The sequence below is a fragment of the Bradyrhizobium sp. USDA 3650 genome (genome assembly GCF_054057395.1).
Genome location: NZ_JBSRZG010000001.1, coordinates 227,695 through 341,182, shown reverse-complemented (window position 1 = coordinate 341,182; position 113,488 = coordinate 227,695). Strand labels below are relative to the sequence as shown.

General features: G+C 64.5%; 104 protein-coding genes and 2 pseudogenes (2 of these 106 running past the window's edge). 39 read left to right on the top strand and 67 right to left on the bottom strand.

The window, feature by feature from the left end; translation table 11 throughout:
- Positions 1–196 carry the 5' end (the start) of a pantetheine-phosphate adenylyltransferase gene (gene coaD, locus ACVIN2_RS01610; protein WP_456764231.1) on the bottom strand. Its footprint begins 299 nt before the window's first position, so only the first 196 of its 495 coding nucleotides appear in the window; the start codon lies at positions 194–196; the stop codon falls past the left edge of the window.
- Positions 197–443: 247 nt separating this feature from the next.
- On the opposite strand from coaD, the gene ACVIN2_RS01605 reads away from it, so the two are divergent.
- On the top strand, positions 444–701 hold the full coding sequence (locus ACVIN2_RS01605; protein WP_456764230.1) for a hypothetical protein: 258 nt from the start codon (positions 444–446) through the stop codon (positions 699–701).
- A 215-nt stretch (positions 702–916) separates the two neighbouring features.
- Complete coding sequence (locus ACVIN2_RS01600; protein ID WP_456769626.1) at positions 917–2,770, top strand: potassium transporter Kup; 1,854 nt, start codon at positions 917–919, stop codon at positions 2,768–2,770.
- A gap of 263 nt (positions 2,771–3,033) precedes the next feature.
- On the opposite strand, the gene ACVIN2_RS01595 is transcribed toward ACVIN2_RS01600, so the two are convergent.
- From ACVIN2_RS01595 to ACVIN2_RS01585, 3 genes are all read right to left on the bottom strand, one after another.
- The gene (locus tag ACVIN2_RS01595) at positions 3,034–3,411 is read right to left on the bottom strand and encodes a BA14K family protein (RefSeq protein WP_456764229.1); all 378 of its coding nucleotides are present in this window, start codon (positions 3,409–3,411) and stop codon (positions 3,034–3,036) included.
- A gap of 127 nt (positions 3,412–3,538) precedes the next feature.
- Positions 3,539–6,283: a DNA gyrase subunit A gene (gene gyrA, locus ACVIN2_RS01590; protein WP_456764228.1), complete on the bottom strand. Its 2,745-nt coding sequence runs from the start codon at positions 6,281–6,283 to the stop codon at positions 3,539–3,541.
- Between the two features lie 371 nt (positions 6,284–6,654).
- Positions 6,655–7,152: a single-stranded DNA-binding protein gene (locus tag ACVIN2_RS01585; protein WP_007590726.1), complete on the bottom strand. Its 498-nt coding sequence runs from the start codon at positions 7,150–7,152 to the stop codon at positions 6,655–6,657.
- 735 nt (positions 7,153–7,887) lie between these two features.
- Between ACVIN2_RS01585 and ACVIN2_RS01580 the strand changes: the two genes are divergently transcribed.
- From ACVIN2_RS01580 to ACVIN2_RS01565, 4 genes are all read left to right on the top strand, one after another.
- Complete coding sequence (locus tag ACVIN2_RS01580) at positions 7,888–8,577, top strand: outer membrane protein (protein WP_456764227.1); 690 nt, start codon at positions 7,888–7,890, stop codon at positions 8,575–8,577.
- A gap of 281 nt (positions 8,578–8,858) precedes the next feature.
- Positions 8,859–11,840 (top strand): excinuclease ABC subunit UvrA, encoded by a 2,982-nt coding sequence (uvrA, locus tag ACVIN2_RS01575; protein WP_377830248.1) that lies wholly within the window; start codon positions 8,859–8,861, stop codon positions 11,838–11,840.
- 119 nt (positions 11,841–11,959) lie between these two features.
- Positions 11,960–12,538 carry a YcxB family protein gene (locus tag ACVIN2_RS01570; protein WP_456764226.1) on the top strand — a complete coding sequence of 193 codons (579 nt, stop codon included), beginning with the start codon at positions 11,960–11,962 and terminating at the stop codon, positions 12,536–12,538.
- Positions 12,539–12,580: 42 nt separating this feature from the next.
- Positions 12,581–13,255, top strand: coding sequence for an HAD-IA family hydrolase (locus tag ACVIN2_RS01565; RefSeq protein ID WP_456764225.1), 675 nt, complete (start codon positions 12,581–12,583; stop codon positions 13,253–13,255).
- A 48-nt stretch (positions 13,256–13,303) separates the two neighbouring features.
- Here the strand turns inward: ACVIN2_RS01565 and ACVIN2_RS01560 are convergent, their stop codons facing one another.
- Positions 13,304–14,257 (bottom strand): YVTN family beta-propeller repeat protein, encoded by a 954-nt coding sequence (locus ACVIN2_RS01560; protein WP_456764224.1) that lies wholly within the window; start codon positions 14,255–14,257, stop codon positions 13,304–13,306.
- 2 nt (positions 14,258–14,259) lie between these two features.
- On the bottom strand, positions 14,260–14,841 hold the full coding sequence (locus ACVIN2_RS01555; protein WP_456764223.1) for an SRPBCC family protein: 582 nt from the start codon (positions 14,839–14,841) through the stop codon (positions 14,260–14,262).
- A 980-nt stretch (positions 14,842–15,821) separates the two neighbouring features.
- Here ACVIN2_RS01555 and ACVIN2_RS01550 point away from each other — a divergent pair.
- The gene (locus ACVIN2_RS01550; RefSeq protein WP_456764222.1) at positions 15,822–17,894 is read left to right on the top strand and encodes a DUF1217 domain-containing protein; all 2,073 of its coding nucleotides are present in this window, start codon (positions 15,822–15,824) and stop codon (positions 17,892–17,894) included.
- 16 nt (positions 17,895–17,910) lie between these two features.
- On the opposite strand, the gene ACVIN2_RS01545 is transcribed toward ACVIN2_RS01550, so the two are convergent.
- From ACVIN2_RS01545 to ACVIN2_RS01535, 3 genes are all read right to left on the bottom strand, one after another.
- Positions 17,911–18,771: a PCC domain-containing protein gene (locus ACVIN2_RS01545; protein ID WP_456764221.1), complete on the bottom strand. Its 861-nt coding sequence runs from the start codon at positions 18,769–18,771 to the stop codon at positions 17,911–17,913.
- Positions 18,772–18,780: 9 nt separating this feature from the next.
- Positions 18,781–20,388, bottom strand: coding sequence for an acyl-CoA synthetase (locus ACVIN2_RS01540; protein ID WP_456764220.1), 1,608 nt, complete (start codon positions 20,386–20,388; stop codon positions 18,781–18,783).
- A gap of 105 nt (positions 20,389–20,493) precedes the next feature.
- Positions 20,494–20,991 (bottom strand): hypothetical protein, encoded by a 498-nt coding sequence (locus ACVIN2_RS01535; protein ID WP_456764219.1) that lies wholly within the window; start codon positions 20,989–20,991, stop codon positions 20,494–20,496.
- A gap of 94 nt (positions 20,992–21,085) precedes the next feature.
- Between ACVIN2_RS01535 and ACVIN2_RS01530 the strand changes: the two genes are divergently transcribed.
- The gene (locus ACVIN2_RS01530; protein WP_456764218.1) at positions 21,086–21,442 is read left to right on the top strand and encodes a hypothetical protein; all 357 of its coding nucleotides are present in this window, start codon (positions 21,086–21,088) and stop codon (positions 21,440–21,442) included.
- 63 nt (positions 21,443–21,505) lie between these two features.
- On the opposite strand, the gene ACVIN2_RS01525 is transcribed toward ACVIN2_RS01530, so the two are convergent.
- Positions 21,506–22,435, bottom strand: a complete 930-nt coding sequence (locus tag ACVIN2_RS01525) for a tetratricopeptide repeat protein (RefSeq protein WP_456764217.1) — start codon at positions 22,433–22,435, stop codon at positions 21,506–21,508.
- Positions 22,436–22,537: 102 nt separating this feature from the next.
- Between ACVIN2_RS01525 and ACVIN2_RS01520 the strand changes: the two genes are divergently transcribed.
- Positions 22,538–22,813, top strand: a complete 276-nt coding sequence (locus ACVIN2_RS01520; protein ID WP_456764216.1) for a GNAT family N-acetyltransferase — start codon at positions 22,538–22,540, stop codon at positions 22,811–22,813.
- A 53-nt stretch (positions 22,814–22,866) separates the two neighbouring features.
- Here the strand turns inward: ACVIN2_RS01520 and ACVIN2_RS01515 are convergent, their stop codons facing one another.
- Entirely contained in the window at positions 22,867–23,256 is a 390-nt protein-coding gene (locus ACVIN2_RS01515) for a DUF3597 domain-containing protein (RefSeq protein ID WP_027518105.1), read from the bottom strand.
- 333 nt (positions 23,257–23,589) lie between these two features.
- On the opposite strand from ACVIN2_RS01515, the gene ACVIN2_RS01510 reads away from it, so the two are divergent.
- Both ACVIN2_RS01510 and ACVIN2_RS01505 read left to right on the top strand, forming a co-directional pair.
- Complete coding sequence (locus ACVIN2_RS01510) at positions 23,590–24,498, top strand: DUF2189 domain-containing protein (RefSeq protein WP_456764215.1); 909 nt, start codon at positions 23,590–23,592, stop codon at positions 24,496–24,498.
- A 130-nt stretch (positions 24,499–24,628) separates the two neighbouring features.
- Positions 24,629–25,453, top strand: coding sequence for a lytic murein transglycosylase (locus tag ACVIN2_RS01505; protein WP_456764214.1), 825 nt, complete (start codon positions 24,629–24,631; stop codon positions 25,451–25,453).
- A gap of 66 nt (positions 25,454–25,519) precedes the next feature.
- Here the strand turns inward: ACVIN2_RS01505 and ACVIN2_RS01500 are convergent, their stop codons facing one another.
- On the bottom strand, positions 25,520–25,846 hold the full coding sequence (locus ACVIN2_RS01500; protein ID WP_456764213.1) for a hypothetical protein: 327 nt from the start codon (positions 25,844–25,846) through the stop codon (positions 25,520–25,522).
- 627 nt (positions 25,847–26,473) lie between these two features.
- On the opposite strand from ACVIN2_RS01500, the gene ACVIN2_RS01495 reads away from it, so the two are divergent.
- The 5 genes and pseudogenes from ACVIN2_RS01495 to ACVIN2_RS01475 all read left to right on the top strand — a co-directional run bounded on the left by ACVIN2_RS01495 (position 26,474) and on the right by ACVIN2_RS01475 (position 31,210).
- Complete coding sequence (locus ACVIN2_RS01495; protein ID WP_007590701.1) at positions 26,474–26,626, top strand: DUF1127 domain-containing protein; 153 nt, start codon at positions 26,474–26,476, stop codon at positions 26,624–26,626.
- A gap of 126 nt (positions 26,627–26,752) precedes the next feature.
- Positions 26,753–28,181 (top strand): annotated as a pseudogene (trmFO, locus tag ACVIN2_RS01490) (methylenetetrahydrofolate--tRNA-(uracil(54)-C(5))-methyltransferase (FADH(2)-oxidizing) TrmFO).
- A 7-nt stretch (positions 28,182–28,188) separates the two neighbouring features.
- A complete protein-coding gene (locus ACVIN2_RS01485) occupies positions 28,189–29,283 on the top strand; it encodes an AMP-binding enzyme (protein WP_456764212.1) in 1,095 nt (364 codons plus the stop codon).
- A gap of 80 nt (positions 29,284–29,363) precedes the next feature.
- The gene (locus ACVIN2_RS01480; RefSeq protein ID WP_456764211.1) at positions 29,364–29,942 is read left to right on the top strand and encodes a CAP domain-containing protein; all 579 of its coding nucleotides are present in this window, start codon (positions 29,364–29,366) and stop codon (positions 29,940–29,942) included.
- 89 nt (positions 29,943–30,031) lie between these two features.
- On the top strand, positions 30,032–31,210 hold the full coding sequence (locus ACVIN2_RS01475; protein ID WP_456764210.1) for an aminotransferase class V-fold PLP-dependent enzyme: 1,179 nt from the start codon (positions 30,032–30,034) through the stop codon (positions 31,208–31,210).
- Positions 31,211–31,227: 17 nt separating this feature from the next.
- On the opposite strand, the gene ACVIN2_RS01470 is transcribed toward ACVIN2_RS01475, so the two are convergent.
- From ACVIN2_RS01470 to yajC, 6 genes are read right to left on the bottom strand one after another with little or no spacing between them, the layout of a single operon-like run.
- Positions 31,228–32,472, bottom strand: coding sequence for a threonine ammonia-lyase (locus tag ACVIN2_RS01470; protein ID WP_456764209.1), 1,245 nt, complete (start codon positions 32,470–32,472; stop codon positions 31,228–31,230).
- Positions 32,473–32,517: 45 nt separating this feature from the next.
- Positions 32,518–33,381 carry a phytoene/squalene synthase family protein gene (locus ACVIN2_RS01465; protein ID WP_456764208.1) on the bottom strand — a complete coding sequence of 288 codons (864 nt, stop codon included), beginning with the start codon at positions 33,379–33,381 and terminating at the stop codon, positions 32,518–32,520.
- Positions 33,378–33,761, bottom strand: a complete 384-nt coding sequence (locus ACVIN2_RS01460; protein WP_456764207.1) for an Mth938-like domain-containing protein — start codon at positions 33,759–33,761, stop codon at positions 33,378–33,380. The genes ACVIN2_RS01465 and ACVIN2_RS01460 overlap by 4 nt, the downstream gene beginning before the upstream one ends.
- Before the next feature lie 60 nt (positions 33,762–33,821).
- Positions 33,822–34,847 (bottom strand): protein translocase subunit SecF, encoded by a 1,026-nt coding sequence (gene secF / locus ACVIN2_RS01455; RefSeq protein ID WP_456764206.1) that lies wholly within the window; start codon positions 34,845–34,847, stop codon positions 33,822–33,824.
- Positions 34,848–34,863: 16 nt separating this feature from the next.
- Positions 34,864–36,468, bottom strand: a complete 1,605-nt coding sequence (gene secD, locus ACVIN2_RS01450) for a protein translocase subunit SecD (RefSeq protein ID WP_456764205.1) — start codon at positions 36,466–36,468, stop codon at positions 34,864–34,866.
- A 47-nt stretch (positions 36,469–36,515) separates the two neighbouring features.
- Positions 36,516–36,893, bottom strand: coding sequence for a preprotein translocase subunit YajC (gene yajC, locus ACVIN2_RS01445; RefSeq protein WP_027518118.1), 378 nt, complete (start codon positions 36,891–36,893; stop codon positions 36,516–36,518).
- A 180-nt stretch (positions 36,894–37,073) separates the two neighbouring features.
- Between yajC and ACVIN2_RS01440 the strand changes: the two genes are divergently transcribed.
- Positions 37,074–38,102, top strand: coding sequence for a DUF815 domain-containing protein (locus ACVIN2_RS01440; protein ID WP_456764204.1), 1,029 nt, complete (start codon positions 37,074–37,076; stop codon positions 38,100–38,102).
- A gap of 173 nt (positions 38,103–38,275) precedes the next feature.
- Here ACVIN2_RS01440 and ACVIN2_RS01435 read toward each other — a convergent pair whose 3' ends face one another.
- Entirely contained in the window at positions 38,276–39,667 is a 1,392-nt protein-coding gene (locus ACVIN2_RS01435; RefSeq protein WP_456764203.1) for a peptidoglycan DD-metalloendopeptidase family protein, read from the bottom strand.
- 109 nt (positions 39,668–39,776) lie between these two features.
- The gene (locus tag ACVIN2_RS01430) at positions 39,777–40,427 is read right to left on the bottom strand and encodes a protein-L-isoaspartate(D-aspartate) O-methyltransferase (RefSeq protein WP_456764202.1); all 651 of its coding nucleotides are present in this window, start codon (positions 40,425–40,427) and stop codon (positions 39,777–39,779) included.
- Between the two features lie 228 nt (positions 40,428–40,655).
- Between ACVIN2_RS01430 and ACVIN2_RS01425 the strand changes: the two genes are divergently transcribed.
- On the top strand, positions 40,656–41,027 hold the full coding sequence (locus tag ACVIN2_RS01425) for a response regulator (protein ID WP_027567081.1): 372 nt from the start codon (positions 40,656–40,658) through the stop codon (positions 41,025–41,027).
- Between the two features lie 25 nt (positions 41,028–41,052).
- Here ACVIN2_RS01425 and surE read toward each other — a convergent pair whose 3' ends face one another.
- The 12 genes from surE to ACVIN2_RS01365 form a co-directional block, all read right to left on the bottom strand.
- Positions 41,053–41,820: a 5'/3'-nucleotidase SurE gene (gene surE, locus ACVIN2_RS01420; RefSeq protein WP_456764201.1), complete on the bottom strand. Its 768-nt coding sequence runs from the start codon at positions 41,818–41,820 to the stop codon at positions 41,053–41,055.
- 105 nt (positions 41,821–41,925) lie between these two features.
- Positions 41,926–42,288 (bottom strand): hypothetical protein, encoded by a 363-nt coding sequence (locus tag ACVIN2_RS01415; protein ID WP_456764200.1) that lies wholly within the window; start codon positions 42,286–42,288, stop codon positions 41,926–41,928.
- Positions 42,289–42,383: 95 nt separating this feature from the next.
- Positions 42,384–43,715: a serine--tRNA ligase gene (serS, locus tag ACVIN2_RS01410; protein ID WP_456764199.1), complete on the bottom strand. Its 1,332-nt coding sequence runs from the start codon at positions 43,713–43,715 to the stop codon at positions 42,384–42,386.
- 212 nt (positions 43,716–43,927) lie between these two features.
- The gene (gene tatC / locus ACVIN2_RS01405; RefSeq protein WP_247397669.1) at positions 43,928–44,740 is read right to left on the bottom strand and encodes a twin-arginine translocase subunit TatC; all 813 of its coding nucleotides are present in this window, start codon (positions 44,738–44,740) and stop codon (positions 43,928–43,930) included.
- Positions 44,737–45,306, bottom strand: a complete 570-nt coding sequence (gene tatB / locus ACVIN2_RS01400; protein ID WP_456764198.1) for a Sec-independent protein translocase protein TatB — start codon at positions 45,304–45,306, stop codon at positions 44,737–44,739. The genes tatC and tatB overlap by 4 nt, the downstream gene beginning before the upstream one ends.
- An 86-nt stretch (positions 45,307–45,392) precedes the next feature.
- Positions 45,393–45,629: a twin-arginine translocase TatA/TatE family subunit gene (locus tag ACVIN2_RS01395; RefSeq protein WP_007610722.1), complete on the bottom strand. Its 237-nt coding sequence runs from the start codon at positions 45,627–45,629 to the stop codon at positions 45,393–45,395.
- Positions 45,630–45,795: 166 nt separating this feature from the next.
- Positions 45,796–46,548, bottom strand: coding sequence for an SMC-Scp complex subunit ScpB (gene scpB, locus ACVIN2_RS01390; protein WP_456764197.1), 753 nt, complete (start codon positions 46,546–46,548; stop codon positions 45,796–45,798).
- Between the two features lie 21 nt (positions 46,549–46,569).
- Positions 46,570–47,409 (bottom strand): segregation and condensation protein A, encoded by an 840-nt coding sequence (locus ACVIN2_RS01385; protein WP_007590654.1) that lies wholly within the window; start codon positions 47,407–47,409, stop codon positions 46,570–46,572.
- A complete protein-coding gene (nagZ, locus tag ACVIN2_RS01380; RefSeq protein ID WP_456764196.1) occupies positions 47,406–48,434 on the bottom strand; it encodes a beta-N-acetylhexosaminidase in 1,029 nt (342 codons plus the stop codon). The genes ACVIN2_RS01385 and nagZ overlap by 4 nt, the downstream gene beginning before the upstream one ends.
- Positions 48,435–48,479: 45 nt before the next feature.
- Positions 48,480–50,078 carry an SPOR domain-containing protein gene (locus ACVIN2_RS01375; protein WP_456769625.1) on the bottom strand — a complete coding sequence of 533 codons (1,599 nt, stop codon included), beginning with the start codon at positions 50,076–50,078 and terminating at the stop codon, positions 48,480–48,482.
- 142 nt (positions 50,079–50,220) lie between these two features.
- Positions 50,221–52,011, bottom strand: a complete 1,791-nt coding sequence (argS, locus tag ACVIN2_RS01370; RefSeq protein WP_456764195.1) for an arginine--tRNA ligase — start codon at positions 52,009–52,011, stop codon at positions 50,221–50,223.
- Positions 52,012–52,020: 9 nt separating this feature from the next.
- Positions 52,021–53,229, bottom strand: a complete 1,209-nt coding sequence (locus tag ACVIN2_RS01365) for a deoxyguanosinetriphosphate triphosphohydrolase (RefSeq protein ID WP_456764194.1) — start codon at positions 53,227–53,229, stop codon at positions 52,021–52,023.
- Between the two features lie 134 nt (positions 53,230–53,363).
- Here ACVIN2_RS01365 and erpA point away from each other — a divergent pair, with 134 nt between their 5' ends.
- Complete coding sequence (gene erpA / locus ACVIN2_RS01360) at positions 53,364–53,693, top strand: iron-sulfur cluster insertion protein ErpA (protein WP_007610737.1); 330 nt, start codon at positions 53,364–53,366, stop codon at positions 53,691–53,693.
- 9 nt (positions 53,694–53,702) lie between these two features.
- Here the strand turns inward: erpA and ACVIN2_RS01355 are convergent, their stop codons facing one another.
- Positions 53,703–56,033, bottom strand: coding sequence for an ATP-binding protein (locus tag ACVIN2_RS01355; protein ID WP_456764193.1), 2,331 nt, complete (start codon positions 56,031–56,033; stop codon positions 53,703–53,705).
- 133 nt (positions 56,034–56,166) lie between these two features.
- Here ACVIN2_RS01355 and xth point away from each other — a divergent pair, with 133 nt between their 5' ends.
- Entirely contained in the window at positions 56,167–56,964 is a 798-nt protein-coding gene (xth, locus tag ACVIN2_RS01350) for an exodeoxyribonuclease III (RefSeq protein WP_456764192.1), read from the top strand.
- Between the two features lie 15 nt (positions 56,965–56,979).
- Here the strand turns inward: xth and ACVIN2_RS01345 are convergent, their stop codons facing one another.
- The 6 genes from ACVIN2_RS01345 to ACVIN2_RS01320 all read right to left on the bottom strand — a co-directional run bounded on the left by ACVIN2_RS01345 (position 56,980) and on the right by ACVIN2_RS01320 (position 63,692).
- Positions 56,980–57,801 (bottom strand): tetratricopeptide repeat protein, encoded by an 822-nt coding sequence (locus tag ACVIN2_RS01345; protein ID WP_456764191.1) that lies wholly within the window; start codon positions 57,799–57,801, stop codon positions 56,980–56,982.
- The gene (gene ilvD / locus ACVIN2_RS01340; protein WP_456764190.1) at positions 57,788–59,512 is read right to left on the bottom strand and encodes a dihydroxy-acid dehydratase; all 1,725 of its coding nucleotides are present in this window, start codon (positions 59,510–59,512) and stop codon (positions 57,788–57,790) included. Before ilvD ends, ACVIN2_RS01345 begins: the two co-directional genes overlap by 14 nt.
- Before the next feature lie 1,420 nt (positions 59,513–60,932).
- Positions 60,933–61,190, bottom strand: a complete 258-nt coding sequence (locus ACVIN2_RS01335) for a hypothetical protein (RefSeq protein ID WP_007590640.1) — start codon at positions 61,188–61,190, stop codon at positions 60,933–60,935.
- A gap of 123 nt (positions 61,191–61,313) precedes the next feature.
- On the bottom strand, positions 61,314–61,526 hold the full coding sequence (locus ACVIN2_RS01330) for a hypothetical protein (RefSeq protein WP_456764189.1): 213 nt from the start codon (positions 61,524–61,526) through the stop codon (positions 61,314–61,316).
- A gap of 148 nt (positions 61,527–61,674) precedes the next feature.
- A complete protein-coding gene (locus ACVIN2_RS01325) occupies positions 61,675–61,977 on the bottom strand; it encodes a hypothetical protein (protein WP_456769882.1) in 303 nt (100 codons plus the stop codon).
- Positions 61,956–63,692 carry an adenylate/guanylate cyclase domain-containing protein gene (locus tag ACVIN2_RS01320; RefSeq protein ID WP_456764188.1) on the bottom strand — a complete coding sequence of 579 codons (1,737 nt, stop codon included), beginning with the start codon at positions 63,690–63,692 and terminating at the stop codon, positions 61,956–61,958. Before ACVIN2_RS01320 ends, ACVIN2_RS01325 begins: the two co-directional genes overlap by 22 nt.
- A 326-nt stretch (positions 63,693–64,018) precedes the next feature.
- Here ACVIN2_RS01320 and ACVIN2_RS01315 point away from each other — a divergent pair, with 326 nt between their 5' ends.
- A complete protein-coding gene (locus ACVIN2_RS01315; protein WP_456764187.1) occupies positions 64,019–66,208 on the top strand; it encodes a lytic transglycosylase domain-containing protein in 2,190 nt (729 codons plus the stop codon).
- Between the two features lie 127 nt (positions 66,209–66,335).
- Here the strand turns inward: ACVIN2_RS01315 and ACVIN2_RS01310 are convergent, their stop codons facing one another.
- The 16 genes from ACVIN2_RS01310 to eno all read right to left on the bottom strand — a co-directional run bounded on the left by ACVIN2_RS01310 (position 66,336) and on the right by eno (position 83,073).
- Positions 66,336–67,304 carry a tripartite tricarboxylate transporter substrate binding protein BugD gene (locus tag ACVIN2_RS01310; RefSeq protein WP_456764186.1) on the bottom strand — a complete coding sequence of 323 codons (969 nt, stop codon included), beginning with the start codon at positions 67,302–67,304 and terminating at the stop codon, positions 66,336–66,338.
- 86 nt (positions 67,305–67,390) lie between these two features.
- Positions 67,391–68,632 carry a threonine synthase gene (locus tag ACVIN2_RS01305; RefSeq protein ID WP_456764185.1) on the bottom strand — a complete coding sequence of 414 codons (1,242 nt, stop codon included), beginning with the start codon at positions 68,630–68,632 and terminating at the stop codon, positions 67,391–67,393.
- A 123-nt stretch (positions 68,633–68,755) separates the two neighbouring features.
- Positions 68,756–70,177, bottom strand: a complete 1,422-nt coding sequence (gene lpdA / locus ACVIN2_RS01300) for a dihydrolipoyl dehydrogenase (protein ID WP_456764184.1) — start codon at positions 70,175–70,177, stop codon at positions 68,756–68,758.
- 17 nt (positions 70,178–70,194) lie between these two features.
- Positions 70,195–70,422, bottom strand: coding sequence for a hypothetical protein (locus ACVIN2_RS01295; RefSeq protein ID WP_456764183.1), 228 nt, complete (start codon positions 70,420–70,422; stop codon positions 70,195–70,197).
- A 20-nt stretch (positions 70,423–70,442) separates the two neighbouring features.
- Positions 70,443–71,789, bottom strand: coding sequence for a pyruvate dehydrogenase complex dihydrolipoamide acetyltransferase (locus ACVIN2_RS01290; RefSeq protein WP_456764182.1), 1,347 nt, complete (start codon positions 71,787–71,789; stop codon positions 70,443–70,445).
- 60 nt (positions 71,790–71,849) lie between these two features.
- Positions 71,850–72,302 carry a nucleoside deaminase gene (locus ACVIN2_RS01285; protein ID WP_456764181.1) on the bottom strand — a complete coding sequence of 151 codons (453 nt, stop codon included), beginning with the start codon at positions 72,300–72,302 and terminating at the stop codon, positions 71,850–71,852.
- 2 nt (positions 72,303–72,304) lie between these two features.
- Complete coding sequence (locus ACVIN2_RS01280) at positions 72,305–72,607, bottom strand: DUF5076 domain-containing protein (RefSeq protein ID WP_007590623.1); 303 nt, start codon at positions 72,605–72,607, stop codon at positions 72,305–72,307.
- A gap of 3 nt (positions 72,608–72,610) precedes the next feature.
- Positions 72,611–73,999, bottom strand: coding sequence for a pyruvate dehydrogenase complex E1 component subunit beta (locus tag ACVIN2_RS01275; protein WP_456764180.1), 1,389 nt, complete (start codon positions 73,997–73,999; stop codon positions 72,611–72,613).
- 29 nt (positions 74,000–74,028) lie between these two features.
- Entirely contained in the window at positions 74,029–75,051 is a 1,023-nt protein-coding gene (gene pdhA / locus ACVIN2_RS01270) for a pyruvate dehydrogenase (acetyl-transferring) E1 component subunit alpha (protein WP_007590620.1), read from the bottom strand.
- A gap of 265 nt (positions 75,052–75,316) precedes the next feature.
- Positions 75,317–76,834, bottom strand: a complete 1,518-nt coding sequence (gene adh / locus ACVIN2_RS01265) for an aldehyde dehydrogenase (protein ID WP_456764179.1) — start codon at positions 76,832–76,834, stop codon at positions 75,317–75,319.
- Between the two features lie 294 nt (positions 76,835–77,128).
- On the bottom strand, positions 77,129–78,091 hold the full coding sequence (locus tag ACVIN2_RS01260; RefSeq protein WP_456764178.1) for a GAF domain-containing protein: 963 nt from the start codon (positions 78,089–78,091) through the stop codon (positions 77,129–77,131).
- 168 nt (positions 78,092–78,259) lie between these two features.
- Entirely contained in the window at positions 78,260–78,577 is a 318-nt protein-coding gene (locus tag ACVIN2_RS01255; protein WP_007590617.1) for an FtsB family cell division protein, read from the bottom strand.
- A 196-nt stretch (positions 78,578–78,773) separates the two neighbouring features.
- Complete coding sequence (locus ACVIN2_RS01250; protein ID WP_456764177.1) at positions 78,774–79,325, bottom strand: NADPH-dependent FMN reductase; 552 nt, start codon at positions 79,323–79,325, stop codon at positions 78,774–78,776.
- Positions 79,326–79,501: 176 nt separating this feature from the next.
- Positions 79,502–80,500: an MBL fold metallo-hydrolase gene (locus ACVIN2_RS01245; protein WP_456764176.1), complete on the bottom strand. Its 999-nt coding sequence runs from the start codon at positions 80,498–80,500 to the stop codon at positions 79,502–79,504.
- A gap of 120 nt (positions 80,501–80,620) precedes the next feature.
- Positions 80,621–81,754 carry a zinc-binding dehydrogenase gene (locus ACVIN2_RS01240; RefSeq protein WP_027518151.1) on the bottom strand — a complete coding sequence of 378 codons (1,134 nt, stop codon included), beginning with the start codon at positions 81,752–81,754 and terminating at the stop codon, positions 80,621–80,623.
- 35 nt (positions 81,755–81,789) lie between these two features.
- On the bottom strand, positions 81,790–83,073 hold the full coding sequence (gene eno, locus ACVIN2_RS01235) for a phosphopyruvate hydratase (protein WP_247349200.1): 1,284 nt from the start codon (positions 83,071–83,073) through the stop codon (positions 81,790–81,792).
- A gap of 126 nt (positions 83,074–83,199) precedes the next feature.
- Between eno and queF the strand changes: the two genes are divergently transcribed.
- The gene (gene queF / locus ACVIN2_RS01230) at positions 83,200–83,676 is read left to right on the top strand and encodes a preQ(1) synthase (RefSeq protein ID WP_456764175.1); all 477 of its coding nucleotides are present in this window, start codon (positions 83,200–83,202) and stop codon (positions 83,674–83,676) included.
- Positions 83,677–83,697: 21 nt separating this feature from the next.
- Here queF and ACVIN2_RS01225 read toward each other — a convergent pair whose 3' ends face one another.
- The 3 genes from ACVIN2_RS01225 to ACVIN2_RS01215 all read right to left on the bottom strand — a co-directional run bounded on the left by ACVIN2_RS01225 (position 83,698) and on the right by ACVIN2_RS01215 (position 86,218).
- Positions 83,698–84,903, bottom strand: coding sequence for an MFS transporter (locus ACVIN2_RS01225; RefSeq protein ID WP_456764174.1), 1,206 nt, complete (start codon positions 84,901–84,903; stop codon positions 83,698–83,700).
- Complete coding sequence (gene kdsA / locus ACVIN2_RS01220; protein ID WP_456764173.1) at positions 84,903–85,766, bottom strand: 3-deoxy-8-phosphooctulonate synthase; 864 nt, start codon at positions 85,764–85,766, stop codon at positions 84,903–84,905. Before kdsA ends, ACVIN2_RS01225 begins: the two co-directional genes overlap by 1 nt.
- 125 nt (positions 85,767–85,891) lie before the next feature.
- Positions 85,892–86,218: an NIPSNAP family protein gene (locus ACVIN2_RS01215; RefSeq protein WP_007610789.1), complete on the bottom strand. Its 327-nt coding sequence runs from the start codon at positions 86,216–86,218 to the stop codon at positions 85,892–85,894.
- Between the two features lie 197 nt (positions 86,219–86,415).
- Here ACVIN2_RS01215 and ACVIN2_RS01210 point away from each other — a divergent pair, with 197 nt between their 5' ends.
- From ACVIN2_RS01210 to ACVIN2_RS01200, 3 genes are all read left to right on the top strand, one after another.
- Positions 86,416–87,090 (top strand): response regulator transcription factor, encoded by a 675-nt coding sequence (locus tag ACVIN2_RS01210; RefSeq protein WP_456764172.1) that lies wholly within the window; start codon positions 86,416–86,418, stop codon positions 87,088–87,090.
- Positions 87,087–88,463 (top strand): sensor histidine kinase, encoded by a 1,377-nt coding sequence (locus ACVIN2_RS01205; RefSeq protein ID WP_456764171.1) that lies wholly within the window; start codon positions 87,087–87,089, stop codon positions 88,461–88,463. Before ACVIN2_RS01210 ends, ACVIN2_RS01205 begins: the two co-directional genes overlap by 4 nt.
- Positions 88,464–88,566: 103 nt before the next feature.
- On the top strand, positions 88,567–89,229 hold the full coding sequence (locus ACVIN2_RS01200; RefSeq protein WP_456764170.1) for a class I SAM-dependent methyltransferase: 663 nt from the start codon (positions 88,567–88,569) through the stop codon (positions 89,227–89,229).
- A 5-nt stretch (positions 89,230–89,234) separates the two neighbouring features.
- Here ACVIN2_RS01200 and ACVIN2_RS01195 read toward each other — a convergent pair whose 3' ends face one another.
- The 3 genes from ACVIN2_RS01195 to tpiA all read right to left on the bottom strand — a co-directional run bounded on the left by ACVIN2_RS01195 (position 89,235) and on the right by tpiA (position 92,316).
- Positions 89,235–90,866 carry a CTP synthase gene (locus tag ACVIN2_RS01195; protein ID WP_456764169.1) on the bottom strand — a complete coding sequence of 544 codons (1,632 nt, stop codon included), beginning with the start codon at positions 90,864–90,866 and terminating at the stop codon, positions 89,235–89,237.
- A gap of 166 nt (positions 90,867–91,032) precedes the next feature.
- A complete protein-coding gene (secG, locus tag ACVIN2_RS01190) occupies positions 91,033–91,419 on the bottom strand; it encodes a preprotein translocase subunit SecG (protein WP_007590603.1) in 387 nt (128 codons plus the stop codon).
- A 141-nt stretch (positions 91,420–91,560) separates the two neighbouring features.
- Positions 91,561–92,316 carry a triose-phosphate isomerase gene (gene tpiA / locus ACVIN2_RS01185; RefSeq protein ID WP_456764168.1) on the bottom strand — a complete coding sequence of 252 codons (756 nt, stop codon included), beginning with the start codon at positions 92,314–92,316 and terminating at the stop codon, positions 91,561–91,563.
- Between the two features lie 222 nt (positions 92,317–92,538).
- Here tpiA and ACVIN2_RS01180 point away from each other — a divergent pair.
- From ACVIN2_RS01180 to moaC, 4 genes and pseudogenes are all read left to right on the top strand, one after another.
- Positions 92,539–94,438: pseudogene (locus tag ACVIN2_RS01180) on the top strand (SurA N-terminal domain-containing protein).
- A 14-nt stretch (positions 94,439–94,452) separates the two neighbouring features.
- Positions 94,453–95,466, top strand: a complete 1,014-nt coding sequence (gene trpD, locus ACVIN2_RS01175; protein ID WP_456764167.1) for an anthranilate phosphoribosyltransferase — start codon at positions 94,453–94,455, stop codon at positions 95,464–95,466.
- 7 nt (positions 95,467–95,473) lie between these two features.
- Positions 95,474–96,292, top strand: coding sequence for an indole-3-glycerol phosphate synthase TrpC (gene trpC / locus ACVIN2_RS01170; RefSeq protein WP_456764166.1), 819 nt, complete (start codon positions 95,474–95,476; stop codon positions 96,290–96,292).
- Positions 96,292–96,804 (top strand): cyclic pyranopterin monophosphate synthase MoaC, encoded by a 513-nt coding sequence (gene moaC / locus ACVIN2_RS01165; protein ID WP_456764165.1) that lies wholly within the window; start codon positions 96,292–96,294, stop codon positions 96,802–96,804. The genes trpC and moaC overlap by 1 nt, the downstream gene beginning before the upstream one ends.
- 9 nt (positions 96,805–96,813) lie before the next feature.
- On the opposite strand, the gene ACVIN2_RS01160 is transcribed toward moaC, so the two are convergent.
- Positions 96,814–96,915: a Flp family type IVb pilin gene (locus ACVIN2_RS01160; protein WP_456769624.1), complete on the bottom strand. Its 102-nt coding sequence runs from the start codon at positions 96,913–96,915 to the stop codon at positions 96,814–96,816.
- A 154-nt stretch (positions 96,916–97,069) separates the two neighbouring features.
- On the opposite strand from ACVIN2_RS01160, the gene ACVIN2_RS01155 reads away from it, so the two are divergent.
- From ACVIN2_RS01155 to ACVIN2_RS01145, 3 genes are all read left to right on the top strand, one after another.
- Positions 97,070–99,802 (top strand): bifunctional diguanylate cyclase/phosphodiesterase, encoded by a 2,733-nt coding sequence (locus tag ACVIN2_RS01155; RefSeq protein WP_456764164.1) that lies wholly within the window; start codon positions 97,070–97,072, stop codon positions 99,800–99,802.
- Between the two features lie 121 nt (positions 99,803–99,923).
- Positions 99,924–100,538, top strand: coding sequence for a TetR/AcrR family transcriptional regulator (locus ACVIN2_RS01150; protein ID WP_456764163.1), 615 nt, complete (start codon positions 99,924–99,926; stop codon positions 100,536–100,538).
- Between the two features lie 83 nt (positions 100,539–100,621).
- Positions 100,622–101,476: a DMT family transporter gene (locus ACVIN2_RS01145; protein ID WP_456764162.1), complete on the top strand. Its 855-nt coding sequence runs from the start codon at positions 100,622–100,624 to the stop codon at positions 101,474–101,476.
- Positions 101,477–101,668: 192 nt separating this feature from the next.
- Here ACVIN2_RS01145 and ACVIN2_RS01140 read toward each other — a convergent pair whose 3' ends face one another.
- Positions 101,669–103,006 carry a S41 family peptidase gene (locus ACVIN2_RS01140; protein ID WP_456764161.1) on the bottom strand — a complete coding sequence of 446 codons (1,338 nt, stop codon included), beginning with the start codon at positions 103,004–103,006 and terminating at the stop codon, positions 101,669–101,671.
- A 302-nt stretch (positions 103,007–103,308) separates the two neighbouring features.
- Here ACVIN2_RS01140 and ACVIN2_RS01135 point away from each other — a divergent pair, with 302 nt between their 5' ends.
- The 7 genes from ACVIN2_RS01135 to ACVIN2_RS01105 all read left to right on the top strand — a co-directional run bounded on the left by ACVIN2_RS01135 (position 103,309) and on the right by ACVIN2_RS01105 (position 109,845).
- Complete coding sequence (locus tag ACVIN2_RS01135; RefSeq protein ID WP_456764160.1) at positions 103,309–104,442, top strand: alpha-hydroxy acid oxidase; 1,134 nt, start codon at positions 103,309–103,311, stop codon at positions 104,440–104,442.
- Between the two features lie 8 nt (positions 104,443–104,450).
- Positions 104,451–105,083 (top strand): HAD family hydrolase, encoded by a 633-nt coding sequence (locus ACVIN2_RS01130; RefSeq protein ID WP_456769623.1) that lies wholly within the window; start codon positions 104,451–104,453, stop codon positions 105,081–105,083.
- Positions 105,084–105,251: 168 nt separating this feature from the next.
- Positions 105,252–105,443, top strand: a complete 192-nt coding sequence (locus ACVIN2_RS01125) for a hypothetical protein (protein WP_456764159.1) — start codon at positions 105,252–105,254, stop codon at positions 105,441–105,443.
- 226 nt (positions 105,444–105,669) lie between these two features.
- Entirely contained in the window at positions 105,670–106,881 is a 1,212-nt protein-coding gene (locus tag ACVIN2_RS01120) for a molybdopterin molybdotransferase MoeA (protein ID WP_456764158.1), read from the top strand.
- A gap of 175 nt (positions 106,882–107,056) precedes the next feature.
- Positions 107,057–107,758 carry a transcriptional repressor LexA gene (gene lexA, locus ACVIN2_RS01115; protein ID WP_027567131.1) on the top strand — a complete coding sequence of 234 codons (702 nt, stop codon included), beginning with the start codon at positions 107,057–107,059 and terminating at the stop codon, positions 107,756–107,758.
- 489 nt (positions 107,759–108,247) lie between these two features.
- Positions 108,248–108,682, top strand: coding sequence for a hypothetical protein (locus ACVIN2_RS01110; protein ID WP_456764157.1), 435 nt, complete (start codon positions 108,248–108,250; stop codon positions 108,680–108,682).
- 221 nt (positions 108,683–108,903) lie between these two features.
- Positions 108,904–109,845: a GAF domain-containing protein gene (locus tag ACVIN2_RS01105; RefSeq protein ID WP_456764156.1), complete on the top strand. Its 942-nt coding sequence runs from the start codon at positions 108,904–108,906 to the stop codon at positions 109,843–109,845.
- Positions 109,846–109,854: 9 nt separating this feature from the next.
- On the opposite strand, the gene ACVIN2_RS01100 is transcribed toward ACVIN2_RS01105, so the two are convergent.
- The 4 genes from ACVIN2_RS01100 to ACVIN2_RS01085 form a co-directional block, all read right to left on the bottom strand.
- Positions 109,855–112,134, bottom strand: coding sequence for a ComEC/Rec2 family competence protein (locus ACVIN2_RS01100; RefSeq protein WP_456764155.1), 2,280 nt, complete (start codon positions 112,132–112,134; stop codon positions 109,855–109,857).
- A 95-nt stretch (positions 112,135–112,229) separates the two neighbouring features.
- Positions 112,230–112,463: a DUF2171 domain-containing protein gene (locus ACVIN2_RS01095; protein ID WP_007610829.1), complete on the bottom strand. Its 234-nt coding sequence runs from the start codon at positions 112,461–112,463 to the stop codon at positions 112,230–112,232.
- An 84-nt stretch (positions 112,464–112,547) separates the two neighbouring features.
- Positions 112,548–112,934, bottom strand: coding sequence for a YybH family protein (locus tag ACVIN2_RS01090; RefSeq protein WP_456764154.1), 387 nt, complete (start codon positions 112,932–112,934; stop codon positions 112,548–112,550).
- A gap of 9 nt (positions 112,935–112,943) precedes the next feature.
- Positions 112,944–113,488: the 3' end of a glutamine--tRNA ligase/YqeY domain fusion protein gene (locus ACVIN2_RS01085; RefSeq protein ID WP_456764153.1), read on the bottom strand. Its footprint extends 1,132 nt past the window's final position; 545 of the gene's 1,677 nt are visible here — the last part of the coding sequence; the start codon falls outside the window, past its right edge — the gene reads right to left on this strand; the stop codon is at positions 112,944–112,946.

Sequence of the window (113,488 nt, the reverse complement as noted above, 5' to 3'; positions counted from 1 at the left end):
CCTGGGCCGCCACCGGCCCGCAGACGTCATGAAGCATCCTGAGCCGCTCCTCGGTCGAGAACAGCGGCTTCTTGCCGGGATGGACCCCGATCGCGACAACGAGCCTGTCGCACAGCGACACGCTGTGCCGGACCACGTCCAGATGGCCGTTGGTGATGGGGTCGAAGGAACCTGGATAGAAGGCAATGCGGGGCATGGCCACGTCCTACCGCGCCCTGCCCGGCCCGGCAAGCCGGTCAGGTTCCCTGGCGGTTTTTCCGCAAAACCGTGTCGGAATGCGCCGAATTGTTTCGTCCTGAGGGGGCCACGAAACAAAACGGGGCGCGAACGAAACCATTTCCCGCATTCGCGAAGACGTCCGGAAACTGGCCATGGTTACTAATCCGGCCAACGAACGACGGGCCGCACAACTGGGCGTAGCGGCCGCATCACAGGGGACTGTCATGATCAAAGCTCTTTCGGCGATCGCCATCTCTGCGTGTGTTGCTGCCGCTCTCACCCTCCTGCCCGGCTTCGCCCCGACCGTCGAGGCGAGCGTGCCGCAGCCGCTCGCCAAGAGCGACCGGCTCGATATCCGCACCATCGGCAAGGACTGCTCGCAGCAGGCCTGGCCGAATTTCGAGGCGTCCTGCCTTCGCCAGGCCGGCACCAAAGCCAACTTCCGCGAGGCTCGCCTCGTGACCGCCAACCGCACTCCGTAGCGGGGTCTGTCAGTTTGGCGTCAGGAATCCTCGCGATAAGTCCCAACGATAACCCTCCAAGATAACCCATGGATATTTGCGACGTCCCGTCGCAGACTGCCTGATGCCCGCGTCCGCCGGAATGACCCGTCGGACGCGATCCCATCGGGGGGTCGCCATTGTCCAGTACGCCCGCAGTCGCCTCCGGCCATCAACCCGATCCACTGCCGCTTGCCATGACCATGGGCGCCCTCGGGGTGGTCTATGGCGATATCGGCACCAGCCCTCTCTATGCCCTGAAGGAAGCCGCCAAGGCCGCCGCCCACGGCGGCACATTGACGAACGATGCCGTTCTGGGCGTTGCCTCGTTGATCCTCTGGGCGTTGCTGCTGATCATTTCGTTGAAATATGCGCTGCTGATCCTGCGTGCGGACAACCGCGGCGAAGGGGGCATCGTCGCCCTGCTGGCCTTGCTGCATGCCCGCAACGCCCAACCCGGCACCTGGCGCGCGCATCTGCTGGTCGTCGGCCTCGTCGGCGCCGCGCTACTGTACGGCGACGGCGCGATCACGCCGGCGATCTCGGTGCTCTCAGCCATCGAAGGTCTGAAGGTCGACGCGCCCTCGCTCGCGCCGGCGGTGGTGCCCGTGACCGTCGTCATCCTGATCGGACTGTTCATGATGCAGAAGCAGGGCACCGGCTTCATCGGCCGCATCTTCGGACCGGTGATGCTGGCCTGGTTCTTCGTGCTGGCAGCGCTCGGCATCCACGGCATCGTCAAGGCGCCGGCTGTGCTGGCGGCGCTCAGCCCGCTCTATGCGTTCGACTTCCTGATCCACCAGGATTTTCGTGTTTCCTTCGCGATCCTGGGGGCCGCCTTCCTCGCGGTGACCGGCGGCGAAGCCATGTATGCCGACATGGGGCATTTCGGCCGCCTGCCGATCCGCCTGGCCTGGTTCGCGATCTGCCTGCCCGCGCTGGTGCTGAACTATTTCGGCCAGGCCGCGCTGCTGATCACCGACCCCACCATGATCGAAAATCCGTTCTTCCAGCTCTGCCCTGACGCCCTGCACTACCCGCTGGTCGCGTTCTCGGCGGTCGCGACCGTGATCGCCTCGCAGGCCATCATCTCCGGCGTGTTCTCGCTGACGCAGCAGTCGATCCAGCTCGGCTTTCTGCCGCGCATGCAGATCCGTCACACCACGAGCGCCGCGATCGGCCAGATCTACGTGCCATTGGTGAACTGGCTGCTCGCCGCCGCAACGCTGGGCGCCGTCCTGAGCTTCGGCAGCTCGGAGGCGCTGGCAGGCGCCTATGGCATCGCGGTGTCGCTGTTGATGGCGATCACCACGCTGCTCGCCGCCCTGGTAGCGATCCAGTGGGGCTATTCCCCATGGCTCGTGGTGGCCGTGAACGGCTTCTTCTTCGTCATCGACGTGATCTTCTTCTCGGCCAATTCGATCAAGCTGTTCGAGGGCGGCTGGTTTCCGTTGATGCTCGCGGCCTTCGTCGCCTTCCTGATGCTGACCTGGCGCAGCGGCGTGAAGCTCGTCGAAGCGGCACGCGCGAAGCTGCGCCAGCCCGAGGAGGATCTGATCGAGACCGCGGTCAACAAGTGCAGCGCCAGACTCCCCGGCACTGCTGTGTTCCTGGCGTCGGCGCCGCGCGGCGTGCCGCTGGCGCTGACCCAGTTCGTCAAGCACAACCACGTGCTGCACGAGCGCATCGTCCTGGTCACCGTGTTGATCGAGGAGCTTCCTCACATCGCCGACGAAGACCGCATCGAGGTGATCGAGATCATTCCCGGCATTACCCGCGTCGTCCTGCATTACGGCTTCATGCAGAACCCGACGATTTACGAAGGGCTGACCTTCGCCTGCCGCCACGGCAAGCTGCCCGGCATCGACCTCTCCGACATCACCTATTACGTCGGCCGCGAGACCATCATCCCGCGCGAGGACGTGCCGGGCATGTGGGTCTGGCGCGAAACCGTGTTCGCCTTCCTTCAGCGCAACGCCGAACGCTCCGCCGCGTTCTTCGGCGTGCCGACCAAGCAGGTGGTGGAATTCGGCACGGAGCTGGAGATTTAGCAGGCTCCGGCGCGGCTCAAGCAAGCATTGACGTCGAGCCGCAGCTGGATCTCAAATTATCGGGCTTTGTGCTCGCGGCGGCGATGCTGGCCCACGATGACAGTGAATTAAACTGAGGTATCAACGTTCCGACAATGCGTTCCCTCCGCCGGAGGCTCGCGGGTGGGATATGACCACTTCAATATCGATGCGCTGTCAGCCGGCACGGAGCTGGAGCGAGGGCTCGGGAGCCACGTCGATCGCGCGGCTCCCTCGCTTGTCCGTTATGGACAGGCGTAACGCTGCCCGTCGTAGGCCAGATACGTTCCCGAGGCCGGATCGTAGGACTTGTAGCGTTGGGCACAAGAGCTCACAGCATCCTGGCGTGCCTGGCTGTTGGCGATCGCGCCGCCGATAATCGCTCCGGCCGCCAGTCCGCCGATCACAGCTGCACCGGTTCCGTAGCCCCGATGTCCGTAGCCATGGTGATATCCGCGATGGCCATGACGCCAACCGGGGCGATACTGGACGGTCTCGACATTCGCTCCGTTCACGCCGAGCGCTTGATCTGCTTGAAGCGGCGCAGCCGAGGCAGATTGCACAGTGGCCAGAGCGGTCGCACCAGCGAGAGCGGCAGCAAGCAGAGTTCGGGATTTTCGCATGGTAAACTCCGTCATTTCATCAACGCGGAGCCAACAAGCGCGTCCTGATGCAGTTCCTGCATGAAACAGGTTTAATCAATCGCGTCACAAGGTCACACGCATGGACGGGGGCGCGCGGCAGGGCGCATCACTCCCCGTTTGCGTCTCCGTTCGCCCCATTCCCGCTCTCGGCCTCTTCCGTGATGTGCTCGACCGAGACGACGTGTTCGTCCTCGGCGGTGTCGAACACGATCACGCCCTGGGTCGAGCGACCGGCGACGCGGATGCCTTCGACCGGGCAGCGGATCAGCTGACCCTTGTCGGTGACCAGCATGATTTGGTCAGCATCCTCCACAGGGAAGGACGCGACCAGATTGCCGTTGCGGTTGTTGACGCTCATGGCGACGATGCCTTTGCCGCCGCGGCCCGTGGTGCGGTACTCGTAGGACGAGGTCCGCTTGCCATAGCCGTTGACGGAGACGGTCAGCACGACCTGCTCCTGCGCCGACATCTCGATGTAGCGCTCCTGGGCGAGCTGGAAGCTGCCGGAGGTCTCCTCGGCCTCGGCGTCCGCCGCCGGCTCCTCGGCCGCAGCTTCGCCGGCGACCGCACGACGCATCTTCAGATACGCCGAGCGCTCGTCGGACGTCGTGTCGACGTGGCGCAGAATCGCCAGCGAGATCACCTTGTCGCCCTCGGCCAGCGCAATGCCGCGCACGCCCATCGAGGTGCGGCCGGTGAACACGCGCACGTCGGTCACGGGGAAGCGGATGCACTGGCCGCCGGCGCCGGTCAAAAGCACGTCGTCGTGCTCGGTGCAGATCTGCACGTCGACGATAGCTTCGTTGTCGTCGAGCTTCATCGCGATGATGCCGGAGCGGCGGACATCGACGAAGTCGGACAGCTTGTTGCGCCGGACGTTGCCGCCTGTCGTGGCGAACATCACGTCGAGATTGCCCCAGGTGGACTCGTCCTCCGGCAGCGGCATGATGGTGGTGATGCGCTCGCCCTGCTCCAGCGGCAGGATGTTGATCAGCGCCTTGCCGCGCGCATTCGGCGCGGCCATCGGCAGGCGCCAGACCTTGATCTTGTAGACCTGTCCGCGCGAGGAGAAGAACAGCATCGGAGTATGCGTGGACGCCACGAACAGCCGGCTGACAAAATCCTCGTCGCGGGTCTGCATGCCCGCGCGGCCCTTGCCGCCGCGGCGCTGGGCCCGGTAGGCCGACAGCGGCACGCGCTTGACGTAGCCGGCGTGCGAGACGGTGACGACCATGTCCTCGCGCTGGATCAGGTCCTCGTCCTCGACCTCGCCTTCCTGCTCGATGATGACGGTGCGGCGCGGGGTGGCGAACTCGGCCTTCACTTCGGCGAGCTCGGACTTGATGATTTCCAGCACGCGGTCGCGCGAACGCAGGATGTCGAGATAATCGGCGATCTCGCCGGCGAGCTTGTCGAGCTCCTCGCGGATTTCGTCACGGCCGAGTGCGGTGAGGCGTTGCAGGCGCAAATCGAGAATGGCCCTCGCCTGCTCCATCGACAGCCGGATCGTGCCGTTCTCGCTGATACGGTGGCGCGGATCGTCGATCAGCGTCAGCATGTCCTCGACGTCCCGGGCCGGCCAGTCGCGCGACATCAGGGTGTCGCGCGCGGTGGTCGGGTCGGGCGAGGTCCGGATGACGCGGATCATCTCGTCGATATTGGCGACCGCGATGGCGAGACCGACCAGGATATGGGCGCGATCGCGGGCCTTGGCGAGCAGAAACTTGGTGCGCCGCGTGACGACGCGCTCGCGGAAGTCGACGAAGATCGCCAGCAGGTCCTTCAGATGCATGATCCGCGGACGGCCGCTGTCGAGCGCCACCATGTTGACGCCGAAGCTCGTCTGCAGCGGCGTGAACCTGTAGAGCTGATTCAGCACCACATCCGGCACGGCGTCGCGCTTCAATTCGATGACGACGCGGTAGCCGTCGCGATCGGATTCATCGCGCAGGTCGCCGATGCCCTCGATTTTCTTTTCCTTGACCAGCTCGGCGATGCGCTCGACCATCGTCGCCTTGTTCACCTGGTAGGGAATCTCGCTGATGATGATCGCCTCGCGCTCCTTGCGGATGGTCTCGATCGCGACCTTGCCGCGCATCATGACCGAGCCGCGGCCGAGGTGATAGGCGGCGCGGATGCCTTGCCGTCCGAGGATGACGCCGCCGGTCGGGAAATCCGGTCCCGGCACGATGTTGATGAGCTCGTCGATGGTGAGCGCGGGGTTGTCGATCAGCGCGACGCAGGCGTCGATGACTTCGCCGAGATTGTGCGGCGGGATGTTGGTGGCCATGCCGACTGCGATGCCGCCGGCGCCGTTGACGAGCAGGTTGGGGAACTTGGCCGGCAAGACCGACGGTTCGGTCTCGTTGTTGTCGTAGTTCGGCTGGAAGTCGACCGTGTCCTTGTCGATGTCGGCCAGCAGAGCCAGCGCCACCTTCGTCAATCGGGCTTCGGTATAACGATAGGCAGCCGGGGGATCGCCGTCGACAGAGCCGAAATTGCCCTGGCCGTCGATCAGCGGCACGCGCATGGAGAAGTCCTGCGCCATCCGGACCATGGCGTCGTAGATCGACTGGTCGCCATGCGGATGATATTTACCGATGACGTCACCGACCACGCGGGCGGACTTGACGTACTTCTTGTCCGGCGTGTGCCCCTGCTCGTTCATCGAGTACAGGATGCGGCGATGCACCGGCTTCAGACCGTCGCGGGCGTCAGGCAGCGCCCGCGCCACGATCACGCTCATGGCGTAGTCGAGATAGGACTTCTTCATCTCCTCGAAGATGGAGACGGGGCGAATATCCGAGGGTTGCGCCGGCTGGTCGCCGGGCTTGTCGTCGTCGTCAGCCAAGGGGAAATCCGGTGAGGTTTTATCTGGGAATCATATAGCGCATCGAGCCTCTGATAACCACCCTCGCGGCGATCTGGGAAGCGCTTTTTCCGCCTATTTTTCCAACAACTTAAGCCCTTGCGAGCGGTGTCTCGGACAGCCCCTGCATCGGCCTTGCAAAATCGCCGCTCACGCGTGGAAAATCGCGCGGCGAGCTTGCCCCGTCAGCGCGCTTGCCAAGCCGCAATCCGAGCTCACCCCAAACATGAAGCGGGCCCGGAAATCCCGAGCCCGTCCTGCCGATTAGTGGGATTTTCTGACACGAGATGAGAAGCGCCGCCCATCCGGGCGGCGCGTCCGCATCGAAACGCCCCGCTCTCAGAACGGGACGCTCAGAACGGGATATCGTCGTCCATGTCGCTGTTGCGGCCACCGCCGCCGGCAGCAACGGGACGGCGCGGTGCGCTGCTGACCGGACCGGAGGAGCCGAAATCGCCGCCCGGCTCGTCGCCGAAGCTGCCGCCTCCCCCACCGCCGCTACGACCGTCCAGCATCGTCAGGGTCGAGTTGAAGCCCTGCAGCACGACTTCGGTCGAGTACTTCTCGACGCCGCTCTGGTCGGTCCATTTGCGGGTCTGGAGCGCACCCTCGACGTAAATCTTGGCGCCCTTCTTCAGATACTGTTCGGCGACCTTGCAGAGCCCTTCATTGAAGATCACGACGCGGTGCCACTCGGTCTTTTCCTTGCGCTCGCCGGTCGCCTTGTCGCGCCACGTCTCCGACGTCGCGACGCTCAGATTGGCGATCGGCCGCCCGTCCTGGGTGCGGCGGATTTCAGGATCCTTGCCGAGATTTCCAACCAGAATGACCTTGTTGACGCTTCCCGCCATCTCCGCTCTCCGCTCCGAATGCCACTGAATTCAAGAAGGCCGGTCCGCTCCCCGCGTTCCGCCGTGCCTGTTGAGGCGACCCTATACGCTCGCCGAACGCTTGCGGACGACGATCAGTCCGTCACCCCTCCGGTTATCCCCATATATAGCATCGACCTCCCGTTCGTTCCAGATTTGTTCTTGGCGAAACGACCGCATCGATGTGTGGCGTCGATCGGCCAATGTAGTGCGGGAATGCGCGCAGCGATTGGAACCTTTGTAGGCTCCCGAAACCGACGGAAAGAACTTAATATTCAATAAGTTATGGGTACTCGCCCTGCCCCGTTCTTGTTGCATTTCGGAGGACGGACTTTGCCGCCACATCTTCCTCGGCGACCGCACGATCGGCTTCACAACGCCCGCGGGGGGCGGCATTCGGCAGCGACCGGATTCGCCAGGATGTCGACATGGGTCTCGTCCGCTTGACCTATCGCGGGGGGCGGTCGGCGATCGCGAAATACTGATCGACTTGACATCCATCGAAGCAAAGCCGGCCTCGCGCCGGCCATTTTCGCTGTTGTTCCCATGGGGGAACCAAAGGTCGGTAATTGCACCATTTTCCGGCCGCTGTGGCTTTCCAGTGACACAACTTGCGGCTTCAATGGTGTAAGTACGGCCTCAGTTGGGCAAGTGAGTCCGATGCCCTTCCCTATCGTGGAAGGCACAATCAGAAACTGGGACTGGGATTAGTTGAAAATGAAAAAGATTTGGTTGGCTTCGGCCTGTTTGTTCGCTCTCGCTGCCCCGGCCTCGGCCGCTGATCTGGCGGCGCGCCCCTACACCAAGGCTCCGGTGGCCATGGCTTCGGTCTACAACTGGACCGGCTTCTACCTCGGTATCGTCGGTGGCGGCGCCTGGGAAAATTCCTCGACCGACCCGAAGATGAAGGGCGGCTTCGTCGGCGGTACCGCCGGCTACAACTGGCAGACCGGCAATGTCGTGTTCGGCATCGAGGCCGATGGCGCCTGGGCTGACGTCAGCGCGTCGGTCACCGGCCCCGTTGCCGTCCCCGGCTTCGGCCTCGTCAGCACCACCCTCAGCTCGAAGACCGATGCGATGGGCACCGTGCGCGGCCGCATCGGCTACGCCGTCAACAACGTCCTGTTCTACGGCACCGGTGGTTACGCCTGGATCGACAACAAGCTCAGCATCAGCGCGCTCGGCGTGACCGTTTCCGACAGCAAGTGGCACTCCGGCTGGACCGTCGGTGCGGGCGTCGAAGCGTTCTTCGCTCCGCAGTGGTCGGTCAAGGGCGAGTACCTCTTTCGCAGCCTCGGCGGCGAGACCTACTTCTCGGGCGCCCTGCCCACCGGCACGCTCGAGTTTCACACCGTGCAGGTCGGCGTGAACTATCACTTCGGGGGCCCGGTGGTCGCCAAGTACTGAGTTCAGTACTTAGCTCCAACGCCATCCGCGTTACGAAAGGCCGGCCTTGCGCCGGCCTTTTTGTTTGACCGGCCGTTCCTGCAGTTTCCCGAGCCCCGCTCCTGCCAGATGCCGCCAGCGCGCCAACAATCGGTTGACGATTCGCAAGTCCCACTGGAAATCCGTCCTCGTTCTTCCTACGTTCACTCGCATACCCATCGGCGCCGATCCCGGTTCCGGGCGAAGCGCGCCTGTTCAGTTGGCGCGATCGCGCGCTTTTGGATTCCCTGAGGACCACCAGGATGGATGAAGTGATCAAGGCGAAGCGCCAACAACAGAACGTGGGATCAAACCTGCGCGCAATTACGATCCGCGGCGCGCGCGAGCACAACCTCAAGAACGTCGACGTCGAGATTCCGCGCGACAAGCTCGTCGTGTTCACGGGGCTGTCGGGCTCCGGCAAGTCCTCGCTCGCATTCGACACCATCTACGCCGAGGGCCAGCGCCGCTACGTCGAATCGCTGTCGGCCTATGCCCGCCAGTTCCTGGAGATGATGCAGAAGCCCGACGTCGACCAGATCGACGGCCTGTCGCCGGCGATCTCGATCGAGCAGAAGACGACGTCGAAGAACCCGCGCTCCACCGTCGGCACGGTGACCGAAATCTACGACTACATGCGCCTGCTGTGGGCGCGCGTCGGCGTGCCCTATTCGCCCGCCACCGGCCTGCCGATCGAGAGCCAGACCGTCTCGCAGATGGTCGATCGCGTGCTGGCGCTGCCGGAGGGCTCGCGCCTCTATCTGCTCGCGCCGGTCGTGCGCGGCCGCAAGGGCGAGTACCGCAAAGAGCTCGCCGAATGGCTCAAGAAGGGCTTTCAGCGCGTCAAGATCGACGGCGCCTTCCACGAGCTCGCGGAAGCCCCTGTTCTCGACAAGAAATTCCCGCACGACATCGACGTCGTCGTCGATCGCATCGTGGTGCGCCCCGACATCGGCCAGCGCCTCGCCGAAAGCTTCGAGACCGCGCTGAAGCTCGCCGAGGGCCTCGCCGTCATCGAATTCGCGGACGCGCCGGCTGCGGCAGCACCCGCGGAAGAGAAAAAGAAGACGGCGAAGATCCACGACAAGAGCGGACCCGAGCGCATGCTGTTCTCGGAAAAGTTCGCCTGCCCGGTCTCCGGCTTCACCATCCCCGAGATCGAGCCGCGACTGTTCTCGTTCAACAATCCCTATGGCGCCTGCCCCGCCTGCGGCGGCCTCGGCGTCGAGCAGCATGTCGACGAAGACCTCGTCATTCCCGACAAGGAACTCGCCATCGGCAAGGGCGCGATCGCGCCCTGGGCCAAGTCCTCGTCGCCCTATTACATTCAGACGCTGACTGCGCTCGGCAAGCACTACAAGTTCACGCTGACCACCAAATGGAAGGATCTGCCCAAGAAGACGCAGAACGCGATCCTCCATGGCTCCGGCGAGGACGAGATCAAGTTCTCCTACGAGGACGGCGTCCGCTCCTACGACACCAAGAAGCCGTTCGAGGGCGTCATCACCAACATCAACCGCCGCTATCGCGAGACCGAGAGCGAGTGGGCGCGCGAGGAGCTGGCGAAGTATTTCCACGACGTGCCCTGCGAGGCGTGCCACGGCTTTCGGCTCAAGCCCGAGGCGCTCTGCGTCAAGATCGGCGGCAAGCATATCGGCGACATCTCCGAGATGTCGGTGAAGGGCGCCGGCGCGTGGTTCGAGACCGTGCCGGAGGCGCTGAACACCCAGCAGAACGAGATCGCCGGCCGCATCCTCAAGGAGATCCGCGAGCGCCTCACCTTCCTGCTCGACGTCGGCCTCAACTATCTCACGCTCTCCCGCTCCTCCGGCACGCTGTCCGGCGGCGAGAGCCAGCGCATCCGGCTGGCCTCGCAGATCGGTTCGGGCCTAACAGGCGTGCTCTACGTGCTCGACGAGCCCTCGATCGGCCTGCACCAGCGCGACAACGCGCGCCTGCTCGACACCCTCAAGAGACTTCGTGACCTCGGCAACACCGTGATCGTGGTCGAGCATGACGAGGACGCAATCCTGCTCGCCGACCACGTGCTCGACATCGGCCCCGGCGCCGGCATGCATGGCGGCAACATCATCGCCGAAGGCACGCCCGCCGAGATCATGCGCAACCCGAACTCGCTGACCGGCAAATATCTCACCGGCGAGCTCGAGGTCGAGGTGCCGGAGCGGCGTCCGCCGAACCATCGCCGCACCATCAAGGTGGTCAACGCGCGCGGCAACAACCTCAAGAACGTCACGGCCGAAATCCCGCTCGGCCTGTTCACCTGCGTCACCGGCGTCTCCGGCGGCGGCAAGTCTACTCTGCTGATCGACACGCTGTACAAGGCGATCGCCCGCAAGCTGAACAATGCTAGCGAGGGCGCCGCGCCGCACGACCGCATCGAGGGCCTCGAGCACATCGACAAGATCATCGACATCGACCAGTCGCCGATCGGCCGGACGCCACGCTCCAACCCCGCGACCTATACCGGCGCCTTCACGCCGATCCGCGAATGGTTCGCCGGCCTGCCCGAGTCGAAGGCGCGCGGCTACGAACCCGGCCGCTTCTCCTTCAACGTCAAGGGCGGCCGCTGCGAGGCCTGCCAGGGCGACGGCGTCATCAAGATCGAGATGCACTTTCTGCCCGACGTCTACGTCACCTGCGACGTCTGCAAGGGCAAGCGCTACAACCGCGAGACCTTGGAGGTCCTGTTCAAGGGCAAGAGCATCGCCGACGTGCTCGACATGACCGTCGAGGAAGCCGCCGAGTTCTTCAAGGCGGTCCCGCGCGTGCGCGAGACCTTCCAGACGCTGCATCGCGTCGGTCTCGACTACATCCATGTCGGCCAGCAGGCCACGACGCTGTCCGGCGGCGAAGCCCAGCGCGTCAAGCTCGCCAAGGAGCTGTCCAAGCGCGCCACCGGCCGCACGCTCTACATCCTGGACGAGCCGACCACCGGCCTGCATTTCCACGACGTTAAGAAGCTCCTGGAGGTGCTGCACGAGCTGGTCGCGCAAGGCAACACGGTCGTCGTCATCGAGCACAATCTCGAAGTCATCAAGACCGCCGACTGGGTCATCGACCTCGGCCCCGAAGGCGGCGACGGCGGCGGCGAGATCGTCGCCTGGGGCCCGCCTGAGGATATTGCGAAAGCACCGCGGAGCTACACTGGCAAGTTCCTGGCGCCGGTGCTGGCGAAGGCGCGCAAGCCGAAGCGGAGACGCGCGGCGAGCGAGGCGGCGGAGTAGCGCGGCCTCGCAGTCTTGGTCGCTCTTCGCCGGCCGCAGAACTCTGACTGATGAGAGACAACCTCTGGTTAAGTTGACTGTCGGGCTATAGATTGCTGACCTCTTCCAGGGGGGCAGACTTGAGCAACGCAACTGATCAATCCAATTTTCATTTTGAATTCAACAGTTCCATAGACGAAGATCGATTCTTCAGAACTCTTCTGACCAAAAGGCTGAAGGCGCACGTCGATCGGCGTGGCTTTTGGATCATCACGCTCATCGTCTCCGGGGTGATTATTGCGGTTAGCTGGATCGGCCTGGATCAAGGTTGGCTAACGTCGCCAACTATATTTGCGTTGTTAATCTGCTTTCTATTGGGGCAGATCTACATGGCTTTCTTAACGACGTGGTCCACACGCCGGATATTCGACAAACTGCATCAGCTAGACGGCATGGCGCAGATGACCTGGCGTGTTACTTTTGATGACCTCTCCATCCTCGTGAGAACTCCCAACGTTGAAAGCAGGATGTCTTGGGATACGATTGCGGAAGTTGGGGATACCCAGGTCATGGTCGTAATATGGTACAATACAAAGCAAGGTTTTTTCATCCCAGCAAGCGTCTTCGCCGACTCTGCCGCGCGCACGGCCTTTGCGGAATGGGCCAGTAAACGCTTGCGGTCCGCGACTGCCCTGTCGAGCGTGATTAAATCCGTCTGATCCCGAATCTCATAGGCCCGGTCCGCCGGCACTTGCTCCCCAATGTCCTACTCCCTCGCCATCTTCGATCTCGACGGCACGCTGGCCGACAGCTTTCCGTGGTTCCTGCGCACCATCAACGACGTCGCCGATCGCTTCGGCTTCTGCCGCGTCGCCGATGAGGATGTCGAGGGGCTGCGGCATGCTTCGTCGCGCGAGATCCTCAGCCGGCTCGAGGTGCCCCTGTGGAAGCTGCCGGCGATCGCGCGGCATGCGCGGCGGCTGAAGGGAGAGGCGGCGGCGGAGATTTCGCTGTTTGCGGGCGTCGAGGCGATGCTGCGGACGCTGGCGGAGAACGGCGTGCAGCTCGCGCTGGTGACCTCGGACAGCGAAGCCAATGCGCGCGAGAAGCTCGGTGATTGCGCAGCGCTGTTCGCCCATTTCGATTGCGCGGCCTCGCTGTTCGGCAAGCCCGCGAAATTCCGACGGGTCATGCGGCGCGCCGGCGTGGCGCCGGGCAAGGTCATCGCGATCGGCGATGAGGTCCGCGACATCGAGGCGGCGCGAACCGTGGGGATCGCCTGCGGAGCGGTGGGCTGGGGTTATGCGGCCCCGGCGGCGCTGCGGGCGCTGGCACCGGATCACATGTTCGAGCGAATGGACGAGATTGTATGGACGCTGTGCCCCGGTGCAGTAGCCCGGATGAGCGAAGCGATATCCGGGAACGCCGGTGGATGAGGAGAGCCCTGTCCCGCATGTCGCTCCGCTCATGCGGGCTACACGCCTCTACTCCGTCCTGCGCAAGAACGCCCCGAACGCGCGCGGGCCGTCGCCGGTCTTGACCTCGCCGATCACTTTCATGTCGGCCGCGTCGATGATGCTGAGTGTATTGCTCTCCCAGCAGGCGACGATGATGCGCTTGCCGTCGGCGGTCGCGGCAATGCCTTCGGGATAATCGCCGACATTGATGCGCTTGATCGGCTTCAAGATCGCCAGATCGAACACGCTGACAGTGCCACCATACTGGTCGGTGACGAAGCCGCGGCCCTGCGCCAGCGCCACCGCATAAGGGCGCATCCCGACCGGCACGCGGCCGATCTCGCGCGCTTCGGCGATGTCGATCACGGAGACGTCGTCAGAGCCGACATTGGCGGTGTAGGCCCGCTTGCCATCGGCATCGATGGTGACGCCGAACGGACGGGTGCCGACCTTGATCATTGCCCTGCGCTGGCGCTTCGCGGTGTCCACCACCGAGACGCTGTCGTCGTCGCGGTCGGCCGAGAGCAGCAGCTTGCCGTCCGGCGTCGCCGCGAGCCCCGATGGCGACGCCCCGACCGCGATGCTGGCCGTGACGCTGCGCGAGGCCGTATCGATCACACGTACCGCCGCCGCGTACCAATCCGCGACATAGACGGTCTTGCCATCAGGCGCGACGGCGATGCCAAGCGGTCCGCCGCCGACCTCGATCCGTCCCGTAATCTGCCGCGTTGCTGCGTCCACCACCGTCACGGCCTTGGCATCCGGGCTCGTGACATAGGCGAAGCGTCCGTCCGCACTGACGGCGACGCCGGCCGGCTTGCCGCCAATCGGGATTGTCGCAACGCTGCGCGCCGCGGCGAGATCCACCACCATCAGATCGTCGCTGAGCTGGTTGGTGACGAACGCCTCTTCAGCGGACGCATGCGCGATGCCGGCCACGCAAAGGCTGGCGGCGAGCGCCGCCAGGACCAGCGCCCGCACCGTCAGCTTCCGCTCTCGATCTTCTTCTTGAGTGCCTCGAGACCCGCCTGGTATAGCCCCTTCACCGCCTTGACCGCCGCCTCGTCGCTCAGCTCCGGCGGCGGCTCGTTGTTGGGAAAGCCACGATAGAACGCGCCGGCCCATTCCAGGGTCGAGCCCTTGCCGTCAGCGCTCGGCGTCACCGTCAGCGTCGAGGAATAATTGGTGACCGGCAGCACCTTCACGTCCACGTTGGTGATCCGGTAGGAATAGCTCATCGCGGCGGCATCGAACTTGTAGAGTTCCTCGTCGACGGTCGCGCCTCCGGTCAGCGTCAACTTCCGCGTCGCGCCGATCTCGTTGCCCTTCTCGCCCTCGGTCTTGGTGACCGGCGGCAGCCAGCTCATGTCCTGGAAATTGCCCATTGCGGCCCACACCTTGGCCGGGGCGGCGTTGATCTCGATGGATTCGCGCACCTTCTGCCGGGTCGGCCCGTGGGCCCAGGCCGATGTCGAACCCGGGCCAAACGCCGCCGTCAAAGCCAGCACGCCCGCGGCAGTCAGCACCGCGGCCAGGACCATGCGCCGTCCAATCGTCACTCTCATCTCGTTTCCTCATGCGTCTCGTTGATCATGCGCGACTTGAAGCGCGCTGGGATCATGGTAGCGCATTTTGCGGCCGAGGGGAGACCCGTTCGGGGCCGGCTTGCGGCGGGCGCCCGCGCCCCACAACCCCTTGCCGCCTGGCGGGCAAAACACCCAAGCAGAGGGTCAATCACGGCACGCAAAAATATTTCTCTTTATCCGTATTTCGGATTATCATATAGAGAGCCATCCCAACCCGGCCGAGGGGCGGATCGCGATCGTCACGAACGCGGGATGGGACGTGGTGGACGTGGGCCACACCGGCGCGAAGGCTTCGCAGGGCGGGAAACCGTGAGCGAAAGTATCGCGCACACGACCGGTGGAGCCTGCGTACGGCAAAATCGTGTGGTCCTGGCGCCCGGGGTCTGTGCGCCAAGTCTTGTGGTGATGTGGGCTGCCCGACCGGGCGTTCGCATCAGCCATCCGCAAGGCGACGGGGGCAATAGTGCATCGCTCCCCGGGGAGAGCCCGACATAAGCCGTAAAACCACTGCGCAGGGAAGGCCGTGTGTTGGGCTTCACCTGTATGCCGCTGTGCAGCCTCTTGTAGCGCAACCTTCGCACAGTGCACCGTGGGTGCCAGCCGGCACCCGGCCTTCCCTGCGCCCTCGGCATTTTTGAGGGCAAAGAATACCGCAAAGCTCGGGCGCGATGTGCCGCGAGGATGCGAAACCGCGCCTATCACGTGAATAGCAATGCCAGATGAATCGGGCTCTCGGTCGGAACATATCCGGAACGCAACCCTCGCGAAAGCTGCATCTGAGAAACATACAGCAACAAAACCCGAGATGCCTTGCGAGGGCAAACTTGATCTGGGATCGCGGTCCGAAATCGCCTTGCAGAACCTGGCTCTGAGACAGTTTGCTGCCGAGGCCAGTCCCACCTCGCGAGCCCGCAATGATTGACGGACGTCCGGGACCGTAAAGCCGCGAGGAGTGCGCGATGGTATCAACCTATTTCAGTTACAGCTACATCACGCGCAATCTCAAGCAGTCCCTGACGCGGGTTGAACAGCAACAGGACGTGGCGCGAGAGGCCGCCTATTACAAAGCCCACATCGGCAAGGTGAAGTCCGTCGACGACTTCATGAAAGACTATCGCCTTTATCACTATGCAACGAAGGCATATGGCCTGGAAGACATGGCCTACGCCAAGGCTTTCATGAAAAAGGTGCTGGAGAGCGACCTCTCCGACGCAAACAGCTTCGTCAACAAGCTGGTCGACAAGCGTTACCGCGAGTTCGCCGTGGCATTTTCCTTCAATGGCAGTGCCACCCCGGTTGCGCAATCGGAGAACCAGACCGATGAGATGATCGGTCTGTACACGGCGACCAGGAAGAGCCAGGTCGATGCACTTGCCAGCGACTCCAATTACTACAGCGCCGAAATCGGCAACATCAGCAGTGCAGACCAGCTCCTGAACAACGACCGTCTTCGCAACTATGTCTATTCGGCGTACGGGATCGATCAAGGCAAGTGGTCGCGTGACACGATAAGTCAGGTCTTGCGCAGCGATCCATCCGATCCCAGCAGCTACGTCAACACCACTTTCGCCTCTCAATTGAGTGGCCTCAACGCCGACCTTGCTCAGGCCCGATCGGATGTCACCGCGGCCAATTCAAGGATCGCCGACTACACCGCCCAATTATCGCAACCGGGCGCGAACGTGACCCAGTTGAACGTCCAGATCCTGGTCGAAAAATATCACCTGGAGTCATATGCGAGCAGCATTTCCAGCCTCAGCGACCAGATAGGGACGATCGGCGGGTTCGTCGACCTGGCCGGTGCGTTCGAGTTTTCCTCCGACGGATCGCTGCCGTCAGGTGTGTCGGCCCAGACTGCCGCAAACGTCACGATCACGAAACAGAGGTTCGACGACAGCAAGTCCGACGTCTATTCGGCGGCAAGCCCGTTGAACGAAGCTTTTGCGATCAGGCAATTCAGAACTGCCATTCTCAAGATCAATTCAGTCCAGGCGTTCGTATCGACACCGGGCGTTTATGATTTTGCGCTGGGAGCCGTTGGCCTCAATCCCGGAAACGTCTCGCCGGCGACTGTCACGGCCGTGCTCGAAAGCGACCTCAACGACCCCAAGAGCTACGTCTATACCCTCAAGGACAATCGATATCTGGAGCTGGCACGCGCCTTCAACTTCGACGCAAAGGGCAATCTGACGACCCCCTTGGTGGCTCAGGATTCGGCTGAAGTCCTCCAGATCGCGAAGGACTATGTCGTTGCAGCGGTGAAGAGCGCAAGCACCGCAACTCCCCAGCAGCAGGCGGCAGTTCGGGCACAGGCCACGAAGGATGCGTCGGAATATCAGCAGGCCATCACCGGGATCGACAGTGTTTCCGATCTTCTCGCAAACAGGCCGATGGTCGATTTCATCCTCCTGGCAAAGGGCTTGGACCCCAGGAAGGTCAGCACGGAATTTCTCAAGAAGATCTTCAGCTCCGACCTGAACGATCCAAAGAGCTTCGCGAACACCGAGAACGATCCTCGCTTTGCCGAAATCGTCGCGTCGTTCAATTTCGACAGCAAGGGCAACGTCGCGCGCCTTCCGATGATGGGTCCGCAGAAGCGGGATCAGTTTCGGGAAACACAGGCGAATTATGTCGAACAAAGCCTGGAGCAGCAGCAAGGGGATGCGAATCCCGGCGTGCGCCTGGCGATCTATTTCCAACGGAAGGCGGGGGACATCACGTCCGCGTACGACATCCTTGCCGACAAGGCGCTTTCGGAGGTGTTCAGGACCACCTTCAATCTGCCTGACTCGATGGCGGCAATGCCGATCGATCAGCAGGCCAAGTTCGTGGACAGATTCATGAAGATCAAGGATCTGTCCGATCCCGCGAAGGTTACAAAGCTGCTGAGCCGTTTCTCCGCCATGTATGACATCAGAAACAGCCAGAGCACCGGCCAGGGTCAATCCCCTCTGCTCAACCTGTTTCAGGGATCCGTTTCGGGGATCAGTGACTCCACGTACTTGGCCATTGCCAAGCTACGCACCCACTGATGATCGCTCCCCGGGACTAGTCCAACACCTCGAGCACCAGCTCCACGGTCATCAGCACGGGATTGTCGCCACGGATCAGCCGGCCCTCCGCCATGCCGCCGGTGTAGTCGATCAGGGCGACGTCGAGTGCGGCTTCGAGCGCGCCGGAGGAGCCGGCCGCAATCGTGCCGGCTGTCACCGCAAGCTCGGTTGCGAAGGGCTCGGTTACGCCGCCATGTGTAAATCGGGCGCCGATGGTCGAACCAACACCGCCATGGATCCTGGCGCGCGCGACCCCGTGCGCGCGGCAGAAGTCTTCGAGACAGAAGGCGAAATCCTGATTGGGGCGCAGCCGCAGCGCGAAAGCGCGGCTGGTCGTGCGTGCGCCGGTGCTCGCAGCCGCCACCGGCCCGAACAGCTTGAAGTTGGTCTCGGGATCGGGTTCTGCGCTGAACATCGCACCATCGATGCCGAAGGCCTCGACCTCGAACGGCTCGGCGACATCAGTCTCGTCCGGCAGCATGTGGCCGCCACTGGCGCGGCCATCGGCCTCCGTCCACAGCCCATGGCAATGAAAGAACGGTGCGCCATCGCGCGTGCCCAGCGTCATGCTGCCCAGCCTGGTGCGCGTCACGCCGCTTGGCCGGAATGTGTCGCTATAGAACGCGGCGTTCTCGCTGGTCTTCGACAGCGCCGGCATGACATAGCCGAACGGCCCGAGCGCGCCGCGCCCGAAGCTGAGCACGCCGCCGGAAAATCCCTCCGCGGCAAAACCGCGGCGCGCGGCTTCCAGCAGCGGCAGACCTGCTTGAAGCGTGAAGGAGAAAGCGCGTCCCCTCGCCTCCACCCATTGGATGCGTTCGGCGGCCGGCACGCCGGGCTGCTTGATGCTGCGCATGACCTTCGCTCAGCCCACCCGTGTCTTGTCGAGATCGAGCAGCCCGCGCGCCTCGAGCTCGTCCCGAACCATCCGTTTCGGAATCTTGCCGTAGCCGGATTTCGGCAAGGCCTCCCAGAAGAAGAACCGCTTCGGCATCTTGTAGCGCGGCACTTTTGGCAAGAGGAAGGCCGCCATCTCCGCTTCGCTCACCGGCTTGGCGCCCTCGCGCGCGACGCAGACGGCAACGCCGACCTCGCCCCAAGTCGCATCGGGCACGCCGAGCACCGCGACCTCGCCGACGCAAGGATGGGTCAATATTTTCTCCTCGATCTCGCGCGGATAGATGTTGGAGCCGCCGGAGATGTACATGTCGGAGGCTCGTCCCGTGATGTAGACGAACCCCTCCTCGTCCATGTGGCCGAGATCGCCAGTGCGGAACCAGCCGTTGCGGAACGCCTTCGCATTGGCTTCGGGATTGTCGTAGTAGCCGGCCAGCACCGCGGGGCCGATCACGCAGATCTCGCCGCTCTGGTTGGCGCCGAGTTCACGGCCCTCGTCGTCCTGGATCGAGACCTGCATGCCGGTACGCTCGAAGCCACAGGTGCCGATCTTCGCGTGCGGCCCGTCCTCGGGATCATGCAGCGCCGCCGGCAGCACCGTGATGTTGCCGGTCACCTCGCCGAGGCCGAAATACTGCACGATGACCTTGCCGAGCTTCTTCAGCGCAGCCTTCTGGTCCTCGCGATACATCGGCGCACCCGCATAGATCACCTGGCGCAGCGAGGAATGATCGTATTTGTCGGCGGCGGGATGCTCGACCATCATCTTCAGAATGGTCGGCACCACGAAGAGATTGCTGACCCGATGCGCCTCGATCAAGCGGAACGCCTCGTCGATGTCGAATTTCTCCGTCGGCAGCAGCACCGTGCAGACGCCGCGCGCGGTCTGCACCAGCTGATGCACGCCGGCGCCATGCGACAGCGGCGCCACTACCAGCGAGGCATCCGCTTCGGTGACGCCCGGCGTGAGATCGGCGAGATGGTTGGTGACGACAAAACCCATCTGGCCGTGGGTGAGCACCGCAGCCTTGGAGCGGCCGGTGGTCCCCGACGTGAAGAAGAACCAGCAGGGATCGTCGTGCTCGACCGCGACGTTCTCGACCACCGTGCCGGCGCGCGACGCGACGGCATCCGCAACCGACGTTTCGGCAAATGGCGCCCGACCGTCGATGCTCCAGGTGAATTCCAGCGCGCCACCCTTCACCGCCGCGGCGTGCTCCGGGAAATCGACGTGGCACAGAAACGCCTTCGCGCCGGAGGCCTGCGCAAGATAAGTCACTTCGTCCGGCATCAGTCGGAAATTGGTGGGTACCCAGACGGCACCGAGCCGGAACGCCGCGAACATCGAGAAGAACATCTCGTCGCCGTTCTTGGAATGGACGAGGATGCGGTCGCCCTTGGCGATGCCGCGCGCCGCGAGGGCTGCCGCCAGCGCCGAGACCTGCGCATCGATCTCGCGCCAGGTCCAGGATCTGTCACCCCAGACGAAACCGGGACGCGCCCCATGCCGCCGCGCATTCTGGGTCAGCATGTGAGCGAGATTCATGACGCGGCGGGACATGCGCAGGGGCTGCATCGGGCTTCCTCTTCGGCGGCGGGTGGCACGCGAGCCGCCCGCTCATTGCAGCCCATTTATCGCCATCGCCAGGACCCCTGCAAGGCCGTCGGCCGCACGCCTGCCCTACGGCTGCTTGAACGCGAACGGCGTAGCCGTGATGGCCTTCTCCTTGACGCAGGCCTGCGCACCAAAGCCGCCGCAATAGCTGCCATGCAGATCGAAGCGGATGGTGCGCCCCGCACCCCGCTTCGTTGGCTTCGACTTGATCCCGTAGCTGCGGACATGGCCATCGAAGACGGGTTGCACACTGCCGTCCGGCAACGTGACCAGGATGTTCATGACGCAGCCGCCGGTTCCGCAATAGGTCGTCTCGCGATCGCCGCATTTGGTGTCGCGGAAATCGACGATGTAGTCATCGCGGCCGTCACCGGTCAGATCGATCCTGCGCACCGTATCGGGCGCAAAAGTCACCGCGCCACCGCCCTGGCTCTCGCATTCCTCGTTCGCGTAGCGCACGGCCTTCTGCACGCCCGGCGGATAGTCAACAGGATTGAACGGCTTTGCGTTCTCGGCGCGCGCAGCGTTTGCGAACAGGACGAGCAGGAGGATCAGATATCGCATTGGCATTGGTCGCCAGCGCAGCCGCGATCGTTCAGGAAATTTTAAACATGATCGGCGCAACCTCGCTCAGTTCTCGCGTACAGAGTGCCGCATCATGGTCAAAGCGCCCGCCCTCCTCCTGTTATCGCTGGCGCTTGCCGGGTGTGCGGTGGGCCCACAAGCGCACCTCGCCTCCGATCCCGCTTTCAAGCCTACGCGTTACGCCTGGGACGGCGCCGGTGAAAATCCCAATCATTCGCGCGCGGCCTCAGAACCAGGACCGATCGCCCGATCCGAGCGCAACAGGTCGCAGCCCGGGGTTCAGCCCTATTCGAAGGAATGGCGGCAGGCGCAGGACGGCATCGAGGCGGAACAGGACGCCAGGGTCAGCCGTTCCCTCGTCATCTGCCAGGGATGCCTGCGCCCGCAGGCGCAGCCGGAGGATTCCAGGCTCGCCAAGGCGACCGATTGAAGCATCCGGTCTTATCACGACCTGTGGAAATCCAGCCCCGTCGTCGCGAGAAGCGAGCGAGAGCTACAACGCCCCGAGCTTCCGCAACGACTCCTGCGCCGTCGGCAGGCCCGGCCTTAATTCCAGCGCCTTCCTGAAATCGGCAATCGCGCCCTGTTTGTCGCCGAGCCGCAGCTTGGCCTGTCCGCGGTTGTTCCACGAGAACACGTCGGAGGGATCGTATTGCAGCGCCTTGTCGTAATCGGAAAGGCTGCTCTTGCTGTCGCCCTGATAGAGCCGGATCATGCCACGATTGCGCCAGCCGCGCGCGTCGGTCGGCGCAACACGGATGGCCTCGCCATAATCGGCGGCGGCGCGATCGAGCTGCTCGCTGTCGCGATAGACGTTGCCGCGGTCGATATAGGCGAGCAGATCGGGCGCAAGCTTGATCCGCGTGGTGTAGTCGGCGATGGCGTGCGCCATGTCGCGCCTGCGGTAATACACCAGTGCGCGATTGGCATAGGCCATGGCGTATTTGGGATCGCGCTTGATCGCGGCGTCAAAGTCGGCGAACGCACCGTCGAGATCGCCCTTGTTGAAACGCGACTCGCCGCGATTGCTGTAGGCCAGCGCCAGCAACGGATCGAGCTTGATCGCCAGGTCGTAATCGGCAATGGCGCGATCATAGTCGCGCTTGAAACTGTAGACACGGCCGCGATTGTTGTAGGCGCAGGCATAACCAGGCTCGAGCCTGACCGCCTCGTCGAGATCGGACAGCGCCGCGTCGAGCTCGCGCTTCTCCGTCAGACCATGACCGCGATTGCAATAGGCGCCGGCGAGCCGGGCTCCGCTCTCGCTCTTCGTTTCGATCACGCTCGAGCAAGCCTTGATCCGCTCGTCCGGCGTGCTGGCCAGTCCGACGCAAGCCTCCCAAGCCGGACCGCCTGCCGCCGACGCCGACGCCGGCGAGATCAGCGCAGCGAGCAGCGCGATGAGGCTGAGCGGGACACGCATTTCCGGATATCTCCCCTGCGGCAACCACTCTTGGTCGCACCTTGGCAAGGGCCGGTTCAGACGCCTAGATCAAAGGCAAGCAGCAGGTCGGAAGGATTTTCCATGGCGCCATCGGTACGGGACAACAAGGACAGAAGCCGCTTCGAGCTCGATGTCGGCAGCGAAATCGCCTTCGCCAATTACCGGCTGACGCCGTCGGCGGTGATCATCACCCACACCGAGACGCCGCGCGCGCTGCGCGGCCGGGGCATCGGCTCTGAGCTGGTCAAGGGCGCGCTGGAATTGATCCGCCGCGACGGCGGGAAGGTGATCGCCGGTTGCGGCTTCGTCGTCGACTATCTCGACAGACATCCGGAAGATGCGGATCTCGTCGCCTGAATGCAAATGGGCCCGCGCGATCGCGGGCCCTTGGATTGCGACCGGGCGATCGGTCAGTGCTTGATCTCCGGCGGCAGCTTGCCGCCATTCGCCGCGAGCTTGGACATCACCTGCTTGTGCAGCCAGACGTTCATGGTCGCGGAATCGTTGGTGTCGCCGCTGTAGCCGAGCTCCTTGGCCAGGTCCTTGCGCGCAGCGAGGCTGGAATCGATGTCGAGCGCCTTCATCAGATCGACGATCGAGGTGCGCCATTCCAGCTTTTCGCCCTTGTGCGCGGCGGCCGCCGCGTCGACGATCGAGGCAACGTCCACCGTCGCCGCGGGCGCCGATCCGCTCGGCGCGGCTCCTGCGGGCGCGCTGCCCGACGGTGCGCTGCCTGCGGGCGCGGCGGAAGCTGGCTGGCTACCGAAGATCGCGCCCATAATTTTCCCGAAAATGCTCATGTCTGCTCCCCGAAAAGGACCCGCTGGAGGGCCTTGAGTGGCACTTATAGACCAAGTTGCGTCATTGCACCCGCAAAGTTCCGCGGACCAGCAAGCACCATCAGCTTATCTACGGCGAAATGACGACCGAATGACATCATCGAGGTTGCGCTGCGGCATCGAATCTCACCCAAGCGTGAGGGACAGGACTCGCAAATGGGCGTACGCTTTACGTTCAGTTCGCGATGCCACCCGGAATTCGCGTCTGGTTGGGGATCGCGAAACTCAGAATAGCGGCCGCTTGCGCCGTTTGCTGGCGCCAGATGCGGCCGCATGGCAAGGGAGCTAGCGACCATGGCCACACTCTACCCGGGCAATGTCCCCACCATGGCCCAGACCGCAGAAGCGGCTGGACCAGTGATCCGAACCATCCAACTCTCCGATCTGCACGATGCGCTCAAGCGCGGCTGGGACGATTTCAAGGCGGTCCCGAGCCACGCCATCATCCTCTGCGTGATCTATCCTGTGCTGGGCCTCGTGCTCGCCCGCGTGGTGATGGGCTATTCAGTGCTGCCGTTGTTGTTTCCGTTGGCCGCGGGCTTCGCGCTGATCGGCCCGTTCGCGGCGCTCGGTCTCTACGAGCTCTCCAGCCGGCGCGAGCGCTATGAAGAGGCCAGCGCCTGGGATGCCATGGAGGTGCTGCGTTCGCCATCCTTCGGCGCCATGCTCGGTCTCGGCGCGCTGCTGCTGGCTCTGTTCGTGACCTGGGTTGCGACCGCGCAGGCGATCTACGTCGCCGCTTTCGGCTATGAGGGCGCGTCCGGGATCTCGGATTTTCTGACGCGCGTGCTCACGAGCCGGCAAGGCTGGTGGCTGATCGTGGTCGGCTGCGGCACCGGCTTCCTGTTCGCCCTTGCCGCGCTCTGCATCAGCGCCGTGTCGTTCCCGCTGATGCTCGACCGCCATGCCGGCGCGTTCGAGGCCATGGTGACGTCGCTGCGCGTCGTCGCGAAGAACCCGGTGCCGATGGCGGCCTGGGGCCTGATCGTGGCCGTCCTGCTGGCGCTGGGCACGATTCCCGCCTTCCTCGGCCTTGCCGTGGTCGTCCCCGTGCTCGGCCATGCCACCTGGCATCTCTACCGCAAGGTGATCGCGGCCGATCCGGGCGCGCGTCCGGTGCCGCCTCCGCCGCATCGTCCACGCAAGCCGGCCGCCGACTTCCCCGCCAACCTCTTCCCCTGGCGCAATCGGACCGACGTCTGACGATTTCGTGACGTGCGATCCTGCCCCGGAGCGGGCAGGATCGCGCACTGTCATACGCCTTGCTTTGGCCGCGGTTTCCATCGAGATTGCGCCCGCCGGTCAGATCACTTCACGGAATTTATTTGCTCGAATGACCCCGACGATTTCTCGTCTCGCCCTCGCAGCCTTAGCCATCACCGCATCCATCCTATCCGCTCAGCCTGCGCTCGCCGCGGTTGCCTGCGGCTCGGGCAATTTCGACGCGTGGCTTGCAGACTTCAAAACCGACGCCGCGGCCAAAGGCGTCTCGCAACAGGCCATTTCCGCCGGGCTCGCCGGTGTGACGCTCGATCAGGGCGTGCTCAACCGCGACCGCTCGCAGAAGGTCTTCAGCCAGACCTTCGAGGAGTTTTCCGGCCGCATGGTGCCGCCGCGCCTGACGCGCGGCTCCAACATGATGAAGCAATACGGCTCGGTGCTGTCGCGGATCGAGCAGACCTACGGCGTGCCCGGCGAGGTGCTGGTCGCGATCTGGGGTCTCGAGACCGATTTCGGCGTCAATACCGGCAAGTTCGCGACCATCCGTTCGCTGGCGACGCTGGCCTATGACTGCCGCCGCGCCGAGCAGTTTCGCGCCGAGCTGTTGGATGCGCTCCGCATCGTCCAGCGCGGCGACCTCGCACCGGCCGACATGAAGGGCGCCTGGGCCGGCGAGCTCGGACAGACCCAGTTCATGCCGTCGTCATGGATGAAATACGCCGTCGATTTCGACGGCAATGGCAAGCGCGATCTCCTGCACAACGCCCCCGACGTGCTCGCCTCCACCGCGAACTATCTTGCCGGATATGGCTGGCAGAAGGGCAAGGATTGGCAGCCGGGCAGCCCGAACTTCGCGGTGCTGCAGCAGTGGAACAAAAGCGAGGTCTACTCGAAGACCATCGCTCATTTCGCCACCCAGCTCGCGCGCGCCCCTTAGCAGCCCCTCGTCAAAAACGCGTAGGGCCGATCGCCCGCGACCGGCCCTTTCTGTGCGTTTTTACCCCTATTTGCCCATGGTGGCGTGCATCGCCTTGTTCAGATGCGCGCCGCACGCCCCCATTTTGCCGTTGAGCAGCGAGTCCTGCGCGGCTGCGATCTCCTTTTGCGCGACGAACTTGCCGTCACCATCGGCCATGTTCTCGATCGCGGTCTCGGTCTTCTCCAGATTGGCCGAACTGCAGCCGCCGGCGGCGTGCTTGGCGGCTTGGGCCGGCGCGAGGGCGAACGCGACAGCGGCAATAGCGATAACCCCGAGTAACTTCGTCATGACGTTACCTTCCTTCTCTTGTTCTTGGGCCAGAGCCAGCGACATTGCCGGATTCTGCGACATCACCTTCCTCCGGGCGCGGCAACTTGACGCAATGAATTCCCCGCGAGAATTGCGTGATGTTGCGCGCCACGCAGAGGCACCTGCAAAATTTCTGATTTTCATTACACGTTTGTAATCAACGCCACACGTTCGGCGTGTGTGCACCGCGCCCGGGCGGCGGTTGGGGCTGACCAAGCGGAATGAATTGGTCCCTGCCTGGCCGCCGTCTGTCACGTCGATCCAGGTGAATCGCTGGCCGCAGTGGAAAGGTACCGCACAGGCTAGCGAGATGAACGCAAATTCACTTTTTTCGCTCCGCCCATCATGCGATTCGCGCATGCGAGACTTGGGTATAGGAGCTAGTCAATCACCTTGCGACGACCGGAAAGCAGCCTATTTGACCTCTGAATGGAACCGGCTGAGCCAAGACAACTCCGTGAATTAACGGGCATTTTTAGCGCGATGTCCCCTGTTCCGCCCACCCTTTGGGCGGGAGTGCTCCTAGGTTAATCGTCCGTTACCAATGCCATGCATCCAGCGCTTAGCTGCATCGCAACATCGGAACTTTCGCACTGCACCACTCTCACCTATATTCATTTCAACGATAAGGCTCGGGCAAGAGCTGAATCGAACTACAGGAGACTACCAATGCTGCTCTCGCTCATCCGTATGATCCAGGCTTTCCGGGACTATCAGCGCAATGTTGCCGAGCTGTCCCAGCTCAGCGATCGCGAATTGGCCGATATCGGCCTCGATCGCTCGGACATTCCGCGCGTTGCCGCCGGTCAGTATCAGGGCTGATATCGTTCAGCCCTTAGCCGGACGAACCGATAGCGCCCGCCTCGTGCGGGCGTTGTCGCATCCGGAGGCAGAAAACTCGATCTCGGCGATTCCACTGACCGCCGAAAAGCGCTACCTGTCCGCCCCATGACAGGACCCCAATCAAATACCGTGCACGTGATCGGCGCAGGCCTTGCCGGCTCCGAAGCCGCCTGGCAGGTGGCCAAATCCGGCGTGCCCGTGGTGCTGCACGAGATGCGGCCGACCCGCACGACCGAGGCACACCGCACCGACGGGCTTGCCGAGCTCGTCTGCTCCAATTCGTTCCGCTCGGACGATGCCGCCAACAACGCCGTCGGCCTGCTGCATGCCGAGATGCGCCGCCTCAACTCGCTGATCATGCGCGCAGCCGACGCCAACCAGGTGCCCGCCGGCGGCGCGCTGGCGGTGGACCGCGACGGCTTCTCCGCGGCCGTCACCAAGGCGCTGAACGACCATCCCCTGATCGAGATCGCCCGCGGCGAGGTCGCAGGCCTGCCGCCGGCCGAGTGGAGCAACGTCATCGTTGCGACCGGCCCCCCTCACTTCGGCGCCGCTGGCCGACGCGATCCGCGAGTTGACCGACGAGAACGCCCTCGCCTTCTTCGACGCGATCGCGCCGATCGTGCACCGCGAATCCATCGACATGTCGGTGGCCTGGTTCCAGTCGCGCTACGACAAGGTCGGCCCCGGCGGCACCGGCGCCGACTACATCAACTGCCCGATGACGAAGGAGCAGTATGACGGCTTCGTCGCGGCGCTGGTCGCCGGCGAGAAGACCGAATTCAAGGAATGGGAGACCAACACGCCCTATTTCGACGGCTGTCTGCCGATCGAAGTCATGGCGGAACGGGGGCCCGAGACTCTCCGCCACGGGCCGATGAAGCCGGTCGGCCTCACCAATCCGCACGATCCCACCACAAAGGCCTACGCGATCGTGCAGCTGCGCCAGGACAACAAGCTCGGCACGCTCTACAACATCGTCGGCTTCCAGACGAAGCTGAAATACGGCGAACAGCAACGCATCTTCCGCACCATTCCGGGGCTGGAGAAGGCCGAATTTGCTCGCCTCGGCGGCCTGCATCGCAACACCTTTCTCAACTCGCCAAAGCTGCTCGACGGCCAGTTGCGCCTGCGCGCACAACCACGACTGCGCTTTGCCGGCCAGATGACGGGCTGCGAGGGCTATGTGGAATCCGCCAGCGTCGGCCTGATTGCCGGCCTCTACGCGGCAGCGGACGTGCGCGGCGAGACGCTTGCGAGTCCGCCTGCTACGACGGCGCTCGGATCCCTGCTCGGCCACATCACCGGCGGCCATATCGAGACCATCGAGCCCGGCACGCGCTCGTTCCAGCCAATGAACATCAATTTCGGCCTGTTCCCGCCGCTCGCCAGCGCACCGACGAAGAAGCCCGACGGAAGCCGGCTGCGCGGCAACGAGAAGACGGTGGCCAAAAAGCAGGCGATGAGCGCGCTCGCGCTCGCCGATCTCGATCGCTGGATCGCCGATCACCTGCGCATTGCCGCTGCGGCGTGAGTTTTCGATGAACCTTCCCAAAGACGACGCCGCAACACTCTCGGCGCGCTGGACCGAGGGCGTGCTGCTCAAGCGTGACGTGTTCTCGACCGTCGAGCGCGGCCGATTCCGCGACGATGCCGGCGAGGTCGACGCGGTGCTGCGCCGCCTCGACGAGGTGCCGTGGTGGTCATTCCTTTTGGCGCGCCATCTGTTCGCCCGCGAGAAGCATGCGCTGGCACTCGCCAAGGGACTCGATGTCGGCCCCGAGCTGCTGTGGGCCGGACGCCGCGCGCTGGTGCGCAGCTTCGTCGATGGTGTCGCGCTGCATCTGGCGAAACCGCATGGCGACCTCGCCTATTTTCGCTCGGCCAAGGCCGCGCTGCGACGGCTGCGCCGCGCCGGCATCTGCCACAACGATCTTGCCAAGGAACAGAACTGGCTGGTCGGCCGCGACGGTCGCGCCTATGTGACAGACTTCCAGCTCGCGGCCTGCTTCGACCGTCGCGGCCGGCTTTACCGCATCCTGGCCTATGAAGACCTCCGGCATCTGCTCAAGCACAAGCGCTCCTACGCGCCCGAGGCGCTGACGCCGCGCGAGCGAAAAATCCTGGCGAAGAAGTCGTTCGCCGCCAGCCTCTGGCTCGCCACCGGCAAGAAGGTCTATCGGGCAATCACCCGCGGCCTGTTCAACTTCACCGATCGTGAAGGCGGCGGCCGGCGGCTCGTCAACGACGCGCCGGTGCTGGCGGAATTGATCCGCAGGAACCCCGCCGTGCGCGACACCGCCATCGTCGCCTTTGCCGACCGCCGCTCCGGTGTCGGGCTCTATGCCTTCGTCGAAGCCGATCAGGCCGCGCTCGAAGACCAGTTGCGGAACGAGCTCAGCGCCGCCAAGGGGCCGAAGCCGCCGGAACACATCCAGGTCGTCCACGCGCTGCCACGCAACGCCGACGGCAAGCCGCGCACGGAGATCCTGCAACTGGTCGCCATGAACCAGCTCGACCTGATTGAACCGATGATGAAGAACGATCAGGACCGCGCTTTCCTCAAGGACATCCTGGAGCAGCGCAAGAACCTGCGCGACCGCTTCAATTTCGAGGCCGACCTGCCGGCGGGCTAGCGTGGTTCACGCCTTGAAGCGTCCACATTGGCGATAGAGAAGCGATCCGATAATTCGAGCTTGGGGGACTTGGCGGGGTCATGGGCACTCGGGGGAACATGATGCATCGTGTGGTTGGCGGCCTGATTGCCGGCCTTCTGCTGATTGCCGCCGCGCCCGCGATGGCCGAGTCCCCGGCCGAGCTGATCTCCAGTTTCCGGCTCAAGCATGGTGAGGTCCGCGTCGTCCGCGACTCGACCCTCGACCGCATCGCCATGGACCAGGCGCGCGCGATGGCGACGAAGGACGACCTCAGCCACGACGCCCTCGGCCCGTTCAACCGCCGGGTCGCACCGGCCGGCGCAGGCCGCGCCGCCGAGAATATCGCCTACGGCTACGACAATTTCGAGAAGACCCTCGGACAGTGGATCGACTCGTCGGGGCACCGCAAGAATCTGCTGCTGCACAACGCGTCCCGCGTCGGCATCGCGAGCGCGAAAAACGCCAGCGGCAAACGCACCTATTGGGCGATGGTGATCGCCGGCGACTATGAGCCGAAGGGCAAAGGCAAAGGCAAGAAGGACGGGGAGCCTCTGGTTGCCGTGAAGCGCGAGGCCGCGCCGGCAAGCAAACCGAAATCCAGCGGCTGCCACATCAAGCTGCTTGGCCTCTGCATCTGAGGTGAGATCAGATGCTGCAGCCGGCCTCTTGTCCGCATTCCTCGCCGGTCTAATCTATCGGGACGATCGCGAGAGCAAAGGCGGCGCACTTGATCAACATCGAGCGAATACGTGCCGACACGCCAGCTACCTCCTGGCTGGCGTACCTGCACAATGCGGGAGCTGCTCTCATGCCCGTTCCCGTCGTCGAAGCCATGAAGCAGCATATCGATCTGGAGAGCGAAATCGGAGGCTATGCGGCCGCCGACCGCGAGGCCCGCCGGCTTGATTCAGTCTACGGCTCCGTGGCGCGCCTGCTGAATGCCGCGCCTGATGAGATCGCGCTCATGGAGAACGCGACGGTTGCCTGGCAAATGGCATTCTACGCGCTTCAGTTTCGCGACGGCGATCGGATCCTGACCGCGGAGGCGGAATACGCGGCCAACTATGTCGCCTTCCTTCAGGTCGCCAAGCGAACAGGCGTTGCGATCGACATCGTGCCGAGCGATGCCAGCGGCGAGCTCGACGTTGACGCGCTCGAACGCATGATCGATGAGCGCGTGAAGCTGATTGCGATCACGTGGGTTCCGACCAATGGCGGGCTGGTCAATCCGGCTGCGGCCGTCGGCAAGATCGCGCGAGCGCGAGGCATTCCTTATCTGCTCGATGCCTGCCAGGCGGTCGGACAGATGGCGGTGGATGTCGAGGCTATCGGCTGTGACATGCTGTCCGCAACCGGGCGTAAATTCCTTCGCGGTCCGCGCGGCACCGGCTTTCTCTACGTCCGCCGCGCGACGCTGCAGGCGCTCGAGCCGCCGATGATCGACCACTTCGCCGCACCCTGGGTCTCCCGGGACGCTTATCGGCTGCGTGACGATGCGCGCCGTTTCGAGACCTGGGAGAACAACTACGCAGCCCGGCTTGGGCTGGGCGCGGCGGTCGATTATGCCCTCGATATCGGGATAGGCCCGATCGAGCAGCGTTGCCGCATGCTGGCGGACCGCCTCCGGGGCGGCCTTGCGTCCATTCGCGGCATCAGGATTCGCGACCTCGGACGCGCTCCGGGGGCCATCGTCAGCTTCACGGTGGAAGGATACGATGCGGAAGCGGTTGTCAGCAACGCGGCCACCGCCGGCATCACGATCGGTGCCTCAGATCCGTCGAGCACGCGCATCGACGCCGAAATTCGCTCGCTGCCGCCGGTGGTGCGGGCCTCCCCGCATTACTACAATACGGAAGCCGAGATCGATCGGCTGATCGCCCATTTGGCAGTTTTGACGCCGCGATAGCGGCGAGCGCGCACAGCTCAGGTACAGCGCGCACTCAATCCGGATGCGCCAAGCTTCGCCATGACCTCGTCGAGATGGGCGCTGTCGCGGGTCTCGATCACCAATTGCAGCAGCGTCGCCTTGGCCGGAAGATCCGAGAAGGTGCGCTGGTGCGAGACCTCGATGATGTTGGCGCCGGCCTCGGCCAGTAGTGCCGCGACCGCAGCCAGTTGGCCAGGCCTATCGGGGATGTCGAGCGACAGCTGGGTGAGCCGCCCCTCGCGCGCCAACTCGCGGGTCAGGACTGATGCAATCAGCCGCGTGTCGATATTGCCGCCGCTCAGCACCAGCCCGACCTTCTGGCCGGCGAAACGGGACGGGTCGGACATCAGCGCGGCGAGGCCAGCGGCACCGGCGCCTTCCACGACCGTCTTCTCGATCGAGATCAGGGTCGCCACCGCGCGCTCGAGCTCGGCTTCGTTGACGAGCGCAATGTCGTCGACGAGGCGGCGGACGATTTCGGTCGTGAGCTTGCCGGGCGACTTCACCGCGATGCCTTCGGCGAGTGTGTCGCCACGCGCCGGCAGATTGCCGTCATGAATGGCATTGTACATCGAGGGGTAGAGCCAGGCCTCGACGCCGAGGATCCGCAGCGACGGCTTGATCGATTTCGCGGCAATGGCGATCCCGCTGATCAGGCCACCGCCGCCGATCGGAACGACCAGCGTATCGAGCTCCGGCACGGCCTTGAGTATTTCCAGCCCGACCGTGCCCTGCCCCGCGATGACAAGCGGATCGTCATAGGGATGGACGAAGATCATGCCATGGGCTTCGCCGTGGCTGCGCGCATACGCGGCCGCCTCCTCCAGCGTGGCGCCCGTCACCACCACCTCGGCACCGTGATGCCTGGTGTTTTCGACCTTCACCATGGGCGTGCCGACCGGCATGACGATGGTTGCGGGAATCCCGAGCCGCTTGGCGTGATAGGCGACGCCCTGCGCGTGGTTACCCGCCGACATCGCGACGACGCCGCGCGCGCGCTCCTCCGGCGTCAGTGCGGTGAGGCGGTTGAGCGCGCCGCGCTCCTTGAACGAGGACGTGAACTGGAGGTTCTCGAATTTCAGCCAGATGTCGCAGCCGCAGATATTGCTCAGCGTGCGACTGTAGCTACAGGGCGTCTCGACGACGGCGTCGCGGATGGTCGCGGCGGCGGCACGGATGTCGCTCAGCGAGACTGGAAGGGCGCTGAGATCGCTGACGATGCTTTGGGACAACTCGGCCATGGGACAGCATAGGGCATTTGGCAGTTTGAGGCGATAAGCCAACCGCTATTTGGTAAACTCCCGGGAACGCGAGGCCCGCCACAGCGTCCACAACGTACGCAGCCGCGGCGATTGCTCCGGCGTGAACGGATTACGCCCGGGCTGCGACAGGCGCTTGAGGTCGGCCCGTACCTGGCTCAGCGGCAGAAACGCTGGCCGAGCCGACACCGGCACCTCGGCCAACAGCGACAAGGCCGTCGTCAAATGCTGCCTGGCCTCGCCGGCGAGCTGGTCCAGCACAGCGCGCAAATTCGGCGTCTCCTTGCCGGCGAACACGTCCTCCATGTTGCAATCGTGGCTCGCCAGAACCTGCTGCGGCAGGAACAATTGCCGGTGCGCCGCATCACGCGGCAGGTTCGTGATGACTTGCGCGATGCCTTGGGCCAATCCGGCATGCCGCGCGAGGTGCTCGGCTGGGTCCGAGGGTGACGCCATGATCCGCGCCGCGAGAGCGAACAACGCCGAGCAGGTCGCGGCGAGATAACCTTCGAGAGCCGTCATGGTCGGCATTGGGTCGTTGTAGAGATCGAATTGATGCTCGTCGACGAGCAGCGACAGCGGTTCGACCGGCAGGTCGAAATCACGGATTGCGCGGAGCAGCTCCGCCGCCACCGGATTGCCCTCGGCGCTGCCATGGACCTGGCCCGACAGCATGTCAGTCCACCATTGCAGGCGGATTTCACCAGGCAAGGGCTGGCTTACCTGGTCGCGGACGCGAACGATCTCGACATTGAAAGCATAGAGCGCCAGCAGCGCGCGGCGCTCGGCAGCAGGCGCGAACAGGGTCGCGGCATAGCGCGGAAAGTCGTGGCTGCGCACGAGGTCAGCACAGAACGCGGCAGAATCCTGCGCCGGCGCGGAGTCACTCATGGCACGGCGATCAGCGCGGCCGCGACGCGCCGCCGTTCGCCGATCATGATGTTGTAGGTACGCACGGCGGGACCGGTCTGCATCGTATCCAGAACCACCCTCGCCGCTTTAAGCGCTTGGCGCAGTTCCGCCGGCGGCAGCCAGACCCCGGTTCCGGTGCCGATCAGGAGCGTGTCGATGCTCTTGGCGGACTTGAAGACTCGATCAAGCGAATAGCGGTCGATCTTCGCGGGGTCGGTTATGTCCCAGGCCCAGATCGCGTCGGGCAGGCAAAGCAGCGATCCCCGATGCGACATGCCGGCAAAGGCAAAGCCGCCCTTGCCATAGGCTTCGATCGGCGCCGAGCGGGGGAAATGCGGTGCGTTGGGATCGCCGGCCATGAGCTTCGTCCGAATGAGCTTACTGCCCTCGCAAACTCCTGCGACGGCATGCGGTTCGGATCATGCCTTGCTTTTCTTCGCCGGCGTAGCCTTATCGGCCGCATCTTCGCGATGCTCGCCGACACCGAGATAGATCAGGATCGGGGCCGCAATGAAGATCGAGGTATAGGTGCCGACCAGCACCACGCCGAACATCATGACCGCGGTGAAGCTGTGGATGGCATGACCGCCGAACAGCAGCAGAGCCAGCAGCGCCAGCGTCACGGTGAAATGGGTGATGATCGAGCGCGACAGCGTCGAGTTGATGGATTCGTTGAGGAGCTGCGGCATCGGCATCTTCTTGTAGCGCCGCAGCATCTCACGGATGCGGTCGTAGATGACCACGGTGTCGTTGAGCGAATAGCCCAAAATGGTCAGAAGCGCCGCGATACTGGTAAGGTCGAAATCGACCTGACTGATCGACATGAAGCCGATCGTCAGCACGATGTCGTGCACGTTGGCGATCATGGCGCCGAGCGCGAACTGCCACTCGAAGCGGAACCAGAGGTAGACCAGGATCGAGACGATCGCCAGCATCAGGCCGAGCATGCCGTAGCTCAGCAATTCGCCGGAGACACGTGGCCCCACCACCTCGACGCGGCGATAGTCCACGGAGTCGCCGAGGGCAGCGCGGACCTTGTCGACAGCTGCCTGCTGCGCCTTGTCGCCGCCCGGCTGCTCGGCAACGCGAAGCAGCACGTCGGCGGGGCCGCCGAATTGCTGCAGCTGGACTTCGCCGAGGCCCAGACTGCCGAGGGTGGACCGCATCTGCGCAATGTCCGCCGTGCCCGACTTGGCACGCACCTCCATCAGGGTGCCGCCCTTGAAGTCGATGCCGAAATTCAGGCCGTGCGTAAAGAACAGCACGATGGCGAGGATCGAGAGCGTCGCCGAGATCGGGAACGAGATGCGGCGGAACTGAGTGAAGTCGAAATGCGTGTCATCCGGCACGATGCGCAGCGACGGCAGCAGCCCGAGCACGCTGACCACGGTCAGCACGGCAATGACGACGCCGAGGGAGATGAGAACGATTTGAGTAGTGGTCACAGCCGGCCTCGAATGGTCAAATCGGCACGGTCTTCGGCCGCTTCCACTGCACCCACCATGCGACGATCAGGCGGGTCATTGTGAAGGCGGTGAAGACGGTGGTGATGATGCCGATGCCGAGCGTCACTGCGAAGCCGCGCACCGGACCGGTGCCGATCATGAACAGCACTGCAGCGGCGATGAAGGTGGTGATGTTGGAGTCGAGGATGGTGGCAAGCGCCCGCTTGAAGCCTGCGTCGATCGCCGATATCGGGCTTCTGCCGCCGCGCAATTCCTCGCGGATGCGCTCATAGATCAGCACGTTGGAGTCGACCGCGATGCCGACCGTTAGCACGATGCCGGCGATGCCCGGCAGGGTCAGCGTGGCGCTGAGCAGCGACAGCAGGCCGAAGATCATGGCGACGTTGATACAGACCGCGATGTTGGCGAAGACGCCGAACAGCCGATACGTCAACAGCATGAACACGACGACCATGATCGAACCGACATAGGCGGCAAGTTCGCCCTTCTCGATCGAGTCCTGGCCGAGGCCCGGGCCAACGGTGCGCTCCTCCACGACAGTCAGTGGCGCCGGCAGCGCGCCGGCGCGCAGCAGGATCGCGAGATCGTTGGCCGACTGCACGGTGAAGCTGCCGGAGATCTGGCCCTGGCCGCCGGTGATCGGCTCGCGAATGACCGGCGCGGAGATCACCTTGTTGTCGAGAATGATCGCGAAGCGCAGCCCGACATTCTCCTGCGTGGCCTGCGCAAACTTGCGCGCGCCCGAGCTATTGAACTTGAAGCTGACGACCGGCTCATTGCTACGCTGGTCGAAGGTCGCCTGGGCGTCCGTTAGGTCGCCGCCCGCAACCAACACCTGCTTCTTGACCACCTCGCCGGGCGGCGGCGGCGAGGCGTTCGGCAGATACTCGGTGTCCGGCGGCAACGTGCCCTGCTGCGCCTGGTCTGGCGGCACCGAGGGATCGACCATGCGGAATTCCAGCTTCGCAGTCTTGCCCAGCAGCTCCTTCAGGCGGGTCGGATCCTGAAGGCCGGGGACCTGCACCAGGATGCGGTCGTTCCCCTGACGCTGGATGATTGGCTCGACGGTGCCGAGCTCGTTGACGCGCTTCTCGACGATCTGGATCGACTGCTCGATGGTCTTGCGCAAACGGTCGAGCATCGCGCCCTGCGGGATGCTCAGGCGGATCAATCCCCCCCCGGCGTCAGTCACTTCGAGGTCGCGCTGACCGCTGGATCCCATCAGGCCGCCGAGCGGCTGGGCCAAATCACGCAGCTTGGCCAGAGCCGGCTGCTGATCGGATTCCTTGGTGATGCGAACCTCGACCGCGTCGTTGCGCACGGTGACGCCGCCGGTAAAGCCGATCTTGGCCTCGCGCAGCACGCGACGGACGTCGTCGCGGATCTGATCGAGCTTTTCCTTCTTTACATAGTTGGAATCGACCTCGAGCAGCAAAGAGGAGCCGCCCTGGAGATCGAGGCCGAGCACGAGCTTCCGCTGCGCCCAGGCGGGCCAGGTCTTGACCTGCGCTTCGGAGAAGAAGTTCGGGACCGCGCAGAGGCACACGATCAGCGCCGTCAGGATAATCCCGAGCGCCTTCCACCGCGTGAAATACAACATCGACTGGACCTGTCAGATCAGGGGATTTCAGAGACTCGCGGAAGCGCTCACTTCGCCGCCGCGTCGTCCTTGGCGCTATCCTTGGCGCTTTCCTTGGATTCCTTGGCCGGCTCGCCCTTGGCGCGCACGCCGGAGACCATCGAGCGCATCTGCCGCACGCGCACGCCATCGGCAATCTCGAACTCGATCTGGTCGTCGTCGACGACCTTGGTGACCTTGCCGACGAGACCGCCCGAGGTCACGACGGTATCGCCGCGGCGGATGTTCTTCACGAGGTCGGCGTGGTCACGGACCTTCTTCTGCTGCGGACGCAGAATCAGGAAGTACATGATCACGAAGATCAGGGCGAACGGCAGCAGCGACATCAACATGCCGCTGGTGTCGCCGGCGCCCGCAGCCTGGGCATACGCAGGGGTAATCAGCATTCGGACGATCCTCGTGAGAACGGGGGAAAACCGGTCAGGCCCAAATGGCGACCGGTTCGGTCAAATTCGCGCGGACTATAGCGGCCATTGCCCCAATTGCAACGCTGCCAGACCGCCCTTTTAGCCACCTTGCGGCGCGCGCTCAGGCCCGATAAGGCTGCATTCTCAGGAACTTCGGTCATGCCCCAAAAACCAAGCAAAAGCCCGGCCGGCAAACGCCCCCGCACCCCTGCCGCGAAGCCAGCCCGCGTCGCGGCAAAACGTCCCAAGGCAGCCCTCAGGGCAGCTTCCAAGACCATTTCCAAAGCGACTTCCAAGGCGACTTCCAAGGCGAACCAAAACGTCTCCCAGGAGCGCATTGTCCGCGCGCTGGAGACGATCGCGGCGCATCTCTCCGCTCAAAGCAAGCCCGCCGCCGAACGCGAATCGTTCAAGCAGGCGGACGCTTTCGTCTGGCATCCGGACGGCCGCCTTGCGGCGGTGCCGCGCGTCAGCCGCGTCGAACTGTTCCTGCTCAAGGGCGTCGACCGGATGCGCGACATCCTGATGGAGAACACCGAGCGTTTCGCCAACGGATTGCCCGCCAACAACGCGCTGCTCTGGGGCGCGCGCGGCATGGGCAAGTCGTCGCTGGTGAAAGCCGCGCATGCCAGCATCAACGCGGAGCGCAAACCAGCCGACAGACTGAAGCTGATCGAGATTCATCGCGAGGACATCGAGAGCCTGCCTGCCCTCATGGAGCAGCTTCGCGCCTCGCCCTTCCGCTTCATCGTGTTCTGCGACGACCTCTCCTTCGACGGCAATGATGCGTCCTACAAATCGCTCAAGGCGGTGCTCGAAGGTGGCATCGAGGGTCGGCCGGAGAACGTCATCCTCTACGCCACCTCCAACCGCCGCCATCTGCTGGCGCGCGAGATGATCGAGAACGAGCGCTCGACCGCGATCAATCCCGGCGAAGCCGTCGAGGAGAAGGTCTCGCTGTCGGATCGCTTTGGTCTCTGGCTCGGCTTCCACCGCTGCAGCCAGGACGAATATCTCGCCATGGTGCGGGGCTATTGCAGCCATTTCGGCGTCAAGGTCGACGACGACGCGCTGGAGCGCGAGGCACTTGAATGGTCGACGACGCGCGGCTCGCGCTCAGGCCGCGTCGCCTGGCAGTTCGTGCAGGAGCTTGCGGGACGGCTCGGCGTGAAGCTGACGGCGACGTAGCGGAAAGTTTCGCCTCACCCACAACTGTCATTCCCCGCGCAGGCGGGGAATCCGGTACGCCGCGGCTTCTCGGCTCAACAATGACTGTCTCTGGAATACTGGATCGCCCGCTTTCGCGGCCGATGACAGCTTGTATTTGGTAACGGCGCGCCCCTGCTCTACAGGCCCGCGCCTCACGCGCCGTTCAGGAATTGAAGCGGGTCAACCGGGCTCGATCCCTTACGGATCTCGAAGTGGAGCTGCGGCGACGCCACCTCCCCGGATTGACCCGACTTGGCAATGACCTGGCCACGCTTGATGGTATCGCCGCGCTTCACCATCAGCTCACTCGCATGGGCATATGCGGTGACGTAGCCGTTGGAGTGCCGAACCAGGACGAGATTGCCATAACCTTTCAGCTCGTTGCCGGAATAGGCAACGACGCCGTCTTCAGCCGCCTTGACCGGCGTACCCTCGGGCACCGCGAGATTGATGCCGTCGTTGGACTTGCCATTGGTCTTGGCGCCGTAGCTCGTGACCACCTTGCCGCGCACCGGCCAGCGGAAAGTCGGCAGCGCGCTGGTGGTCTCCGCAGCTTTCGCTGGAGCGTCCGCGGCCTTGTCTTCGACATTGGCCGTGGCCTGGGCCAGGCGCGCGCTCTGCACCGGCGCGGCGACGGCCGCCATCTTAGTGGCGGGCGCAGGTGCGGCCGCAACGGGCTGCAGCGTTCCCGCGACGGGAGCGGCTCCGACCGGGGCCGCGGCAAGCGGTGCCGCGACAGCGGCGGTCTTGGCGCCGGGCACGGCCAGCTTGGCGCCGAGCTTGAGTTTTGCAGAGGGATCGAGGCCGTTGGCGCGGGCCAGTTCGGCCGCCGAGATATGGTTCTTGCGGGCAATGCTGGCGAGCGTGTCGCCGTGGTTCACGAAGTGCGTGCTCGACGGCGCGGCAACGGCCGCAACCGGCCTCGCAGCAGGCGCCAGCGCGGGGGCAGCGGCAACGGGAGCCATGAGCGGCGCGGGCGCAGCGGCCGTAGCCTGGTGCGGAATGATCAGCTGCTGGCCGGGCGAGAGCGCGCGCGGGCCCTTATAGCCGTTGGCGGCGAGGATCGCCTGCGGCGTGACGCGATAGCGTTTGGCAAGCAGGTCGAGCGTATCGCTGGTGCCGACGATGATTTTGGTTCCACCGACCGGCTGGGCGGCTGCGACCGAGCGCGGCGGCACGGTGGCCGTGGTCTCCAGATGCGGCTGCGCCGGGGGTGCGTAGGAGCCGACACCGCGACCACCTCCGGACACGCCGCCTGCCGCAACGGGGTAGGATTGCGGCGCGGACACCGCCGGCGGCAAAGGCTGCGACTGATAATAACCGGACTGCGTCTGCGGCCGCGAATATTGCGGCAGCTCACGCTGCGGCGGCGGTGCCTGCTGCACCGAACCGGTCGATTCCTGCGTAAAGGGATTGGAGAAGTTCGACTGGGACATGCGCGACGACATGTCGGCGCTGCACCCTGCGAAGCTGAAGGAGATCAGCGCCAGCACCGCGACCTGCGGCACACGGCGCGAGTAAAGCAACTCGGCGGCAACGGACATGGTTACTCACTCGTACGCAACAGAACTGGTGTTTTAAGTAAACACGCGCCGAGTAAATAACGGCTTAACCCTCCCAATAAGATGTTGGCAGCACAGCCAATCCGGAGTTCTACAGCTCCCGCGCCACGCCGGGCAAAGCCGGCACGAAGCGGACCTCGACGAGTTCCTTGCGCTCGATCCCGGCTTCGGTCCGGCTCAGGCGGATCAGCGTCTGCACCCCCTGATGCGGGCCGACGGGCGCGATCAGGATGCCGCCCACCTCCAGCCGCTCGACCAGGTTGTCCGGAAGCTGCTCCATCGCGGCCGTGACGATGATGCGGTCGAACGGGCCGATATTGGGAGGCAGATTGAGTCCGTCGCCCAGCATCACCTCGACGTTGTGATAGTTGAGCTTTTCAAGCCTGAGACGTGCGGCATCCGCAAGCTTGCGGTAACGCTCGACCGCCAGCACCTGACCGGCGAGCCGCGACAGCACCGCCGCCTGGTAGCCCGAGCCGGCGCCGATCTCGAGCACGCGGTGCTTCTTCTGAAGCTGGAGCTGCTCGGTCATGTAGGCGACGACGAAGGGCTGGCTGATGGTCTGCCCGCAGGCGATCGGCAGCGCGCTGTCGCGATAGGCGCCGTCACGATCGGCGTCGTCGACGAATTGATCGCGCGGCACCTCCTCCATAGCCCGCAGGACCGCCTGGTCGCTGATGCCCCGACGCCTCAGCGTGAGCTGAAACATCATCTTTTCCGGCGGGTGCTGATGGGAGGTCATAGCCTGCTTGTGCTGTCTTTTTGGGGTCCGGGACGTCAACCCTGGGGCGGGGGATTCCTGTTCCGGCTCAGGGAACCCATGATAGGCTTCGGATGGCGTAGTTGACCATAAATTGGCTTGCAACGGGCGAGCCTCGACGGCCATTCTGATGCATCCGTTCGTCGAAACGCGCATTGCGTCGATTCATGTTATCTGCGAACGTTTTTGGCAATGGGCAAGGACTCGACCATGACCTCGACGGGGCTTACCGGCCGCTCTGTATTCCTCGTCGAAGACGAGGTGATGATCAGGATGATGGTCGCGGACATGCTCGAAGAGCTTGGCTACAAGATCGCAGCCGAGGCTGGCGACATCACCGAAGCCATGCGGCTCGCCCAGGCAACCGAGTTCGACATCGCCATTCTCGACGTCAACGTCAACGGCAAGGTCATCTCGCCGGTCGCCGATGTCATCAAGGCGAAGGGCTGCCCGTTCATCTTCGCCACCGGATACGGCTCCTCCGGCCTGCCCGAGCAGTACCGCGATCGGCCGGCGCTTCAGAAGCCGTTTCAGCTCGATGCCCTCGGCAAGACCATCGAAGCCGCGCTCCGCGGCGGCTAGACTAGGCCCCGTTTCCAGGTCGGACTTACTTCAGCGTCGCACTCAGCGCCTCGGAAAACACCTCGTTGGTCCGGTCGAGCCTGAGCGGCGTGACGGAGACGTAGCGTTCGCGCAGCGCCGCGAGATCGGTGCCGTCGGCCGGCGTATCCATCATCGCGGTACGCTCGAAGCCGATCCAGAAATAGGGATTGCCACGGCCGTCCCTGCGCTCGTCGATCTTGAGGAAACCGAGATTGCGCTTGCCCTGCCGGGTCACGCGAATGCCGAGCACATCTTCCGGCGCGCAGGCCGGGAAGTTGACGTTGATCACCGTGTCCTTCGGGATGCCGGCGGCGATCACCTTGCGCAGGATGTCGGGCCCGAATTTGCGCGCAGTGTCCCACAGCGGCCGGTCGCGGGTCTCGACGCTGAATTCCTGTGACAGCGCGAACGACGGCAGCCCCAGGATGGTTCCCTCCAGCGCGCCGGCGATCGTGCCGGAATAGACCACGTCTTCGGCAACGTTGCGGCCCTTGTTGACGCCGGACAGCACGATATCGGGCAGCTTGGCGCCGAGGATGTGGCGCGCGCCCATGATGACGCAGTCGGTCGGCGTGCCGCGCACCGCAAAGTGCCGCGGACCGACCTCGCGCAGGCGCAGCGGATCGTTCAGCGACAACGAATGCGACACGCCGGACTGGTCGAGCTCGGGCGCGACAACCCAGACGTCATCGGACAATGCGCGCGCGATCTCCTCCAGAACCGTGAGGCCGGGGGCGTGGATGCCGTCGTCATTGGTGCAGAGAATGCGCATGGGAAAAGTCGATTCCTGAAGCAGGTCTGAGCCGTCTTATCCGGCCGGGGCCGATCAGGCAAACCGGACGGTTCGGGCCGGCGGCAGGTTTCCGGCCTGGTCCTGTTAGCGACGGACGCGCCATTGCGGCAGGAAGCGCGCCAGCCGGCCCTCCGCATGCAATTTCATCGCCGGCACGACCGGGCTCACGATCGGCGCCTCGATGACGCCGAGCGCCTCCAGCTGTGCGACGAACGGGTCCGGCACCGGCGCCTGCGGAAAGCGTTCGCGCGCTAGCGTCAGTGCCTGGTCGAAATCCGCGGCATTCACACCGGGTTTGGCTCGCCGGCTCTGGACGAGATGATCGTCCCAGAGCCGCGTGATCGCGATGTCGAGCACGCCACGCAGCCGCTGATCGACAGCCTGGATGCCGGCACCCGTCACCGCCCATTGTCGGCCGACCCAGAAGATGTCGCGGTGCAAGGCCATGAACGATGGGTTCGCGTTGTCGGGTGGCCAGCAGGATAACCGGCCGCCCGATCTTCGCAACCAAACGTTTCTCCGTTTCAGATGGGCGGGCACGCCTAGTCGCGTGCGACCACCTTCAGCCCGCCCATATAGGGCTGGAGCACGCTGGGGACCGCAATCGAGCCGTCCTCCTGCTGATAGGTCTCCATCACGGCGATCAGCGCGCGACCGAGCGCGGTGCCGGAGCCGTTGAGCGTGTGCACGAACCGCGGCTTGCCATCGGGGCCGCGCGAGCGCGCGTCCATCCGGCGGGCCTGGAAATCGCCGCACACCGAGCAGCTCGATATCTCGCGGAACATGCCGCCCTCGCCCTGCCCCGGCATCCAGACCTCGATGTCATAGGTTTTTTGCGACGAAAAACCCATATCTCCCGCGCACAGCGTCATCACGCGATAATGCAGGTCGAGCTTCTGCAGCACCTGCTCGGCGCAGGACAGCATCCGCTCCAGCTCGTCCTTGCTCGTCTCCGGCGTCGTGATCGAGACGAGTTCGACCTTGGTGAATTGGTGCTGCCGGATCATGCCGCGGGTGTCGCGCCCAGCGGCGCCCGCCTCGGCGCGGAAGCACGGCGTCAATGCGGTGAGCCGCATCGGCAACTGCTTCTCGTCGAGGATGGATTCGCGGACGAGGTTGGTGAGGGCAACCTCGGCGGTCGGGATGAGGCCGAGGCGCTCGGTCATCAGCCGCTCCGGGTCCGGCGCGGCCAGGAGCTCACCCCTGATCGCCCAGAACTGATCGTCCTCGAATTTCGGCAACTGCCCGGTGCCGAACATCACCTCGTTGCGCACCAGCAGCGGCGGATTGACCTCGGTGTAGCCGTGCTCGTTGGTATGCAGGTCGAGCATGAACTGGCCGAGCGCGCGCTCCAGTCTCGCCAACCCTTTCTTGAGCACGACGAAGCGCGCACCCGAGAGTTTTGCCGCTGCCTCGAAATCCATGTAGCCGAGAGCGGTCCCGAGATCGTCGTGCAGCTTCGGCGCGAAGCCGTAATTGCGCTTGTTGCCGAACACATGGTGCTGAACGTTGCCGTGCTCGTCGACGCCATCGGGCACTTCGTCTAACGGGATGTTCGGAATCGCGGACAGCTCTTTCGTCAGCTCCTCGTCGGCAGCCTTCGCGGTCGCCTCGAGCTCCGGCATCGTGGTCTTGAGCTCGGTAACTTCCGCCATCAGCTTCGCCGCGCGCGCCTCGTCCTTGGCCTTCTTGGCATCGCCGATTTCCTTGGAGGCCGCATTGCGCCGCGCCTGCGCCTGCTCGGAAGCCAGGATCGCCGCACGCCGGGTCTCGTCGATCGCAAGCAGCGACGCCGACAATGGCTTCAGGCCGCGTCGTACGAGGCCGGCGTCGAAGGCTTGCGGGTTGTCGCGGATCGATTTGATGTCGTGCATGGCCGAGGTATCCTGGGGCAGCGCGTAAACATACAACGGCAGACGTTGTACGTCAGCGCGTCTCCCTAGCACTCTGTCATCGCCCGCGAAAGCGGGCGATCCAGTATTCCAGGGACGGCACTGATTCTCCGAGGGGCCGTGGCGTACTGGATTCCTCGCTCCAGTGCGCAATTGCGCACAAGGCGGGGAATGACAGCGGAGATCGGGGCGCCTTACTCCGCCGGATTGGCCGGCGTCGATACGTCAGTGCCGGTGGTGGCCTTTGAAGCGGCCGCCTTCTTCTCCACAATTCCCACCGCGATGATCGAGCCCTCGTAGAGCGCGAGCAAGGGGATCGCGAGCGAGCACTGGCTGAGCACGTCGGGCGGGGTCAGAACGGCAGCGATGACGAAGGCAACGACGATGAAATAGCGGCGCTTCTCGCGCAGCATTTTTGAGGTGACGATGCCGATGCGCCCGAGCAGCGTCAGGATCACCGGAAGCTGGAAGGCGATGCCGAAGGCGAAGATCAGCGACATCATCAGCGACAGATATTCGCCGACCTTGGGCAGCAGCTGGATCTGCGCGGTCTCGTCGCTGCCGGCCTGCTGCATGCCGAGTGAGAAGCGGACCAGCATCGGCAGCACGACGAAATAGACGAGTGCTGCGCCCAGCACGAAGAAGAACGGGGTCGCGACCAGATACGGCAGAAAGGCCTGCTTCTCGTGCTTGTAGAGGCCCGGAGCGACGAACTTGTAGATCTGCGTCGCGACGATCGGGAACGAGATGAAGCCGGCACCGAACAGCGCGAGCTTGAGCTGGGTGATGAAATATTCCAGCAGCGCGGTGTAGATGAATTTCGAGTTCTCGGGACCCGCGACCCACACGAACGGCCAGACCAGCACGTTGTAGATCTGCTTGGCGAAGAAGAAGCAGAAGATGAAGGCAATGCCGAAGCCAAGGAGCGCCTTGATCAGCCGCGAACGCAGCTCGATCAAATGGTCCATCAGAGGAGCTTTGCTGGCCTCGATATCGGCGGCGCTCATGACGCTTTGGCGTCCTTGATCGCCTCGGCCGGCGCAGTGTCCTGGATGACCGAATCTTGCGTGACCGAACCTTGAGCGACCTGCGCCTGCTCGACCTCACGGGTGATGGCGAGCGGCTCGTTCACGGCCGCATGTGCCTCGGCTTCCACGAAGGTCTCGGGCGTCGGCGCTTCCGGCGTGGTGGGTGTCGCCGGCGCTTCGCTTGAAGTCGTCAGCGCTTCGCTTGAAGCCGCCGGCGGTTCGACAGCGGTGGAGGTCTCGGCCGGTTTGTCCAGCGCATCGACGCGGAGCGCGTCGCTGACGTCCTTCTGGAGCGAGGTCATCAAATTGTTGCCGGCGAAGCCGGAAGCCGCTTCCTTGACCTCGTCGAAGCTCTTCTTGAGGTCGGCCATTTCGGCCTCGCGCATCGCTTCCTGGAATTGGCCCTGGAATTCGGCGGCCATCTTGCGCGCCTTGCCCATCCACTGCCCGACCATGCGCAGCACGCCCGGCAGCTCTTTCGGGCCGATGGCGATCAGGGCCACGACCCCGATCAGGACCAGTTCACTCCACCCGATATCGAACATGAGGTCTTCCGTTCACGCCAGCCGCAGCCGGCCCAATCCCTCGCGCGCAGGATCGGGCGCTACCCGCGTCTCGCGTGCTCTCTGGCTTAGACGGCCTTGCTGCCGACGTCGGACCGTGCCGCGGTCGGCGCGGCATTGTTGTGCTCGATGGACTTGGCCGGCTCGGGCTTGTCGGCGACCTTGTCGTCGTCCTGCATGCCCTTCTTGAACGCCTTGATGCCCTGCGCCACGTCGCCCATCAGATCCGAAATCTTGCCGCGACCGAACAGCAGCAGGACCACTGCGATCACCAGGACCCAGTGCCAAATGCTGAGTGAACCCATCCTGCAACCCTCCAAACGCGCATGGCCGGGGACCGGCCGATCTTCACCGAAACCTAGGCTTGGCAGGTGTCAAAAACAAGGACCAAGGCACCGCCAATTCGCTGTTGGCGCTACGTAATTTTGCTAGTGTTAACTGGTCGCAGGGGGCCACTAAAAGGCCCGGACGTCAGTCCTCGCTGCCGCCCTCGCCACCCTCATGGCCGACTTCCGGCGGCGTCTCGGGCTCGACAGCAGGCGCCAGCGCGAGATCAAGGTCCTCGCCCGGCTCCAGCGGATCCTCGTCCTCCCGCAAAGTCGGGTCATCGGACGGCGTCGGCACGCTGAATCCGGTCGGCAGGCGCGAATCCAGCAGGCCCGTGCCCTTCAGCTCCTCCAGACCCGGCAGATCGCCGAGCTGTTCCAGCGTGAACTGCGACAGGAAGTCCTCGGTGGTTCCGAAGGTCAAGGGACGGCCCGGCGTCTTGCGACGCCCCCGCGGCTTGATCCAGCCGGTTTCCAGCAGCACGTCCAGCGTGCCCTTCGAAGTGACGACGCCACGGATCTCCTCGATCTCGGCGCGCGTCACCGGCTGGTGATAGGCGATGATCGCCAGCACTTCGATCGCGGCGCGCGACAGGCGGCGGGTCTCGGTGCTCTCGCGGGTCATCAGCCAGGCAAGATCGCCCGCGGTGCGGAAGGTCCATTTGTTGGCGACCCGCACGAGATTCACGCCGCGCAGGGAATAGTCGGCCTGCAACTGCTCGAGCGCAGCCTTCACGTCCACGCCCTCGGGCATGCGCTTGGCCAGCGTCGCGGTGTCCAGCGGTTCATTCGAAGCGAACAGCAGCGCTTCCAGCAGCCGCAATTCTTCGGGACGTGCCTGGGACTCGTTCTCCATCGGCTCGGCCTCTTCTACCCGCACTTCAGCCAGGCTTGCCATGGCAGATTCTCCTTGTTGCACTTAAGCGACCGGCGCATCGGGCGCAGGAGCTGCGTCCATGACCGGCTTGGGGCGCCCCTTCCGGAAATAGATGGGCGCAAACGCCTCTTTCTGATTCAGCTCGAGCTGACCTTCGCGCACCAGCTCGAGCGCAGCCGCGAAACTCGAGGCGAGCACCGTCGCGCGCTGCGTCGGATCGGCGACGTGCTGCAGCAGAAAATCGTCGAGAACGCCCCAATCGTCCTGCTCGCTGATGCTGCCGACCAGCCGCTCCAGCGTGGCGCGCGCCTCGGCGAGCGACCACACCGTGCGCTTGGCCAGATGCACGCTCGCCAGCACGCGCGACTGGCGCTGCGCGGCATAGGCGGTGAGCAGGTCATAAAGCGTTGCGGTGTATTTCGGATGCTTGATCTCGGCGATCTGCTCGGGCTCGCCGCGCGGGAAGATGTCGCGCAGCAATTGCTGCCGGTTCATCAGCCGGTTGGCGGCTTCACGAATGGCCTCCAGCCGGCGCAGGCGGTTGGCGAGCGCCGTCGCCATCTGCTCCGCGCTGGGGCCTTCCGCACTCGGCGGCTCCGGCAGCAGCAGGCGCGATTTCAGAAAGGCGAGCCAGGCCGCCATCACGAGATAGTCGGCGGCAAGCTCGAGGCGGATCTTTCGCGCGGCTTCGATGAAGTGGAGATATTGGTCGGCCAGCGCCAGGATCGAAATCTTGGCGAGATCGACCTTCTGCTGCCGCGCCAGTGCGAGCAACAGGTCGAGCGGACCTTCATAACCCTCGACGTCCACCACCAACGCCGGCTCACCCTCGGCGAGCTCTGCGGGCCGCCCGGTTTCAAACGATAGGATTTCTGCGGTCATGCCGATGCCGTGTTTGCCCGTGCGATCAATGCGTCCAGTTCGGCGCGTGCGGCCGCGCGATCGAACGGCTGCGGTCCCTTGCGCGCCGCGAGCGCGGCGTTCGCCCGCTCCAGCGCCCTGCCCGCCAGTTCGGGTGTCTGGCCGGCGACCTCACGCATTTCCTCGATGTTGCCGTTGCAATGCAGGGCTATGTCGCAACCGGCCGCAAAAATCGCGCGGGTCCGCTCGGCGATATTGCCCGACAGCGCATTCATCGACACGTCATCACTCATTAACAAACCCTGGAACCCGATTGTGCCGCGAATCACCTCAGCGATCATTGTCGCAGATGTCGTCGCCGGATGGGCGGGGTCGACCGCGCTAAACACAACATGTGCAGTCATGGCCATCGGCAAATCCGCCAAGGGCTTGAACGCCGCGAAGTCGGTGCGATCCAGCTCGTCTCGCGGCGTGTCGACATTCGGCAGATTGAAATGGGTATCGGCCGTAGCTCGGCCATGGCCGGGGATGTGCTTGAGGACCGGCAACACGCCCCCCTGTTCCAGGCCCTCGGTGACCGCGCGGCCGATCGCGGCGACCTTGCCCGGTTCGGTGCCGTAAGCCCTGTTCCCGATGACGGCGTTGGCGCCAGCCACCGGCACGTCGGCCAGCGGCAAGCAATCCACGGTAATGCCGAGATCTGCGAGATCGGCCGCGATCAGCCGGGCGCTGAGGCGCGCCGCGGTTAGCCCGAGCGCCGAATCAGTATCGTAGAGGCCCGCGAAAATAGCGCCCGGCGGATAGACCGGCCAATGCGGCGGGCCCAGCCGCTGCACGCGGCCGCCCTCCTGATCGATCAGGACAGGGGCATCAGGAGAGCCCGCGGCCGCCCGCAATTCCGCAACGAGTGCAGCAACTTGAGCCGGCGTCTCGACGTTGCGCTTGAAGAGGATGAAACCCCATGGGCGTTCGCTGCGGATAAACTCCCGCTCGGCGGCGGTTAGTTCCGTTCCGGAAACGCCGGTAATGAAGGCCCGCGTGCTCATACGGCCGATTAACCCCGACCCGCGAGAGGGTCAAGGAAACGGCCGTTAATTCCTCTGGACGAAGCAGGCAGACAGGCCCGCGGATTTCAAACTGTTGCAGGCTTGGTTGGCCTCTTCGAGCGAGCCGTAGGGCCCAGCGAAGGCGCGGTAGACGATTCCCTTGCCCTTGTCGGTCAGGTCGACCCGCTTGACCACCGGTGCGCGGGAGCCGAGCACGCTGCCGTACTTGCCCTGAAGCACCCGGTAGGAGGCGTGAGCGCTATCCTCGGTCTGCTGCGAGGAGACCTGCACGACGTAGCCGCCGCCACCGCTGCTCGCGGGCGCAATTTGCGTCGGATTGGTCGCAGCCATCCGTTGCGGCGGCTCCGCAGCCGGCGCCGATTGCGGCGCCAGCGAGAGCGGCTGATTGGCACTGGCATTGGCCGAGGTCGGCGGCGTGCGCGGCGCAGCGGGTGCCGCAACGGGCTTCGGTGGAGCTGCCGGCTTCGCGACGGCGGCGGCTTGCGACGCCGTGGCGTCGGTCTGATCGCCCTTCACGGCCACGGTCCTGATCGCGCGCGGCGAATTGTTCGGCAGCGTGCCGTTGCTCGGATTCGGTCCCGCACTCGACAACGGAATGCTGGACGGCGACACGCTTGCGACCGGCGGCGGGTTCGCGTTCTGGTTCAGCGGCGGGAACACCACGCGGGGACCTCCCGCCTTGGCGTTGACGTCGACAGGCGCCTCCTCGCGCGGCACGATCTTCTCGGTACCATCACCAGTGACCATGCGGTCCGGCACCTTGGCCGAGGAGTCCGACGGCGCCGGCACGATTTTGGTCGGCGTGTTGTCGGCCTTGATGATCGGCGGCTCGCCGCTGCGGGGCGAGCCCACATAGGTCTTGTAGGCGAACGCAGCGCCGGTCCCGACCACGGCAAGAGCCAGGATCGCCGCCACGGTCATCATGCCGCCGCGCTGCTTCTTCGGCTCGTCGAGATCGGCCTCGGGATAGTCGCTCTGGAACGCGTAAGGATCGTCAGGATAGGCGGGATCGCGCTGGTAGTCCTGTTCGCCCGCCTCCAGCCGTCCGTAGAGCGCATCGTCGTAGCGCGCCGGATCGGGCTGCTGATAGGCTTGCTGCTGATAGGCTTGCTCTTGGTAAGCCTGATCGTGCTGCTGGTAGGCCTGATCCTGATAGGCAGGAGCTTGATAAGCAGGAGCTTGATAGGCCTGATCCGGATAGGCCTGCGGCTGACGAAAATCAGGTTCGGGCTCGGGCGCAGTCGGCTGGGCCGAATAACGATGCAGTGGATGAACCGGGTTTACGGAAGCGGGATAGGCAGGCTCAGCTGGCGCCGTCTGCGGCTGCACATTGGCGCGCCGCATCCATGAGGGTGGCCCGGGCGGCGGCGGTGGGGCTTGCTCGGCATAGTCCTGCTGGTCATCGTCGTGGCGATAGTCGTCCTGGCGATAGCCGTCGTCCTGATAGCTCTGGGCAGGCGCAGGCGCTGCTGGCGGATGCGCGCCCGGCCGCCCTTGCGCTGCGAACGGATCGGTCTGCCCGATCAGGCGGGCGAGTTCGGCCAAGGGATCGCCGCTCCCATGCTGATCGCCACCGCGATAGTCATCGGAAGGAAACGGTCTGTCCTGATATCGTTCGGCCATCGTGATGATGCGTCCCTTCGGGAAAGCCGCGCGCCCCTCGACCAAGGCACGGCTTTCGACCCACAAGGCTTTCAACCAAGTCTAAGCGATCCGGCTTCTGCCGGTTACCCCCACAAATTCCCCTTAAGTAGTTCGCCCCAAACTACCGCATCTCGTCCGGAGCATGGACGCCGAGGATGGCGAGGCCCGATGCCAGGACAGAGACGACGCCCTGGACCATGGCCAGCCGCGCCTTCGTTAGATCTGCATCATTATTGATAATGAAGCGTAAATAGGGCAAATCGCGCCCCTTCGTCCAAAGTGCGTGAAATTCGCTCGCTAAGTCATAGAGATAGAAGGCAATTCGGTGCGGCTCGTGGGCGCTTGCAGCCGCTTCCAGCATGCGCGGAAAAATTGCGAGCCGCTTAAGAAGGTCGAGCTCAGCCGGGTCCGACAGCCGTTCCACCGCCGACTCACCGAGCCAGGCGATGCGCTTTTCCGTTTCCTCCGGGAGTTCCGGGAACACCTCGACCCGGGCGTTGCGGAAGATCGAATGGCCGCGGGCGTGGCCGTATTGCACGTAGAACACCGGGTTGTCGCGCGACTGTTCCATGACCTTGGCGAGGTCGAAGTCGAGCACCGCGTCGTTCTTGCGGTAGAGCATCATGAAGCGGACGGCGTCCTGGCCGACTTCATCCACCACCTCACGCAAGGTGACGAAGTCCCCGCTCCGCTTGGACATTTTCACCGGCTCGCCGTTACGCAGCAACTTCACGAGCTGGACGATCTTGACGTCGAGCGCCCCCTTGCCGGAGGTCGTCGCCTTCACCGCCGCCTGCATGCGCTTGATATAGCCGCCATGGTCGGCGCCCCAGACGTCGATCATCTCCGCAAAACCACGGTCGAACTTGTTCTTGTGGTAGGCGATGTCGGCGGCGAAGTAGGTGTAGGAATTATCCGACTTGATCAGCGGGCGATCGACGTCGTCGCCATAGGCGGTCGCCTTGAACAGCAACTGCTCGCGGTCTTCCCAATCCTCGGCCGGGGCCCCCTTTGGCGGCGGCAGACGGCCCTGGTAGATGTCGCCCTTGGCACGTAGGAAATCGATGGTCTCGGCGACCTTGTTGTTGCCGGCGTCCAGCAGCGAGCGCTCGGAGAAGAACACGTCGTGGCGGATGTTGAGCGCGGCGAGATCGTCCTTGATCTCGTCCATCATCATCGCGATCGCCTTGGCGCGTACCGTCGGCAGCCACGCGCCCTCGCTCATGGCAAGCAGCTTGTCGCCGTGCTCCTGCGCCAGCGCCTCGCCGACCGGTTTCAGGTAGTCGCCGGGGTAGAGCCCTTCCGGGATCGCGCCGATGTCTTCGCCGAGCGCCTCGCGGTATCTCAGGAAGGCGGAACGCGCGAGCACGTCGACCTGGGCACCGGCGTCGTTGATATAATATTCGCGGGTGACGTCACGGCCACCAAACTCGAGCAGGCTCGCCAGCGCGTCGCCGAACACGGCGCCGCGGCAATGGCCGACATGCATCGGTCCGGTCGGGTTGGCGGAGACATATTCGACGTTGACCTTGGAGCCGCCGCGGACGCGGCCGTAATCGGCGCCCTCGCGCAGCACGGTCCGCAGTGCCTCGGCCCATGCGGCCGGCTTCAGCGTCAAATTGATGAAGCCGGGACCGGCGACGTCGACCTTCGTGATCAGCGGGTCCGCGCGCAGCCGTTCGGCGATCTGCTCGGCGAGGTCGCGCGGCTTTGCCTTTGCCTCTTTCGCAAGCACCATGGCCGCGTTGGTCGCCATGTCGCCATGGGAGGCATCGCGCGGCGGCTCGACCACCACGCGCGAGAAATCGATGCCCTCGGGCCAGTTGGATTCCGCCGCGAGCGCGCGGCAGACCGCGTGCACGCGTGCGAGCACGTCGGCGAACAGGTGCAGTGCTGAGGATGTGTCGGGCATGGGCGCCGCCTAACGCAAATCCGGGGTCGAGTCAAAGAGCCGCTGGTGCTCGGTCAGGGCGAAACGGTCGGTCATTCCGGCAATGAAATTCCCGATCCGGCGGGCCCGGTCGCCCTCATTGTCCACCTCCGCCCCGACCAGCCATTCCGGCGGCAGCTCGCCGGGCGATGTGAGGTATTTTGCGAACAGGTCGAACAGGATCTGTTCCGCCTCGCCCATCACCCGCATGACCCGCTTGTGGCGGTACATGTGCTGATAGAGAAAGCGCTTGATTGCGGCCTCCTCCTCGGCGACCGAGGCGGGGAACGCGATCAGTGCCCGGCTCTGCTGGCGCACGTCCTGGACGGATTGCGGTTTCACGGCGGCAAGGTTTGTCTGCGCCTCGGCGAACACGGCACCGATCAGGTGCGAGATCAGCTCGCGCACCAGTTCGGCGCCGCGCCTGACGTCTTCGAGATCGGGGTAATGCGCAGACGTCTCGGCGATGATCTCCGCGGTCAGCGGCATCACCTTGAGGTCGTCGAGGTGAAACAGGCCGGCGCGCAGGCCGTCGTCGATATCGTGGGCATCATAGGCGATGTCGTCGGCGATCGCGGCGACCTGTGCCTCCAGCGAGGCGAAACTCCATAATTCGAGATCATAGGTCTTGATGTAGTCGGCGATGCCGACGGGAATGCCGTGCTCGCGATAACGCCCGACCGGCGCACCGCTGCGATCGGTCAGCGGGCCGTTGTGCTTGACGATGCCCTCCAGCGATTCCCAGGTCAGGTTGAGCCCGTCGAATTCGGGATAGCGGTGTTCCAGCGCCGCAACGACGCGGAGCGTCTGGGCGTTGTGGTCGAAGCCGCCGAAATCCTTGAGGCAGGCGTCCAGCGCCCGCTCGCCGGCGTGCCCGAACGGCGGATGGCCAAGATCGTGGGCGAGCGCCAGGGTTTCCGTGAGGTCCTCGTCCAGCCCGAGCTGCCGCGCCAGCGCCCGGGCGATCTGCGCCACCTCCAGCGAATGGGTCAGCCGGGTGCGGTAGTGATCGCCCTCGTGGAACACGAACACCTGGGTCTTGTACTTCAGCCGGCGGAACGCGGTGGAATGGATGACCCGGTCGCAATCCCGCCGGAACGGGCTGCGGGTCCGGCTCGGCGGTTCCGCGACCAACCGGCCGCGACTGCGCTCGGGATCGCAGGCATAGGGCGCGTGGGGGGCAGCCATTCCGACGGACACGGCGAATTTAGTCCCTATCCATTTGATTCTGCGTATGGTGGCACTTAACTATGCCGGACGCGGGATACCAACTGAATTGGGCAAGCGACCCTCAGGTGACCTTGGTGTGACCGCGGGCCTATCGGAGACGAACGATGACGACTGACGTGACCATCAGTGACAAGGCCGCACGCCGGATTGGGGAGATCCTCAAGGGCGAAGGGTCTGGCGCGATGCTGCGGATCTCGGTCGAGGGCGGCGGCTGTTCCGGCTTCCAATACAAGTTCGACATTGACCGTGCCCGCACCGACGACGATCTCGTGATCGAGCAGGACAATGCGGTGGTGCTGGTCGATTCCGCCTCGCAGCCGTTCCTGGCGGGGTCGCAGGTCGATTTCGTCGACGATCTGATCGGCGCCTCGTTCCGGGTCAACAATCCCAACGCCACGGCGTCCTGCGGCTGCGGGACCAGCTTCTCGATCTGACGTCGCCGGCTAAGCGCCGGTGATCTGCCTTTCCTCGTCCGTCCAGTCCGCTTCGACCGGTATCTGCTCTGGCTGAAGCGGTGCGTCCTCCGACACCCATTGGCCGTCCAGCGCACGCAGCAGCGACGTGACCAGCGCCGGCTTGCGCAGCGGTTTCGCGAGGAAGTCGGACATCCCCGCCTCGCGGCAGATCTTGACGTCCTCGGGGAAGGCATTGGCGGTCAGCGCGATGATCGGCAAGGCCGCGAAGCGTCCGCCCTCGGCGCGGATCGCGCGGGTCGCGGCAAGGCCGTCCATCTCGGGCATGCGCACGTCCATCAGCACGATATCGTAATCGCCTTCGGACACGGCCGCGACGGCCTCGACACCGTCGGTCACGACGCGCAACTCGACATCGAAGGCACCGAGCATCTTGCTCACGACCATGCGGTTGACGGCGTCGTCCTCGGCGACCAGCACCTTCAGCGGTCGGTCGAGACCCGCGATGCGCGCCTTGAGATCGTCGGCTTCCTCGCGGCCTGCGTCGTGATCGGACGTTCGCATCTGGCTCCACGGCAAAACCAGCGTGAAGCGGAAGGTCGAGCCTTCGCCCGGCGTCGAGGTGACGCCGATGGTGCCGCCCATCTGCTCGATGATACGCCGGGAAATCGCTAGGCCCAGCCCGGTGCCACCGAAGCGGCGGCTGATCGAGGCGTCGGCCTGGGCGAAGTCGGAGAAGAGCTGGCCGAGCTTCTCGGGGGCGATGCCGATGCCGCTGTCGGTCACGCTCCATTCGACGGTGGCGAGCAGATCGCGGCGGGCCTGACAGACAGCTGCGACCGTGACTTCGCCTGCGTCGGTGAACTTCACCGCGTTGGCGGCGAGATTGAGCAGCACCTGGCGGATACGCGCGACATCGCCGCGCAGGGTCGGCGGCAGGTTGGGATCGAGCTCGACCTTGACGGCCAGCCCCTTGCTCTTGGCGCTCGCGCGCACGACGGTCGCCACTGCCTCGACCAGCGCCTGCGGCGCGAAGTCGATCACCTCGAACGCGAAGCGCCCGGCCTCGAGCTTGGAGAGGTCGAGGATGTCATTGAGGATGCGCTGGAGGTTGTCGCCGGATTCGCGGATCGACGTGACAACCTCGTGCTGCTCCGGATCGAGCTTTGTCTCCAGCAGCATGCTGGCAAGCCCGAGCACGCCGTTCATCGGCGTGCGGATCTCGTGGCTCATGACCGCGAGGAAATCCGATTTGGCGCGGCTCTCGGCCTCAGCCTTTTCCGCGCGCCAGCGCTCGGTCACGTCACGGCCGAAGCCGCGATAGCCGAGGAATTGACCGTCGCGGTCGTAGGCCGGCTTCGCAGTGAGCGACCACAGCCGCGCCTCGCCGCCTGCGACCACCTTGAGGTTCATCTCGTGCAGCGGTTCGGCGTGCTCCATCAGGCCGACGACGTTGTAGGCCGCGCTCTTGTCTTCGGGGCACAGCATGTCGAGCACGTCGGCGAAATGCGCGCCCTTCAGCAGCGGCAGCGGCAGCTGTGCGACGGCGGCGAAGCGCTCGGGCACGTCGACCAGATGCCCCTCGGCGTCGGTCTGCCACAGCCAGTCGCTGGCATTCTCCTGAAAATCCTTCAGCAACAGCGAAATGATCTCGGTCTGCCGCTCGAGCTCGAGCTGGGCCTTGAGATTGCCGAGGAACAGATTGCCTTGCGAGACGATGTTGCGCGCCATGAAGAACGCGAACAGCAGCAGAAACACCGCGGTCACGAGATACGGCCCGGTGCCGCACAACAGCAGCGCCGCGACGCAGGCGATCGTCGTCGTCGCGAGATAGACGAGGCCCGCGCGCGGGAAGGTCGAGAGCGTGAAGGCACCGCCGGACATCATGCCGACCATCAGGCAGGCCAGAACGAGCTGGCTGGTCGGCTCGATGCGGCTGAACAGCGCGACCGGCAGCGTGCCCCAGATTGCGGCGAGGAAAAACGCCTGCCGCAACATCTGCCGCGCGGCGCGGGGCGAGGCTTCCTGCGGCGGGCTTTGGCGGGAGCGCCGCCACGCGCGCACTGCGAGCGAGGCGGCGGTCGCGAGGGTCATGCCCCAGATCGCGAGAAAGTCGTTCCAGCCCCTGCCCCAGAACAGGACCAGCACGACCGCGACGTTGAGCATGGTGACGGCCATCGTCACCGGGATCAGCCGTATCACCGCGTCGATCTGCTTGGCGCGGATGCGGCTCAGCTCGCGCTCGCTGAGACCGGCGGTCAGGCCGTCCTCAATCTCGTAGCCGCCGAGCCAGTACAGGAACGCGCCGATCAACCCGTCGCGGGGCTCGGTTCGCTTCATGGATTTGTCCGGCCATCCCATTCGAAAAACCTTTTTACGATCAATGGCCCAGGCCCGACTTAAGCCGGGTTAATTTTGTGGGAGATTTCGCAGCGTCCTTGACGGGCGCGTTTGCATTTTGTTCTAACCATGGCCCCTGCCCGGAGCCGCCAAGATGCCCATCAGAATAGCCACCTGGAACGTGAACTCGGTCCGGCAGCGGATCGACCTGCTGCTGACCTGGCTGAAGGAGTGCCAGCCGGACATCGTCTGCCTCCAGGAGATCAAATGCGTCGACGAGGCCTTTCCGCGGCTGGAGATCGAGGCGCTCGGCTACAACGTGGTCACCCACGGGCAGAAGACGTTCAACGGTGTCGCCCTGCTCTCGAAGCTCCGGTTCGACGAGACCAAGTCGGGGCTGGCCGGCGACGACGACGACGCCCATGCCCGTTTCCTCGAAGGCGTGGTGACGCTCAAGCGCGGCGTGCTGCGCATCGCCTGCCTCTATCTGCCCAATGGCAACCCGGTCGGCACCGAGAAATATCCCTACAAGCTCAAATGGATGTCACGGCTTCTTGAGTATTCGAAGGAGCGCCTCAAGACCGAGGAGCCGCTGATCCTCGCAGGCGACTTCAACGTCATTCCGCATGCCCGGGACGTCCATAATCCCGCCGCCTGGACCGAGGACGCCCTGTTCAAGCCCGAGACGCGGGAGAGTTTTCAGTCCCTGCTCGGCCTCGGCCTGACCGATGCGCTTCGGGCCGTCACCGACGAGCCCGGGCTCTACACGTTCTGGGATTACCAGGCCGGCGCCTGGCAGAAGAACCATGGCCTGCGGATCGACCATCTGCTGCTGTCGCCACAGGCCAGCGACCGGCTCGCCAATGTCGGCATCGACAGCTATGTGCGCAGCTGGGAGAAGCCGTCGGACCACGTGCCGGTGTGGGCGGATCTCGATCTTGAGGCGGCGTGAGGCCGCCTCAACCACTTACTCCCGGCGGCCCTGCACCCACTGCTCCAGCATCTGCAGGCACATGGCGCGATCATCGTCGGAGGCCTTTGCGAAGGCGCGGTTGTAGTTTTCCTTGATCCAGATCTCGTCGCTGCCTGCGCTGTCGCGCGCCAGCGTCAGCCACATCAGGCCGCGCGCGGCCTGCCGCGGCAGGCGGTCGCCGTTGAACAGCATCTGGCCGAGCAGCGCCTGGGCTTCGTGCTGGCCCTTCTGCGCGGCAAGCCCAAGCCAGCGTGCGCCGTAGCGGAAATCCTCGCGCGAAGCGTCCGGTGTCTTCAGGTACAGGCGGGCGAGATCGTATTGCGCATCCGCATTGCCGAAATAGGACGCGGCATAGGAGAACATCTCCCGCGCCCGCTCCTGGTCCGGCTTGACCTTCGAATTCGGGATGCCGCTGAGATAATAGCGACCGAGCGCTACAAAGGCGTTGGCGACGATCTGCGCCTGCGGCGCCGACGGGCTGTCCTCGGCATGCGCGTTGGCGATGCGGGTGAAATACTCGAACGCACGCACATCGTCCTGGGCGACGCCGTCGCCATTGGCGTACATGCGGCCGAGCTTCCACTGCGCGATGGGGTGGCCACCCTCCGCGGCATATTGCAGGGCGCTGAGCGAGGTTTCCTGGGGCACGACTGGCGGTACATTGCGCACCTTGCCTGCTGCGCCCGGCAAGGTCGTGACCACCGGGATGGTCGCATCCTTCTGGCTGACGGGTGCGCCGTCAAAGGCGAGCGCCGGCGCGGCCAGCGCGGTAGCCCCCAACACAAACGCAACGATGGTACGCCTAGATGTCCGCATAGCACTGTTTCTCGTGCGCGCCGCCCGGATGGGTCACTGCCCCACCGACCGCTGGTCCAACCTGCTGAGCATATTTCCAGAGCGCGCCCGTCGTGTGGTTAGTCGCGCGAGCGGTCCATTTGGTCTTGCGCTGGGCAAGCTCCTGGTCGCTCAATTTTACGTTAAGGGTACCGGCGACCGCGTCGATCTCGATGATATCGCCGTCCTCGAGCAGCCCGATCGGGCCGCCGATGGCGGCTTCCGGCCCGACATGGCCGATGCAGAAGCCGCGGGTGGCGCCGGAGAAGCGGCCGTCGGTGATGAGCGCGATCTTGCCGCCCATGCCCTGGCCGGTCAGCGCCGCGGTGGTCTGGAGCATTTCCCGCATGCCGGGACCGCCCTTGGGCCCCTCGTAGCGGATCACGATGACTTCGCCTTCGCGGTAGGTGCGCTTCTGGACGGCCTCGAAAGCATCCTCCTCACGGTCGAAGCACCTGGCCGGACCGGTGAACCTGAGGTTGGACATTCCCGCGACTTTCACGATCGCACCTTCTGGCGCCAGATTGCCCTTCAGACCGACCACACCGCCGGTGACGGTGATGGGCTTGTCTGCCGGGTGCACCACGTCCTGGTGCGGATTCCACTTCACGCTTTTGAGGTTTTCGGCGATCGTTCGACCGGTGACGGTCATGCAGTCACCGTGGAGAAATCCGTTGTCGAGCAGCGTCTTCATCAGAAGCGGTATGCCACCTACTTCAAACATGTCTTTGGCGACATAACGGCCGCCCGGCTTCAAATCCGCGACGTACGGTGTCTTTTTGAAGATTTCGGCGACGTCGAACAGGTCGAACTTGATGCCGGCCTCGTGCGCGATCGCCGGCAGGTGCAGTGCAGCATTGGTTGAGCCACCCGACGCGGCGACCACGGCGGCGGCATTCTCCAGCGCCTTGAGGGTGACGATGTCGCGCGGCCGGATGTTTTGGGCGATCAGCTCCATGACCTGCTCGCCCGCGGTCATGCAGAAGGCGTCGCGAATTTCATAGGGAGCCGGAGCACCGGCCGAGTACGGCAGCGCCAGGCCGATCGCCTCGGAGACCGTCGCCATCGTGTTGGCTGTGAACTGGGCGCCGCAGGCACCCGCCGAAGGGCACGCCACGCGCTCGATCTCGTCGAGGTCCTCGTCCGACATGGCACCGACCGAGTGCTTGCCGACGGCTTCGAACATGTCCTGCACGGTGACTTGCTGGCCCCGGAAATTGCCGGGCAGGATCGAGCCGCCATAGATGAAGATCGAGGGCACGTTGAGGCGGACCATCGCCATCATCATGCCCGGCAGCGACTTGTCGCAGCCGGCCAGGCCAACGAGAGCGTCATAGGCGTGGCCGCGGATCGTCAGCTCGACGGAATCGGCGATGCATTCGCGCGACGGCAGCGAGGAGCGCATGCCGTCATGGCCCATGGCGATGCCGTCGGTCACGGTGATGGTGCAGAATTCCCGCGGCGTGCCGCCGGCGGATGCGACACCCTTCTTCACCGCCTGCGCCTGGCGCATCAGGGAGATGTTGCAGGGCGCGGCCTCGTTCCAGCACGAGGCGACGCCGACGAAGGGCTGGTGGATCTGGTCGGTGGTCAGACCCATGGCGTAGAGGTAGGACCGATGGGGCGCGCGCGCAGGGCCTTCCGTCACGTGACGGCTCGGCAGCCTCTGCTTGATGTTGCTCTTCGCGTCCATCGCCAACCAGTTTCCCCGGCCAACCCTTTCAGACCCGAAAAATCAGAGCCAAGATTTTAATCGACCTTTTGAATCGACCTTGGGGATTTCCCGTCGCCTTCCAGGACCACCGCTGCCGCTAAAACATTTGAGTGATTTTATTCATGTCCGGGTGTGGCCAAAAAGCGGCGTCGATGCGAACGGACAGAGATGATGGTTAAATCCGTGACAGGTGTTGCACGGACGGCACAATCGTGGCCGGCAGGACACGATTGGAGCTTACTGCGATACCCCCGGCAGGAGGACAATCCGCAACTTCAGGCTTCAAGTACGTGCCTGCGCCGCAACTTCGGCGCGTCGACGAGGCGCAGCCAGGGTGAGTCGCCGCCTTCATCATCCCCCCGCGCGTGCCCTACGCGCTGCAAAGGCCTCTGCGCTGCGCACCGGAGACGCAAGGGGTGGCGTGTGGCGCGCACTCTCTCAAAGCGTCTTTGCGAGCGGAGCGAAGCAATCCAGAATCTTTCCGCGGCGGCAGACTGGATTGCTTCGCTGCACTCGCAATGACGGAGTATGAGGCAGTAGCGCCACTCTTCCAGCTCGCATCTTGAATTGTAGACACGCCTTCGCAGCCTCGCGGCGCGTTTCGCCCGAGCTTTGCTTCGTCACTCCACCCTCAAAGCCAAGAGGGCGCAGGGAAGGCCGGGTGCCAGCTGGCACCCGCGGTCCGCTGCGCGAAAGCACACGCAGGAAAACCGCACAGCAGCATACAGGTGTAGCCAATCACTCGGCCTTCCCTGCGCGATGGTCGGACGGCTTATGCCGTGCTCTCCCGGGAGCCGAACTTTCCTTCTGGCCTCCCTCGCCTCGCGAATTGGATGATGCTGTCTGCCCGGTTGGGCTCGCACACACCTCCGCGAAAACTTGACCATAGCAACGACGGCCAGGACCACACGGTTTTGCCGTACGCGCATTCGCCATTTCGCCGCAGGGTTCGACGGCATCGTGCACGTAGCCATCGAAATACCGACGAGACGAACTTCACAGCGCCGCTCGTCCGCACGTGGCCACGGGCTCACAGGGACTACCCGCCCTGCCCGCACCTCTCATGCCGACGCTGCCGCGTCCACCGCAAGCCCGGCTCGCAATCAAGACGACAACGAGATCGCCCCTCAAGGATGAGCCGGGATGACCGACACATACGTCAAAACCGAATTTCGGTAAAGCGGAATATTTTTGCATGAATGCATTGACACAGGGGTCTTGAGAAATGGTCAGGTGTTTTGCCCGACGGGCAACCGCGACGGCTTCGTGAAAGTCACATCAGGCCGCCCGGCCGTTCGGATATGTCGGGTCCGGACGGCGGTCGCCTTGCGGGGCTGGGTCGGTCATCGCCATGCCTTGACCTCAGCGCCTCACCCTCTTGTTCCTCAAACGGGGCGGGCTACGCTCGTCCTCTTGCGCGCTGGGCTTGAGCCCAAGCCGCGGTGACGTCGCGCGGCGGGACGTCGACGCGCCGGATCGGCGTCAACTCGCCGGAGGCGGAGATGATCGCGGTCTCCTCGCGGCGGCAGCGCGGGCACACGAAGCGGACCTCGTTTGGCGAAGCCGACCAGCTCGAACGTTTCACATTGGCCGCCATCGGCCAGGCCGCGCAATGCGAGCATGACACCAGGAACCGACCGGGATCGAGCATACCCATTTCAAAGGACTCCGCGTCCTGCCATCCCTTCAATGATTAATCCATGTGAATCGTTCCGGTGCCAAGACACCGCCGAGGCGGATCACGACACCGTAGCGACCCCAAACCAGGAGATTGAGCGGCTCAGTGGGCGCCCTTGAGCGTGCATGACGTGCTGCAGGTGACCGTGTTGCCGTGGTCGCACGCCTTGCAGGCGGCAACGCACTGGGCCATGTCGCGGGGATTGAAGGAGGTGTAGTTCCGCATCGCGCAGATCGGGGTCGAGCCGGTGACGTCCTGCTCCTGGTTGCAGGCTGCCGTCATGAGTCCAAACATGATGACCGCAAGGAGGCGCATGGGATCGCCCTGTGAGGCACGACAAAACAATCTCGCGAGGCGCGCTGCACCGCAACGAGCCCCGGCATTTCCACAGCGGAGAAGCACAGCAGGCGTCCCCCATATGCATTGAGGATGCGCGCCAAGGGTTAAGAACGGATTGTCGGCGTCAGGCCGCAGCTTTGCTTGCGATGGCCTGCCGCATGTCCACGGCCAATTGGCGGTACTGCTCCGAAAGCTTCAGATAAAACTCGCGCTTGGTGCTGTCGGTGGCGAGCCTGGCGATCAGCTCGCATTCGGCGGTGAGCGTCTCGAAGCGTTCGAGCCTGTTCTCAAGTTCTGTCATCGGCGTGTCCCCGTCAAACGCCTCAAGGACACCAAACCTAAGCCCGCGAAATAGGTCACGGCGAACATCGTTATCGAGTAGAATCAATTTTTCCGCGCGGCCGGCTATTTCTGCTCCAACCGCCATGCGCCGTCCCAGCCCTCGCCCGGCGGATTGGCCTCGAATTGCGCAATGCGGGCGAGCATTGCGCGCGAGGGACCGTCGCCGGGGACGGCTTCGAGTGCCACGTTGAAGGCGACACGGGCCTCGTCGAAGCGGCCGGCGCGATAGGCGGCGAGGCCTCCGGCGTAGTGCGAACGCAGGCTCTCATGCGCGGCCGTGAGCGCGCCTGACCGGCCCATCACCTCGAAGATCGTTTGCGCCGCGCTCTGGCCGGCGACCGCAAGACGATCGACTTCGCGCAATTCGAGCTGCGAGCCGATCGCATCCGCCGTCGCCTGCGAGATCAGGATGCGGGTACCATAGGTCTTGTTGACGGCTTCCAAGCGCGAGGCGAGGTTCACGGCATCGCCCATCACGGTGAAGCTCATCATCAGCTCGGAGCCGATGCTGCCGGTCAGGACCTCGCCGGTGGCGATGCCGATGCGCAGATCGCAAAGCCCCGGCATGGCGCGGATGCCGAGGAGATCCGGCAATTGCTTCTGCAGCGCGGGCACCTGATCGGCCATGTCGATGGCGGCAAGGCCTGCGAGCAGCGCCGGCTCGTCCTCCTCGATGAAGGGCGGGCCCCAATAGGCCATGATGGCGTCGCCGATATATTTGTCGATGATGCCGCGGTTGCTCCTGATCGGACCGGACATCATCGTGAAATAATGGTTCATCACCCTGACCAGGCCGCGCGGGGTCATGCCCTCGCTCATCGCGGTGAAGCCGCTCATGTCGCAGAACATGATGGTCATCACCCGGCGCTGGCCGTCGATGGCGACCTCGGGCCGGTCGATCAGGCCTTGCACCACCTTGGGATCGATGTAGCGACCGAACGTCTCGCGGACGCGCTCATTGTGCCTGAGCTGCTCGGTCATGCGGTTGAAGGCTGCGGCCAGCTCGCCGATCTCGTCCTGGGTGGAGACGGTGATGGTCTTGTCGAAGCGGCCGGCCTCGACCTCGCGCGTGCCGGCGAGCAGCAGCCGCACCGGGCGCGTAATGCCGCTGGACACCAGAAGCGCAATGGCAAATCCGAGCACCGCTGCCAGCAACGTCACGACTCCCGACACGATAATCGCCTGGTATTGCCGGCTGATCACCTGCGACGTCGAGAAGAAGACCTGCGTCAGCATGTCGCCGCGGATCGCGTCGACCTTCCGATTGAACGCATCGCGCAGCAAGTCGAGCTGTTCCAGCGTGCCGCGGGCCTCGGCCATGTCCTTGGCCTCGATCTGCTTGAGCAGTTTCGTATTGCCCTCGTCCAGATTGCGCCGCAGCTCGGTGACAGCGCTCTCGATACGAACGTCGAGCCGTGCCAGTGCGGCGTTGTCGGAAGAGGTCCTGGGGTCGTCGATGATGGCGTTGATGAGCTTGCGCGCGGTCTCGGCCTCCTCCTCGAACTTGCGGTCCAATGCCTCGAAGTCGCGAAGCCGCGCCGCGTAGGCCTCCTCGTCCGACGCCGCTCCCATCCTCGTCATGACCATTCGCCGCAGCGCCAGCGCCCGCTCCAGCGAGCGGATATTGGCGCGGGCGAGATGGCTATAGGCCGGAATGTAGCGGTTGGTCAGTTCGTCGAGGAGGACGCCGACCTGGCTCGACATCACCATCGACAGGATCGAGGTGACCAGCATCAGGACGATCAATCCGAGGGCGATGCCGACGATTTTGCGCCGGATCGACTGGTTGAAAAGCGGCATGGGTGTGAGGCAAATGGGCTGCAGGAACGGCTATGGAACCCAATACACCGTATTTGCACCAGGGAACACGCACAATCAGGCCGCTGCTGTCGCGCCAAGGAGCCGCCCGCAACCACCGCGCGAGCCCGAATGGTTAACAGAGGTTAAGAGCCTCCTCTATCCGCCGTTGCACAGGTTCCCCCGCCCCATCCGTATTTCGCCGCATTGTTGGAACAGCTTGAGGATGCGAAACGACGTCGCGTCACCATTTTGGACGCCGTTTTGATTCTCGAGCCGCATCTCGTCGCGGACTTTGGTTTGTACTGGTTTCGCAGGGGGACCACGGAATGAACCAGTGCCTACGCTCGCTCGCGTGTGTCGTTGCCGTGGCCGCTTTGGCCTTTGTCCCTACCGAGCTGGCAGCGAAGAGCAATCACAAATCTTCCGCGCCGAAGAAGACGCATGAGGCGAAAGCCGGCAAGCAGCGCCACGCCTCCGCCGGCAAGGCGCGGCACGGCAAGCATGCCGAGGCCAAGCGCAAGTCGAAGAAGCAGGACGATGCGCCCTCGGACAAGCCGGCGGCCCCGCCGCTGACTGGCGATCTCGCCGCGCTGAAGGATGCCATCGATCTCGCGCGGAAGGGCAAGACCGAGGACGCGAGCGCGGCGCGCGACCGCATTGCCGACCCGGCGGGGCAGAAGCTCGCCGACTGGTTCATGCTGCGCCATTCCGAAAGCACGGCGAATTTCAAGCGCTACGCCGCCTTCCTCGCCGCCAATCCGGACTGGCCGAGCAGCGCGCTGCTCCGCCGCCGTGCCGAGGCGCGGCTGTGGCAGGAGAAGGCCGACGCGGCGACCGTGCACAAATTCACGATGGACCGGCCGACCAGCGCCAAGGGCAAGTTCGCACTCGCGCGCGTGCTGATGACCGAGGGCGACAGCGACAGGGCCGCCCGTCTGGTGCGCGATGCCTGGCGCACCGACGAATTGTCCGAGCGCAGCGAGGAAGATTCCTACGAAGCGTTCCGCGATCTCCTGACCGCCGAGGATCATCGCGCCCGCATGGACAAGCGCCTCGGCGCCAAGGACTATTCAGGTGCGCGGCGCGCAGCCAAGCGGCTCGGCGAGGATGCGCTCGCGATCGTCAAGGCCTGCGCCGCCGTCACCGGCAAGGCCAGCAAGGCCAAGGATTACCTCGATGACGTCTCGGCCGAGGCGCGGCGCGACCTCGGCTATGTGCTGTGCCGCGCGCAATGGCATCTCCAGAATGACCGCATCGACGACGCGGCCGAGGTGATCCTGGCCGCCGCGCCCGATACGATGGCGGCGCAAGACACCGACGCCTGGTGGCGCGAGCGCCGCCTGCTCGCGCGAAAACTGCTCGACCAGGGCAAGTTCAAAACCGCCTATGATTTGGTGCGCTCGGCGGCCGTGCCCGCGATGGAGGTCTATCGCGTCGACTATCACTTCATGTGCGGCTGGATCGCGCTGCGCTATCTCGACGATCCCAAGGCGGCGATGACGCACTTCGCCGCGATCGACGAAGGCTCCGCCAACCCGATCGCGCTGTCGCGCGCGCATTATTGGCGCGGCCGCGCGGCCGAGGCGATGAACGCAACCGCCGATGCGCGCCTGAGCTATCAGGCCGCGGCGCGCTATCCGACCGCCTATTACGGTCAGCTCGCCCGCGCCAGGCTCGGCCTCGACCGCATCGAGCTGCGCGCGCCCTCGCTTGTGCTGGCAGCAGCCGACACGCCGCCCGCGAACGAGTGCGTGCGCGCCGCCGACATGCTCTACGGCGTCGGTGAGCGCGACATGGTGTTTTACTACGCCGAGGATTTCGCCAAGGAGAGTACCAACGTGGCGGCACTCGAAGCGCTCGGCGAGCTCGCCGGCCGGCGCAACGATGCGCGCGTGATGCTGGAGGTCGGCAAGTCGGCGCTGGCGCGCGGGCTCGCGCTCGACCATTACGCCTTCCCGACCATCGGCATCCCTGAACATAAGCAGGTCGCGCCCGCGATTGAACCCAGCGTGATCTATTCGGTGGCCCGCACCGAAAGCTCGTTCGACCAGCGCGACAAATCGGCCGCCAACGCAGTCGGGCTGATGCAGGTGACGCCGGAAGCGGGCCGCGACACCGCAAAGCGCTTCGGCCTGACCTACGACTGGGACAAGATGGTCTCCGATCCCGTCTACAACACGCAGATGGGCGCGGCCGAGCTCAGCGCGCTGATGTCGGAATACCGCGGCAATCAGATCATGACCTTCGCCGGCTACAATGCGGGCCGGGGCCGCGTGCGCGAATGGGTGCAGGCGCGCGGCGACCCCAGGGATCCCAAGGTCGATCCGGTCGACTGGGTCGAGCGCATCCCGCTGTCGGAGACGCGCAACTACGTCCAGCGCGTGATCGAGAACGTGCTGGTCTACCGCGCCCGGTTCGAAGGCAGCGGCATGATCGCCGGCAAGAGCGATCAGCGCGTGGTGACGAAGGATGCGGCGGCCGTGGCGACGCCGGTGGGGTTTACGGGGACGGAGTAGCCGCGGCTTCGTAGGGTGGATTAGCGAGGCGTAATCCACCAGTTCTTTCGCCGCACAAGAAGAGGTGGATTACGCCGAGCGACTGCGCTTCGCGCAGCGCTGGGCTAATCCACCCTACCAGAACGCCTCAATCCACTTTGATGTTCGCCGCCTTGATCATCGGCCACCACTTCGCGATCTCCGCCTTCTGGCGCGCGCCGAGGGCTTCGGGCGTGAGCTGATCCTGTGGCGTCATCTCCAGCCCCTGGTTTTCGAGCTGCTTCTTCACGCCGGGATCGTTCAGCGCTTCCACGGCTGCGGCATTGAGCTTCGCAACGATCTGCTTCGGCGTACCCTTGGGCACCCACATCCCGGACCACAGCGTCATGTTGAAACCCTTCAGGCCCGCCTCCTCCGCCGTCGGGATGTCGGGCGCCGAGGACAGGCGCTTGTCATCGGTGATGGCGTAGGCGCGAATGGTGCCGGCACGGACCTGGTTGATGGAATTCGAGGTCTGGTCGACGATGACGTCGATTTGGCCGGCGATCAGATCGTTCAGGGCGGGCGCGGTGCCGCGATACGGCACGTATTGCAGCTTGATGCCGCTGACGCTCTCGAAATAGACCCCGGCGATGTGGCTGCCCGAGCCCGCGCCGGCGGTGCCGGCGGTCGGCGGCGACGGCCGCGACTTCAGCCAGTCCAGCAGCTCCTTCAGCGAGGTCGCGGGCACCGCGTTCTTGCTGACGACGATCATCGGATTGCTCGGCAGCAGCACCACCGGCTCGAGGTCCGCGACCAGGTCGTAATTGAGCTTGTAGACGGCGCCGTTGGCAACGTGGGTGCCGAGATGGCCGAACGAGATCGTGTAGCCGTCGGGGGCCGAATGCACGGCGCGGCCGACGCCGATCGAGCCGCCCGCACCAGTGACGTTCTCGATCACCAGCGGCTGGCCGAGCGCCGTGCGCATCCGCTCGGCGAGCACACGCGCCATCGCATCCGACGGACCGCCCGCGGCGAAGGGAACGATGATGGTGATGGGACGTGAGGGATAGTCGTCGGCGCGCGCGGCGCCTGCAACAGCGAGAATAGCAATCAGCGCAGCCCAGGCGGCCTTCATTGTCTTCTCCCAACGATGTCATTGTTGTTTTTGTCTCTTCCCGCGTACGGGAAGAGGGATCGTTCGTGAAGAGGCGAAATGACGCGCTAGAACTGCGAATAGTCGATCGGCTTGTGGCGATCGAGCGTCCGGGTGACCGGCGGCAGCGGATATTTCAGGCCGGTGGCGCAATTGAATAGCATCACGCGGTCACCCTTCGAGACGCGGCCGTCGGCGAGGCTGTCCTTGTAGGCGGCGTAGGTCGCAGCGCCTTCGGGGCACAGCAGCAGCCCCTCCTCGCGCGCGACCTCGCTGAGTGCCGACGAGATCTTGTCGTCGTCGACGGCGATGGCAAAACCCTTGCTCTCGCGCACCGCGCGCAGGATCAGGAAGTCGCCGATCGCCTGCGGCACGCGAATGCCTGACGCGATGGTGTGGGCGTCCTCCCAGCGCGTCGCATGCTCGGTGCCGGCCTCATAGGCGCGCACCATCGGCGCGCAGCCGGAGGCCTGCACCGCGACCATGCGCGGGCGCTTCGAGCCAATGAAGCCGATCTTCTCCAGCTCGTCGAACGCTTTCCACATGCCGATCAGCCCGGTGCCGCCGCCGGTGGGATAGAAGATCACGTCGGGCACGTCCCAGCCGAGCTGCTCGGCCAGTTCGAGCCCCATCGTCTTCTTGCCTTCGATCCGGTACGGCTCCTTCAAGGTCGAGGTGTCGAACCAGCCGACTTTCGCCTTGCCCTCGCCGACGATCTTGCCGCAATCGTCGATATAGCCGTTGACGCGGTAGACGGTCGCGCCCTGAAGCTCGATCTCGCTGACGTTCACCTCGGGCGTATCGGCCGGACAGAAGATCGTGGTCTTGATGCCGCAGGAGGTGGCATAGGCCGCGAGCGCCGCGCCGGCATTGCCGTTGGTGGGCATCGCCATGTGCTTGATGCCGAGCGCCTTGCCCATCGACACCGCCATGACGAGACCGCGCGCCTTGAACGAGCCGGTCGGCAGGCGCCCCTCGTCCTTGACGATGATCTCGCCGCCGCCGAGTTTTGCACCGAGCTTGGGCAGCCGGATCAGCGGCGTCGTGACCTCGCCGAGCGAGACGATGTCCTTGCATTTGCGCACCGGCAAAAGCTCGCGGTAGCGCCACATGTCGGCCGGGCGCTGGCTAAGCGCATCCTTGGTCAGCGCTTTCTTCACACCCGCAAGGTCGTAGCGCACGAGCAGCGGTTTGCCGGCCTTGGAGAGGTTGTGGACCTGGTCGGCGGCGTAATGATCGCCCTCCATCGCGCATTCGAGATGGGTGACGAAGTTCGGGCGCTCGATGGTGAGGTTGTCGTTGTCGTGCATGGGGTGGTTTCCTTCTTGTTTGCAGGCCCTACTGCTCGTCATTGCGAGCGTAGCGAAGCAACCCAGACTGCCGCTGCGGAAAGACTCTGGATTGCTTCGCTGCGCTCGCAATGACGGCGGCGATCAAATATTCAGCACCCGTCCATACGCATCCAGCACGGCTTCCTTCATCATCTCCGACAACGTCGGATGCGGGAATACCGTGTGCATCAGCTCTTCTTCCGTGGTCTCGAGGTTCATGGCCACGACGTAGCCCTGGATCAGCTCGGTGACCTCTGCGCCGATCATGTGGGCGCCGAGCAGCTGACCCGTCTTCTTGTCGAAGATCACCTTGACCAACCCCTGGTCCTCGCCGAGCGCGATGGCCTTGCCGTTGCCGACGAAGGGGAAGCGGCCGATGCGGATCTCGCGGCCGTTCTCCTTGGCCTTGGCTTCGGTGAGGCCGACGGAGGCGACCTGCGGATTGCAATAGGTGCAGCCCGGGATCAGGTTCTTGTCCATGGCGTGCGGGTGCAGGCCCTTGATCGCCTCGACGCAGATCACGCCTTCGTGCTCGGCCTTGTGAGCCAACATCGGCGGACCCGCGACGTCGCCGATGGCATAGATGCCGGGGATGTTGGTCTTGCCGTAGCCGTCGATCACGATGACGCCGCGATCGGTTTTGACGCCGAGCTTTTCGAGACCGAGATTCTCGATGTTGCCGACGACGCCGACGGCCGAGATCACGCGCTCGAACTCGGTCGTCACCGGCTTGCCCTTGCCGTCGTCAATGGTAGCGACGACGCTATCGGCCTTCTTCTCGAGCTTGGTCACCTTGGTCGAGGACAGGATCTTGATGCCCTGCTTCTCAAAACGCTTGCGGGCCAGGCCTGCAATCTCGGCGTCCTCGACCGGCAGGATCTGCGGCAGCACCTCGACCACGGTGACGTCCGAACCCATGGTGTGGAAGAACGAGGCGAACTCGATGCCGATCGCGCCGGAGCCGACCACCAGCAGCGATTTCGGCATCCGCTCCGGCACCATCGCTTCGAAATAAGTCCAGATCAGCTTCTTGTCCGGCTCGAGGCCCGGCAGCACGCGCGGCCGCGCGCCGGTTGCGACGATGATGTGCTTGGCCTGATACGTCCCCTCGCCCAGCGTGCCCTTTGGGCCCTCGACGTCGGACTTCTTCACGGTGACTTTGCCGGGCGCGTCGATCGAGGCCGCGCCCCAGATCACGCTGACCTTGTTCTTCTTCATCAGGAAGCCGACGCCGTCGTTCAGCCGCTTCGAGACGCCGCGCGAGCGCTGCACCACCGCCTTCGGATCGAACGAGACGTTGTCCGCCGACAGGCCGTAATCCTTGGCGTGCTGCATGTAGTGATAGATCTCGGCCGAGCGCAGCAGCGCCTTTGTCGGGATGCAGCCCCAGTTCAGGCAGATGCCGCCGAGATAGGATTTCTCGACGATCGCGACTTTGAAGCCGAGCTGGGCGGCCCGGATCGCGGTGACATAGCCGCCGGGACCGGAGCCGATGATGATGATGTCGAAGGATGTATCGGCCATGGCGGCTCCCGTTCAACTCAAGAGGTGCCGCGGGCGCGGCGCCTGGAAATCAAAACCCTGACCAGCCATTCGAGCAGGATCGCGCCGGCCATGATAGCCAGCGCGATCATAACGACCGCCTGGCCGATGCTCCGTGCCAGCTGCTCGCCGGCAAAGAACGCGGAATGCAGAATATCGAGCCCGACAGGATTGAGTGCAACCACAGCCGAGAGCAACAAGGAGATCCAGGGCCAACGCGTCCGCATTCACCCCGCGCCTTCCTGGGCTACACCATCATCATCACAGGGTTTTCGATCAGCTGCTTGAAGGCGCCGATCAGCTCCGCGCCGAGCGCGCCGTCGATGGCACGGTGATCGCAGGACAGGGTCACGCTCATCATGTTCGCGATCTCGATCTTGCCGCCGCGGACGACCGGCCGCTCCTCGCTGGTGCCGACCGCGAGGATGGTGGCGTGCGGCGGATTGATCACGGCGGTAAAGTGGCTGATGCCGAACATGCCGAGGTTGGAGACGGCCGTCGTGCCGCCCTGGTATTCTTCCGGCTTCAGCTTGCGCGAGCGGGCGCGCGCCGCAAAATCCTTCATCTCGTTGGAGATGGTCGACAGCGTCTTGGTCTCGGCCTTGCGGATGATCGGCGTGATCAGGCCGCCGGGCATCGCCACGGCGACGCCGACGTCGGAATGATGGTGCTTGACCATGCCGGATTCGGTCCAGCTCACATTGCAATTCGGAATCTTCTGCAGCGCCACCGCCATCGCCTTGATGACGAAGTCGTTGACCGAGATCTTGTAGAGCGGCTTCTTCTCCTTGTCCTTGGGAGCAGCCGCATTGATCTCCTCGCGAGCGGTAAGCAGCTTGCCGATGTCGCAGTCGATGGTGAGGTAGAAGTGCGGGACGTTCTGGATCGACGCGGTCAGACGCTGCGCAATCGTGCGGCGCATGCCGTCATGCGGGACGACCTCGTAGGAGCCCGGCTCGAACAGCGACAGGATCTGCTTGTCCGACATGGTCGGCGCGGTCGAGGGCGCACCTGACGGCGCCGCAGGTGCCTTCAAGCCCTTGCCGGACTTGGCCTGCTCGACGTCGCGGGCCACGACGCGGCCATGCGGGCCGGTGCCGGTCACCATCGACACGTCGAGGCCGGATTCCTTGGCGAGACGACGCGCCAGCGGCGAGGAGAACACGCGGCCGGCATGGCCGTTGCTCTGCGCGGCCGGTGCTGCGGCCTGCGGTGCAGGTGCTGCGGCGGGCGCCGGCGCGGCCTTGGGCGCAGCAGGCGCAGGAGCCGCTGCGGCAGCGGGAGCTTCAGCAGCTTTCGGAGGTGCGGCGGAAGCACTGGGCTTGGCGGCACCTGCCGCCTTCACGTCCTCGCCCTCGCCGGCCAGCACCGCGATCACGTCATTGACCGGGACGTCCTGCGTGCCCTCCGGCACGAGGATCCTGGCGATCGTGCCCTCGTCGATGGCCTCGACCTCCATGGTCGCCTTGTCGGTCTCGATCTCGGCGATGACATCGCCGGATTTGACCTTGTCGCCTTCCTTCTTCAGCCACTTGGCGAGGTTGCCCTTCTCCATCGTCGGCGAAAGAGCGGGCATCAGGATGTTGATGGGCATGCTGACCTCAAGAAGAACTTTGCAAAATTCCGTCTCCGGACCGAAGACGGACAGACCAGGTTAGTTGCCGATGTCGCCCTGCCACAGGCGCTCATTGGCAGGAATAGAACGCCAATTTTTCATCATGGTGATGGAGCGGTCGTCGGCAAGGTCGATCCACGGGATGCCGAACTTGTCGAGAATGTCCTTGGAGCCCTCGAAGGTGACGGACTCACCGATCACCACGAGCTTGACCTTGAACAGCGCGAGCGCACCGGCACACATCGCGCATGGCGACAGCGTGGTGTACATGACGGTATCGTGGAACGAAATCGCACCCGCCTCGCGCAGGCAACTCATCTCGCCGTGCAGGATCGGGTTGTTCTCCTGCACGCGATTGTTGTGGCCGCGGGCGATCACCTTGTTGTCGCGGGTCAGCACGGCGCCGATCGGCAGGCCGCCTTGCGCGATCGAGGCTTCCGCCTCGCGGATCGCCTCCAGCATGAAATCGAAATGATGGGACTCGATCGCCACGGTCAGTGCCCCTTCCCGCGCGGCGTCGTGGTGCCGGTGTCGGTGGGACGCTCGATCTCGGCCTGGAACATCTCGATGATCCGGTTCAGCGCGTCTTCTTCGGTGTATTCGCTCTCGCGCGCATAGGCGCGCGCGGCGTGACGGGCGAGATCGACGAGCAGCAGGCCCCACATGTCGGGCTCGTCGAAGGCCCGCTGGAATGCCATCGACAGCCCGCCGTCCAGCACGAACACGCGCAGGATCTCGACCGCATCATCGCGGACGAGGACGTCGGGTGGCAATGGCTGCTCCTTCGGGCCCGCCATGGTCTACCTGTAGCAGACGGCTTTGGCAGCCTCGACCACTTCGGCAGCCGAGGGCAGCGCGAGCTTTTCCAGGTTCGCGGCATAGGGCATCGGCACGTCCTTGCCGGAGACGCGGGTTACCGGCGCATCCAGATAGTCGAAGGCATGCTCCATGATCCGCGCGGCGATCTCGGCACCGACGCCGCTCTGGGCCCAGCCCTCTTCCACCGTGACGGCACGTCCCGTCTTCTTGACCGAGTTGATGATCGTCTCGGTGTCCATCGGACGCAGCGTGCGCAGGTCGATCACTTCGGCCTCGATGCCGTCCTTGGCGAGTTCGTCGGCGGCTTTCAGCGCGTAGCTCATGCCGTTCGACCACGAGACGATCGTGACATGGCTGCCGGAACGCACGATGCGCGCCTTGCCGATCGGAATCACGAAGTCATCGAGCTTCGGCACCTCGCCGGTGTGACCATAGAGCATCTCGTTCTCGAGGAAGATCACCGGATTGGGATCGCGGATCGCCGCCTTGAGCAGGCCCTTGTAATCAGCGGCCGAGAACGGCGCGACGACCTTGAGGCCCGGTACGTTCGAATACCAGGACGAATAATCCTGGCTGTGCTGAGCGGCCACGCGGGAAGCGGCGCCGTTGGGCCCGCGGAACACGATCGAGCAGCCCATCTGGCCGCCGGACATGTAGAGCGTCTTGGCCGCGGAGTTGATGATCTGGTCGATCGCCTGCATGGCGAAGTTGAAGGTCATGAACTCGACGATCGGCTTCAACCCGCTCATCGCGGCGCCGACCCCAATGCCGGCAAAGCCGTGCTCGGTGATCGGCGTGTCGATGACGCGCTTGGCGCCGAACTCCTGAAGCAGCCCTTGCGTCACCTTGTAGGCGCCTTGGTATTCGGCGACCTCTTCGCCCATCACGAAGACGTCGGCGTCGCGGCGCATCTCTTCGGCCATGGCATCGCGCAAGGCTTCGCGGATGGTCTGCGTCACCATTTCGGTGCCGGCGGGCACTTCCGGGTCGGGCTCAGCGACGGCCTGCGGTGCCGGCGCAGCTTTGGGAGCTGGAGCCTCGGCCTTCGCGGTGGCAGGGGCTGCGGACTCGGCGGCCTTCTGCTGCTGGGCAGGCGCCGGTGTCTTGGCGAGATCGGCGGCACTCTCGCCATCGGCGAGAATCGTTGCGATCGGCGTGTTCACGGCCACGTCGGCGGTGCCCTCGGGGATCAGGATCTTGCCGAGCGTACCTTCATCGGTCGCCTCGACCTCCATGGTCGCCTTGTCGGTCTCGATCTCGGCGATGACGTCGCCGGACTTGATCGTCTCCCCCTCTTTTTTCAGCCATTTGGAGAGGTTGCCCTTCTCCATCGTGGGCGACAACGCGGGCATCAGCACTTGAATTGGCATATCGACTCCAAGAGAAAGCTTGCGCGCGTTCAGCGGTAAATATCGGTCCAGAGCTCGGCGGCATCCGGCTCGGGATCATGCTGGGCGAAATCGGCGGACGCGTTGACGATGTCGCGCACCTCGGCGTCGATCGCCTTCAGATCCTGCTCGCTGACCTTGGCGGCCAACAGGCGGTTGCGCACCTGCTCGATCGGATCCTGGTCGTGGCGGACTTTTTCGACTTCCTCGCGCGTTCTGTACTTTGCGGGATCCGACATCGAGTGGCCGCGATAGCGGTAGGTCTGCATCTCCAGGATGAAGGGGCCCTTGCCGGCGCGGCACCACGCCGCCGCCTCGTCGCCGGCGGCCTTGACGGCACGGACGTCCATGCCGTCGACCTGCTGGCCGGGAATGTTGAAGGAGGCGCCGCGCTTGGAGAAATCCTGCTGCGCCGAGGCGCGCGACACCGAAGTGCCCATGGCGTAGCGGTTGTTCTCGATGACGTAGATCACCGGCAGCTTCCAGAGCTCCGCCATGTTGAAGCTCTCATAGACCTGGCCCTGGTTGGCCGCACCGTCGCCGAAATAGGTCACGCTGACATTGTCGTTGTCGCGATAGTGATTGGCGAAAGCGAGCCCGGTGCCGAGCGAGACCTGGGCGCCGACGATGCCGTGGCCGCCGTAAAAGTGCTTCTCCTTGCTGAACATGTGCATGGAGCCGCCCTTGCCCTTGGAATAGCCGCCGCGGCGGCCCGTGAGCTCGGCCATGACGCCGTTGGCCTCCATGCCGGTGGCGAGCATATGGCCGTGATCGCGATAGCCGGTGATGACCTGATCGCCCGGCTTCAGGGCCATCTGCATCCCGACCACCACGGCCTCCTGGCCGATATAAAGGTGACAGAAGCCGCCGATCGCGCCCATGCCGTAGAGCTGGCCGGCCTTTTCCTCGAACCGCCGGATCAGGAGCATGTCGCGGAGCGCCTTGAGCTCCTGCTCTCTGGTGAATTCCGGGGGCGAACCGCCGTCGGTCTTGTCCTGTGCAGTGCTTGCGGCGGCTTTCTTGGGTGCGGCCATGGGAATTCCGGGTCAGAGAAAACTTCAGCCCTCTCTAACCCAAGTCAAACGCCCTTGGAAAGCACCGCGGCGGCATGGCACGACTTTCATTATGCCGCACTGCAACGTGATCGTAATATTGCAAAATCTTTGACGCGGATCGGGCAACAAATCGACACGGTCGCCGCACGCGCAGATTCGTGACCTCCTCAAGAAGCGTCGAGCCGATAAAGTCCCGCCACTTGGAGTGGGCGACGCCGAAGCGGCGCCGCCCACTTCCGTCCGATCAGAAGAAGCCGAGCTTCTTGGGGCTGTAGCTGACCAGCAGGTTCTTGGTCTGCTGGTAGTGATCGAGCATCATCTTGTGGGTCTCGCGCCCGACGCCCGACTGTTTATAGCCGCCGAAGGCCGCATGCGCGGGATAGGCATGGTAACAGTTGGTCCAGACCCGGCCGGCCTGGATCGCCCGGCCGAAGCGATAGCAGCGGTTGGCGTCGCGGCTCCAGACGCCGGCCCCCAGGCCGTAGGGCGTGTCGTTGGCGATCTCGAGCGCCTCCTCGTCGTTCTTGAAGGTCGTGACAGAAACGACGGGGCCGAAGATCTCCTCCTGGAAGACGCGCATCTTGTTGTGGCCCTCGAACACGGTCGGCTGGACGTAGAAGCCGCCGGCGAGATCGCCGCCGAGCTCGGCGCGGCCGCCGCCGGCCAGCACCTTTGCCCCCTCCTGCTTGCCGATGTCGATGTAAGAGAGGATTTTTGCGAGTTGCTCGTCGGAAGCCTGCGCACCGATCATGGTGTCGGCCGCACGCGGATCGCCCTGCTTGATCGCGGCGACGCGCTTCAGCGCCCGCTCCATGAAGCGGTCATAGATGTCGGCGTGGACCAGCGCCCGGCTTGGACAGGTGCAGACCTCACCCTGATTCAGCGCGAACATGACGAAACCTTCGATCGCCTTGTCGAAGAAATCGTCGTCTTCGGCGGTGACGTCGCTGAAGAAGATGTTGGGCGACTTGCCGCCGAGCTCGAGCGTAACGGGAATGAGGTTCTGGCTGGCATATTGCATGATCAGCCGGCCCGTCGTGGTCTCGCCGGTGAAGGCGATCTTGGCGATGCGCGGGCTGGACGCGAGCGGCTTGCCGGCTTCCAGGCCAAAGCCGTTGACGATATTGAGGACGCCAGGCGGCAGGATGTCGCCGATGATCTCGGCCCAGACCATGATCGAGGCCGGGGTCTGCTCGGCCGGCTTGAGCACGACGCAATTGCCGGCGGCGAGCGCGGGCGCGAGCTTCCAGCAGGCCATCAGCAGCGGGAAGTTCCAGGGGATGATCTGGCCGACCACGCCGAGCGGTTCGTGGAAATGGTAGGCGACGGTGTCGTGATCGATCTCGCCGATCGAACCTTCCTGGGCGCGGATGGCGCCGGCGAAATAGCGGAAGTGGTCGATGGCGAGCGGGATGTCCGCTGCGCGGGTCTCGCGGATCGGCTTGCCGTTGTCCCAGGTCTCGGCGATGGCGAGACGCTCGAGATTGTCTTCCATGCGGTCGGCGATCCGGTTCAGCATCGCGGCGCGCTCGGCGACGCTGGTGCGGCCCCAGGCGGCCTTCACGGCATGCGCAGCGTCGAGCGCTGCCTCGACGTCCTGCGCGTCGGAGCGCGCGATCTTGCAGACGATCTGGCCCGTCACCGGCGAGGCGTTGTCGAAATACCTGCCGGAGATCGGCGCGACGAATTTTCCGCCGATGAAATTGTCGTAGCGTTCGGCGAAGGGAATTTTGGTGACGCTGAGGAATTCTACCTTGTTCATTGATCACTCCCGATGTTTGCTGTTTGCGCAATTCGTCGCGTGGTCGCGACTTGCGCCGACGATGTCGCGGGAGGCGTCTTCTGTCAGCCCTGATAGGAGCGATCACGGAGCCGACCTGTCGCAGTTCTGCGACAGGTGAAGAGGCTGCACGTCGTGCCGCCGCACATACTGACCTCATCCTGAGGAGCGCGCTCTTGCGCGCGTCTCGAAGGATGGCTGGCGGTGACGGCTGGACCTCTTGTGGTTCGAGACGACCGCTTCGCGGTCTCCTCACCATGAGGATCTACCAGCAGCTCAATGCGCGTTCAGCTCGAACCGCTTGAGCTTCCTGTGCAGCGTAGCGCGGCTGACGCCGAGGGCCTTGGCGGCCGCCGAGACATTGCCGCCCGCGCGCAGGAGCGCCCGCTGCAACACTGCGCGCTGACCGCCGGCAAGATGGTCGCGCCCGGTATCGCCGCCGAGGAGATCGGCGGCAGGCATCGGCTGCAATGCCCGGCCCGGCGCAATCCCCAGCCCCGCTCGAGCGGACCGGGTGGCGCCGATCACGAGATCGTCCGCATCGACCGCAACGAGGCCGCCGCACTGGCCGTCCGCAGCTTGCATCAGCACGATGCGGGCATGGGCGAAGGCCCTGCGAAACAGATCGGCCTCGATACGCTTGGCCGCCTCGCCGGCCGCGAGCGCGATCAGACTGGAAAACACGTCGGTACGGTCGGCGCGGCAGGAGGAGACGTCGAGCACGCCTGCGAACGCAGCCTCATGGTCGTAGATCGGAACGGCGGTGCAGCTCAGAAGGGTGTTGCGGGTGAAGAAATGCTGATCGCGGTCGATCGTCAGCGGACGCTGCTCGACGAGGCAGGTCCCGATGCCGTTGGTGCCCTCATGCTCTTCGCTCCAGAGCGCGCCGGTCCAGAGGCCCCAGGACTGAAATGTCGCATCGTCCGCCGGGGTGCCGCGGCGATCGACCGGCACGCCCTCGCCGTCGGCGAGCAGCACGCAGCAGCCGCTGTCGCCGACCGCCTGGTAGAGCCGGTCCATCGCACCTCGTGCAGCGGCGAGCAGAGGCGCGACGCGCTCGCGCGCGCGGTGCAGCTCGGCTTCGCTCAGCCGGTTCGGCGAGCTACGGCCGGCGGGATCGAGACGATGCAATCTGGACGAACGGCGCCACGAGGCCACGAGCGACGAGCGTGCCGCCTGGCCTGACGTAATGGCGGCCTCGACACGGGCCGCGTGATGCCGGGGGGATTGCCCATTCATCACTGTTTCCTCCGGGTGGCAATCTAGAGCGTGCCGGCACGGCCCGGTTGATCTGCGTCAACCCTGGCCATGGCGCTGGCAGCCATGAGCCGTTTGCGGCGCTGCCGTCAAGGCGGCAGTCCGGTTCCAGGCCTTCAACTTGGAGGCCTTCAACTTTCGGAAGAGTTGTCAGTTTGCTGGGATCGTCCGGACGAGATCGCGCGGATTGACGTAGTCGAGCTGGAAGCGCGCCCGCTCGTCCAGCATGTCCGGGTCGATCTTCGCGGAGCGCAGCAGCGAAACGCGCTGCTCGCTCCTGGCGCGCTCGCGCTTGAGCTGGGCCAGCTCGCTGGTCAGCGCCACGATCTCCTGGTCGAGCTCCTGACGGGCGTTGAGGCCGTATTTGCCGGTATAGGCGTTGACGCCGAAATAGCCGACGATGGCGGCCGCCATCGCATAGAGGGCAAGACCGGTCAGGATCGATTTCAGGCGCGCGCGGGAGACCATCTTGGGAAGATGGGACAGGTTGGTTAAGGACGTGCTAATTCCAAGCCATCCCCTGCCCGACCCTCATGGTGAGAAGGCGCGAAGCGCCGTCTCGAACCATGCAGGTCCGACGGTACCCGCGGCCATCCTTCGAGACGACCGCTTCGCGGTCTCCTCAGGATGAGGACCTCTGGTGTGGCCGCGGGGATATTTAGTCTCAGCCGTGATGCTTCGCCACGTGCACCGCAAACGCGTCGATATAGGCCTGGAGCACGGGCTTCAGGGACTCCTTGGTCAGGTTGCCGTCAGCATCGAAGGCATCGCCCACCCCGTTCAGATAAGCCTCCGGCTGCTGCAGGATCGGACCGGAAATGCCCGGCAGGATGTTCTGCAGCGTCTTGGCGGCGCTGACGCCGCCGAGCGGACCCGGCGAGTTCGAGACGATGCCGACCGGCTTGCCGTTGAACGAGCTCTTGCCATAGGGCCGTGAGGCGACGTCGATAGCGTTCTTCAGCACGCCCGGGATCGCGCGATTGTATTCCGGCGTGACGAAAATAACGCCGTCCGACTTCTGGATCTTTTCGCGGAAAGACAGCCAATCGGCCGGCGGCGCGCCCTCGAGGTCCTGGTTGAAGAACGAGATGCCGGCCGGCGTGATGACCTCGAGCTTGAGCGAAGCCGGCGCGAGCTTGGCGAGCGCATGAGCGATCTTCAGCGAGAAGCTGTCCTTGCGCAGGCTTCCGGCGATCGTGACGATATTGTAGGCCATGGAGTGTCCTCGAAATCTTCAGCGGGAGTGCCGGGGTTGCACTTAAGCGATCCCGAGCGATGGATGCAAGTGCATGGACCGGTCGGATTTGGAAACGCTGGGTTTCTGAACGGTTGCCCAAACAATCAGGCCGCCAAGTGGCGGCCTGACTCCTCGGTACAAATCTGCAAATCGGCTCAGATCGTCGGATTCCACGCCGACGGGATCAGGCGATATTTGGCACCGTCCTTCTCGACATGGCCGACCGAGGGGAAGGTGAAGTGGAAGCCGATCACGGTCGCCTTCTCGGCCGCCGCCATGTCGTAGAATTTGTGGCGGGTCTCCTGCGCCAGCGCAGCATCGGTGTCGAACACCACATGCCAGTCCGGATTGCGCAGGAAGAACTCCGGGATGTTGGTGACGTCGGACTGGATCAGCACCTTGGCATCGCCGGAGGCGACGGCGAACGAGGTGTGCCCCGGGGTGTGACCGGGCGTCGCGATCGAGGTGATGCCGGGCGCGACCTCCTTGCCCCACTCGTACTTCGTCACCTTGGATTCGAGGCCGGCAAAGGTCTTCTTCACGTTGGCGAAGTAGTTCTTCATCATCGGGCTGGACTCGGCCTTGGCGGCGTTGTCCTCGCTGGTCCAGAACTCCCAATCCTTGCCCGGCACCATGATCTCCGCATTGGGGAAGGCAAGCGCACCGTCGGCGAGACGAATGCCGTTGGTGTGGTCGGGATGCAGATGCGAGAGCAGCACGACATCGATGCTCTTGGGGTCGACGCCGGCGGCCTGGAGATTCTGCAGCGTACGGCCGACCGCACCCTTGCTGGGCTCGAGATTGGCGACACCGTTGCCGCTATCGATCAGCACGAGCTTGGAGCCGGTGTTGATGAGCTGCGGGTTGAACGGCACCGTGACCATGCCCTTCGGCATGTAGGCCGCCTCGCCCGCGGCCAGCGCTTCCTCCTTCGGCGCGTTGACGACGAACTTGTCAGGCATCGGGAAGGTCCGCGCGCCGTCGTTGATCGAGGTGCACTCGTAGCTGCCGACCTTGTAGCGATAGAAGCCCGGCGCCTGCGTGCCGGCTTGCGGCACCGCGGCATTGGCGGTGGTCGATCCAAGCTTGGTCATCGCGGCCGCACCGAGAGCGGCGGCGCCTGCGAACAAATGGCGGCGATTGAGATCGGTCATGGAGAAGTCCCCTTCTGAGCGCGCCTTGCGGTTTTTCCGCTTTCAATGGCGGCGGAATAATCTCCCGCTTCGCTCAGAAGGCAAGACCTTCTTTGGGTGACGTGCCGTCGCACGTGCCGATTATTTATTTGGGTTGATGAGGAATTTTTCGCCGGTGGCGCGTTTGGCATAGACCGCGATGTTGGCCGGATCGAGCGCCTCGGAAAGCGACACCACCTTGGTGTAGTGGCTGGCAAACGTGGTCTTCAGTTCGTCGACCACGCGCTGGCGCAGCCTGGCCCCGTCCGCCTGCCCGATCTTCATCAGGAACGGAAACAGCAGCCAGCCGCCGACGCCCCAGGCCATGCCGAAGCCGCGCGGCAGCTCGATCGGGCGGACATCGAGCGCGCCATAGACGTAAACCTGCTTGTGCACGTTGGAGCCGTAGCGGCTGTATTCCTTCGCGGTCTTGTTGATCGCGACTTCCATGCAGTTGAGGATGTCGCCGGCGAGCTTGCCGCCGCCGATGGCGTCGAAGGCGATGGTGGCGCCGGTCTCGACCAGCGCGTTGGTGAGATCGCCGAGGAAGCTTGGCGCGGTTGAATCGACAACATATTTGGCGCCGATCTTGTGCAGGATGTCGGCCTGCTCCTTGCTGCGCACGATGTTGACCAGCGGGATGCCGTCCTTGATGCAGATCTTGTTCAGCATCTGGCCGAGATTGGATGCGGCCGCAGTGTGCACCAGCGCCTTGTGACCCTCGCGCCGCATGGTCTCGGTCATGCCGAGCGCGGTCAGCGGATTGACGAAGCAGGAGGCACCTTCGGCCGGCGTGGTGCCCTCGGGCAGCGGCAGGCACTCGCGTACTTTCAGCGTGCGATACTGCGTATACATCGCGCCGCCGATCATCGCGACCGTCTTGCCCATCAATGCCTTGGCGGCATCCGAGGAGCCGGTCCTGATCACGACTCCCGCGCCTTCGTTTCCGACCGGCATGGACTCGTCGAGCCGGCCTGCCATCGCCCGCATCGCGCCTTCCGGCACCTTCGCGGTGATGACGGGGGCGCCCTTGTCGCCGGAAGCCTTTGCCGTGCTCATATCGGCCGCGCCGATCAGGAGCCCGAGGTCGGACGGATTGATCGGCGCCGCCTCGACGCGGACGACGACCTCGTCCGCGGCGGGTTCGGGGGTCGGCACGTCGAGCAGCGAGATCTCGAGCTCACCGCTCTTTTTGATCAGCGAACGCAGTTGCAGGCCGTTCTTGCCGTCGCTCATGTCGATCCTCCCCTGTTCCTTATCGAGGCGCTGGCTTATGCCAGCGCCTTCAGTGCCGCCTTGCCGCCGTAGAGCGCCTGCTTGCCGAGCTGCTGCTCGATGCGCAGGAGCTGGTTGTATTTGGCGGTGCGATCGGAGCGCGCAAGGGAGCCGGTCTTGATCTGTCCGCAATTGGTGGCGACCGCGAGGTCGGCGATGGTGGAATCCTCGGTTTCGCCGGAGCGGTGCGACATCACCGAGGTGTAGCCGGCCTTGTGCGCCATCTCGACGGCGGCGAGCGTCTCGGTCAGCGTGCCGATCTGGTTGACCTTGATCAGGATCGAGTTGGCCCGTCCGGCCTTGATGCCTTCGGCGAGGCGCTTGACGTTGGTGACGAAGAGATCGTCGCCGACGAGCTGGCACTTCTTGCCGACGAGGTCGGTCAACTCCTTCCAGCCGTCCATGTCGTCTTCCGACATGCCGTCCTCGATGGTCACGATCGGATAGCGCGCGACGAGGTCAGCAAGGTACTTGGCCTGCTCGGAGATCGAGCGGGTCTTGCCCTCGCCTTCGTAGACGTATTTGCCGTCCTTGAAGAACTCGGTCGAGGCGCAGTCGAGGCCGATGACGATGTCGGAGCCCGCCTTGTAACCGGCCTTGCCGATCGCGTTCATGACGAATTCGAGCGCGGCATCCGCGGACGGCAGGTTCGGGGCGAAGCCGCCCTCGTCGCCGACATTGGTGTTGTGGCCGGCCTTCTTCAATTCCGACTTCAGGGTGTGGAAGACCTCGGCGCCGTAGCGCAAGCCCTCGGCGAAGGAGGACGCGCCCACGGGGAGGATCATGAACTCCTGGAAGTCGATCGGATTGTCGGCGTGCATGCCGCCATTGATGATGTTCATCATCGGCACCGGCAGCAGCCGCGCCGAGGTGCCGCCGACGTAACGGTAGAGCGGCATGTCGAGCGAGTTCGCGGCCGCCTTGGCGCAGGCGAGCGACACGCCGAGGATGGCATTGGCGCCCAGCCGGCTCTTGTTCGGCGTGCCGTCGAGGTCGATCATGATCTGGTCGAGCTGGGCCTGCTGCTCGACATCGAGGCCGCTCAGCGCCTCGAAGATCTCGCCGTTGACGGCGCCGACCGCCTTGGTGACGCCCTTGCCGAGATAGCGGGCCTTGTCGCCGTCGCGCAGTTCCACCGCCTCATGGGCGCCGGTAGAGGCGCCAGACGGCACGGCAGCACGGCCAAGCGCGCCATCTTCCAGCACGACGTCGACCTCGACGGTGGGATTGCCACGGCTATCGAGAATTTCGCGGCCGATGATGTCGATGATGGCGGTCATGAGAGCCTCTTTTCAGGGACCAAAGGGGGCAGTTGGCGGTGCTTCTACCGCAATGCGTCGAAGTGGAAAAGGCCGGGTGACGGCCGCGTCGCGATTGGCTAAGAGGGCCGCTACGGAGGCGGCCTGATGTCGAAAAAACCCAGCAAATCGAACAACTCCCCTGCTTTGCAGCTCGGCCGCGCCGTCGAATGGCCAGATACGCCCGAGAAGGCGAAACTCGACCGCGTGCCCAATCCGCAAGGAGGCACCGATTATCTGGTTCGTTTCACCGTGCCCGAGTTCACATCGCTCTGTCCGGTCACGGGACAGCCGGATTTCGCACATCTGATGATCGACTACGCGCCCGGCCAATGGCTGCTGGAGTCGAAATCGCTGAAGCTCTACATCGCGAGCTTCCGCAATCACGGCGCCTTCCACGAGGACTGCACCGTGATGATCGGCAAGCGCATCGCGAGGGAGATCAAGCCGAAGTTCTTGCGCATCGGCGGCTACTGGTATCCGCGCGGCGGCATCCCGATCGACGTGTTCTGGCAGACCGGCCGCGCGCCGAAGGGATTGTGGGTGCCCGAACAGGGCGTCGCGCCCTATCGCGGGCGGGGCTGAGCTCTCTCTCGTGTCCAGGCCTCAGCGCGCGTCGGATGGCGCGCGCTGTTTCAACAGCCGCGCACACACGAAGCCCAGCGCCACCATGATCGCGGCGCTCGCGAACAGGGTCGGCATCTTGCCGCCATGCTGCAGGCCAAGGCCATAGGCGAGCGGCCCGACCGTCTGCCCCATGAAAAAGAAGAACGAATGCAGCGACAGCGCGGTCGCGCGTGCTTCGACCGAGAGCTCGCTGGCAAACATCTGAAGGCAGCCATGGGCGATGTAGAAGCCCCAGCCCATCACGATGAGATTGAGCGCCTGCACTTCCCAGCGCAGGCCGAAGGCGACGACAACGAGCTGCGAGGCCACCAGTGTCATGCCCGCGATCATCATTCGCTTCATGCCCAGCCATGGCAGCAGGCGCGACACCGTCAGCGTGTAGAACAAGCCGCCGACCGCAAAGCCCGCGATGACGATGCCCGCGATCGAGAGCGAGGTCTGCCCGAGCTCGAACAGGAACGAGGCGATGTAGGGAAACAGGCCGAGCACACAGCAGCCTTCGATGAACACCGCCGCATAACAGACATAGGCGTTCGGGTTGGTGAAGATGGTGCGATAGCCGGCCTTCAGCGCCGACAGGCTCGTTTTCGGCGGATGCTTGACCCTGGCGCCCCGAAAACCGGCGGCGACCGCGATCGACGCAACGATCACGAGCCCGCCGAGCACCGCCAGCACGCCGCGCCAGCCGAGGAAATCGCCGATCAGGCCGGAGGCCGAGGCGCCGAGGAGATTGCCCGTCATCGCGCCGGCAAGCGTGCGGCTGATCGCGACCTGACGCTTCTCGGGACCGACGAGATCGCTGGTCAGGCTGAGCGCCACCGGAAACACGCCACCGGAGCCGATGCCGGCGAGGATACGGGTCGCGAACAGAACCGAGAACGAGGTCGAGAGCGAGCCCAGGATGTTCGCAAGGCCGAGCAGCGCGAGGCAGCCGATCATCAGCCGCGTCTTGCCGAACAGATCGGCGGCGGCGCCGACGATCGGCTGGATGATCGAAAAGGTGAAGGCGAACACCGCGGCAAAACCGGCAGCGGTCGCGATGCTGACGCCAAAGTCCTCGGCGACGTGCGGCAGCACCGGATCGAGCGCGCGCGCGGAGAGCGCCGCGGCAAAGCTTGCACCGGAGATGACGTAGAGCGCGGCCGGCAGGCCGTGATCGTGCGGCCGCGCCTCGCCCTGCTGCATCAGCGCGGGTCGGCTTTGGTATTATCTTTGGCGAGCGCGTCGAACGCCATCAGCCTTCGGATCAGCGCCTCGAACTCGCGCAGCGGCACCATGTTCGGTCCGTCGGACGGCGCGCTGTCAGGGTCGGGATGGGTCTCGATGAAGACACCGGCAACACCGACAGCGACGGCTGCGCGTGCGAGCACCGGCACGAATTCGCGCTCGCCTCCGGACGACGTCCCCTTCCCGCCCGGCTGTTGCACCGAATGCGTCGCGTCGAAGATCACGGGTGCGCCGGTGGTCCGCGCCAGGATCGGCAACGCGCGCATGTCGGAGACCAGCGTGTTGTAGCCGAAGGACGCTCCGCGTTCGGTGACGAGCACGTTGGGATTGTTCGCGCTCGTGATCTTGGACACGACGTTCGCCATATCCCAGGGCGCGAGAAACTGACCCTTCTTGACGTTGACGACCTTGCCGGTCGCGGCGGCCGCGAGCAGCAGATCGGTCTGGCGACACAGGAAGGCGGGAATCTGCAGGATGTCCACCGCCTGCGCCACCTCGGCGCATTGCGCGGCGTCATGCACGTCGGTCAGGACCGGTAGGCCCAGGGATGATCGGATTTCGGCGAAGATCGGCAGCGACTGGGCAAGCCCGAGACCACGCGCAGCCGACGCGCTAGTGCGATTGGCCTTGTCGAACGAGGTCTTGTAGACGAGGCCGATCTGCAGCCGCGCGGCGATCTCCTTCAGCGCGGAGGCCACCTCCAGCGCATGCTGGCGACTTTCGAGCTGACACGGCCCCGCAATGATCGAGATCGGCAGATCATTGCCGAATTTGACCTTGCCAATGGTGACGACCGGCGCCGCTGACGTCGAAGAGCTCAAGGCAAATCCCTCGTTTCGGCGCGACCATAGCCGCGATGAAGGGCGGATCAACCCCATTCGGCCCGGGCTCCCAGAATATCAGGGTTGCGCCCAGGCCCTCAGCGACGCCCTCGCGCCGGCCGCCTCTACTTCACCGCCGAGAAGGCGGTCGGCGCCAGAATCTGGCTGACGATGTTGCCGACGATCTGGCCGTCCGCCTCGCTCTCGGCGCGCCCTTTCATCCAGTCCGGATCGGTCATGAAGGCGGCCCACTTCTTCTCGCGCTCGGCGAGCGACTCCCAGGCCAGGAAATAGGTCAGCTCCTGGTTGGATTCACCGATCAGCGTCGTGAAAAAGCCGGCCTGCTTGATGCCGTGCTTTTCCCACACCTTCAGCGTGACGGTCTCGAACCGCTTGAGCAGTGCCGGCAGGCGGCCGGGCACGCAGCGATAGATGCGCATTTCGTAGATCATTCTTGTTCCTCCCTGATCAGGTCCGGCGGTTATATCGGCTGGCCCTGACGGTGTCTTGAGGCCCGCTCGGCCGCCCCCGGTGGCGTTCCGCGCATGGCTGGGGTCCGCTGAAGCCGCTTCATCGAGAGCCGGTTCCCGCAATGCTGCCGCAATGATACGCCCGCTAGATTGGCGCGATTGAGGTTGAGGTGCGGATCATGCGAATTTTGCTCGTCGAGGACGAGGCCGAAATGGCCGACGCGCTGGCGTCGGCGCTGAAGCGCTACGACATGGTGGTCGACCACGCCCCAACGCTCGCCGAGGCGGAAGAGGCCATTTCTGCCGACGTCCACGCCGCAGTCCTGCTCGATCGCCAACTTCCCGATGGCGACGGTCTCACCCTGATCCCGAAACTGCGGGCGCGCGCCGACGGCGTGCCGATCATCGTGTTGACGGCGCGCGGCGAACTCGCCGACCGGGTCGCCGGGCTCGACTGCGGAGCGGATGATTATCTGGCGAAACCGTTCGCGGTGGAGGAATTGCTGGCGCGGCTGCGCGCCGTGCTGCGCCGGCCCGCCGGGCTGCATCCCGACATCATGCACGCCGGCCGCCTCGCTTTCGATTTCGGCCATCGCGAGGCAAGCATCGACGGGGCTCCGCTCGAGCTGCCGCGACGCGAGCTCCTTGTGCTGGAAGCCCTGGTCCGCCGCATGGGCCGAACCGTGCTGCGCTCGGCACTGGAAGAAGCCGTCTACAGTTTCGACGACGAGATCCAGTCGAATGCGCTCGATACGCACGTGTCGCGCCTGCGCCGCAAACTCTCGGAAGCCGATGCGCGCGTGGAGATCCATGGCATTCGCGGCGTCGGCTATCTCTTGAAGAAGCTGCCATGAGCAAGCACCATGATCCCTATTGTCTGCGCTCGCGGCTGAGCTGGCGCCTGCTGTCGCTCCAGGCGGTGCTGCTCACGGCGCTCGTTGCCGTCGTCGTCGGGGCATTGAGCGCGTCGGGGTTCGTGATCGCCGGGCGCGACGAAGATCGCGTGATCGATATCGTCCAGCGCGCGCTCGGACGCGACGCGCAAGGCGACCTGGTCCTGCGGCCGATGACCGAACTGAAACAATTGCGCAGCGAGACCCCCGATCTCTGGTTCCTGGTCCGCGACAGGCAGGGACATTCGCTCAGCGAAGGCGCCGTGCCGGCCGAATTCGCCGCCATCGGCAGCGGCCTCGACCAGATCGGCCAGGCCCGGCTCGGTTGGCAGCTGTTCGAGGACGATCCGCGCAAGCCCCCGGCGCGGCTGAAGCGGGTCGACACCGACGCCGGTAATGTACAGATCATCACGGCGACGCAAGGCAGGCTCACCGGCGCCAAGGCGTTGTTCATGACGTCGCTTGCATTGCTCGGCATCGCCCTGCCGGGCCTGCTCCTCATGGGAACGGCGACCTTCATCGCAACGCCGATGATCGTGCGGCGTGCCTTCGAGGCGCTCGATGCGACGGCGGACCAGGCGCGGCGCATCGACATCCATCAACGCGGCGCGCGGCTGTCGCTGGACCGGATTCCGCTGGAGGTCGTGCCGCTCGTGACCGCGGTCAACGACGCGCTGGCGCGGCTCGACCAGGGCTATGCCCGCCACAAGCGCTTCGTCGCCGATGCCGCACACGAGTTGCGTACGCCGATCGCAATCCTGAACACACGACTGGAGTCGCTTCCGGCGGGGCCGGACAAGACCCGGTTGCTGGAGGATTCCGCACGGCTGGCAACGCTTGCCGAGCAATTGCTGGACATTCAGCGGCTCGACCGCTGCGGCCAGCCCTTCACGCGCGTCGACCTCGTTGCAATCGCGCAAAGCGCGGCCGCAGATCTCGCGCCGCTGGCCATTGCCGCCGGCTACGAGCTGGCGCTCGACGCCCCCGCTACGCCGGTCGAAACGATCGGCGATGCGGCGGCGCTGGAGCGCGCGCTGACCAATCTCGTGCAGAACGCGATCCAGCACGGCCCTCGCCGCGGCACCATCGGCATTCGTATCAGCAGGCCCGCGAGCATCGAGGTTACGGACGAAGGCGCCGGCATTCCGGCCGATCAGCGCGAACAGATATTCGAGCCGTTCTACCGGCTGACACCGCTCGATCGCGGTGCCGGCCTCGGCCTCAACATGGTACGCGAGATCGTGCTCCTGCATGGCGGCCACATCTCGGTCGCGGACGGAGCGATCGGCGGCGCGTGCTTCAGGATTTCACTGCCGCCCGTCCGGGAGAATTGACGCAATCGGCATGCGGCACGCAATGCTGTCGCAATGCACTCAAGCGATTGTTCGGCCGCCTCGCCTCTGACCTGCGAGGCGCAACCAAGATGCCGGAGTGCGCATGCCCAACGATTTCCTCTCGTTCTTCCTGTCATGGATGTCAGCCCCGCGCCGCGTCGGCGCGATCGCGCCGTCAGGCGCGGCGCTGGCCGATCTCATCACCCGCGAGATCACCGCATCGACCGGGCCTGTTCTGGAGCTCGGCCCCGGCACCGGCGCGTTCACCTACAAGCTGCTCAAACGCGGCGTGCGTCAGCAGGACCTCACGCTTGTCGAATACGGCTCCGACTTCATGAAACTGCTCCAGATGCGTTTTCCCAACGCGCGCGTCTTGTGGATGGATGCGGGGCGGCTGGCAGCGGAACGCCTCTACGAGGGCGCGCCCGTCGGCGCGGTCGTGAGCGGCCTGCCGCTGCTCAACATGTCGACGCGCAAGGTCGTCTCAATCGTCGGTGGCGCGTTCAGTCACGTCCGCCCCGGCGGCGCCTTCTACCAGTTCACCTACGGCATGAGTTGCCCGATCGCGCGGCCCGTGCTCGACCGGCTGGGCTTGCGCGCAAAGCTTGTGGATCGTGCCCTGCTGAACGTGCCGCCGGCCGCCGTCTACAAGCTAACGCGACGGCCGCAGATGAAGCTGGTTACGGGATCGCTTGCGCCTGATACGTCAATGCCGGCCGCGCCGGAGCCGATGCATCTTGCAATTGACTGCACCGCCACGCCCTGAGCCGATTACACTAGTCGGCTCTGCACCATCGCCGCACGAATGAACGACGCGAACAGCGGATGCGGCTCGAAGGGACGCGACTTCAGTTCGGGATGGAACTGGACGCCGATGAACCAGGGGTGATCCTCGTACTCGACGATCTCCGGCAGCACGCCATCAGGCGACAGGCCGGAGAATTTCAGCCCGTGCTGCTCGAGGCGATCCTTGTAGGCGGTGTTGACCTCGTAGCGATGGCGGTGGCGCTCGGAAATCTCGGTCGCGCCGCCATAGACCTCCGAGACACGGCTGCCGCGATTGAGCGCCGCGGGATAGGCACCCAAGCGCATCGTGCCGCCGAGATCGCCGGCGTTGGTACGCTTCTCGAGCTCGTTGCCGCGCAGCCATTCCGTCATAAGGCCGACCAAGGGCTCCTTGGTCGGGCCGAACTCGGTGGAATTGGCCTCCTCGATCCCGACGAGATTCCGAGCAGCCTCGATCACCGCCATCTGCATGCCGAAGCAGATGCCGAAATACGGCACGTCGCGCTCGCGCGCGAACTGCGCCGCGCGGATCTTGCCTTCGGCGCCGCGCTGGCCGAAGCCGCCGGGCACCAGAATGCCGTTGACGTGCTCGAGGAACGGCGCGGGATCTTCCTTCTCGAAGATCTCGCTTTCGATCCAGTCGAGATTGACCTTCACCTTGTTGGCGATGCCGCCATGCGAGAGCGCCTCGATCAGCGACTTATACGCATCCTTCATGCCGGTATATTTGCCGACGATGGCGATGGTGACGTTGCCCTCGGGGTTGCGGATGCGCTCGTTGATCTGCTGCCAGCTCTGCAGCTCAGGCGGAATCCGCGAGCCGATGCCGAAGGCGGCAAGCACTTCGTCGTCGAGGCCTGCGGCATGGTAAGCCTGAGGGACAGCGTAGATGCTGTCGGCGTCGCGCGCCTCGATGACGGCGCTCTCGCGCACGTTACAGAATAGCCCGAGCTTGCGCCGTTCCTCCTTGGGGATTTCGCGATCGGTACGGCAGAGCAGGATGTCCGGCTGGATGCCGATCGAGCGCAGCTCCTTGACGGAGTGCTGCGTCGGCTTTGTCTTCAGCTCACCGGCGCTCGGGATGTAAGGCAGCAGCGTCAGATGAATGTAGATGGCGTGATCGCGCGGCAGCTCGTTCTTGAGCTGGCGGATCGCCTCGAAGAACGGCAGGCCTTCGATGTCGCCGACGGTGCCGCCGATCTCGACCAGCACGAAGTCATAATCGTCGTTGCCGTCGAGAACGAAATCCTTGATGGCGTTGGTGACATGCGGAACCACCTGGATGGTGGCGCCGAGATAGTCGCCGCGCCGCTCCTTGGAGATGATGTCCTGATAGATGCGCCCGGTCGTGATGTTGTCGGCCTTGGTCGCAGGCCGTCCGGTGAAGCGCTCATAGTGACCGAGATCGAGGTCGGTCTCCGCGCCGTCATCGGTCACGAACACTTCGCCGTGCTGATACGGCGACATCGTTCCGGGATCGAGGTTGAGATAGGGGTCGAGCTTGCGGAGGCGGACCTTGTAGCCCCGGGCTTGCAACAGGGCACCAAGTGCCGCTGAAGCCAGACCCTTGCCGAGCGAAGAAACCACGCCGCCGGTGATGAATATGTACCGCGCCATGGGGCTTAACCTCTAATCCCTCGAATTCGATTCGCCAAAGCGATTCGTATTCCGCCCCAAACATTTTGCGGGGCTGTGGGTGAGCCAGAACTAAGAGTGGTGACAGAGCCTTGATGGGGATTGTTGATGCAGGACGGTAGAAGCCGCCCTGCATGGCCCCCCTGCTTTATTGCGAACGAGGTACCTGCGGGCCGCTCGGTGCCGGAGCCTGCTGCTGCTCGTCGGCCTTCTTCAGCGAATCCAGGATGCCACCCGAAGTCGGTGGCGCGATCGGTCCGCCACCGGCCGGCTGGGTCTGCGACGCCGGTGCGCCGATGATCGACGACGGCTTGCGGTCGTAGCCGGCATACCAGGACAGGAACAAGCTGGTGAGGAAGAAGCCGACGGCCAGGATCGCGGTGGTCCGCGTCAGAAGGTTCGCGGTGCCGCGGCTCGACATGAAACCTGCGCCACCTCCCATGCCCAAGCCGCCGCCTTCCGACTTCTGGAGCAGGACGGCGCCGATCATGACGGTGACGATCATGAGGTGAATGACGATGACAACGGTCTGCATAGTGTCCTTCCGTCACAAGCCGACAGCGCCGAGACGGCGGCCAATCGTGCTTCGCGGGGTTTTCCTGAAGTTGCGCGGTGTTACACGATCAGACGGGTCATTGCCACCCCCGATCGGCCGGGTCCTAAGGTTTGAAGTTAGCTAGGGACAGCCCTGCGCAATCGCAAGGAAATCGACCGCCTTCAGGCTGGCCCCGCCGACCAGCGCTCCATTGACGTTCTTCACGGCCATCAGCTCGGCCGCGTTCGAGGGCTTGACCGAGCCGCCATAGAGGATGCGCATCCCGGCGCCGTCGGCCTTGAACCTGGAGGTCAGGAATTCCCGGATAAAGCCATGAATCTGCTCGACATCCCCAGACGTCGGGGTCAGGCCGGTGCCGATTGCCCAGACCGGCTCATAGGCCACGACCAGATTTGCGGCGGTCGAGCCATCCGGCAGCGAACCGTTGAGCTGGCCGCGCAGGATATCCAGGGTCTGGCCCGCATCGCGCTGCGCTTGCGTCTCGCCGATGCAGACGATCGCCGTCACCCCGGCGCGCCAGGCGGCCTCGGCCTTCTGCCGGATCAGAGCATCACCCTCGCCATGGTCGGCGCGGCGCTCGGAATGGCCGACGATGATCGCGGTCGCACCCGAATCCGCCAGCATTTCGGCGGCAATATCGCCGGTATGAGCGCCGGAGGCCTTGGGGTGGCAATCCTGGGCCCCCACCGCGACCGTCTTGCCGCGCGCTTTCTCGGCAAAGGCTGCGATCAAGGTCGCTGGCGGGCAAACCAGCAAATCGGCTTTGCCGGCCACCTCTGCCGCACCATTGAGCATGGCGTCGAATTCGGCAGTCGAGGCCTTCAGGCCGTTCATTTTCCAGTTGCCGGCGATCAGGGGGCGGATGGCATCGGTCATGTCAAATTCCAGCAAATTTGGTTTGCGCATGCGCTAGCAGAGGTCCCGTGGCAGTTCCAGAGACCAGGGGCTTTTAACCGCAGGGACCGAAAGCCCGCTAGACCCGAGGTTGCGGGGGGAAAGCCACCACTTTATGATGATTGATCAATTTGGTGACGCGCTTTTGCGGAATCTGCATTAAGACGCGCTCCCGTTCCCCTCCTGCCAAACAAGTTGGACCAAATGCTTCGAGGAATGCGCAAGGCCTCATCAAACTGGCTCGGCAAGACCATTATGGCCGTTGTGATGGGCGTGCTGATCATCAGCTTCGGCGTTTGGGGCATTGCCGACATCTTCAAGGGCTTCGGGCAATCCACCGTGGCCAAGATCGGCGGCACCGAGATTTCGTTGAACGAGTTCCGTCAGATTTATACCGATCGCCTCCAGCAGATCAGTCGCCAGTTCGGCCGGCCGCTGTCACCTGAGCAAGCGCGCGCCTTCGGTCTCGACCGTCAGGTGCTGCAGCAGACGATCGCGGAAGCCGCCCTCGACGAAGAGGCGCGCCGGCTCGGGCTGGGCCAGTCCGACGACCAGATCCGCCAGCTCATCATGAACGACCCGAACTTCAAGGGCGTCGGCGGCAACTTCGATTCGAACCGCTTCCAGTCCGTGATCCGCAACTTCGGCTATACCGAGCAGCGCTACGTCTCGGAGCAGCGCAAGGTCTCGCTGCGTCGGCAGATCACCGGCACGATCGGTGCCGGCCTCGAGCCGCCGAAGGCGATGCTCGACGTGCTGACGCGCTTCCAGAACGAGCAGCGTGCCATTGAATTCGTCAGGCTCGACGCAGCCCAGGCAGGCACCATCGACGCGCCATCGCCCGAGGCGCTCGCCGCCTATTTCGAGGATCACAAGGTCCAGTTCCGCGCGCCCGAATATCGCAAGATCGCATTTGTCGTGGTCTCGCCGGAAGAGATCGGGAAGTGGAGCGAGGTGTCGGACGAGGATGCCAAGAAGGCGTTCGACCAGCGCAAGGACCGGCTCGGCACGCCGGAGAAGCGCCAGATCCAACAGATCGTATTTCCCAATGCCGCCGAGGCGCAGACCGCACGCGAGCGGCTCACCAGCGGGACCTCGTTCGAGGACCTCGGCAAGGAGCGCGGACTGAGCGCGTCCGACGTCGATCTCGGGCTCGTGACCAAATCCTCGCTCGATCCCGCAGTTGGAGATGCCGTTTTCGCGCTTCCCGCCGGTGAAATCAGCCAGCCGATCCAGGGCCGTCTCGGCACGTCGATCGTGAAGGTCGAAAAGATCGAGCCGGGCACTGAGGCGAACTATGCGAGCGTTGCCGCCGACATCAAGCGCGAAATCGCCACCGAGCGCGCGCGGGGTCAAGGTCGCCGATCTTCGCGACAAGATGGAAGACGAGCGCGGCGGCGGTGCCAGCGTGATCGATGCGGCACAGAAGCTCGGCCTCACCGCCGTGACCATCGACGCCGTCGACCGCTCCGGCCGCGCCCCGAGCGGCCAGCCGGTCTCCGGCATTCCGCAGGGCCTCGACGTGGTGTCGCAGGCCTTCAACACCGATGTGGGCGTCGACAACGACTCGATCTCTTTCAAGGGCGGCTATGTCTGGTACGACGTGCTTGCCATCACGCCCTCGCGCGACCGCAATCTCGACGAGGTCCGCGACCAGGTCGAGGCGCGCTGGCGCCAGGACCAGATCGCGACCAAGCTGAAGGCCAAGGCGACCGAGATGGTGCAGAAGCTCGAATCTGGCGGCAAGCTCGCCGACGAAGCAGCCGCGATCGGTGCCAAGGTCGAGACCGCCACCGGCTTCAAGCGCGACGACTCGCCCGCCAGCGTGCCCGCAGCCGTCGTGTCGGCCGCCTTCCGTGTCGCCAAGGATGGCGTCGGGCAGACGGCAGTGACCGGCGGCACCGAGGTGATCGTGTTCCGCGTTACCGAGATCGTCGATCCCACGGTCGATGCCGCTTCCGAGGGGGTCAAAAAGCTGAAGGACAGTCTCGACCGCGCGCAGACCGAGGAGCAGGTCGCTTCCTACGTCAACAAGCTCGAAACCGACATCGGGACCACCATTAATCAGGCCGCCTTCGCGCAGGTGACCGGCGCGAACCAGTGAGTTGAAAGCACGCGATGGACGACCTGAAATCGATCATTGGAAAAGTGGCGACCGGCGCCAGCCTGTCGCGTGACGAAGCGGCTTCCGCCTTCGACGCCGTGATGTCCGGCGAGGCCACGCCCTCGCAAATGGGCGGCCTGCTGATGGCGCTGCGGGTGCGCGGCGAGACCGTGGACGAGATCACCGGCGCGGTCGCGGCAATGCGCTCCAAGATGCTCACGGTCGATGCGCCCGCGGACGCCGTCGACATTGTCGGCACCGGCGGCGACGGCTCCGGCTCGGTCAATGTCTCGACCTGCGCCTCCTTCATCGTTTCGGGCGCCGGTCTGCCGGTGGCCAAGCACGGCAACCGCGCACTGTCGTCGCGCTCCGGCGCCGCCGACGTGCTGGCTTCGCTCGGGGTGAAGATCGATCTGAGGCCGGAGCAGGTCGGCCGCTGCATACGCGAATGCGGCATCGGCTTCATGTTCGCCCCCGCCCATCACCCCGCCATGAAGAACGTCGGCCCGACCCGGGTGGAGCTTGCGACACGCACGATCTTCAACCTGCTCGGCCCCTTGTCCAATCCGGCGGGCGTGAAGCGGCAGATGGTCGGCGTGTTCTCCCGGCAATGGGTGCAGCCGCTGGCGCAAGTGCTCAAGAACCTCGGCTCTGAATCCGCCTGGGTCGTGCACGGTTCCGATGGCCTCGACGAAATCACCCTCACCGGCCCGACCTTCGTCTCCGCGCTCCACAACGGCGAGATCCAGAATTTCGAGGTGACGCCGGAAGACGCGGGCCTGCCGCGCTGCGAGGCCGGTGCACTCAAAGGCGGCGACGCCGACGCCAACGCTATCGCCTTGCAGAGCGTGCTCGACGGCAAGCCGAGCCCCTACCGTGACGTCGCGCTGATCAACGCCGCTGCCGCATTGGTCGTGGCGGGGCGAGCCAAGGACCTCAAGGAAGGCGTCGTGATCGGCGCAAAATCACTCGACAGCGGCGCGGCGAGCGCGCGGCTGAAACATTTGATCGCGGTCTCGAACGGCTGAGCCTGACATGTCGGACATCTTGACTAAGATCGAAGCCTACAAGCGCGAGGAAATCGCGGCGGGCAAACGCGCGCAGCCGCTGTCGGCTGTGGAAGCGAGGGTCAAGGCGCAAGCAGCACCGCGCGGCTTCCTGCGCGCCATCAAGGCCAAGCACACCAATGGCGACTACGCGCTGATCGCGGAGGTCAAGAAAGCCTCGCCGTCAAAGGGCCTGATCCGCGCCGATTTCGATCCGCCGCTGCTCGCAAGGGCCTATGAGGCCGGCGGTGCTGCCTGCCTGTCGGTGCTGACGGACACGCCCTCGTTCCAGGGCCATCTCGACTTCATGGTGGCGGCACGCGCCGCAACGTCACTGCCGGTGCTGCGCAAGGATTTCATGTTCGACACTTATCAGGTGGCGGAGGCCCGCGCGCACGGCGCCGACTGCATCCTGATCATCATGGCGGCGCTCGATGATGCCACGGCAAAAGAGCTCGAGGACGCCGCCATCACCTATGGCATGGACGTGCTGATCGAGATCCATGACCGCGCCGAGCTTGACCGCGCGCTGAAGCTGCGCTCGCCGATGATCGGCGTCAACAATCGCAATCTGCGCACCTTCGAAACCACGCTTGCGGCCAGCGAAACATTGGCGCCGCTGATCCCCCGCGACCGGCTGATGGTCGGCGAGAGCGGCATCTTCACGCCCGCCGATCTCGCCCGGCTCGAACGCGTCGGCATGTCGACTTTCCTGGTCGGCGAGAGCCTGATGCGGCAAGCCGACGTAACCGCTGCGACCCGTACGCTGCTGGCGCGCGAGACCGCGCGCGCCACAGGCACGAACTGATGGCGCGCAAGCCCGCAAAGGCCAAACCGACCAAGTCCGGCCCTGCCCTCACCCACATCGGCGCCTCCGGCGAGGCGCGGATGGTTGACGTGTCGGACAAGCCCGCGAGCGAGCGGCTCGCGGTCGCGGAAGGACGCGTCGTCATGACCAGGGCGACGCTTGACCTGATCGTGTCCGGCAACGCCAAGAAGGGCGACGTGCTCGGCACCGCCCGCATCGCCGGCATCATGGCCGCCAAGCGGACCGCGGAGCTGATCCCGCTCTGCCATCCGCTCGCGCTGTCGAAGGTGACGGTCGAGATCGAGCCCGACGCGAAGCTGCCGGGCTGCCTCGTCCGCGCCAGCGTGAAGGTCACGGGCCCGACCGGCGTCGAGATGGAAGCGCTCACTGCCGTCTCGGTCGCCTGTCTCACCATCTACGACATGATCAAGGCCGTGGAACGCGGCGTGCGCATCGAAGGCATCCACCTGGTCGAGAAGCTCGGCGGCAAGTCTGGCCATTACCGCGTCTGATTGCCGCTGCTACTTCAACGACGCGCTGATCGACCCGAATTTTGAATTGAGCTTGCTGCCCAGGCCGTTCACCACGGCGATGATCGCGAGCGCGATGCCGGCGGCGATCAGGCCGTATTCGCCCGCATATTGATTGCTTTTGTGAGCGTCCGTTCACGGCGCATTAACCCAGCTTGCTAACTTCGCCTCCACTCCGTTCCCGTAAACCGACGGATGTTTCGGGGGCCAAGAATTGACCCTGACGTGTGCACGACAACGATCGATCATGATGACAGGATTCGGCAGTCGCCTTTTTGACCAGGCCTTCGTGCGCAGCGGACCGATCCGCTGGCTGGTGGTGGGCGGCACGCTGCTGATCGCTGCGATCGCCGTCGGCGCGACGCTGATGGCACAGAATTTCCGCGAACGTGCGCTGCGCAGCTCCGGCCGCGAGCTGGAAAACACCGTGCTGATGCTGGCCCATCATTTCGACCAGCAATTGCAGGATTTCGCGGTCATCCAGAAAGATTTCGTCGACTACGTCCGCGCGAGCGGCATCACCAGTGCGGCGGACTATCGCAAACGCCTCTCCGGCCAGGACCTCCACCGGATGCTGCGTTCGAAGATCGAGGCACTGCCCTACATAGGCGGCGTCAATATCATCGATGCCGAAGGCAATCTGATCAATTCGTCGACGACATGGCCGGCTCCGAACGTGAACGTTGCCGATCGCGCCTATTTCCAGACCTTCCGGCACGATCCCGACGCTCCCGACGTCCTGATCGAACCACTTTACAGTCGCATCTCCGGCGCCTGGACCATCCTGATCGTGCGCAAGATCGTCGGACCGAACGGCGAATTCATGGGTGCGGTCGGACGCGGCATCGAACCGGCAAATTTCGAAAAATTCTTCGAGTCAGCCGTGCTCGGCGAAGGCACGACGATCTCGATGCTGCACCGGGACGGCACGATGCTCGCCCGTTATCCCCATTCCAGTGAATTGATGGGACGGAATTTCAAGAATGGTCCGTTCGCGCATCAAAGGGTTTTCGGGCTCGACCATTTTACCGGCCGCTTCATGAGCCCCGTCGACGGCGAGGATCGGCTGATTTCCTCACACGCCCTGCCTCACTTCCCGATCCTGATGATGGCCACCACGACGCGCGCGACGGCCCTGACGGACTGGCGCGAGCAGATCGGCATCCTGATCTCGGTCGCGGCCTCTTCGGCGCTCGCCATCGCGGGCGTGTTGATCGCGATCGTTCGCAAGCTCCTGGAGCAGCATCGTCTTTCGCGGGAACGGCTGACGCTGGAAAAGCAGCGTCTCGACCGCGCCGTCAACAACATGACCCAGGGCCTGCTGCTGTTCGACGCCTCGCAGCAGCTCGTGGTCTGCAATCAGCGCTACATCGAGATGTACGGGCTGTCGGCCGAAGTCGTGAGACCCGGCTGCAGCTTTCACGATATCATCGCGCACCGCAGAGCCACCGGCTCGTTCACCGGCGATGTGGACCAGTATGTCGCGCGGGTCCTGCGCGACATACATGTGCGCAATTCCATGGTGGTCGAGACCTCCGACGGTCGCTCGATCCAGATCGTCAACGAACCGCTCACGGACGGCGGCTGGGTGGCGACGCATGAGGACATCACGGAGCGCCGGCGTATCGAGGAGCGCATCAGCCATCTCGCTCATTACGACGCGCTGACCGACCTGCCCAACCGTACCCTGTTCCACGAGCATCTGCGCCAGGAGCTCAATCTGGTCGCCGGGGGCGAACAACTCGCGGTGCACTACATCGACATCGACGAGTTCAAGGGCGTCAACGACGCGCTCGGGCATCTCGTCGGCGACGAGCTCCTGAAGTCGGTCGCGCAGAGCCTCCACCGCTGTGCGGGGCCGGCGGACTTCGTGGCGCGCCTCGGCGGCGACGAATTTGCCATCGTCCAGAGCGCGGTGACATCGCTGGATCAGGTCAACGAGCTCGTCGCGCGGGTGTTTGAAGCCATCCGCGCGCCGTTCGACTGCATGGGACATCATCTTGCCACCGACGCCAGCATCGGCATCGCGCTGGCGCCGCAACATGGAACGGCGCTGGACCAGATCCTGAAGAACGCGGATATGGCGATGTACGCCGCCAAAGCCGCAGGGCGCCGCACCTACCGCTTTTTCGAGCCGGAGATGGACGCCAAGATCCACGAGCGGCGGCAGCTCGAGATCGACCTGCGCCACGCCATCGCCCAAGGCGGGCGCGAAGGCGGCCTCGAGGTGTGTTACCAGCCCTGTCTCAGCCTGAAGGACGACCGCATCACCGGCTGCGAGGCGCTGGTGCGCTGGCGCCATCCCGAGCGTGGCATGGTCTCGCCGGCCGAGTTCATTCCGATCGCCGAGGACACCGGCCTGATCAACGAGATCGGCGAATGGGTGCTGGCGACCGCCTGCCGGGACGCGGCGAACTGGCCCGACGACATCCGCCTCGCCGTCAACGTCTCGCCGGTGCAGTTCAAGAGCGGCACGCTGGCGCTGAAGATCATGGCGGCGCTTGCCGCCTCCAATTTGCCGGCGAGCCGGCTCGAGCTCGAAATCACCGAGGCGGTGCTGATCCGCGACGACGACACGGCGCTTGCGATCCTGCATCAACTCCGCGCCATCGGCGTCCGCATCGCGCTCGACGATTTCGGCACCGGTTACTCCTCACTGAGCTATCTGCACCGCTTCCCGTTCGACAAGATCAAGATCGACCGCTGCTTCGTCAACGACATCGCCGGCCCCGACGGCTCCGCCAGCATCGTGCAGGCCGTCGTCAATCTCGCGGCCGCCCGCCGCATGACCACCACCGCCGAGGGCGTCGAGACCGAGGAGCAGCAGCGGTTGTTGCGCGCACTCGGCTGCTCCGAGATGCAGGGCTATCTGTTCAGCGCCGCAAAGCCCGCCGAAAAGGTGCTGGAGCTGTTCGCAGTTCATCGCAGCCGTCTCGCCCAGCGCGGCGGCGACGAAGGCCGCCGCCGCGAGGCGGGCTAGGGCCTGGTCTCACACAGGCGCAATTGTCGGTTCGGGAGGCCAAGCAGAAACGTCGGCGGACGGCCAAATGGCGATGGCAGGCCCCCTATGAATTAAAGACCATTCGGTCTATATATCGGCAATGCGCCGCCAAACCCCTGTGCAATTGCCTCGTGGCCGTCCCCGAAGTTTCGACGCGGAAGCTGCGGTCGAGCAGGCGATGGGCGTGTTCTGGTCGCGCGGTTATCACGCCACGGCGCTACCCGACCTTCTCCGGGCAACGAAGCTCTCGCGTGGCAGCCTTTATGCCGCTTTCGGAGACAAGCACTCGCTGTTCTTGCGTGCGCTTGATCGCTACGTCGCCGATGCCCTGACACGGATGGATGTCGAACTCGACCCCCGCCGAGAGCCGATCGACGGCTTGCGGGCCTATCTTGCCGGTTACGTCGACCGAACGAGCGGCGCCAATGGCCGGCGCGGATGCCTGCTGGTGGCCACGGCCATGGAGCTGGCTGGCCGTGACGCTGAAGTTGATCGCCGCATCGCGAGCTTTTTCAAAGCCATGGAGGCCAGGGTGGCTGATGCGCTGTCCCGTGCGAAGGCGGCGGGCAAGCTGGCCGATACCGTCGAGCCCTCAACTGCCGCGAAGATTCTCGTGTGTTTCGTCGAGGGGCTGCGCGTCGTCGGCAAAACGGCACCGGCGCGGATCACGTCGCAAGCCACCGTTGACGCTCTCCTCGACCGCTTCATCAGGTAGACAACCCGTTTCATCAGGTTTCGGCCGCATCCGCCGTTGGCGCGCCAATATATAGACCGAACGGTCTTGAAAGGAAGAATGCCATGTCTGCCATCCAGATCGTCTGTGCGGTGGCCGTCCCCTTGCTCTGGGGTTACCAGTTCGTCGCCATCAAAGTGGGGGTGACGGAGTTTCCGCCCCTCTTCTTCCTCGCTCTGCGCTTCCTGGCCATCGCGCTCCTGCTCGTTCCCTTCGTCAAAAAGCCCGCGCGTCAGCAGTTCGGCCCCATCGCAGCTATTTCGATCTTCCTCGGTGGGCTGAACTTCGGCCTCTTCTATGTCGGCCTTGGGCTCGGCTCGGGAACCATGTCGGCCGTCGTCTATCAACTCGCCACGCCCTTCACCGTCCTGCTGGCGTGGCCGCTGCTCGCGGAGAGGCCGTCTCTCACCACTTCCGCTGGGGTGGTGCTTGCATTCGTCGGCGTGGTCGTGTTGGCGGCGGAGCCCGGCCCGTCCGCAAACGCGCTTCCACTGCTGCTCGTGGTCGGGGCAGCCTTCGCATTCGCGGTGTCCAATGTCCTGACGAAACGCTACGGCCCTTTTGACCCCCTGATGTTGATGGGATGGTCCTCGCTGCTCACGGTGCCGCAGGTCATGTTGATGTCGCTGCTCCTTGAACATGGACAACTCGCGAGCCTCGTCACGGCAGATGGACGTGGTTGGCTGGCACTCGCCTATACGATTTTTATCGGGGGAATTGTCGGGTTTGGCCTGTGGTTCTGGCTGATCGGGCGTTGCTCCATGGGCCGCGTCGCGCCCTTCGGTTTGCTGCTTCCGATGTTCGCCTTGATGTCGAGCGTGATGTTCCTTGGCGAACACATGACTTCAAAGTTGATGATCGGCGGGCTGCTCGCGATCTCCGGCGTCGCCATGACACAGTTAAGACCGAGACACAGTTAAGACCGAGCGCTCGGTCAAGCTGAACCTTGAAGTCGCATCGCTGCGACTTCGCGCCCGGCGCTGGGACGAGCGCGATGGCTGCTGAGGCCACCTTTGCGGCCACGAACCTGAGGTGAGACCGCGTCTCCAAACGAATTCGCCCGGGAACGGCTATCCGCTCCCGGGCGATCAATACTTTACCGTCGCGAGGGCCTAGTTCGGCACCGCAGCCTTCGGCGCCGGCTTGGCGGCGACCGCATTCGCGGTCTGGCCGTGCAGGAAGTCGTAGGCCGTATGCAGGGCCTTGTCGTCTTTCGCTTCCGGCGGGACATAGGACTGCGATCCGGTCTGCTCGGTGCCATCGGCCGCCTGGAGATGGCCGCGCATCTGGGACTCCGCCATGGTGTCCATCCGGCCCTTCAGCTCGGGCGGCACGTCCTGGAGGATCTCGATGTCGGGCGCGATGCCCTGGGCCTGGATCGAGCGGCCCGAGGGTGTGTAGTAGCGTGCCGTGGTCAGCGCCAGCGCGCCGTTGCCGGTGCCGAGCGGAATGATGGTCTGCACCGAGCCCTTGCCGAACGAGCGCGTGCCGATCAGCGTCGCGCGCTTGTGGTCATGCAGCGCGCCGGCCACGATCTCCGAGGCCGAGGCCGAGCCGCCGTTGACGAGAACCACCAGCGGCTTGCCCTTGGTGAGGTCGCCACCATGCGCGGTGAAGCGCTGGGTCTCTTCCGGATTGCGGCCGCGGGTCGAGACGACCTCGCCACGCTGCAGGAACGCGCTCGACACCGACACGGCCTGGTCGAGCAGTCCGCCCGGATTGTTGCGCAGGTCCATCACGTAGCCGACCAGCTTCTCCGGCGGAACGTCCTTGGCGATCGATGCGATCGCCTTCTTCAGGCCGTCGGTGGTCTGCTCGTTGAACGAGGTGACGCGGATATAGCCGATGTCGCCGTTCTCGACGTGGAAGCGCACGGGGCGCACATGGATGATCTCGCGCTTGATCGCGACGTCGAGCGGGGCGTCGGCCCCCTTGCGCACGATCGTGAGCTTGGTCTGGGTCTCGACCGGCCCCTTCATCTTGTTGACGGCCTGCTCGAGCGTCATGCCCTGCACGGCATCGCCGTCGATCTTGCTGATCAGGTCGCCCGACATGATGCCGGCCTTGGAGGCCGGCGTGTCGTCGATCGGCGAGACGACCTTGACCAGGCCGTCCTCCATCGTGACCTCGATGCCGAGCCCGCCGAACTCGCCGGAGGTGGTCTCCTGCATCTCGGTCCAGGCCTTGTCGTTCATGTAGCGCGAGTGCGGATCGAGCGAGGTCACCATGCCGGTGATCGCGCCTTCGATCAGCTTGGCATTGTCAGGCTTCTCGACATAGCTCGCCTTCACCCGCTCGAACACTTCGCCGAACAAATTGAGCTTGGAATAGGCGTCATCCGCGCTCGCTGCCGCCCGTGCCGCCCATACGCCGCCGTGCGGACTGGCTACCAGAAGGGTCAGACACGCTCCGGTGAGCGCGCCCAGTGGAAACAGCAGGGTTTTCCGCATGGATAGGCTGGCCTTTTTGCTTCGCGGTTCGGTGGGGCTGGAGAGCCGCCATGCAAATGGCGATCCAGCCTGCTTCTCACAATACCATTCTGGTTTCTTCAAGGCCGGGATGCCACGCCGGCGGGTACACCGTAAAAATCCCTTCCGGACCTAAACTTTCGGCAACGTTGCAGGACCCGGTCGTGCGCAGCGGGGGTCGGCCGGCCGGCCCACGCCTCGCAGCCATGCCATTTTAGGATGGTTTTGGCGCCCCGGACGGGTTAGGCGATGAGGGAAGGCTTCAAATTCTCGGGAGGATAACAATGAACGAAGCACCCCGCCTCCAACCGGACAGGAACGTCGAGCTCGGCGCCAGCACCGAGCCGTTCCAGAATCTGCATGAATTCATCCGGAAAGCGCGTTCCAACCTCAACCAGAATGCCTGGGATTATATCGTCGGCGCGGCCGAGACCGAGACCACGATGCGTCGCAACCGCATGGCACTGGACGAGATCGCCTTCCGCCCGCGCGTGCTGCGCGATGTCCGCAAGGTCACCGGCTCGGTCGAGCAGTTCGGCCGCAAGATGCGCCTGCCCGTTGTGCTCGCCCCCGTCGGCGCGCTCGAGATCTTCGATCCGGATGGTGCGGCGAGCGTGGCACGCGCCTGCGGCACTTTCGGTGCGGCGCACATGCTCAGTTCGGTGTCCGAGCCCGGCCTAGAAAAGACCGCCGAAGCTGCGCCGGACGCGTTGCGCCTCTACCAGCTCTACGTGCGCGGCGACGACGCCTTCGTTGCCGACGTCGTCAGCCGGGCCGAGAAGAACGCCTATGCCGCCTTCTGCCTGACCGTCGATACCGCTCATTACAGCCGTCGCGAACGTGACATCGCCAAGCGCTACGTTCGCGAGAGCCGCCTGCGTGCCACCGGCGGCGATTACCAGAAGGGTCTGGAGTGGCGGACGGTGAAGATGATCAAGGAAAAGTTCAAGATCCCGCTGATCCTCAAGGGCATCGCGACGCCAGAGGACGCGCTGATCGCGATCGATCACGGCGCCGAATGGATCTACGTCTCCAACCATGGCGGCCGTCAGCTCGATCACGGTCGCGGCGCCATGCATGTGCTGCCCGAGATTGTTGACGCCGTGAACGGCCGCGCCAAGATCATGGTCGATGGCGGCGTTTGTCGCGGCACCGACATCGTCAAGGCGATCGCGGCGGGCGCCGACCTCGTCGGCATCGGCCGGCTGCAATGCTGGGCGCTGGCGGCGGCCGGCGAAGCCGGCGTGGCCCGCATGCTGGAGCTGCTCGAGGACGAAGTGCTGCGCTGCCTCGGCCTCTTGGGTGCGACCTCGTTCGCCGAGGTCAACAAATCCTGCCTGCACCAGGCGACCGCAACCAATGCGCCGAGTGTGTTCAGCGCGTTTCCGCTGTTCGACCACGAGCCGTATCGATACTGAGTGAAAGGATTAAGGTGACATCGCTCTCTCCCGGCAGCGCGGATGCGCTTCTGTTCGATCTCGGCCGCGTGGTGCTCGATATCGATTTCTCCAAGGCGATCGCCTGCTGGGCGGGACATGCCGGCTGCAAGCCCGAAGCCATCGTCGCGCGCTATGTGCGGGACAGCGAAGCCTATCGGCTGCACGAGATGGGGAAGATCAGCGATGAGGACTATTTCGCCTCATTGCGAGCCTCGCTTGGAATCGGCATTTCGGACGCGCAGTTCCTGGAAGGCTGGAACGCGATCTTCGCCGGCGAAATGCCTGACATCGCCGAGCTGCTGCCGCGCGCAGCGAAGCAGATGCCGCTCTACGCTTTCTCCAACACCAACCGGCCGCACGTGGACCATTTCTCGAGGGAATATGCCGGCGTCCTCGGCCATTTCCGCGAGCTGTATTTGTCGTCCAGCATCGGCTTGCGCAAACCGGATGCGCAGGCCTTCGACCACGTCGTTGCGGCAATCGGCGTGCCCGCCGGGCGCATCGTGTTCTTCGACGATCTTGCCGAAAACATCGAGGGAGCGCGGGCGCGCGGCTTGACAGCGGTGCATGTGACCTCGCCGCGTGACGTCGGGAACGCATTAAAGGCATTGGGCATCTGACGACGAGGCGTCGTCGCGAAACCCTTGGCGGCACGGCCCAACGGGAACAATTTTGAAAAATTGAGGAACCCAATCACTTTGTGCATTTTTATACAGAGTTCCCGGAACGGAATACCGCCTTCCGGACTCTTAGAGTCCGTTGGGACTTCTACGAACGGATGCATCATCGTGCTGGGCAAGACCTACCTCACCAAGCAGGCCTCTCTTCTTCTTGAATTCGCCAGGACAACCTCAGATTCGGAGCTTTCCGCCAAGCTCGTGAGCAAGGCCGCCGACCTGAAATCCCAGGCCGATCCGCTGCCCGACAAGGATCAGGGGCCCAAGGCGCCCGACGTAACTCCCGGGCAGCCAGGGAGCTGATCGATCCAGGCCCGGGGCGCTCGTCGTTCTCGCCCTTCCATGACCACTCTCCTGCCGATCTGTCGGGTTCTTCGGATCATGCCGCGACGCGCGCGATCCTGCCTTCCGGAACAATGTGAAGCGGCGGGATGACTGCGCGCGCTCAGCCGTTTTTGCCTCTGCGCCCGCGCTCGGCTAGAAGATTTGCGGAACATTCGCCCGAACGTGCCGAGCAGGAGTTTTCGCCGTGGCCTTGATGCCGGTTTCTGACGCGCTTGCCGCGGTGCTGGCGGGTGCAGAGCCGCTGCCGGAAGAAATGATCTCCCTCGACGAGGCCTACCATCGCGTGCTCGCGCGTGACGTCGCGGCGCGGCGCACGCAGCCGCCGCAGGCGATGTCGGCGATGGACGGCTACGCGGTGCGCGCGGCCGATGCCGCGACGATCGATTCGGAGCTCACCGTCATCGGCGAAGTCGCGGCAGGCCGACCGTTCGCGGGGACGGTCGGCGCCGGCGAAGCCGTGCGGATCTTCACCGGCGGCGTCGTTCCCGGTGGCGCGGACGCCGTCGTGATCCAGGAGGATACGGTCGCCGCCGGCAAGCGCATCACGATCAAGGAAGCCGCGATCGCCGGTCGGCACATCCGCGCCGCAGGCGTCGATTTCCGCGAGGGCGACGTGCTCCTGCGCAAGGGAAGTCGTCTCACCGAGCGCGACCTCGCGCTCGCCGCCGGGATGAACCATCCGCACCTTGCCGTTTTCAGGCGTCCGAGGGTCGCCATTCTCGCCACCGGCGACGAGCTGGTGATGCCGGGCACCACGCCCGGCCACGGCCAGATCGTCTACTCCAACGGCTACGCCCTGCACGCGCTCGCCCGCAGCGAGGGCGCCGAGACCATCGACCTTGGTATTGCCGCCGACACGCTGGAGGCGACCACCGCCGGCATCCGCCGCGCCCGCGAGAGCGGCGCCGACATCCTGATCACGACCGGCGGCGCATCGGTCGGCGACCACGATCTGGTCCAGCAGGCACTGAGGGAGGAAGGCATCGCACTGGCGTTCTGGAAGATCGCGATGCGGCCAGGCAAGCCGATGATGCACGGGCGGCTCGGCGCAATGGGGGTGATCGGCCTGCCGGGCAATCCCGTGTCGTCCTACGTGTGCGCTTTCCTGTTCATGGTGCCGCTGATTCGCGCCCTGTCGGGCCGTTCGGTGATTCACCATCGCCGTGAACGCGCCGTGCTCGGCCGCGAAATCGGCGCCAACGACCAGCGCGAGGACTATCTGCGCGCGCATCTGGAGGAGCGTGACGACGGCACGCGCGTCGTTCTTCCCGTCAATCATCAGGACTCTTCGCTGCTTGCGAATCTCGCTGCAGCACAAGTACTTCTCGTGCGCGCACCGTTCGCGCCGAAGGCCGAAGCCGGCACGGCTTGCGAAGTGTTGCGGCTCCCCGTCTGAGCGTCCGGCAATGCGCGTTCCGCGAACTTTGCTCTGTTCACGGTAAATTAAGCAGTTGCGGAACATGTATCGAACATATAGTGTCCGTTCATGATTTGTTTCGAGTATGTAGCGGCTTATTGCCGAACTCTGCGTCTCGGAATCGGACGACATCAACCGGGGGACTTTGGTCGAGATGTTAACGCGCAAACAATACGAGCTTCTGCGGTTCATCAGTGAACGTCTGAAGGAAAGCGGCGTGCCGCCCTCCTTTGACGAGATGAAGGATGCGCTCGATCTGCGCTCGAAGTCGGGCATCCATCGCCTGATCACGGCGCTCGAGGAGCGTGGCTTCATCCGACGCCTGCCCAACCGCGCCCGTGCGATTGAAGTCATCAAGCTGCCGGAGCTCCAGGCAGCCGCAGGCAGCCGCCGCGGCTTCACGCCGAGCGTCATCGAGGGCAATCTCGGCAAGGTGCGTGCGAGCTCCAGCCTGCCCGCGGACGACGGCGAACGTCCCGTCGCGGTGCCGGTGATGGGCCGCATCGCGGCCGGCACGCCGATCGAGGCGTTGCAGACCCGCAGCCATACTATCAGCGTACCGCCTGACATGCTCGGCTCGGGCGAGCATTACGCGCTCGAAGTGCGCGGTGATTCCATGGTCGAGGCCGGCATCCTTGACGGCGACATGGCGCTGATTCAGCGCAACGAGAGCGCCGATACCGGCGACATCGTGGTGGCGCTGATCGACGACGAGGAAGCGACGCTGAAGCGCTTCCGCCGCCGCGGCGCCTCGATCGCGCTCGAGCCCGCCAACGCGGCTTATGAGGTCCGCATCCTGCCGCCCAACCGGGTGAAGATTCAGGGCAAGCTGATCGGGCTTTACCGGAAGTACTGATACCGGGCGTCCTTGATACCGGGAGTCCTTAGTATCGGGAGTACTTCATACGGGAGGTGCTTGGCGCCTCGCGCGCTTCCTACCGGCATCGCCGGTCAGATTGGAGCGGATCATCGTCCGCTCCGGCTGGATAGTCGTTCTGGTTCTGCACAGACTATCCGGCCCCTCCTTCGGCTGGCTCCTCGCGACGCCCACGAAACAGCACCGCTTCAAACGGCACCGCTTCGCGGCTCGAGTTCGAGGAAACACCATCCGGCGATCAAGTTCGACCGCCGCAGCCAAGCCGGCGATATTCGCGCACGCGCCTCCCGAATGCATCGCAACTCGCTTTGTTCCTATTGAACTCGGGAAAGATAATGTGATCGCGGCTCGCGGAAACCAGCCGCAGATTTGCCCACAACCAAGCAGAGCGTTCATGCTTCAACTCTGATAGAGGCCTGCGCCTCGATTAAGAGACGCGGGTTGCTATCCCAGCATGAGGAGCACCCGATGTGTGACTACAGCCTGCATGCCGTCGCGTCGCGACCCGCCGAAGTCGGCGAGACGATCGTCACGACAAGCTTCCGCGGCACCTCGACGCGCGGCTTCGCCTCGGCAGCCGATCCGTCCGTTGCCGTCTGCCTGCTGCCGGGAACGGAGCTCGCCTTCGCCGACGACGTTCGCTACGACAATCGCTGGATCTGGACGCGCACCATCAATTCCCGCGTGGGCAAGTTCGGCAAGATCGACCCGCACGTTCCCGACCGCCATCATGACGCGATCGAATTCCCCGACGGCAAATATGTGCTGGTGACGCAGCTCGTCGAAGGCCAGCGCGCGACCGTGTTGCAGCTGCCGGTAACTCAGTCGGTCGCCGAGCGAGAGCACAAGGCGCAGATTATCGCCGACCGGCAGCCGACCGTCAGGCACCTGCCGATCGGCTGACACAGCCGCCTCCGGCTACGAGGTCGGAGGTCAGGATTGAATTGCCATCGCCGGCCGTGGCCGGCGAGATGGCGTGGTTTGCGTCCGCGAAAACCAATCGGATGGACCAAGCCCGCACCTCTCCGCCGCACGAAGTTTGAGCCGCCCTGCCTGAATTTTGAACGTCCGCTTCGCAGCCAAATGACCGATGCTGTCAGGGCTTGAGACGGCGGACACGCTCGATGAAAACCTTCCTTCGCGTCGTTGAACTCTGGGTGCCCGATCGGACGCGCACGCGGCTGGAGTTTGGTGGCGGTCTCTATGGCGAAGGGCTGTCCGCGTTCAAGGCCGTCAGCGAAGAGCTGCACTTCGGATATGACGAGGGACTTCCGGGCAAGGCCTGGGCCGCGGGCCGCCCCGTGATCCTCACCAAATTCGCCAACTCCTATTTCAAACGGACCGATCAGGCGCTCGCGGCCGGCCTCACCTGCGGCGTCGCGGTGCCGGTGTTTGCGGGTGAATTCCTGCAAGCCGTCATGGTGCTGTTCTGCGGCGAGGACCAAGCGCATGTCGGGGCGATCGAGCTCTGGCACAACGACCCTGATGCCTCCCACGAGATGGGGCTTGTCGACGGCTATTACGGCACCGCCGACATGTTTGAATTCAACTCCCGCCACACCAGATTTCCTCGCGGCTTTGGCCTGCCTGGCCGCACCTGGAAGGCGGGCCTGCCGCTGATCATAAAGGACCTGCACGACGCCAGGAGTTTTCTGCGCTGGGAGGACGCGGCCAAGGTCGGGATCAATTTCGGCGTCGGCGTGCCCTATCGGACGGGCGCGGACCAGACCTGGGTCCTGACATTCCTCTCCGCGCAGGCCACGCCGATTGCGCGACGCTTCGAGATCTGGATCCCGAACGAGACCCGCTCGGCACTGGTGTTCCGCGCCGGCGATTGCAGCGCGCAGACCAACCTTGCCGCGCTCTATGCGGATAAATCCATTGCCAGAGGCGAAGGCAGCATCGGCGGGGCCTGGGCCACCGGCATGCCCGCGCTCAACGACGATCTGGTGCATGACGGCTCGGTCGCCGGTCACGAAGCCTGCACATCCGGACTGAGCCGAATGGTGGCCCTGCCGGTCATCGGCAATTCCAGGCTCGACGCCGTACTGGCCTGGTACTTGTAACCGATCCGATCAATCGTCCGCCTGCAAGTCGGTCTCCGCCGGCGTTGCGTCCTTGATGCGGGGCGCGATCGCCTTCGGCGCAAGGCTGCCGTCGAAATCTCCCTCGCCTGCGCCGGCTGGCAACCAGGGGCGGCTCGTGCCTCTCGCCCTCACCGCGTGAACCACAAAGCCGTCACCACGTTGCGTCAGCGCCAGCGCACTCTGGCTGGCGAGCCGTTGCCGATCGACCACCATCGCCGCGCAATCGGGTGGCGCGGGGCGTGTCGTCACCACCAGCGCGGCCCGACTGCAATCGTCCGCGAGAGCGTCGACGCGCAGTGCCAGCGCGACCAACCTCCCGTCGGCCAGTGGCGTCACGCAGCCGGATTCGTCACAGGACACGCCATCGGCCAGAGAGGCTCGGCCCGCATCGCGCGGATCGGCGTCGGCAGCGAGCCATTCCTTGAGCAGAAAGCTGTCCTTGCTCGTCCTGATCAGGTGTAGATATCCGTCCCTACCCCGCACCGCAACGCTCGCGCCATCCCCGGCAATCAGGATGTCGGGCTGCCGCGCCGACAGTCCCCAGAGGATCGCTGCCAGCAGCACTAGGGCGCCGGACCAGCGTAGCGGCGTGCGCAACAAGCCCAGCAGGATGATTCCCAGGCTCGCCGCGATCAGCGGCGCGATCCCGAACGCCGGGATGCGGCCGACGGCGCCCGGCAATGCCGCGACCCAGCGCGAGACCGCGACCATCCAGTCGATGCCGAGCCCCATCAGCCACCAGAACACGCTGTCCAGCCCGAACGGCGCAGCAAGCAGCCCCAACAATCCCGCCGGCATCACCAGCGCCGAGACCACCGGCATCGCGCCGAGATTGGCGAGCACGCCGAACGGCGTGACACGGTGGAAATGGAACGCGGCGTAGGGCGTGGTCGCAAGTCCCGCAATCAGCGAGGCCATGAACAGCATCGCGATCTCGCGGCCACCCCACATCGCAATGCGCGCGGTCGCCGAATGGTCCGGCGAGGCAAACAAATTGGGCATGCCGATCTGCACCAAGGCGACGAGCCCGAGCGTTGCCGCAAACGACATCTGAAAACTCGGATGCACCAGTGCTTCCGGCGCGACCGCCAGCACGATCAGCGCGGCGACAGCAAGCGTGCGAAAGGTGATGGCGCGGCGATCGACCATCACCGCGATCAGCACCACCGCCGTCATGAAGAACGATCTTTGCGTTGCGACCTCCGCGCCTGACAGCAGCAGGTAGAACGCAGCAGCGACCAGCGCGGCGGCCGCCGACCATTTCTTGATGGCGAAGCCGGCCGCAAGTCCCGGGATCAGAGCGAGCAGCGCGCGCACCGCGAAGAACACGACACCGGCAACGACGGCCATGTGATAACCGGAAATCGAGAGCACGTGGCCGAGACCGGAGATAAACATCGCATCGTTGACGGGCGTGGTGATCGCATCGCGCCGCCCGGTAAGCAGCGCGGTCGCGATCGCCCGGTTGTCGCCGTCGAGCGTCGCCCGGATGCGGGCATCGATCGCATCGCGCAGGCCTTGCATGAAGGCCGCATAGCGCAGCCGCAAGCCGGCGGTCTCAGGCGGCGGCGCCACCGTGATTGCGCCCATCGCGAAGCCGGAGGCGCCGATGCCCTGGAAGAACATGTCACGCGAAAAGTCGTAGCTGCCGGGCCGCACCGGCGCGAGCGGCGGCATCAGCCGTGCCTTCAGCTGAACGAAGCTACCGACCTCCGGCGCGGTGCCTTTGCGGACCGACAGGCGCACGCGCTCGAGCCTGACGTCGCTGCGTTGCGCCTCCATCGCCGTGACGCGCAGCACGAAACGATCGGTACGCTCGCGGATGTCGCGAGCCTCGACAAAGCCCGACAACGACACCGAATAGAGCGCCTTTGCCAGCACCGGGTGGGCGATCCGCGCCGTCTTCCAGGTCGCGACGGCAAAGCCGGCCGCGACCGCCGCGATCATGATGGCCGGGGCGAACAGCCGGCTCCGCCGCAACAGAGCCGCGCCGAGCAGGAGTGCGATGGCGGTGGTGGCAACGACCCACAGTACTGGCTCGTGATCGGCAGAGAAATAAAGCGCGATGCCGCAGCCAAACGCGACGGGCACCCACGGCAACAGCCGCCCGGCGCCAGCCTCGGCGCGTAGCCATGCGCGGAGGGTCTCGGCCAGCGATGTCCAGAGGTCGAGGCCTGCAGCTGCAAGGCCGCCCGCAGACGCGGCGCGGCCCGCGGGCCACGTCCCCGCGATCCCCTGCGACCGTACCGGCCGGCCCGGCTCCGCCATTCCCTGCACTCGATGATACGCAACGAAGTCAGAAGCTACCGGAACGTGCAGGCGGGCGGATAGCGGTACGGATCAGGAACGAAAGGGCGCGGCCGCTACTTTTCCTCTTCCATCGTCACGGCGACATCGGCCTTGGCCGACAGCCGGACCTTGTTGCCCTCGATATCGGCGACGAGGCCCTTGTCGATGAAGTGGTGATGCCCTTTGTGGCTGCCCTCGCCGCTGTCCTTCTTGGTCAGCTTGATGCGATTGCCTTCGACCTTGTCGACGGTGCCGATGTGGACGCCATCGGCGCCGATGACTTCCATATGCTCTGCGATGTTCTGCATGGTGGGTTCCTTGTTGGGCCCACCCCAACGCACGGGGCGCACGTTCGTTCTCTCACGAGAATGACGAAGTCGTGTGCCCGCTGGTCAGATCAGCGGCGCCTGCGACGAAGCATGGTGATTGACGATCTTCCAGTCGCCGTCCTCGCGCATGATGACCCAGCTCATCTTGACCGAGAAATCAGGGCGTTCGCCGGCGAGATCGAACGAGATCATTGCGGCCATATTGATCAGATCAGGACCTGCCTGCACCGCCTTCACCTCGGAGAACACAGCGCTCGGCTGGCGCCAGCGCGGCAGGCCGTTGAAATAGTCTGCGACGCCATCCCTGCCCCGGTAGAGCTTTGGATTGGAGCCGAAGAAGAACGCATTCTTCGAATACAGAGACGACAGCGCGGCCGCATCGAGCGTGGCGAAGCCGGCGCGCCATTTCGCGACGATGACGGAAACGATGGCGTCGGCTTCGTCGCTCATTGTGGTCCCTCAGCCTTTGGCAACTTCCTTCGCGAACGTGTCGCGCAGACCGATGGTGCGCGAAAACACCGGCTTGCCCGGCGTCGAGTCCTTGTCGCGCACGAAATAGCCTTGGCGCTCGAACTGCATTACCTCGGTCGAATTGCTTTCCGCGACTGATGCTTCGATCCGGGCGTCAGCCAAAATCTCGAGCGACTGCGGATTGAGGTCGGCCGCAAAATTCGAGGCGTCCGGGCTCGGATTGGCAAACAGCTGGTTGTAGACGCGGATTTCCGCGGGCACGGATGTTGCCGCCGACAGCCAGTGCATGGTTGCCTTGACCTTGCGGCCATCGGGCGCGTTGCCGCCCTTGGTCGCGGGATCGTAGGTGCAGCGCAGTTCCACCACTTCGCCGACCTCGTTCTTGATCACACCGGTGCACTTGACGAAATAGGCGTAGCGCAGCCGCACCTCGTTGCCCGGCGACAGACGGAAGAACTTTTTCGGCGGGTTCTCCATAAAGTCGTCCTGCTCGATATAGAGCTCACGGCCGAACGTGATCTTCCGGGTGCCGG

Coding starts and splice junctions, on each gene's coding strand:
- ACVIN2_RS01605 (WP_456764230.1), top strand. CDS start 444: ATGATCAAAGCTCTTTCGGCGATCGCCATCTCTGCGTGTGTTGCTGCC.
- ACVIN2_RS01600 (WP_456769626.1), top strand. CDS start 917: ATGACCATGGGCGCCCTCGGGGTGGTCTATGGCGATATCGGCACCAGC.
- ACVIN2_RS01595 (WP_456764229.1), bottom strand. CDS start 3,411: ATGCGAAAATCCCGAACTCTGCTTGCTGCCGCTCTCGCTGGTGCGACC.
- ACVIN2_RS01585 (WP_007590726.1), bottom strand. CDS start 7,152: ATGGCGGGAAGCGTCAACAAGGTCATTCTGGTTGGAAATCTCGGCAAG.
- ACVIN2_RS01580 (WP_456764227.1), top strand. CDS start 7,888: ATGAAAAAGATTTGGTTGGCTTCGGCCTGTTTGTTCGCTCTCGCTGCC.
- uvrA (WP_377830248.1), top strand. CDS start 8,859: ATGGATGAAGTGATCAAGGCGAAGCGCCAACAACAGAACGTGGGATCA.
- ACVIN2_RS01565 (WP_456764225.1), top strand. CDS start 12,581: ATGTCCTACTCCCTCGCCATCTTCGATCTCGACGGCACGCTGGCCGAC.
- ACVIN2_RS01555 (WP_456764223.1), bottom strand. CDS start 14,841: ATGAGAGTGACGATTGGACGGCGCATGGTCCTGGCCGCGGTGCTGACT.
- ACVIN2_RS01550 (WP_456764222.1), top strand. CDS start 15,822: ATGGTATCAACCTATTTCAGTTACAGCTACATCACGCGCAATCTCAAG.
- ACVIN2_RS01545 (WP_456764221.1), bottom strand. CDS start 18,771: ATGCGCAGCATCAAGCAGCCCGGCGTGCCGGCCGCCGAACGCATCCAA.
- ACVIN2_RS01540 (WP_456764220.1), bottom strand. CDS start 20,388: ATGCAGCCCCTGCGCATGTCCCGCCGCGTCATGAATCTCGCTCACATG.
- ACVIN2_RS01535 (WP_456764219.1), bottom strand. CDS start 20,991: ATGCGATATCTGATCCTCCTGCTCGTCCTGTTCGCAAACGCTGCGCGC.
- ACVIN2_RS01530 (WP_456764218.1), top strand. CDS start 21,086: ATGGTCAAAGCGCCCGCCCTCCTCCTGTTATCGCTGGCGCTTGCCGGG.
- ACVIN2_RS01525 (WP_456764217.1), bottom strand. CDS start 22,435: ATGCGTGTCCCGCTCAGCCTCATCGCGCTGCTCGCTGCGCTGATCTCG.
- ACVIN2_RS01520 (WP_456764216.1), top strand. CDS start 22,538: ATGGCGCCATCGGTACGGGACAACAAGGACAGAAGCCGCTTCGAGCTC.
- ACVIN2_RS01515 (WP_027518105.1), bottom strand. CDS start 23,256: ATGAGCATTTTCGGGAAAATTATGGGCGCGATCTTCGGTAGCCAGCCA.
- ACVIN2_RS01510 (WP_456764215.1), top strand. CDS start 23,590: ATGGCCACACTCTACCCGGGCAATGTCCCCACCATGGCCCAGACCGCA.
- ACVIN2_RS01505 (WP_456764214.1), top strand. CDS start 24,629: ATGACCCCGACGATTTCTCGTCTCGCCCTCGCAGCCTTAGCCATCACC.
- ACVIN2_RS01500 (WP_456764213.1), bottom strand. CDS start 25,846: ATGTCGCAGAATCCGGCAATGTCGCTGGCTCTGGCCCAAGAACAAGAG.
- ACVIN2_RS01495 (WP_007590701.1), top strand. CDS start 26,474: ATGCTGCTCTCGCTCATCCGTATGATCCAGGCTTTCCGGGACTATCAG.
- ACVIN2_RS01485 (WP_456764212.1), top strand. CDS start 28,189: ATGAACCTTCCCAAAGACGACGCCGCAACACTCTCGGCGCGCTGGACC.
- ACVIN2_RS01480 (WP_456764211.1), top strand. CDS start 29,364: ATGGGCACTCGGGGGAACATGATGCATCGTGTGGTTGGCGGCCTGATT.
- ACVIN2_RS01470 (WP_456764209.1), bottom strand. CDS start 32,472: ATGGCCGAGTTGTCCCAAAGCATCGTCAGCGATCTCAGCGCCCTTCCA.
- ACVIN2_RS01465 (WP_456764208.1), bottom strand. CDS start 33,381: ATGAGTGACTCCGCGCCGGCGCAGGATTCTGCCGCGTTCTGTGCTGAC.
- ACVIN2_RS01460 (WP_456764207.1), bottom strand. CDS start 33,761: ATGGCCGGCGATCCCAACGCACCGCATTTCCCCCGCTCGGCGCCGATC.
- secD (WP_456764205.1), bottom strand. CDS start 36,468: ATGTTGTATTTCACGCGGTGGAAGGCGCTCGGGATTATCCTGACGGCG.
- yajC (WP_027518118.1), bottom strand. CDS start 36,893: ATGCTGATTACCCCTGCGTATGCCCAGGCTGCGGGCGCCGGCGACACC.
- ACVIN2_RS01440 (WP_456764204.1), top strand. CDS start 37,074: ATGCCCCAAAAACCAAGCAAAAGCCCGGCCGGCAAACGCCCCCGCACC.
- ACVIN2_RS01435 (WP_456764203.1), bottom strand. CDS start 39,667: ATGTCCGTTGCCGCCGAGTTGCTTTACTCGCGCCGTGTGCCGCAGGTC.
- ACVIN2_RS01430 (WP_456764202.1), bottom strand. CDS start 40,427: ATGACCTCCCATCAGCACCCGCCGGAAAAGATGATGTTTCAGCTCACG.
- ACVIN2_RS01425 (WP_027567081.1), top strand. CDS start 40,656: ATGACCTCGACGGGGCTTACCGGCCGCTCTGTATTCCTCGTCGAAGAC.
- surE (WP_456764201.1), bottom strand. CDS start 41,820: ATGCGCATTCTCTGCACCAATGACGACGGCATCCACGCCCCCGGCCTC.
- ACVIN2_RS01415 (WP_456764200.1), bottom strand. CDS start 42,288: ATGGCCTTGCACCGCGACATCTTCTGGGTCGGCCGACAATGGGCGGTG.
- serS (WP_456764199.1), bottom strand. CDS start 43,715: ATGCACGACATCAAATCGATCCGCGACAACCCGCAAGCCTTCGACGCC.
- tatC (WP_247397669.1), bottom strand. CDS start 44,740: ATGAGCGCCGCCGATATCGAGGCCAGCAAAGCTCCTCTGATGGACCAT.
- tatB (WP_456764198.1), bottom strand. CDS start 45,306: ATGTTCGATATCGGGTGGAGTGAACTGGTCCTGATCGGGGTCGTGGCC.
- ACVIN2_RS01395 (WP_007610722.1), bottom strand. CDS start 45,629: ATGGGTTCACTCAGCATTTGGCACTGGGTCCTGGTGATCGCAGTGGTC.
- scpB (WP_456764197.1), bottom strand. CDS start 46,548: ATGGCAAGCCTGGCTGAAGTGCGGGTAGAAGAGGCCGAGCCGATGGAG.
- ACVIN2_RS01385 (WP_007590654.1), bottom strand. CDS start 47,409: ATGACCGCAGAAATCCTATCGTTTGAAACCGGGCGGCCCGCAGAGCTC.
- nagZ (WP_456764196.1), bottom strand. CDS start 48,434: ATGAGCACGCGGGCCTTCATTACCGGCGTTTCCGGAACGGAACTAACC.
- ACVIN2_RS01375 (WP_456769625.1), bottom strand. CDS start 50,078: ATGGCCGAACGATATCAGGACAGACCGTTTCCTTCCGATGACTATCGC.
- argS (WP_456764195.1), bottom strand. CDS start 52,011: ATGCCCGACACATCCTCAGCACTGCACCTGTTCGCCGACGTGCTCGCA.
- erpA (WP_007610737.1), top strand. CDS start 53,364: ATGACGACTGACGTGACCATCAGTGACAAGGCCGCACGCCGGATTGGG.
- ACVIN2_RS01355 (WP_456764193.1), bottom strand. CDS start 56,033: ATGGGATGGCCGGACAAATCCATGAAGCGAACCGAGCCCCGCGACGGG.
- xth (WP_456764192.1), top strand. CDS start 56,167: ATGCCCATCAGAATAGCCACCTGGAACGTGAACTCGGTCCGGCAGCGG.
- ACVIN2_RS01345 (WP_456764191.1), bottom strand. CDS start 57,801: ATGCGGACATCTAGGCGTACCATCGTTGCGTTTGTGTTGGGGGCTACC.
- ilvD (WP_456764190.1), bottom strand. CDS start 59,512: ATGGACGCGAAGAGCAACATCAAGCAGAGGCTGCCGAGCCGTCACGTG.
- ACVIN2_RS01335 (WP_007590640.1), bottom strand. CDS start 61,190: ATGGGTATGCTCGATCCCGGTCGGTTCCTGGTGTCATGCTCGCATTGC.
- ACVIN2_RS01330 (WP_456764189.1), bottom strand. CDS start 61,526: ATGCGCCTCCTTGCGGTCATCATGTTTGGACTCATGACGGCAGCCTGC.
- ACVIN2_RS01325 (WP_456769882.1), bottom strand. CDS start 61,977: ATGGCGGTTGGAGCAGAAATAGCCGGCCGCGCGGAAAAATTGATTCTA.
- ACVIN2_RS01320 (WP_456764188.1), bottom strand. CDS start 63,692: ATGCCGCTTTTCAACCAGTCGATCCGGCGCAAAATCGTCGGCATCGCC.
- ACVIN2_RS01315 (WP_456764187.1), top strand. CDS start 64,019: ATGAACCAGTGCCTACGCTCGCTCGCGTGTGTCGTTGCCGTGGCCGCT.
- ACVIN2_RS01310 (WP_456764186.1), bottom strand. CDS start 67,304: ATGAAGGCCGCCTGGGCTGCGCTGATTGCTATTCTCGCTGTTGCAGGC.
- ACVIN2_RS01305 (WP_456764185.1), bottom strand. CDS start 68,632: ATGCACGACAACGACAACCTCACCATCGAGCGCCCGAACTTCGTCACC.
- lpdA (WP_456764184.1), bottom strand. CDS start 70,177: ATGGCCGATACATCCTTCGACATCATCATCATCGGCTCCGGTCCCGGC.
- ACVIN2_RS01295 (WP_456764183.1), bottom strand. CDS start 70,422: ATGCGGACGCGTTGGCCCTGGATCTCCTTGTTGCTCTCGGCTGTGGTT.
- ACVIN2_RS01290 (WP_456764182.1), bottom strand. CDS start 71,789: ATGCCCATCAACATCCTGATGCCCGCTCTTTCGCCGACGATGGAGAAG.
- ACVIN2_RS01280 (WP_007590623.1), bottom strand. CDS start 72,607: ATGGCGGGCCCGAAGGAGCAGCCATTGCCACCCGACGTCCTCGTCCGC.
- ACVIN2_RS01275 (WP_456764180.1), bottom strand. CDS start 73,999: ATGCCAATTCAAGTGCTGATGCCCGCGTTGTCGCCCACGATGGAGAAG.
- pdhA (WP_007590620.1), bottom strand. CDS start 75,051: ATGGCCGCACCCAAGAAAGCCGCCGCAAGCACTGCACAGGACAAGACC.
- adh (WP_456764179.1), bottom strand. CDS start 76,834: ATGAACAAGGTAGAATTCCTCAGCGTCACCAAAATTCCCTTCGCCGAA.
- ACVIN2_RS01260 (WP_456764178.1), bottom strand. CDS start 78,091: ATGAATGGGCAATCCCCCCGGCATCACGCGGCCCGTGTCGAGGCCGCC.
- ACVIN2_RS01255 (WP_007590617.1), bottom strand. CDS start 78,577: ATGGTCTCCCGCGCGCGCCTGAAATCGATCCTGACCGGTCTTGCCCTC.
- ACVIN2_RS01250 (WP_456764177.1), bottom strand. CDS start 79,325: ATGGCCTACAATATCGTCACGATCGCCGGAAGCCTGCGCAAGGACAGC.
- ACVIN2_RS01245 (WP_456764176.1), bottom strand. CDS start 80,500: ATGACCGATCTCAATCGCCGCCATTTGTTCGCAGGCGCCGCCGCTCTC.
- ACVIN2_RS01240 (WP_027518151.1), bottom strand. CDS start 81,754: ATGAGCGACGGCAAGAACGGCCTGCAACTGCGTTCGCTGATCAAAAAG.
- eno (WP_247349200.1), bottom strand. CDS start 83,073: ATGACCGCCATCATCGACATCATCGGCCGCGAAATTCTCGATAGCCGT.
- queF (WP_456764175.1), top strand. CDS start 83,200: ATGTCGAAAAAACCCAGCAAATCGAACAACTCCCCTGCTTTGCAGCTC.
- ACVIN2_RS01225 (WP_456764174.1), bottom strand. CDS start 84,903: ATGCAGCAGGGCGAGGCGCGGCCGCACGATCACGGCCTGCCGGCCGCG.
- ACVIN2_RS01215 (WP_007610789.1), bottom strand. CDS start 86,218: ATGATCTACGAAATGCGCATCTATCGCTGCGTGCCCGGCCGCCTGCCG.
- ACVIN2_RS01210 (WP_456764172.1), top strand. CDS start 86,416: ATGCGAATTTTGCTCGTCGAGGACGAGGCCGAAATGGCCGACGCGCTG.
- ACVIN2_RS01205 (WP_456764171.1), top strand. CDS start 87,087: ATGAGCAAGCACCATGATCCCTATTGTCTGCGCTCGCGGCTGAGCTGG.
- ACVIN2_RS01200 (WP_456764170.1), top strand. CDS start 88,567: ATGCCCAACGATTTCCTCTCGTTCTTCCTGTCATGGATGTCAGCCCCG.
- ACVIN2_RS01195 (WP_456764169.1), bottom strand. CDS start 90,866: ATGGCGCGGTACATATTCATCACCGGCGGCGTGGTTTCTTCGCTCGGC.
- secG (WP_007590603.1), bottom strand. CDS start 91,419: ATGCAGACCGTTGTCATCGTCATTCACCTCATGATCGTCACCGTCATG.
- tpiA (WP_456764168.1), bottom strand. CDS start 92,316: ATGACCGATGCCATCCGCCCCCTGATCGCCGGCAACTGGAAAATGAAC.
- trpD (WP_456764167.1), top strand. CDS start 94,453: ATGGACGACCTGAAATCGATCATTGGAAAAGTGGCGACCGGCGCCAGC.
- trpC (WP_456764166.1), top strand. CDS start 95,474: ATGTCGGACATCTTGACTAAGATCGAAGCCTACAAGCGCGAGGAAATC.
- moaC (WP_456764165.1), top strand. CDS start 96,292: ATGGCGCGCAAGCCCGCAAAGGCCAAACCGACCAAGTCCGGCCCTGCC.
- ACVIN2_RS01155 (WP_456764164.1), top strand. CDS start 97,070: ATGATGACAGGATTCGGCAGTCGCCTTTTTGACCAGGCCTTCGTGCGC.
- ACVIN2_RS01150 (WP_456764163.1), top strand. CDS start 99,924: ATGCGCCGCCAAACCCCTGTGCAATTGCCTCGTGGCCGTCCCCGAAGT.
- ACVIN2_RS01145 (WP_456764162.1), top strand. CDS start 100,622: ATGTCTGCCATCCAGATCGTCTGTGCGGTGGCCGTCCCCTTGCTCTGG.
- ACVIN2_RS01140 (WP_456764161.1), bottom strand. CDS start 103,006: ATGCGGAAAACCCTGCTGTTTCCACTGGGCGCGCTCACCGGAGCGTGT.
- ACVIN2_RS01135 (WP_456764160.1), top strand. CDS start 103,309: ATGAACGAAGCACCCCGCCTCCAACCGGACAGGAACGTCGAGCTCGGC.
- lexA (WP_027567131.1), top strand. CDS start 107,057: ATGTTAACGCGCAAACAATACGAGCTTCTGCGGTTCATCAGTGAACGT.
- ACVIN2_RS01110 (WP_456764157.1), top strand. CDS start 108,248: ATGTGTGACTACAGCCTGCATGCCGTCGCGTCGCGACCCGCCGAAGTC.
- ACVIN2_RS01105 (WP_456764156.1), top strand. CDS start 108,904: ATGAAAACCTTCCTTCGCGTCGTTGAACTCTGGGTGCCCGATCGGACG.
- ACVIN2_RS01100 (WP_456764155.1), bottom strand. CDS start 112,134: ATGGCGGAGCCGGGCCGGCCGGTACGGTCGCAGGGGATCGCGGGGACG.
- ACVIN2_RS01095 (WP_007610829.1), bottom strand. CDS start 112,463: ATGCAGAACATCGCAGAGCATATGGAAGTCATCGGCGCCGATGGCGTC.
- ACVIN2_RS01090 (WP_456764154.1), bottom strand. CDS start 112,934: ATGAGCGACGAAGCCGACGCCATCGTTTCCGTCATCGTCGCGAAATGG.